Origin of the sequence: Kribbella yunnanensis, assembly GCF_039529655.1 — a bacterium.
Lineage (GTDB): Bacteria > Actinomycetota > Actinomycetes > Propionibacteriales > Kribbellaceae > Kribbella > Kribbella yunnanensis.
The window spans coordinates 424,294-539,636 of record NZ_BAAANF010000017.1; the positions used below are offsets into that span (position 1 = coordinate 424,294).

Consider the following 115,343-nt stretch of genomic DNA (forward strand, 5'->3'; position numbering starts at 1 on the left):
ATCGAGGTGGTCGACCGGTTGCGCGACAAGCTCGTCGAGCGGGCGCAGCACAACCGCGAGGACCCGCTGGTGTTCATCTCGGACCCGGACCTGTTCGGTGACCTGGCGTCCGACTCCCGGTTCGTCGCGGAGTACACCGCCGCTGTGCGGTCGCTCCACGAGATGGGGGCGCGCGCGACGCTCGAATCGCTTTAGGCTGGTCCCCAAACTAATCAGGGAGCCTGAATGACCGAGCCGAGACTGGTGGCTGGGGTGGACTGCTCCACCCAGGCCACCAAGGTGGTCGTGTGCGATGCCGAAACCGGTGCAGTCCTGCGCGAAGGGCGGGCGCCGCACCCCGACGGCACTCAGGTCGATCCGCACGAGTGGTGGAAGGCGTGGGAGATCGCCTCGGACGGGCTCCTGGACGGCGTCGAAGCAATCGCCATCGGCGGCCAGCAGCACGGCATGGTCCTCCTGGACGAGGCCGGCGAGGTAGTCCACCCCGCAGTCCTCTGGAACGACACCAGCTCCGCCGACGCCACCGCCGAACTAATCACCGAGCTAGGCGGCCCCCAGGCCTGGGCCGAAGCAGTCGGCTCGATGCCCGTCCCCTCCTTCACCGTCACCAAACTCCGCTGGCTCCGCGACAACGCCGAGACCGACCCGGTACGCCGGGACGCGTTCGCGCGGGCGGCGGCCGTCGTACTGCCGCACGACTGGATGACGCATCGGCTGGCTGCTGATCGGTCGGGGATCGACGGGATCACGACGGATCGTGGGGATGCGTCCGGGACCGGGTGGTGGTCGCCGGCTACCAATAGCTATCGGGAGGATTTGGTTGAGCGGGCTTTTGGGCGCTCGTTGAAGCTTCCGCGGGTGGCTGGGCCGGCTGAGATTGTTGGGCGGACGGCGTCGGGTGCTGCGTTGGCGGCTGGGACTGGGGACAACGCGGCGGCCGCTCTCGGGTTGGATCTGCAGGTTGGTGATGTGGCGATCTCGCTCGGGACCAGCGGTACGGCGTTCGCCCGTTCCGCGCACCCGACCGCGGACCCGTCCGGTTTCGTCGCCGGGTTCGCGGATGCGACTGGCGAATACCTCCCGCTCGTCTGCACGCTGAACGCGGCTCGCGTGATGTCGGCGACCGCGCAGTTGCTGGGGATGACGCTGCCCGAGTTCGACGAGGCTGTCCTGTCGTCGCCTGGTAGCCAGGGACTCGTCCTGCTGCCGTTCCTCGACGGTGAACGCACGCCGGACCTCCCGCACTCGACCGGCCTCGTCTACGGGCTCACGAGAGCAACCGCCCAGCCCGCCACCATGGCGCGCGCCGCGGTCGAGGGCCTGTTGTGCGGCCTGGCCGACGCCGTCGACGCCCTCCGCGCCCAAGGCATCCCCGTCAACCGCCTCCTGCTGCTCGGCGGCGGTGCCCGCTCCCGCGCCGTACAGGCTCTCGCTCCAGCCCTCCTCGGCGCCGAAGTCGTCCTCCCCGAACCAGCCGAGTACGTCGCCCTCGGCGCCGCCCGCCAAGCCGCCTGGGCGCTCACCGGCACCCTCCCCACCTGGCACGTCCCCGTCGGCAAACCCGAACCCGCCATCACCCTCGACGCCACCGAAATCCGCGCCAACTACGCCCAGGTCCTCACCAACACCCGCCCCCTCCTGGCCTCGCCGTACAACGGGAGCTGACCCGCCCGATCAGGCATGGTGTCCGCGTGACAATCAATCGCCGAGTCATCGCCGCGTCGGTGGCGGCACTCGTGTTCCTAGTGGTGGGGCTGGTGCAGGTCGCCGACCTGTACTGGCTGCGGCACCGCGGGGAGGTAGTCACGGCGACGGTGGGGGAGGTGCAGCACAGCCGCCGCAGCACGGACAAGATCAAGGTCACCTACGTCACCCGCGACGGCCAAGCGGTGGTCGCGAAGACCGCGAACTACCACGACGCCGAGCCCGGCCAGAAGCTCGACGTCCGCTACGACCGCAAGAAACCCACCCGCATGCAGGCGGCAGACTGGTCCCTCTCCTACACCCGACCCCTCCTCCTGTACGGCGGCGTCGGCGCCTTCCTGATCCTCCTGGCCGTCCTCGACCTCCGCCTCAACCTCCTCGGCCGCCTCCGCGGAGCCGCCACCCGATGAGGCGGTCGGTGGTGGCGATGCGGAGGTGTGGGTGAAGGTACGGCGGAGGTCCGGGTGGGTGGTTGTGCTGCTCGGCGCGGCGATTCTGTGCGGGAGTATCGGGTGGACGTTGGTGTCCGACGTGTACTGGTTGCGCCAGCGGGGTGAGGTGGTGACGGCGACCGTGGTGGCTGTGGACCACCCGCGGGCTGGGAAACCGCCGAGGTGGATCGATGTGCGATACGTGACGCGTGCCGGTGAGGCGATCGACCAGCGCGTCTCACGCTTCAGCCACTACAAGGCGATTCCACGTCAGATCGATGTCATCTACGACCGCGATCAACCCCACCGGGTATCAACTGTTGATCGCGGTCTCGACTACACGTTCCACCTCGTCCTGTTCACCATCATCACCGCAGGGCTTCTAGCAGCCGCCGTCGTACTCCTGCTCTGGAAACACCCTCAGCCCCAGGTGTCGTGACGGATGGTGGCGCCTTCGGTCCACCAGTGCTGGGCGGCGTTGCCGGCGTCGAGGGACCAGACGTGTTGCGCTGAGCCGACCGCGGCGGCCGTCGGATCTCCCGTGATCCCGGTGCCCCAGGTTTCGCGGACGAGGCCGGTGCTGGGGGACCAGTAGACGTGGATGAGGTCGCCGGCGGTTGACCGGTGCCACACGTGCTGGGCCTCGCCGACCTGAAGGAATGCGGGTCGACCGACAGCACCCGTCGACCACAAATCCGTTCGCCAACCCTCGCGCGCGTTCCACCACCAGTGCCGGAGTTCGCCGTTCGAGGTGGTCGCCCAGATGTGCTGGGCGTCGCCGATCTGCGCGGTGACCGGATCGCCGGTGACATTGCTGCCGATGGTCTCGCTTCGGAACCCCTGCGGTCCCGTCCACCACGTGTGCCGGATCCGCCCGTCGGTCGTCCGTACGACGATGTGCTCGGCATCCTGCACCAGCAACGCACTCGGTCGTCCGGCGAGTCCGCTACCCCAGCTGTTGCGCTGGACGGCCTGCCCAGGTGCCCACCACCAGTGCTGAAGGTTGCCGGAGGCATCGACCGCCCAGGTGTGCTGAGCGTTGCCGTTCACCAGCGCGGCCGGGTCGCCGCCCAGCCCGGTCCCCCAGGTGTCGTGATAGCTCCCACTCGCCGGGTCCCAGAACGAGTGCTCCAAAGCCCCGCTCGTCGATCGCCAAAACACGTGCTGCTGCTCGCCGTACAGGAATCCGACCGGCTGCCCGGCGACCGCCGTACCCCAGGTGTCGCTGTGCATCCCGTCCCGGCTGTCCCAGAACCAGTGCCGCAACGTGCCGGTGGAGGCCGTCGCGAACAGGTGCTGCTGGTACTGCGTCACGAACACCCGCCCCGACTCAACCGCTGACCGACTCCCCACCGGTACGGCGGCGCCCGCGCCCGGCCAGGCGCGGCACGTACCGCCCGCGTCGTAGTCGGTTGCGATCTGGAACACCGACTTCCCGTCCGCCGAACCGAGCAGCGGATTGCTCCACGTCGGGCACACACCGTTCCCCGGATCCGGAATCTGCACCGGCGCCGTGATCTCGAACCAGTCCCCGTGCCCACTGGCCCCGTTCCCGAAGAACATCCGCCCGTCGCCTGCTGCGAAACTCCCGTCGGCGTTCCGCACCCGCATCGAGTTCAGTACGACGGTATTCCCCACGACCGTGATCGTCGGCGTACTCCCGGGGTACCGCCCATCCGCAGTCCGCACCCGCGAGCCGGCATCGGTCGGCGAGCCCCAGTTCCACCCGTCGGTCGACCAGCGGACGTAGGCCTCACAGTTGTGCCCAGGCCCGCAGATCTCGTAGCTCATCAGGTAGGTCCCGTCCGGAACCTTCCGTACGACGGCCATCCCCGGCCGAGCCGCCGTGTCGGCCAGCGCCACGACATCCCGCGGCGCCGTCCAGTTCACGCCGTCGGTGGTCGCGTGCTCGACGAGTTTCTGACTGTGTACGCCATCGGTCTCGTCGGAGTAGAACATCACCAGCCGACCGTCGGTCGTGACCGTGAACTCCGGTTCCCAGGTCCCGGACCCGTTCGGCGACACGTCGACCTCGGCCAGGAAAGTCCAGGTCCGGCCTTGGTCCGCAGACTTCCACACGTGTTCCGACATGCGCCGGCCCGCACCCGCGTCCGCACCCATCGACGCCGCCCACAACAGCGTCCCCGCCGGCATCGCACCAACCGCCTGCGGCAACTCGTACAAGGTGTGACAGCACATGCCAGTGTGGTTGAGCGGATCGGCGACGCGCCCCACCTGCTTGAACGTCAGCCCGTTGTCCGTGCTGTGGTGAATCGCGCCGATCCAGTCCCCGTCGTTAGTCACCAGCGCCGCCACCATCGTGCCGTTCCCCTGCGCCTGATGCTCCAGCCGAATCACTCGCGGATAAAACGCGTAGCCCGGGGCCATCGGCGTACCACCCCCGATCGGAACCGCCTGAGCCGGCAACCCAGCCGCCAGCAAACCCAGCAACACCAGCACAGTCAGCACTCGACGCATGACGCCTCCCAGGGATTCAGTTCCATCAGTGCAGCGGGCCGCGCTTTCAAGAACCTTTCGACCGCCGAGCCGAGCCTGCCCGACCGCCCCGCGAGCAGCTATCCCTTCCACCCCAACCGAACTGCCACGCCCGGCTACCGCGAATGTGAGGACTGTGCCCCCGGAAAGCCCTTGCCGACAGCATGGACCCCGCACTCGCCGACCATCTCCCCACACTCGCACGGTGGCTTCGATGGCGGGGCAGGGTGGCTTCGGTGGTCGGCACACGGTGGCTTCGGTCGCGGCGCAGGGTGGCTTCGGTCGCCGCCGACCTGGCCGAGCTCCCGACTGTGACAAGCGGGTCGCCGGAAAGCGCTTGTCGGCACCACAGTCCTCACACTCGACGCGTCAGTCCCCACACTCGCACGGTGGCTTCGGTCGCGGGGCACGGTGGCTTCGGTCGCGCGGCACGGTGGCTTCGATGGCGGGGCAGGGTGGCTTCGGTCGCGCGGGGGGTTGGTGCCGCGGCGGGGCGCCTGAGCGCGGGTCTGACGGTGTGTTGTGGAGGGGGCGTGGTCAGAGGCGCGGGCCGAGCGGATCCTCGGTCGGTGGGGTGGGAGTACGGCGTACGTCGTCAGTGAGCGAGCGGTCGGGGAGCCAGATGATGAAGGTGCTTCCGACGCCGAGCTCGGAGTGGAGGGCGACTGTTCCGCCGTGGGATTCGGCGATCTGGCGGACGATGGCTAGGCCGAGGCCTGCTCGGCGTTGGCCGGTTGAGGGGACGGTGGCGGGCGATTGCCGGGTGCCTGCGCGGAAGAAGCGGTCGAAGACGCGGTCGGCGTCGTCGGCGGCGATACCCGGTCCCTCGTCGCGGACGGCGATCCAGGCCCAGCCGTTCTGGCTGCCTACCGCCAGCACCAGCTGGCTACCGCCTCGCGCGAGGCGAACCGCGTTGGACAGCAGGTTGTCGACAGCACGCCGAAGCGCCGACGCGTCGCCGGCGGTGATCGGGCCGGGCGACAGGCGCCGTACGACGTGGAGTTCGCGATCGGCGGCGAGCAGTTCGTACTCCTCGGCCGCCTCGCTCGTGATCGCGGCCAGGTCCACGTCGGCGTCCACGAACGCCGGGGATGAGCGGCGGGCGGAGGCGAGCAGGTCCTCGACGAGACGGGTCATCCGCTGGATAGCGCGACTGACGATCGCGGTCGCCTGGGCCCGGTCCTCGGGTGGGGTGTCGTCATGCGCCAGTACGGCGTCGACGTTCGCCTGGATCACCGCGAGTGGATTGCGCAGTTCGTGCGAAGCGTCGTCGACCAGCTGTCGTTGCGCCACGAACGCCGACTCCAGTCGCTCGAGCATGTCGTCGACGGTGTCACCGAGGTTCCGCAACTCGTCCCGCGGACCCTCGAGCGCGATCCGCCGGGAGAGATCGGTGGCCGAGATCTCCTGCGCGGTCGCGGTGATCCGCCGTACCGGCCGGAGCGCCCGCCCGGACAACCACCAGCCGGTCCCGAGGCTGACCAGGAACAGTGCGCCGATACCGGCGGCCGAATAGGACCGCAGGGTCTCCAGCGTCTGGAAGTTGACCGCGGACTGCACACTGGCGATATCGGCGGCCTCGAACTTGGAGCCTTCCTTGTACTGGTAGACGCCGTTGTGGTCCTTGTACATCTTCTTGACGATGATCGGGTTCAGCGGCTTCGGGTCCAGGTAGGCCCGGAGCGCGAAGTAGACCCCGCCGAGCAGCAATGCGGACAGCGCGATCAGTACCGCGGAATACGTCAGCGTCAGCCGGAAGCGGATCGTCTGGGCCCACGCGGGAACCTTCATGTGTCATCACCTCGCAGCCGATATCCGCGGCCGATCACGGTTTCGAGCACCGCCTCTTCCCCGTCCTGGGTGAGCTTGCGGCGCAGCGTCCCGACAGTTACCCGGACGCTCTGAGTGAACGGATCCGCGTTCTCGTCCCAGACGTGTTCGAGCAGTTCCTCGGCCGACACGACATGACCGGGGCGCGACATCAGATACCGCAGTACGCCGAACTCCTTCAGGGTCAGCGCGAGTTCGCGGCCGTTCCGGGTGGCGAGGTGGCGGGACGAATCGAGGACGAGGTCGCCGACGTGCAGTTGCGTACTCCCGTTCGTCACGTCACGGCGCAGCAGCGCGCGGATCCGCGCCAGCAGCTCGACCAGCGCGAACGGCTTGGTCAGGTAGTCGTCGGCACCCTCGTCCAGCCCGCGAACCCGATCGGCCAGCGAGGCGCGCGCGGTCAGCATCAGCACCCGCAGCTCCCGCCCGGACGCCACCTCGATGTCGCCGCGGCGGACCGCCCGGCACAGGTCGAGCCCGCTGGTGTCCGGCAGCGTGATGTCCAGGATCGCCAGGTCGTACGCCGTCGTCGCCAGCTTCTCCACCGCCTCGGCCCCGCTCAGCGCCGTGTCCACGGCATAGCCGGCCCGCCCGAGTCCGGAGCGCAACGCGCTGACCAGGCCTTCCTCGTCCTCCACCACCAGTAGTCGCACGACACCAAGGTAGCGGGATCGGCGTCGTCCGCCGGTCTGGTCTTTCGCCGGACTTTCGTTCTGCTTTCCGGTCGTTTTCGGGGCTGCTTGATGAAGTGGTGACCACTCGATCCCAAGGAGACTTCATGAACATCCCAGGCAAGCGGATCCTTCTCGGTACGGCGGTGGCCGTGGCAGCGCTCGGTGTCGGCGGCATCGCCTACGCGGCGGGGAACGACCCGGCGCCCGACCAGGGCTACGTGACCGTCGAGGAAGGCACGCCGAGCACCCAGCAGGGCGACAACCCGAGCACCGGGACGCCGCAGCAGGGCAGTGGGACCGCGGAGCAGGGTAGTGGGACGGGGACGCGGGACGGGCGCGATTGCCCCGACAAGCAGGGCAGCGGCCAGGGTCAGGGACAGGCACAGCCGACGCAGCCCGACCAGAACCCGACGCCCGACCAGAACCCGGCTCAGCCTGAGCAGAACCCGGCTGACGACGCATGAGCGAGACCCACGTCGCGCGTCCCGGCGTGACGGCCGCTTCCCTCGAACACGCGTTGTTCGAGGTGAAGCGGGTCGTCGTCGGGCAGGACCACCTGGTCGAGCGGATGCTGGTCGGGTTGCTGGCCCGGGGCCACTGTCTGCTCGAAGGCGTACCCGGGGTCGCCAAGACCCTCGCGGTCCGGACGCTGGCCGAGGTGATCGGTGGCCGGTTCGCCCGGCTGCAGTTCACCCCCGACCTGGTCCCGGGCGACATCATGGGGACCCGGATCTGGCGGCCGTCGACCGAGGGGTTCGACACCGAGCTCGGCCCGATCTTCGCCAACCTGGTCCTCGCCGACGAGATCAACCGGGCCCCGGCCAAGGTGCAGTCGGCGTTGCTGGAGGCGATGGCCGAGAACCAGGTCAGCATCGGCGGCACGAGTTATCAGCTGCCCGATCCGTTCCTGGTCCTCGCGACCCAGAACCCGATCGAGTCCGACGGGGTGTACGCGCTCCCCGAGGCACAGCGAGACCGCTTCCTGCTGAAGATCACCGTCGACTATCCGAGTCCGCTCGAGGAGCTGACGATCCTGCAGCGAATGAGCGCTCGCCGTCCGCACGCGAACGCCGTACTGACTCCGGAGCAGGTGCATCAGTTGCAGCAGGCAACGGAAGAGGTGTTCGTCCACAACGCGGTGGCCGAGTACGTCGTTCGTCTGGTGCATGCGACTCGGGCGCCGCAGCAGTACGGGCTGGCGGATCTGGCCGGCGTACTGGAGTTCGGGGCGAGCCCGCGGGCGACGCTCGGTTTGGTCGCGGCGGGGCGTGCGTTGGCGCTGCTGCGTGGGCGGGACTATGTGCTGCCGGCTGATGTGTACGACGTCGCGCTCGATGTGATGTCGCATCGGTTGGTGCTCACGTTCGACGCGCTGGCGGATGGTGTGGACCCGCGGTCGGTGATCGCGCGGATCCTGCACACGATCGAGCAGCCCCACGTCGTACCGTCCGACTCTGACACGGCCCTTCAGGGATCGGCGGCCTGATGAGCGGCCCTGACCTGCTCGCCGGTCGTGAGCGTGCACTAAGGGCGCTCGAACTGACGGTGAAGCGGAAGCTGGAAGGGTTTCTGCACGGTGAGATCACCGGGCTGCGCAGCGGTCCCGGGAGTGAACCGAACGAGGCGCGACCGTACCAGGCCGGGCAGGACGACGTACGACGAATGGACTGGAACGTGACCGCCCGTTCGCTCGACCCGCACGTGCGGGCGCCGCTGGCCGAGCGGGAACTGGAGACGTGGGCACTACTGGATGCGTCGGCCAGCATGGACTTCGGCACCGCGCTCAGCGAGAAGCGTGACCTCGCGATCGCGATCATCGGAGCCCTCGGCCTGCTGGCCAGCGGTCCCGGCAACCGCCTCGGCGTCCGAATCGCTGTCGGCGACGAGGTACGCCGACTACCGGCAGCCGGCGGTGGTGTCCAGCTGCGCCGTTCCCTACGCACCCTCCTGTCGTTGCCCAGAGCAACGCCAGGCGAGTACCCACCGACCGACCTGGCCCGAGCCATCACCCGCCTCAACCGCGAACACCCCCGCCCCGGCCTCCGCGTAGTCGTCTCCGACTTCCACGACGACCCGTTCACGCCAACGATCGTAGGAGGTGGATCCATCGGCCGTGCCGCCCACTCGCGCGGCGGTGTGCTCGGAGGGGGCGCGTCCGCGCAGTACGGGAACCGTCTTGGCCGCGATGAGCGTGCGCCGCATGATCCCGCGTCTGCCGAAGGCACACTCGGCTGGGCCGATGCACTGCGCCGACTCGCCGCTCGGCACGAGGTGTTGGCGATCGAGGTGCTCGATCCGCGGGAGCTCGAACTCCCCGAGGTCGGGCTGCTCACCTTGGTCGACCCCGAGACGGGCAGGCGGCGGGAAGTGCAGACGAGTAGTAGGAAACTGCGCCGCCGGTACGCCGACGCGATGGCCGCGCACCGGGACCGGACCACGCAGGCGATTCGTGGGGCCGGGGCCGCGCATCTGGTGTTGCGGACCGACAACGACTGGGTGCGCGACGTCGCCGCGTTCGCCACCGCCCGCCGCCGGGCCAGTGTCCGCCGGCACCCGACTTCGAGGACCGGTATCCGATGAGATTCGAGCAACCCCTGTGGCTCTGGCTGCTGGTGCTGGTCGCGGCCCTGGTCGCGGCGTACCTGATCGCCCAGCGCCGACGCACCAAGTACGTCATCCGGTTCGCGACCCTGCCGATGCTGGAGAAGGTCGCCCCCAAACGGCCCGGCTGGCGCCGGCACGCGCCGGCCGCGGCCTTCCTCGCCGCACTCACCGTGCTGACGATCGCGATCGCCCGCCCGGTGGCCGACATCCGCGTACCGCGGGAGCGCGCCACCGTGCTGGTCGCGATGGACGTGTCGAACTCGATGGCCGCGACCGACGTCGCGCCGAATCGGTTCGAGGTCGCTCAGGCGGCGGCGGTCCAGTTCGTGCAAGACCTGCCGGAGAAGTTCAACGTCGGGCTGGTGTCGTTCGCCCGGACCGCGACGGTGGTCGCGGCCCCGAGCACCAACCACCAGGCCACGGTCGACGCGATCAACAGTCTGCAGCTCAGTAACAGCACCGCGATCGGCGACGCCGTACTGACCAGCCTGCAAGCGGTTCGCACCATCGACCCCGACGACCCGCCGCCCAGCCGGATCGTGCTGCTGTCCGACGGCGGCAACACCTCCGGCAGCCCAGTCGACGAGGCCGCGCAGGCCGCCGTACAAGCTGGTGTACCGGTCTCGACGATCGCGTACGGTACGCCGGAAGGCACAGTCAATATCGACGGCCGCGAGATCCCGGTCCCGGCCGACACCCAAGCGCTGGAACGACTGGCCGACACCACCAAAGGCTCGTTCTACGAAGCCGAGTCCGACGAGCAACTCCGCGACGTCTACTCCGACCTCCAGTCCTCCATCGGCTGGACCACCGAACCCCGCGAGATCACCAACCTGGTAGCAGGAATCGCCTTGGCCGCCGCCCTCCTGGCCGCCCTCGCCTCCCTCCTCTGGTTCTCCCGCCTCCCGTAGTAGGAGCCCCCATGCCCCCACACCTAGGAAGTCCTTTCCGTGGACCGAACTATGTTCCTGGTCCTCCACCGGTGGAACCGCAGCCTGCGGCACCACCCACATTCACCGTCACCTCGGCCTCCGCCTCGCCATTGGCTCCCCCCTCTCCGGTGGCGGCGGCACCTCAGGCCGGGGTGACGGCTCCGCTCAATACCTTCCCCGCCCCACCGCCCCGGTCAGGTCGCCTGCGGGCGGGCGTCGTACTGGGGACGTTGGCGATGTCGTTGGTTGCCGGTGGGCTGGCGGGGGCGGTGACCGGTGGGTGGTTGGACGGTACGCCGGGCTCCGGGCCGGCGGAGTTGCCGCAGGCGGCGGCTCCGGCGGGTGGGGCGCAGCAGGGGTCGATCTCGGCGGCTGCGGCGAGTGTGTTGCCGGGGGTGGTGTCGGTGCGGGCGGGCCGGGCGACCGGGTCGGGGTTCGCGGTCGACACCCAAGGACACGTGGTGACGAATGCCCATGTGGTGGAAGGAGCGAGTGATGTATCCCTGGTCCTGTCGAACGGCCGCCAGGTCGACGCGGACGTTCTCGGCGTGGACGCGAACAACGATCTCGCCGTCCTCCAGGTCGCGCCGGCCGACGCCGAGGGGTTGCGCGCGCTCACGCTCGGCCGGTCCGCACAGCTGCATGTCGGCGACCCGGTCCTGGCCGTCGGTTCACCACTGGGCCTGGAAGGAACCGTCACCGCCGGCATCGTCAGCGCCGTCGACCGCCAGGCCCGGTTCGGCGACAACAACACCCGCCAGTCCGCCATCCAGACCGACGCCGCCATCAACCCCGGCAACTCCGGCGGCCCCCTGGTCAACGCCGCCGGCCAGGTGGTCGGCGTCAACACCGCCATCGCCACCCTCGGCAGTTCCCGCTCAGGCAACATCGGCATCGGCTTCGCCATCCCCGTCGACCGCATGACCACCATCGTCGAGTCCCTCATCGACTGACCCATTTCCCTGGCTAGCCACTCCCGTTGGGGGTTCCGCACTCTGGTTAACGGTGCAGAACCCCCAATTTCGCTGGCCAGCCACCGGAATGCGGGTCGGGCTAAAACAGCGTGTCAGTTGGGAGAACGGTGTGTCAGCTGGACCTCGTCGTCGCAGCCGACGGGGCTCAGTCGGACCGGGGGGCCATCACAAGTGGGGTGGGTTGGGGGCGGCTGAGCGTGGGGGCGGGAGCGCGGGCGCAGTTGTGATGGCGTGCAGGTCCGGGTCTGCGCTCTACAGTGGGTGGATGGTGTATTTCGGTGGGCTGTTGGCGGTGCTCGGGGTCGGGACTTTGCTGTTCCGGGACGGCGATGTCGTCGGGCTGCCGGCGGTTGGGGTGGGGGTTGGGCTGCTGGTGATCGGGGCCGGGGTTTCGGCGTTCGGGTTTGTTCGGCGGCGGAAGGTTCGGGCGCGGAAGATCGCCAAGGGTGAACCAGTGCCGGTGGGTGATGTGATCGAGCGGGCGCGGGCGTTGCCGCGGCTGATTCGGGCGGCGCGCAAGGGCGAGTACGGCGAGTTGCCGAAGAGCCGGATGACGTTGTGGGTGCTCGCGCTGATCTACCTGGTGTCGCCGTTCGACATCCTGCCGGATCTCCTCCCGATCATCGGGGTGACCGACGATGCCGGAGTCGCGGTGTGGTTGCTGACCAGCGTCTCGACCGCGGCCGGCCTCTTCATCAACCACGAGCGCAAGCAGGTCGGTCAGCGCCCTCTCGACTGATCGAGCCAGTCGGCGACGTCGCCGGCCGCCTCATCGGGGTGCTGGTAGGCAAACAACTGCAACGGATCAGTCGGTACGTCGGCCGTCGGGCACGCCAGCCTGGTTGCGGCGGCCACGAGCTCGCGCGCCGCGGTCAGTACCAGCTCGGCCTGAGCTAGCGCAGCCACCGGATCGTCGAGCTCAGCCGCCGACCGGGCCAGGTCGGAGACTTCGCAGGCCTGGTAGGCCATCGCGAGCTGAGCCCGGTTCATCCGAATGCTCGCACGAAGAAGAGGATCGTCATCGCGACCGCAGTCGTGAGGACGAGTGCGCGCAGCACGACACGCGGGAGTCGCCGTACCAGATGTGCACCGAGATAGCCGCCGATGATCGCGCCGCACAGCATCGCGATCAGGCGCATCGGCTGGTCGAGGACGTTGGCCGCGAAGACGAAGATCAGCCCGGAGGTCAGGTAGACGGCGGCGACCTGGAGGACGCGCAGGGGGTTGCCCTTGGCCGGATCGAGTGAGGTGGTGGCCGTCCAGAAGGCGAGCATCATCAGCCCGACGGCACCGCCGAAGTAGCCGCCGTAGATCGAGAGCAGGAACTGTCCGGACAGGATCGCGGCCGGTCCCGGCGTACCGAGCCGGATCGCGCGGGTCAGCCGTTTGCCGAAGGCAAGCACCAGGGTGGCGAACGCGAGCAGCCAGGGGACCGCGGCGTCGAAAGATGCTGACGGCAACAACAGTAGGAGCGCGGCGCCGACGGCGCCGCCGAGCACGCTGGCTACGGTGAGGCGAGCCGGGGACGGCTTGGCGAAGGTGTGCACATCGCGGCGGTAGACCCAGGCGCTGGTCGCGTTGCCGGGGAGCATTGCGACGGTGGTGGTCGCGTTCGCCGTGACCGGTGGCATGCCGCCCGCCACCAGCGCGGACAGTGCCACGAAGCTCCCGCCGCCGCCCACGGCGTTCAGGGCGCCGGCGGCGACACCGGCCAGCAGGATGATGAGCACTCTTCGAGGATCAGGCCTGCCCAGGCAGTCCACAATGCGCGATCCCCGTAGCCAGCCTAAGGCTGAGGCGTAGGCTGAATCCATGCGGTACGACCTGGACGACCTCCGCCTCTTCACCCACGTAGCGACCGAAGGCTCGATCACCGGCGGCGCCCGGGCGATGCACCTCAGCCTGCCTTCGGCCAGCGCGCGGGTCAGAGCCCTCGAAGCGCAGGCTGGCGTACCGCTGCTGGTCCGCGAGCGCCGAGGCGTTCGGCTGACTCCCGCCGGTGCCACGCTGGCCCGGCATGCGCGCGAGGTGCTGGCCGAGACCACCCGCCTGGACAGCGCAGTCGCGTCGTACGCCGTCTCTGGCACGGAACCGGTCCGCCTGGTCGCCGGTGGTTCGGCGATGCACCAACTCGTCCCCGCGGCGCTCGCCACCTTCCTGCGCGACCATCCGGAGTACGACGTGAATGTGAAAGAACGCCGTACTGTCCGAAGCGTCCGCATCCTCGCCGCTGGGGAGGCCGATCTCGGCGTGATCCTGGACGACGAGCCGACCCCGTTGCGAACCGAACCGCTCGCCGACGACTCCCTCGTGGTGATCGGCCAGGCCGGTGGAGTCCTGTCCGGGCGCAGTTCGATCGCGTACGCCGAGGTTGCCGAGCATCCCCTGATCGCGCTGGACCGGGGTTCCCCGCTGACGCTGTGGATGGAGGAGCGCCTCGGCCCGCACGCCCCGGTTCCGCGGTACCGCACTCTCGTGCCGACGCTGCACACCGTGATCATCCTGGCGAGTGCCGGAGCCGGTCTGGCGATCGTTCCGCGTCGAGCCGTCGATGCGATCACCTCGATCGACATCTGCCCGCTGGAGGATGCGTGGTCCACTCGCGCGCATCTCCTCTGCTACGCCGCGAACGCGCCGGAGGGAGCGCAGTTGCTCGCCGAGCATCTCCGGGCGGCGGCAGGTGCACCACCAGCAGCGACTAGCGTGCTGGCATGACTGACATTCCCCTGCAGGCCTACAGCGCGCTGCTGCACAGCAGCAACCTCGCCATGGTCTGCCGGGCGCTGAACATGTACCAGGTGGCCGCGGCGTACACGCAGGTGAGCGGCGGCAACCCGCTCGAGGAGTCGGCCGACGAGACCCGGCAGGTAGCCCTGCAGATCCTCGAGCGCCCGCCTGTCGAGGCCAGCGAGGACATTCGGGCGGGCTTCGACCACCTCAGCGCACTGAATGTGCTGAGCATTTTGGCGAAGCCGGAGGACACCGAGGTCCTGCAGCGGATCGCAGCCGGGACCGCCGATCCGCAGATCCGGGCGGTTGCGCAGCTGGCGGTCAGGACGGCGGAAGGAACCCCGCTCGGATAGCGTGCAGTACATGCGCGCCTTGACAGTAGAGGAAGCCCGGCAGCGGGCCGCGGACCTGAGCCTTCGGTCCTACCTGATCGACTTCGACCTGACCGCTCCCGGCGACACCTTCGAGGTGACGAGCCGGATCACCTTCACCGCCACCGGCGAGACGAGCTGGGTGGATGTGAAACCGGAGCGCCTGCTGTCGGTCGAGCTGAATGGGCAGTCGCTGGATCCGGGGCTGTTGGCTGACGGTCGCTTCCCGCTGACCGGTCTGCAGGCCGAGAACGAGCTCGTGATCCACACCGTGCAGAAGTACTCCGTGGATGGTGAGGGCCTGGTCCGGTCGGTCGATGCGGCCGATGGGCTCGTCTACACCTACGGCATGTCGTCACTGGAGTCGGCGCCGCGGTACTACCCGTGTTTCGACCAGCCCGACCTCAAAGCGCCGTACACGGTGACGGTGAAGTGCCCCGAGGAGTGGGTGGTGCTCGGCAACGGCGCCGCCACGCGAACCGCGCCAGGGGAGTGGGCGCTGGCCGAGACCAAGCCACTGTCGACGTACTTCGTCGCGATCGCCGCCGGTCCGTACCACCTGATCCGCAGCGAGTACGACGGGATCCCCCTCGGACTGGCCTGCCGGCAGTCGCTCAAGGAGCCGCTGGAGGTGGACGCGGAGGACCTGTTCCGGACCACGCGGGACGCGTTCGACGCGTACCACCGGATGTTCGGGCAGCGGTACATGTTCGGTGAGTACTGGCAGGTCTTCGTGCCGGACTTCAACCTCGGCGCGATGGAGAACCCGGGCTGTGTCACGGTCTCCGACGACTTCCTGTTCCGCACCCAGGCGACCGAGGCCGAGCGCAGTACCCGGTCTCGCGTGCTGGTGCACGAGATGGCGCACATGTGGTTCGGCGACTTGGTCACCATGAAGTGGTGGAACGACATGTGGCTGAACGAGTCGTTCGCCGAGTACATGGCACACCGCGTGGCCGAGGAAGCGACGTCGTACAAGGGGAATTGGACGGACTTCGCCTTCGTCCGCAAGTGGTGGGGGATGCAGACCGACCAGAGCAGCTCGACCCACCCGGTCGCGCCGGACAGCCTGAAGGACGCTCGGCAGTCGCTCGACGACTTCGACGGGATCTCGTACGCCAAGGGTGCTGCGGTGCTGAAGCAGCTGGCGAAGTACCTCGGTGATGACGTGTTCCTCAAGGGTGTCAATGCGCACTTGGAAGCGCATGAGTACGGCAATGCGGATCTGCACGAGTTCATCGCGAAGCTGACCGAGGCGGGGGCGAGCGGTCTCGCGAACTGGTCCGAGCAGTGGTTGCGCACGTCCGGCCTGGACACGCTCACCGCGGAACGCACGGCTTCCGGCGTACTGCTGCATCGGTTGAGTCCGGACGACTCGCGGCGGCCGCACACGCTGACGGTTGGTGGGTACGACTTCGACGGTACGCCGACGATCGTCGAGCTGGTGCTGGATCAGGATGTCGTTGAGGTTGCGTTGGGCAACGAGATCGCGGTGATCGTGCCGGACGCGCAGGACGACACGTGGGTGAAGATCCGGCTCGACGAGACCACGCTGGCCAACCTCCCCGCCGTACTGCCGAAGATCGCCGACAGTACGACGCGAGCCGTCATCTGGAACGCCGTACGCGACGCGACCCTGACCGGCGACCTCGATCCGCGTCGGGCGCTCGAACTGTTCGCCACCACCATCGGTGCCGAAGACAGTGACGTCGCAGTCGAGTCACTAGTCCGCTGGCTGACCGAGCGAGTCCTCGGCGGCTACCTCCCGTACGACGAATCGCGCGCTGTGGTCGCGGATGCGCTGGAAGCCAAGCTGGCGAAGGTCGAGCCGGGCAGCAGCCTGCAACTCGCAACCGCCCGAGGTTTCGTCGCAGTCACAAAGAACGTGGAGTTGTTGCAGGGCTGGTTGGTTGGTGCGAGGGCGGTGCCGCGGGGGCTGGTGATTGGGCAGGATCTGCGGTGGGCGATTTTGCTTCGGCTGGTGCGGCTTGATGCGGCCGGCGAGGCGGAGATTGCTGCCGAGCACGCGCGTGACCAGTCGTCCGAGGGTGCAGTTGAGGCCGCACGTTGCCGGGCGGCTTCACCGGCCGGCAAGGAGCAGGCGTGGAGCCGGATCATGAGCGACCCGGAGATTGGGGTGCGCGAACTGCTGGCCACGGCTGAGGGGTTCTGGCATCCGGGGCAGGCCGCGATCACTGCGCCGTACGTCGAGAGGTTCTTCACCGAGATCGCCGCCACAGCCGACATCCGGGCCGGCATGGTGCTGATGCTGACCGCGAACCGGATCGTTCCGAAGTACGCGATCGACGCCGACCTGATCGGTGCCGCCGAGACCCTCAGCCAGGACGAGACCGTCACCTCGGGGATCCGGCGCGCGGTCGCGAACTACCTCGACGACCTAAGACGGGCAGTGGAGGTTCGCCGCCGATACAGCTAGCCTGGTCACTCAGAGTGTCGGCTAACGCTCGAGGAGTCACCGGATGCGATGGTTCCGCCTACTGATCGTGGTCGCATTGCTCCCGGTGACTCCCGCTGCGGCCATGGATTCGGTGGCTGTGGTCCGGGCTCGGCTGGAGACGATTGCCGGGCTCCGGATCGAGAGCGGCCAGATGATGAACGGCAAGCCGTTCTTCGTCCTCTGGTACTCCCAACCCACCGACCACCATGAGACCAGCGGCGAGCGGTTCGAGCAGCGGATCACCTTGTGGCACAAGGGATTCGACCGCCCGACGATCCTGCAGACCACCGGGTACGCCGGAACCACCGGCGCGTCCGCCGCCGAACCGACCAGGCTTGCCGACGGCAACCAACTCGGCGTCGAGCAGCGCTTCTTCGGCCGCTCGACGCCCGCAAGCAAGGACTGGACCAAGCTCGACATCTGGCAGGCCGCCACCGACCACCACCGAATCGTCGAGGCCTTCAAACCCCTGTACGGCGGCAAGTGGCTCTCGACCGGCGCGAGTAAGGGCGGAATGACCTCGGTCTACCACCGCCGTTTCTACCCCGCCGACGTCGACGCCACGATCGCCTACGTCGCGCCGCAGGACACAGTCAACGACCAGGACTCCTACGTCGACTTCATCCAACGTGCCGGCACCGACCGCGCCTGCAACGAAGCGCTCCGGACACTCCAGCGCAACGCTCTCTACCGCCGATCCACCCTGCTCCCGAAACTCACGCAGCTCAAGCTGACCTACGCGCAGGCCTACGGTTCAGCCGACCGCGCCTTCGAGGCCGCGGTCCTCGACACACCGTTCAAGTTCTGGCAGTACCGCACCCAGGCGAGCTGTCTGCTCGTCCCGGGCCGAAATGCGACCGACCAGCAGCTGTTCGCCTTCATCGACCAGATCGTCGACTGGTCGTCGTACTCCGACGCCGGAGTCGCGCCGTACCAGGCCTACTTCTACCAAGCGGCCGCCCAACTGAACTGGCCCGACGTCTCCACCGGCACCACCTGGCTCAAGGGCCTCCTGCACTACCCCGAAGCCGGCGCCGCCCCCGCGACCCTGAAGGCGCCGCCCAAGCACGACCCGAACGCCATGCCCGACATCGACCGCTGGGTCCGAACCACGGCGAGCCGCCTCCTCTTCGTCTACGGCGCCAACGACCCCTGGTCCGCCGAACAGTTCGAACCGTGCCCCCACGACTGCCACCGCTACGTCGTACCGGCCGGCAACCACAACGCAACGATCGCCAACCTGCCAACAGCCCAGCGGACCGCCGCGACAGCGATCGTGCGGGGTTGGGTCAGCGCACAGTGAGGCGTTCCGCGACGGCCTTGCGGGCCTGATGGATGCGGGCCTTCACGGTCCCCAGCGGTACGTCGAGTTCGTCGGCGATCTCGGCGTAGGTGAGGGCGCCGAGGTCGCGCAGGACGAGGGGCTGGACGAGCTGGGGGTGGCTGGACTCGAGGTGTTCGAGGGCTTCGAGCAGGTCCAGGCGGGAGCCGGCGATGACCGACGTGGTGCGTGGATCGACGGCCTCCGGCATGTACTCGGCGGTCTGCTCGACCGAGCGGCGCTTCAGGGAGCGGTAGGTCTGGCGGGCCTGGTTCGTGGCCACGATGGTCACCCAGCCGGCGAAGCTGCCGGTGCCCTTGAAGGTGTGCAGCTTGTTCGCCACCGTGAGCAGGGTGTCCTGGACCGCCTCTTCGGCGTCCTCGCGGTACGGAAGGAACTTCGCTACCCGGCGCTGGACCAGCGGCCGGATGGCGTGCAGCAGCTCGGGCATGGCTGACTTGTCAGCCAGAGTGCGCGCCGCGAGTGCTTCGAGCTCCTCGTTCATACTCCCCCAGAGAGTGGTGTCCCCGTGCGAACCGGTCGTGACCGACAATAGCTCTCGATGGATGTCATCGGACGGTACCGGCTGCAGGACCAGATCGGCGCGGGCGCGTTCGCGACGGTCTGGCGAGGGTATGACGACGACCTCGACGTGGACGTCGCGGTCAAGATCCTCGCCGACAACTGGGCCTCGCGCGCCGACGTGCGCGAACGCTTCCTCTCCGAGGCGCGGCTGATGCGCCGGATCGCCAGCGACCGGGTGGTCCGGGTTTTCGACCTGGGCCGGCTGCCGGACGGCCGCCCGTACTTCGTCATGGACTACGTCGGCGGTGGCACGCTCGGCGACCTGTTGCGGCAGGGGCGGCTGGACCCGGTGGACGCGCTGTGGTGGGGCGCGGACCTGGCCCGGGCGGTCTCCGCGCTGCACAATGAGGGTGTCGTACACCGTGACGTCACCCCGGCGAACCTGCTGCTCCGGGAGAACGTGGGCATCGAGTCCGGCGGCGGTACGCACCGGATCGTGCTGGCCGACCTCGGGCTGGCCAAGCGGGCCGCCGAGGCGTCCGGACTCACGCAGGCGGTCGGCACACCGTCGTACATGGCGCCTGAGCAGGGGCGTGGTGACGGTGGCTTCGACGAGCGCGCGGACATCTACGCGATCGGTGCGGTGACCTATGCGCTGCTGACCGGGCGGCCGCCGTACTCCGTTTCTTCGATTCCTGACGTGCTCAACCGCGACCCGGATCTGCTGCCGGACAGCCTCTACCCGGTCCTGCACGACGGGGTCGGCGGGCTGGACGACATCTTCGCGCGGGCGCTGGCCTACAACCCGGCCGATCGCTGGGAGCGGGCCGAGCTGCTCGCCGAGCGGCTCGAGGCCGAGGCGTACCGGCTGGAGCAGGAGGCGCCGCTGCGCGCCCAGGAGCGGACCAGCATCACCGACGACGAGGACTCGACGACCATCGCCACCAACCCGCCGGTACGGCGTCGCCGTCGCCTCTGGGTGTGGTTCGCCGCCATGCTGCCGGTGTTCTTCGTGGCGGCCGGGGCCGGTGGCTGGTTCCTGTTCGGACAGTGAGACGAGCCTCCTCACAGCCGGTGATGATTGCTTAGGGTAGTTGTATGGCTACTCACCGCAGTCTGCTGATCCTCGGTGCCGCCGTATTTCCGCTAGTCCTCGGCAGCGTCCCGGCGGCAGCCCAACCCGTCGCGAGCTATTCCTGCCGGGCGAACACCAAGTTCGGCAAGCACCTGCTGTCGCTGCGCCAAGGCGTCGACGCGAAGGCGCCCGCGACCATCAAGCCGAACCACCGCTTCTCGATCACCGTCGACCTCAAACCCGGCCAACTCCCCGGCGAGGTCAAAGGCTTCAAACTCAAAGAGGTCCGGGACCTCGCACTCCGCGTCCCGATCCCACCCAACTCGTCGTACGTGAGCGCCACCCTGACCGGCGGCTCCGGCCTCAACTCCACCCCAAGCGTCCGCCTGGACGGCCGCACCGCGGTCATCTCGGTCGCCGGCCCCATCCCCGGCGGCGCCGCCTACCAGCTCCCCACCCTCACCGTCCGCCTCAAGGCAGGCCGCCGAGGCGCCATCGTCGAAACCCGCCTGCAGGGCACCTCCTACGACAACCCGGGTCTGACGCTGACCGCCAAGATCAAGTGGAAGTTCGTCACCATCAACTCCCCGGTCACCTGCTACCCCAACCCCAACCCACCCCTCACCCGAACCACCATCCGCTAGCTAGCCCCGGCCACTACTGAAGGCAGGAGACAGGTTGTGGTGGCCGGAGCCCTGTGGTGCGCCGTCCCCGGCAGCAATTGCCTGTCTCGCGCCACCAGTGGTGGCCGGGGGCCGTGGTTGTGGCGGGAGACAGGTTGTGGTGGCTGGAGCCCTGTGGTGCGGGGGCTCGGGCAGCAATTGCCTGTCTCGCGCCACCAGTGGTGGCCGGGGCGGGTCAGACGCCGATGGGGTGCCAGACGGTTTTTAGTTCGAGGTACTGGGTTAGGCGGGAGAGGCCGGGGGAGGCGGTCCAGTCCTCGGGGGCGGGGCGGCGTACGCGCTTGAGGTTTTCGGCGGCGGCGGCTTCGAGGTCGCGGGCCTCGTCGGGGTCCTCGATGCCGCAGAGGTCGATGGCGTTGACGTCCATGTGGGCGGCCAGCCAGGGACCGATCTCGGAGGCCGAGCCGGTGAGCAGGTTGACCACGCCACCGGGGAGGTCGGAGGTGGCCATGACCTCGCCGAGGGTGATGGCGGGCAGCGGACGCTCGTACGACGAGACGGCGACGACCGTGTTGCCGGAGACGATCGCGGGGGCGATCACCGAGGTCAGGCCGAGCAGGCTGGAGTCCTGGGGAGCGAGGACTGCGACCACACCGGTTGCCTCGGGCAACGAGAAGTCGAAGTACGGGCCGGCCACCGGGTTGCTGGAGCCGACGACCTGGGCGAGTTTGTCGGCCCAGCCGGCGTACCAGACCCAGCGGTCGATCGATGCGTCCACGACCGCGCGGGCCTTCGAGATCGACAGACCTTCGGAAGCGGCGACCTCGGAGCTGAACTGCTCGTGCCGGCCCTCCATCACCTCCGCGATCCGGTACAGCACCTGACCGCGGTTGTACGCCGTCTTGCCGGACCAGCCGCCGAACGCTTTGCGGGCCGCGACGACCGCATCCCGGGCATCCTTGCGGGATGCCTGGGACGCGTTCGCGAGGAACTTGCCCTTGGTGTTGCTGACGACGTACGACCGGCCCGACTCGCTGCGTGGGAACGCGCCGCCGACGTACAGCTTGTAGGTCTTGCGGACTTCGAGCCGTCCAGTGTCCTTAGTGGGCAAGGTAAGCCTCCAGGCCGTGACGGCCGCCTTCGCGGCCGTAGCCCGACTCCTTGTAGCCGCCGAACGGCGAGGTCGGGTCGAAGCGGTTGAACGTGTTGGCCCAGACCACGCCGGCGCGCAGCTGGTTGGCCATCCAGAGGATCCGGGAACCCTTCTCGGTCCAGATCCCGGCGGACAGCCCGAAGGGAGTGTTGTTCGCCTTCTCGACGGCCTCGGCCGGCGTGCGGAAGGTGAGCACCGACAGCACCGGGCCGAAGATCTCCTCGCGGGCGATCCGGTGTGCCTGCGAGACGCCAGTGAAGACGGTTGGCGGGAACCAGTAGCCCTGGGTCGGCAGCTCACACTCCGGCGACCAGCGCTCGGAGCCCTCGTCCTCACCGATCTGCGACAGCTCACGGATCTTCGCCAGCTGGGCCGACGAGTTGATCGCGCCGATATCGGTGTTCTTGTCCAGCGGATCGCCGACCCGCAGGGTGCTCATCCGACGCTTCAGTCGGGCCAGGACCTCGTCGTACACACTCTCCTGGACCAGGAGCCGCGAACCCGCGCAGCAGACGTGACCCTGGTTGAAGAAGATGCCGTTGACGATGCCCTCGATGGTCTGGTCGATCGGGGCGTCCTCGAAGACGATGTTCGCCGCCTTGCCGCCGAGCTCCAGCGTGATCGCCTTGTCGGTGCCCGCGACGGACTTCGCGATCGCGCGGCCGACCGCGGTCGAACCGGTGAAGGCGACCTTGTTCACATCCGGGTGCTCGACCAGCGCCTGGCCAGTACGACCGGCGCCGGTGACGATGTTGACCACACCCGGCGGCAGATCCGCCTGCTGGCAGATCTCCGCGAAGGCGAGTGCGGTCAGCGGAGTCGTCTCGGCCGGCTTCAGTACGACGGTGTTGCCCGCGGCCAGCGCAGGTGCGATCTTCCACGCGAGCATGAGCAGCGGGAAGTTCCACGGGATGACCTGACCGGCGACACCCCACGGCTGCGGATCCTCACCGGCACCGGCGTACTCGAGCTTGTCGGCCCAGCCGGCGTAGTAGAAGAAGTGCGCGGCCACCAGCGGGATGTCGACGTCACGCGACTCGCGGATCGGCTTGCCGTTGTCGAGCGACTCCAGCACGGCGAGCTCACGCGCCCGCTCCTGGATCAGCCGTGCGATCCGGTACAGGTACTTCGCCCGGTCGCGGCCGGGCATCGGGCCCCAGACCTTCTCGAACGCCTTGCGGGCCGCCTTCACAGCTTTGTCGACGTCGGCCGGTCCGGCCTCACTGACCTCGGCCAGTACCTCTTCCGAAGCCGGGCTGACGGTCTTGAACGGCTTGCCGTCCGTCGCCTCGACGAAGGCGCCGTTGACGAACAGCCCGTACGACGACTTGATGTCGACGATGGCCCGCGATTCCGGGGCCGGTGCGTACTCGAATCTGCTCATGCCTGTCAGTCCAAGGTGAAGTAGTCGGGGCCCGGGTAGTGCCCGGTGGCCAGCTTGGTGCGTTGCATCAGCAGGTCGTTCAGCAGGCTGGAGGCGCCGAAGCGGAACAGCTCCGGGTCCAGCCAGTCCGGTCCGGCGGTCTCGTTGACCGTGACCAGGTACTTGATCGCGTCCTTCGCGGTCCGGATCCCGCCGGCCGGTTTGACGCCGATGTGCAGGCCGGTCGACTCGTGGTAGTCGCGGACCGCCTCCAGCATCACCAGCGTGACCGGCAGCGTCGCGGCCGGGGACACCTTGCCGGTGGAGGTCTTGATGAAGTCGGCGCCGGCCAGCATCGCCAGCCAGGACGCGCGCCGTACGTTGTCGTAGGTGACCAGCTCGCCGGTCTCCAGGATCACCTTCAGGTGCGCGTCACCGGCGGCCTCGCGGATCGCGGCGATCTCGTCGAAGACCAGGCCGTAGCGACCGGACAGGAAGGCGCCGCGGTCGATCACCATGTCGACCTCGTCGGCACCGGCCGCGACCGCGTCCTTGGTGTCCTGCACCTTGATCGCCAGGCTGGAACGCCCACTGGGGAAGGCGGTTGCCACACTCGCGACGTTGATGCCCGTCCCGCGCAGCTCGTACTTCGCCGTCGCCACCAGGTCCGGATAGACACAGACCGCGGCTACTTGGGGAGCGGTCTGGTCGGACGGGTCGGGGCGCTTGGCCTTCGCGCACAGGGCACGCACCTTGCCCGGGGTGTCCGAGCCTTCCAGCGTGGTCAGGTCGATCATCTGGATCGCGAGGTCCAGCGCATACGCCTTCGCCGTGGTCTTGATCGACCGCGTGCTCAAGGTGGCGGCCCTCGCCTCGGCGCCGACCTGGTCGACGCCCGGCAGCCCGAGCAGGAACCGGCGCAGCCGGTCCTCGGACGAGGTCACGTCGGCCAGACTGTCGACGCCTGTGTCGGTAGTGGTCACCCTTGCCAGCATAGTGCTCATCGAGCCAACCGGTTACGTTGTGCACGTGAAGTCGAACGAGGCCGAGACCGAGCAGTACCTGTCCACGTCCAACCGGATCTCCGGCGTGATCGTGATCGTCATCGGAGCGGTCGGGCTGCTGGACATCGTGCTCGAATGGCGGACCGCCACCGGGGTCCTGGTGGGCTGCGTGATCGCGATCCTGATGGTGCTCGCGTACTGCGGTCTGATCCGCCCGTCGGTGACACTCGGCAAGGAAACCCTCGTACTGCGTAATCACCTGCGGGACCGGGTGATTCCGTGGAACCAGGTGACCGGTGCCGATGTCGCCGACATCCTTCGGGTGCATACGCCGGTGGGTCGGTTCCGCGCTCCCGGCGTACAGCTCGTGATGCGCGATCTGCGCAAGCAGCGGGTTGGCGGCCGCAAGCTCTCGCCGGACAGTTCGTTGTCGCGTGCGGATCTGGTCGTCGGCCGGATCGAAGCACACATGGAGCAGTACGGCGCGATCGACGGCGGTGAGGTCAAGACGAACTGGGCCCGGCCCGAGTTGATCGCGATCGGTGTGCTGGCCGTGGTCGGCTTCGTGGCGGCGTTGTTCCGCTGACGATGGTTCTTTCCCGTCGCGCGCTGCTGAGCACAGGTGTGGCGGCCGGGGTCGTCGGCGTCGCGGGTGTGGCCGGCCTGGAAACCGGGCTGATCCCGGGACGCGCTCGCGTGCACGACGTTCTCGGACTGACCGGTCCGGATGGCGTTGTGCCCGACGTACCGGCTGGTCCTGTGGTGTCGGGCACATTCGAATCGTTCGGTCGCCGCACGACTGTTGGCTACTCGATCATCTGTCCCGATGGGTATCAGGCGTCTGACGCGTTGCCCGTCGTACTGGTGTTGCACGGACGTGGTGGTGATCACACCTCGGCCGTCCGCGATCTCGGCATCGACCGGTACCTGACTGCCGCCGTACAGGCCGGGTCGCCGCCGTTCGCGCTGGCGACGGTCGACGGCGGGCCGGACACCTACTGGCATCGCCGGGTGACCGACGAGGACCCGGGGTTCATGCTCGACCAGGAGTTCCTGCCCCTGCTGGCGAATCGCGGTCTCGACACCGCGCGGTACGGCGTCCTCGGCTGGTCGATGGGCGGGTACGGCGCCCTGTTGTACACGGCCCTGCATGCTTGGCAGCGTCGGGTCCGGCCGGGAACTCGCGCGGTCGCGGTCGCGGCGCTCAGTCCCGCGGTGTGGCGGCGCTACGAAGATGTTGCCCCAGGCTCCTTCGACAGCCGCGAGGACTTCGATGGCGGCCAGCTGTTCGGCCGCCAGGTCAGCCTGCAGGATGTTGCCGTACGCATCGATTGTGGGCGGGACGATCCGTTCGCCGAGGCAGCCGCGCAATTGCGGACCGAACTGGGTGCCGCGGGTGGGCAGCAAGCGGGTGCGCACACACAGGGATATTGGCGGCGGATGCTACCGGCCCAGCTGGCGTTTCTCGGCGGGCAACTCCGGAGCTGATGAAAATTCGTGGGAACTGGGACCGAATCGTTGACGTCCGAGTTCGTGTCCCGGCCGGTGGATGAACCCCCGGTCCCCGCAAGATGGGCCCTGACAGTCCCTGAATTTTCGAGAGTGGAGCTCATGGTCAACCTCTCCCGTACCACCCGACGCGGCCTGGCCGGTGTCGCTGCGCTGACCGGTCTCGCGGTTGTCGTGCCGGCCGGCGCCCAGGCGGCCCCGACGAACGAGGCCGGCACCCGTCCGGTTCCCGTTGTCGGCAAGGCCGCCGAGTCGGGTACCGACGAGCACGTGCACGCCGAGGCGCCGACCGCGAAGGCCGGCTACACCGGCCCGTCGGCGCTGAAGATCGTGCGCTACAACAAGCTCTACAAGACCGGGCCGATCCCCGCGTCGCGCTGCAAGGAGGTCAACGTCTCCATGCGGACGGTGGCCGGCGTCAACAAGTACGCCACGCAGGTCTACAAGTGCCTGTACGCCGCCTGGAAGCCGATCCTGGCGAAGGCCGGCGCGCGGTCGACGGCGGCGCCGAAGCTGCACATCACCACCGCGTCCACGGTCAACACCCGGTGCGGCGTGCAGCGGATGACCCGGGCGTTCTACTGCGAGAACAACATCTACTTCCCGGCCAACCAGATGGTCAGCCTGTGGAAGCAGAACTCGACGTACGCGCGCACCTACGCCACCAACACGATGGCGCACGAGTACGGCCACCACATCCAGGAGCAGACCGGCATCATGGACGCCTCCTGGTGGCGTCAGCGCGCGATGAAGACGCAGAGCGCCAAGCTCGAGGAGAGCCGGCGTCGTGAGCTGCAGGCGTCCTGCCTCGGCTCGGCCTACATCGGCGCGAACCGCCGCTTCTACCCGATGACCGGCGCGCTCTACAACCAGTGGCGCTGGATGGTCAACAACATGGGTGACGCCAAGGGTTACCCGCGCGACCACGGCTCGTTCAAGAACCACGGCTGGTGGTCGGAGCACGGTTTCTACGCGACCAGCTCGACGACCACCGCGGCCCGCTGCAACACCTACGAATCGGCGCCGGCCCGCGTCTCCTGATTCACACGTAACTCAGCCGCCTGGTACGCGTTGCCGTACCAGGCGGCTGTTGCGTTTTGGCGACAACCCTACGATCTGCGATCGTGTGGTTACTTGTTTCGGATCCGCACGCCCTACAGTTCTGAGTCGAACGGTCGAACGGCAGGAGTCAAGGACAGTGAACTACGACGAGTTCAACACCGAGTACGCGAAGGTGCTGGACAAGATCAAGAGCGGTCGGGCCACCTGGTCGGAGCTGTCCGGGCAGGTCACCCGGCTGCGCCAGGCGACCGCCGGGATCGCCGATCCGGCGGAGCGCACCCAGATCGGCAGCGACCTGGCCGCACTGAGCCAGATGGTCGACATGTCGCGGCGTACCAACGACAAGGAGGACGTCTGGACGGTCACCTCCGAGGCGATCCGCCGGGCCAGCAGCCAGGAGGGTTCGGTCGCCGACCGGATCAGCCGGATCGACGCGGCCATCAACGACATCACCAGCCTGGCCGGCCGCAACCCGGACGAGCGGGACGCGCTGATGCAGTCGACCAGCACCCTGCGCATCCTGCACTCGTCGCTGCAGGCCTCCCTGCGCGCCGAGCAGGCCGAAGCCGCCGCGGCGCACTGAGAGGTTCCTCCCTACAGCCCCAGGGCTGTCGAGAGTGCTTGTTTGATACCGGCGAGATCTGTGGCCGCGGCGACCCTTGCCGCGGCCACATCGCCGTCCTGCACCGGGATCACGACCTCCAGGTAGCACTTCAGCTTCGGCTCGGTCCCCGACGGCCGCACGACAACCCGAGCGCCCTCCGACAACGTGTACCGCAGGCCGTCCGTCGGCGGCAGCTCTGCCGATCCCATGGCCAGGTCATCGGTCTGTACGACGGTGTGCGTGCCGAGCGTCGTCGGGGGAGTCGCGCGCAGGTTGCTCATCGCCGTCTGGATGAGGCTCAGGTCCTCGACGCGGACCGACAACTGATCGGTCGCGTGCAGCCCGTACTTGATCGCAAGATCATCCAGCAGATCGATCAAGGTGCGGCCCTCCGCCTTCGCGCGCGCCGCCATCTCCAGCACCCGGACAAGTGTCGAGACCCCGTCCTTGTCCTTCACGGCGGTTGGGTCGACGCAGTAGCCGAGCGCCTCCTCATACCCGAAGACCAGCTCCGGCACCCGCCCGATCCACTTGAATCCCGTCAACGTCTCGACATACCGCACGCCGTAAGCCTCGGAGATCTTCCCAAGCAACGACGACGACACAATCGAGCACGCAGCGACGCCCTCCGGACGCTGCGACAGCAGGAACTCGCCGAGGAGCGCGCCCAACTCATCCCCCCGCAACATCCGCCAGCCGCCGCCCGGTGCCGCGCCCTCCACCCCGGCGCCGGTTTCCGCGTCTGCGCCACCTCCCGCTCCCGCTCCTGTGGCGCCCCCCAATCCCGGGTCCGGCACTGCAACCGCGCAGCGGTCTGCATCGGGGTCGTTCGCCACCGCGATGTCGGCGTCGATCTGGCGGGCCAACTCCAGGGCGGCGTCGATGGCGCCGGGCTCTTCGGGGTTCGGGAAGCTGACCGTGGGGAAGTCGGGGTCGGGGTCGGCCTGGGTGGCGACGACGGCTGGTGCGGCGAAGCCGGCGCGGGCTACTGCGTCTTCGACGAGGGTTCGGCCGACGCCGTGGAGGGGTGTGTAGGCGACGTTCAGGTCTCGGGGTGCGTCGGCTGGGACCAGTTCGGCGATGCGGTCCAGGTAGGCGTTCAGAAGCTCGTCGCCGGTGGTCTGCCAGTCGTCGCCACGCGGAACGGACTCCAGCGGTCCGACGGCCGCGATGGCAGCCGCGATCTCCGCATCGGCCGGCGGGACGATCTGCGAGCCGTCGCCGAGGTAGACCTTGTACCCGTTGTCCTGCGGCGGGTTGTGCGAGGCCGTCACGACGACACCCGCGACCGCCTTCAGGTGCCTGATGCCGAAGGCGATGACCGGGGTCGGCGTGTGCCGGTCGAGCAGCACAGCGTCCAGCCCGGCGCCCCGGACCACGGCGGCCGTGTCCTGCGCGAACACGTCGGACTTGTGCCGAGCGTCGTACCCGATCAGGACGGGGCCGTCGGTCAGCCCGTTCGCCTTCAGGTACGCCGCGAGTCCGGCGGCGGCGCGGATCACGACAACCCGGTTCATCCGGTTCGGCCCGGCGCCCACGGCACCCCGCAGGCCCGCCGTACCGAACTCCAACGTCCCCGCGAACCGGTCCGCCAGCTCAACGGTGTCCCCCGCCGCCAGCAGCCCCTCCAGCTCAGCCCGCGTATCCGGGTCAGGATCCTCACTCAGCCAGGCTTCGGCAGCACCACGCAGCTCATCGTTCACGAGGGCAGGTTATCTGGCGGACCGCTGACACTCACCAACTCGCACAAACGCCCCGTGTCGGCCCCTCGCTGAGCGTGGACGACGTCCGCGATCGGAGGTTGGTGAGTGGGGGCGGTCCGCCCTAATGCCCTGACGACTGGCAAGGACGCCCGCGCAGCTCCGCGACGTAGTCGTCCGGGGCGCCGGCTGCCTCCGCGGCTTCGGCGAGGATGCCGACGTAGCGGGCCGAGGGGAGACCGCCCTCGTAGGCGTTCAGGACGTACATCCAGGCGAGCTGCTCACCGTCCAGGGTCTGCACCCGGACCTGGATCTTGCGGTAGACGCCCTGGTCTATCCACTCCCACTCGTCCAGGCGCTCGATGTCCTTGGGGTGGATGTCGTAGAGGGCCACGAACACCTGGTTGGCGGGGTCGGAGGGGTCCTCGACGACCGTGGCCATCGAGCCTTCCCAGCCGAGCTCCTCGCCACCGAAAGTCAGGCGCCAGCCGACGATCCAGCCGGTGCCGCGCAGCGGCGAGTACGGGCACCGCTCGGCCATCAGGTTCGGGTCCAAATTCGACGCAAACGCGGCGTACAGGGTCACGAGAAATCAGGATACGGAACAATGGCCTCTCGTGGCGCGAGTTGTGATCATCGGTGGCGGTCCAGGCGGGTACGAAGCGGCTAGTGCAGCCGCCCAACTAGGGGCGGAGGTGACGGTCGTCGATTCCGACGGGATCGGCGGTTCCGCGGTGCTGACCGACTGCGTTCCGAGCAAGACGCTGATCGCCACCGCCGAGGTGATGACGGAGGTGGAGGAGGCCGGCGAGCTCGGCCTGCGGGTCGACGACGGCGACGACGACCCGGCGAACTCCGTCTCGGTCGATCTCGGGGTGGTGAACCGGCGGGTCAAGGCGCTGGCGACCGCCCAGTCGGAGGGCATCGGGCGCCGGCTCGCCTCGGACCAGATCCGGATCATCAAGGGCCGCGGCCGGCTCGACGGGCCGGAGACGGTGGTCGTCGGCGACGAGCGGCTCGAGGCCGACGTGGTGCTGATCGCCACTGGTGCAAGGCCTCGTGTGCTCAAGGGGTCCGAGCCGGACGGCGAGCGGATCCTGACCTGGGAGCAGGTCTACGAGCTCGACGAGCTGCCCGAGCGGCTGATCGTGGTCGGGTCCGGTGTCACCGGTGCGGAGTTCGCCAGCGCGTACGACGCCCTGGGCAGCGACGTGGTTCTCGTCTCGTCCCGGGACCGGGTGCTGCCCGGTGAGGACGCCGACGCGGCCGAGGTCCTCGAAGAGGTCTTCAAGCGGCGTGGCCTGACCGTGCTGAGCAAGTCCCGGGCCGAGTCGGTCAAGCGCCAGGGTGACGGTGTCGTGGTGACCCTGACAGACGGCCGGACGGTCGAGGGCTCGCACGCTCTGCTGGCGGTCGGTTCGCTGCCGAATACCGACGAAATGGGCCTGATCGAGTCGGGCGTGTCGCTGACCGACGGCGGCTTCGTCCAGGTCGACCGGGTGTCCCGGACCACGGCCCGGGGCGTCTACGCGGCCGGCGACTGCACCGGCGTACTGATGCTGGCCTCGGTGGCGGCCATGCAGGGCCGGATCGCGATGGCACACGCCCTCGGCGACGCCGTCGCCCCGCTCGACCAGTCCACCGTCTCGGCGAACGTCTTCACCGCCCCCGAGATCGCCACCGTCGGCCTCACCCAGGCCACGCTCGACGCCGGCGGCAGTACGGCGATGGTCGTCAAGGTCCCGCTCGCGGACAACGCCCGGGCCAAGATGCAGGGTGTCCGCGACGGTTTCGTCAAGCTCTTCTGCCTGCCGAACACCGGCATCATCGTCGGCGGTGTCGTGGTCGCCCCGCGCGCCTCCGAGCTCATCCACCCGATCGCCCTGGCCGTCGCCGCCCGCCTGACAGTCGACCAGGTCGCGGCCTCGTTTACGGTCTACCCGTCGGTCTCCGGCTCCATCGCCGAGGCCGCCCGCCGGCTGCATCTGCGGAGCTGACACTGCCCGCGACAGTGCCCTTCGGGGCACTGTCGATCGGGGTGGTGCTTCCTAGCATTGAACGGTGGCTGGGGAGCGCGCTGTAGCGGAGGAGGAGCGGGCGCGGACGTCTGTGCCGCGGCCTGCCGGAGACGAGTCGGCCCAGCCACAGGCAGCGCTGGCCAAGGCCGGTAACGCGGCCAACGGCAAGGTCGGGCCGTGGTTGCGGGAGCACGCCGGGGCCGCGATCGAAGCCTTGGCCGCGAAGCCGCCGGACTTCCCGACCGCGCTCACGGTCCTGAACGGGTTCTCCACCGATGACATCGTGAAGGTGCTGCGCGGGACGAGCGCGAAGAACCGGAAGGAGCTCGGGGACCTCCTGGGAGGCAGCAGTGCGCCGGCGGTCGACGTTCCACGGCTCTCGCTCGCTTTGAAGATGGCCAGCGTGCCGGGGGCCGCTGCGGCGCGCGCCGAGCGGTTGCACGACATGATCCGTGGCGACGACCTGCAGGCGGCGTACGAGCTCCTGAACGGCTTGTCGGTGGCCGACCAGGAGAATGCGCTGGCGATGCTCGGCAAGGCGCACTGGCAGTCGCTGGCCAACGGCCTCGGTACGGCGGTAGGCGTCGACACGCCGTGGCTCGGCACGCTGCTATCCGGGGTCAGCGGGACCCCGGTCACGTCGGCGATGACGTCGTACAGCTGGCTCAATGGGCAGGAGGCCGCCACCGGCGCAGCCTGGGCAGCGGAGCAGCCCGACGACCGGCTCGCCTTCATGCTGAAGAAGCTCAAGGCGGCCGGTCAGGTGGGCGCCGACCGGCTGCGCGCGATGCTGACCGCCGGCCAGGTCAAGCGACTGGGAGGCGAGGTCGAGCCGGCCCAAGCCGCCAAGGTCGAGAGCGCCCTGGCCGGCATCCCCATCGACCAGAAGAACGCCATCCGCGAGTACCTCGGCATCCCCGCCCCAACCATCCCCGAGGCCACGGCCGAACCGGCTTCGGACAAGGATCGGGTCGGCGCCAAGCCGGCGAGCGCCTTCGACGAAACCAGCCAGCGGGTGACCGGGATGTCCTACGCGGAACTACTGGCGTCGTTGCAGACCGTGCATGCCTTCGGGGTACGAGTGGCGGCGGTTCATCCGCGGATGGCGGCCGCCCTGCTGCGCGCGGATGCCAGCGCTCGGGAGAAGATCGCGGCGACCGAGGGGCGTCCGATGGAGGCCTCCGACTGGGGAATCTCGAGTATCGGGGGCTTGGCGAACCGCCGCGCCGGACTCCATACCTACGGCCTGGCTGTCGATGTCGACTACGGCGCCATGCCGTATCTGATGAACGAGAAGGGCGAGAAGGCGCTGGACGCCAAGCTGGCTCCGATCTACCACCGGATCTCCTGGCTGATGCTCGGCCGGGCGTCGACCGTTCCCAAGGGGCCGTGGTCGTACGACGCCCACAAGGAGGAGGCCAAGGCCATGCGTGACTACTTCGCGCTGGCCAAGGACTCCGCGGCGCTGCAGGAGCGGCTCGGCGCTGTCTCCGACCTGTCCGTCCGTGGGGTGTTCGGGACCCCGCCACCGCCTCCGGGCGCGGCAAGAGCGGACCGGCTCCGGGAGTTGATCGCCGCGGATCATGCGCAGCTGACGGCCAAGCCCGAGCCGAACCCCGACTGGAAGCCCGATCCCTCGAAGTCGCCGGAGGGGCAGTCACCGAACATGATGGACAGCCCCTTCGACCCCGACAAGAAGCACGGCGATCCGGCTGATCGGACCTTCACGATCCGCAAAGAGATCGTCGAGGCGATCCGGGCCTCCGATCCGGAGATGAAATGGGGTGGGACCGACCTCGGGGCCGAATGCGGCGACCTCATGCACTTCGAGATCAACGACGGCAGCATCCACGTCAAGAAGCCGGTGAAGAAAAAGCAGGGGTAAACCTTCGTTCACCTGTTTTACGGAGTGTGATCGGGGTGAAGGGCGTCGTTCCGGGGGAAATCGGGTGGGGCGATTTGTATCGGACACGAATAGTTACTGATGCTCGGAGTACGCCGAAAATGCGCAGCTCCAATCGCTGTCGTCGAAGGTGAGCGCGGGTCTACATTCCGGGTGATCGGTCGGGGGACCGCGCGTGTTCCGGAGGGGAACGTATGAGACGACGACAGGTGTCACGTGGTGCTGCCGTGCTGGCGGTGACGAGTCTGGTTCTGGCGTCGGTGTCGGCGCCGGTGCGGGCGGCCACCCAGGCGGACACACCGCCACCGGGTCCGCTGCAGGTGAAGACTGCGGCTGACGCGTTGCTGGCGAAGCTGGATCCGAAGCTCGAGGCGAAGGTCAAGAAGGGCGAGACCGCGCCGGTGGCGGTGTTTGCGACCGTGCAGGGCGATCCGGCGGCGGCGAAGGCAGTCCTGGACAACGCCCGGGTGGCCGCGACCGGCGACAGCGGGCTGGTGCTCGGTTCGATTCCGGTCCAGGCGCTGCCGAAACTGGCCGCCGTACCGGGTGTGGTATCGGTGCGGCCGGTGGAGCTCGGGAAGACCGGGCAGCCGCTCGGCGATCCGGATCCGGAGCTGCACAAGGCGCCGACGCAGGCCGAGAAGCAGGCCGCTCGGGCCAAGCTGCAGAGCAGTGAGGTGCCGTACGACGAGGCGCCGGCTCCGCGCGGTTCGAACTTCGAGAAGCTGCGTAAGCAGAACCTGCTGGACGCCAAGACCCACGACTTCACCGGGGCGTGGAACGCCGGAATCACCGGCCAGGGCATCACTGTCGGCGTACTGGATGGTGGCACCGACTTCGGGCACCCGGACCTGCTGAACACGTGGCAGACCTGGACCGGCCAGACCGGGACCAAAGCGGGGTGGAACGGCTGGCCGAAGGCCTTCGACCCCTATGGCACGCTGCAGTGGCTGTCCGCGCCTTCGCAGGTAGACGACGGTCTGTCCTGGTACACCAAGACGACAGCCACGACCTGTGCTGTTGCTGGCTCCACCTGCTCAGTGGACTACGCCACCAAGACCGGACCGTCGCGCAACTTCACCGCCCCGGCCGGGACTAAGCAGCACACCTATGACTTCCCGGCGTCGTGGAGCAAGTCCGGCAAGGTCAAGGTCGGCAGCCACCCGGACGACTACCTGCTCCAGCTGTACGGCGAGCGCCCGGCCTACCTGGTCACCGACCCGCACACCGCGGGCGTCTACGACACCGTGTACGTCGACCTCGACGACGACCACTCGTTCGCCGACGAGAAGCCGGTCACCAAGGCCTCGCCCGCGGCGTACCGGGATATGAACGGCGACGGGTACACCGACCTGTCCGGCGGACTGCTGTACTTCATCTCGGACGGCAAGACCGAGGTCCCCGGTGGCCAGGACGCGTTCGGAGTCCACGACACGTCGTACGGGCCGGGTGATCTGCTGGCCTGGACGGGCGACTTCGATCCGCAGATCGAGGGCCACGGCACGCTGACCGCGTCGAACATCGTCGGCCAGGCCGTCATCAACGGGAAGGCGCCGACGTTCAAGGACATCCCCGGTGGCAAGTACGCCGGTGCCGTCCTCGGTGGCGCGCCGCACGCCAAACTGGCGCCGTTCGGCGACATCTACCTCGGCTTCGACTTCTCCACGCAGTTCGGGTATCTGCTGTCCACCCGCCAGGGCGTCGACGTCACGTCGAACTCGTACGGGCAGTCCACCGTCGACAACGACGGCTGGGACGCGGCCAGCCAGGAAGCCGACGTGATTCACGAAGGCTCTCGTACGACGCCGTTGTTCTCGACCGGCAACGGCGCTCCAGGCTTCGGTACGACGGGTTCGTCGCCGACTGCAGGTATCCAGGTCGGCGCGTCGACGCAGTTCGGTGGTACCGGCTGGGACTCGATCGTGCGGACCAAGCAGATCATGGACAACGACGTGGTCGAGTGGTCCAACCGTGGCTTCCAGTCGAACGCCGCGAACGGTGTCGATGTAGTTGCCGACGGCGCCTATTCGCCGGGTGACGCGACGCTGAACACGATCCTCGACGGCCGCGAGGCCTGGACCACCTGGGGTGGTACCAGCCGCTCGACCCCGGTCGCGGCCGGTGCGACCGCGCTGATCTACCAGGCCTACGAGAAGGCGCACGGCACGAGCCTGCCGGCCGGCTTCTACAAGACTGCCAAGGACATTCTGAAGACATCGGCGCAGGACCTTGGGTACGACGCCAACGTTCAGGGCGCGGGGTCGGTCGACGCCGGCAAGGCCGTGGCGAGCGCCCTCGGCCGCCGGGCCGTGGTCTCCCCGTCGGAGTGGCGGGTCGGCGACTACCGCGGGACGGAGTACCCGGCGTTCGCGAATGTGATCGCACCGGGTGGCACGGATTCGCAGAAGTTCAACGTCAAGGGGCCGGGCGTCTGGCAGGTCAGCGACCGGCAGTTGGTGCGCACGGCGAACGATACGTTCTCCTTCACCAGCAAGGATCTTCAGAAAGAGAGCACATCGAACTTCAACGCACCGGACTATCTGCTGGATCTGACAGCTCGCGTCAAGAAGCATCGTGATGCCGATCTGATGTTGATCAAGGTTGAGTATCCGCGATCGGAGTTCGATGGCGACAACAACTTGACCGAGGACCAGGGCTGGCGGCTGCTCACCTACAACTGGACCGACGTCAACCACGACGGCAAGCTGTGGACCGACAAGGACCACAACGGCGTCGTCAACCACACCGACAAGACGACCAGCTCGACTATCGACGGCTTCAAGGATCTGGATTTCGCGAAGTCCGAGATGCAGCAGGGCGAGTACGGCCGGTTCATGTACCACCGGGCCGGTGCGAACGCGTTGCAGTCGCTGGTCCGCGACCCGGCGTCACGGATGGCCGACGGGCTCTTCCTGGGACTGCAGCACTCCGCGAAGAACGCTGCGATTCCGGTGACGCACTTCAAGATCTCGATCGACTGGTACAAGAACAGCGACTGGAAGTGGATCACCGCGCCGCGGTATACGACTGGTTCGTTCACCGCGTCGATCAAGGTGCCGGCGAAGACGCCGTACGGGATGTACTCCGGTGCTGTCGTACTGAACCGTGGTTCGGACTCGATGGTGGTGCCGGTGTCCGTCGCGGTCGCGGCCAAGGCGGCGCAGGACGCGGCCGGGAAGTTGACCGGGGCAACCACTTTCGGTGGTGAGGACGTCGCTCGGGCTCAGCAGAACTACACCTACAACAACGGTTCGGTGTTCGGTGCGAACGACTGGACCTGGCGAGCCGAGTCCGGTGACTGGCGCTTCTTCTACCTGGATGTGCCGAAGTCGCCGGCCGAGGGGACGAAGTTCCTGGTCAACACTTCGTGGAACGACGCCGGACCGGCGACCGATCTCGACACGTTGATCATGGGTCGCTCCGAGAACCACTTCCAGGTGGTCCCCGACTCGGTGTGGGGCGCACCGTACACGCTGAACACGGTTGGGAAGAGCCCGAACACCAACGTCCGCGCGGGTGTCTGGCGGTTTGACACAGCCACCGGCGGACCGGCCGATGTGGTGACCGCGCCGGCGCAGGAGGGCCTGCAGGCGTTCGCGGTTCACCAGGTTGGTTGGCAGGGTGACAAGTTCAACGCCCCGTTCAAGGTGCAGGTCGGCAGCGCGTCGGTCGCCCCGGCATCCGTCGTACAGACTGCTAGTGGGGACAGTGGTGCCTTCGACGTGAAGTTCGAATCCAGCGTCGCGCTGGACGGGTTGAAGGCGGCGGCGTTCGGTCTCAGCCAGCCCAGTACGACGACCGAAGCGGCCCATCAGGACAACCCGGACGACCCGGCGTCCTCGACCTTCAAGCGGAACATCACGCTGTCACATGCCTCCCGGCTGAGCGTGAGCACGGCGATGGCCGGTAACGACCTCGACCTGTACGTCGTCCGGGATGCCAACAACGACGGAGTGTTCGCGCCGTCGGAGATCGTTGCCTCGTCGGCCGGTGGTACGGCGAACGAGTCGGTCGACCTGATCAGCCCACCCGACGGCAACTACCAGATCTGGGTCCACGGCTTCGCCGTAGCCGGTACGCCGTCCTTCACTTTCAACGTCAACGCCATCCAAGGCAACGACCTCACCGTCACCGGCCTCCCCACCGGCCCGGTCCCAGCCGGCACCCCGGTCACCCTCCACGTCACCTACAACAAACCAATGACCGCAGGCCAGACCTACACCGGAGAGTTGTTGCTAGGGCCAACGACTGCCCCCTCGGCCCTGTCGGTCCCGATCAAGATCACCCGATGAGACTGCTGTGAAGCAGCCCTGAAACGGTACTGCTCCAGGCTCGGTCCGGAAGATGCCAGACCGAGCTTGGAGCACCCGATGTACAAGATGTGGAAGCGGCTGGCGGTCCTCGGGGCCGCCGCCGTTGCCGTCGCCGGAACCCTGATCGCGGCCACCGACAACCCGGCCACCGCCGCCACCGGCGCAAGGCCGCCGGCGTGTACGGCGACGCCCGCGAGAACCTCTGCCTAGACGTCGACGACCTGAACCAGCGCGTGACCCTCCAGCCCTGCTCCGGCGGCAAGTACTCCCAAGGCTGGGACCTCACCAACCTCAACCTGCACTACAACAAGTGCGTCAGCGACCCACAGGCAAGCATGTACCGCCGCGACGTCGTCCTTACCACCTGCGGCGCCACCTTCCCCCGCTGGAAGCGCGCCGGCACCACCACCCGCAACCGCGTAGGCCTGATCGGCGCCCCCTTCCGCCGCGTCGGTACTACCTCCGACTACCCCGAAGACGCCCAAAGCTTCCTGGACAGCCGAGGCGACCCCGGCTCCCCGGTCAACGCCAACCCAAGACCCTGGAGCGAGCAGTACCAGAACCCCTCGTCCGACTACGAGGAATGGTTCCTGATGGCCCCACCCGCCTACACCCCACCCGACAAAAACCCCTGCTCCGGCATCATCTGCCGCCCACCAGCAGACGCCGAGTAACTCACACCCGCTTGGTCGCGGAGTAGGCGTACCAAACGGTGTTGCTGGACGGCACATACACGCGATAGTCGCGGCTACGGTTGGTGGTGATCGTGTACGACGCGGCGCCGGTCTTGGTGTTGGGGTAGGCCCACGCGAGATCGGTCCAGGTGTTCGAACCAACGTCCCGCTTCTGGAACAACACCCGCCCGTGGTGGCGCGTGAACGCCTTGCTCTTGGTGCTGTAGTAGGTCGCCCGCGCATACACCGTGGTCTTCGTACCCTTTCGCACGCCGGTGAGCTTGATGGCAGCGCCGCACTTCGTCAGCGACGAGGTGGGGAGCAGGTCGGCCACCTTGCGTCCGTTGTAGCCCAGGCCGGGGTTCTCGGGGACCCAGCGCAAGGTGACTCCGATCTCCATCCACCGCATCGGGAAATTGCACGGCTGGGTGTCGCCCGAACAGCCGACGCCGAGGTGGGACGTGCCATCCGGAAGGACGGCGTTCCAGGTCCCGTTCAACAACGTCCTCGGACAGCCTGAGCCGAGTGGGAACGACGCGTAGGCGTCCGGCGCAGTGAGCGACAGCTTCGATGGAATCCCGAAGGCGCATTTCGGATAGACCGGGGCCGCCTGGGCCGACTGCTGGCCGACCACCAGGCCGGACGCGATCAGCGCCGTGCCCATGATGAGGTTTCGTAGACGCATTTCAGACTCGCTTCGTGAGGGAGTAGGCGTACGTGACGGTCTTGCCCGAGGGGACGAAGGCGCGGTAGTCGCGGCTGCGGTTGGTGGTGATCGTGTACGACGCGGCGCCGGTCGTCGCGTTCGGGTACGCCCACCCAAGATCGGTCCAGGTGTTGGAGCCGACGTCGCGCTTCTGGAAGAGGACGCGACCGTGGTGGCGGACGAACTTGCCGGTCTTCTCGTTGTAGTACGTCGCGCGTGCGGTCAACGTGGTTCGCGTGCTCTTGCGAACGCCGGTGAGCTGTACGGCGGCGCCGCACTTGGTGAGCGTCTTGGCGGAGCGGAGGATGGCCACCGGGCGGTTGTTGGCGTCGTAGGCGTAGCCGTCTTCCCAGCCGGTCCAGATGAGTGCCTGGCCGCACGGGGCGGTGTACGCGACGTCCATCCAACCGCCGCCGTCCACGCCGAAGCCAGCGCCGTAGATGGCGGTGCCGGCCGCGGTTCGTCCCATCCACGTCGCGGTGTTCGCGGTCTTGGGGCAGTCGGGGCCCTTCCTGACCCAGATGTTCTGCCTCGGCGCGCGCAGCGTCAGGTTGGCCGGAAGCATCCAGGAGCAGTGCGCGGTGATCGCCTGCGGCGCCGCCTCGGCGGCGTTCGGGCCGACCAGCAGACCGGAGGCCAGGACGCCGGTAGCCAGCAGCAGCGTGCGGTAACGCATTGGGTCTCCTTGAGAAAGGCGACCGTCACCCCACGATCGCGCAGGCGGAGACTACCGCTCGGGCGTAGCCGCTGTCTGCGAATCCGCTTTGCACGTTGATGCAAAAGCACGAGGCGCGCGTGCCCGGAACGGCGGGATCTCCGTGTGTAGGGCGGACCTGCAGGGCTCCACAATTGCCCTCGATGGCGACTGCTACGCCTGGCCGCGCCTCGGCAACCTCATTTGTGGAGTACTTGCGGTCCGCTCGACCGGGCGCATTCGTACGTCGCCGGGCACGCCACCCAACCACCTGGCTGCTAGCCGCGTTGCACGCGACGGAGGAGCGGGCTGGAGCGGCGGCGGTTGCGAATGAACGGTCGGCGGGATTGCTGTCGGAGGGAAGCGGCGGTAGCCGCGTGAAGGGGTGGGTGGGGCGCACGGGCGGAGTACGCGACGAAGGAGCGCGCGTGCCCGGAGCGAGGGGGCTCACCACGTGCACCACCGACCACCGGGCCGACACCCCCTGCGAACCCACCCAACCCAACCACCTGGCCGCTAGCCGCGTTGCACGCGACGGAGGAGCGGGCTGGAGCGGCGGCGGTTGCGAATGGACGGTCGGCGGAACTGCTGTTGAAGGGAAGCGGCGGCAGCCGCGTGGACGGGCGGGCGGGGCGCACGGGCGGAGTACGCGACGGAGGAGCGCGCGTGCCCGGAGCGAGGGGATAGAAAAAGGCCCCGACAACCCACACCTGGGGTTGCCGGGGCCTGGAAGCGAGGGTTAGAAGTCGCCGCCGCCCATGTCGCCGCCGCCCCAGTCGCCGAAGTCCCAGCCGCCGGAGTCACCGCCGCCCATGTCGCCGCCACCCATGTCTCCACCGCCCATGTCACCGCCACCCATGTCGCCGCCGGCGAAGTCGCCGTAGCCGCCGCCGGCGAACATGCCGCCGAGCATGGTGCCGAGGAACATGCCGGTCATCACGCCGCCCATGGCGCCGAACATGCCTTGGGCGTACGGCGAATAGGCCGGGCCGGCTTCCCAGTACGGGACGCGCTGGGGGCCGACCATGACCTTGCGGACGTCGGGTTCGGCGCCGGCGCGGACGCGTTCGGCGTCGGCGGCGCAGGCGGGAACCTCGCGCGGGGCGCCGCCGGGCGGCGACCACATCACGTCGACGACCGACGGGCCGTGCTGGGGATTGAAGAAGCACGACGGGCGCCGCTGCGGGAGGGGCTCGCCGTTCACCCGGGCGCGCACGCAGGCCGCGGCGTAGCGGCCGTCCTCGAGGATCTCGATGACGTGCTTGATCTGTTCGGCCTCGGTCACCTGGCCGACGGCCTGCTTGGCCGACTCGTAGGCGTCGAGGGCGCGCTGATAGTCCTGCCGGGCGCCGTCGCCGAGGTCCTTGCCGACCATGTCGAGGTCGAGGTCCTGCAGCTCTTCGCCGAAGCGGGTGATGTCCTCGTCGGCGGTCCGCTTGACCGACTCGAGCTCGGCCGCGGTGATCTCGTGCTGCTTCTTGGTCTGAAGCTGCGTCCGCTGGTAGGAGCGGAACGCCAGGACGGCGATCACCACGAGTGCGGCGATCAGGATGACGGTCAACATTGGCCGGGCCTTCCTTGACGGGCTTTGGTACGAGCCTATCGAACCCCGCCAACCCGGCACGCCACGCAGGGTGACCTCAATCCCCGGAATGCCGTCACGCTGCGCGCATAATCGATTACCGCCGCCCAGCGACCGCATTGCCCCCGCCGGAAGGCTGTTCGATGAGCAAGACCCTCCGACTCCTCACGCTCACCGCGACCGGCCTCGCACTGGTCGCCCCGCACCCGCCGGCCGCCCTCACCACGCCGGCGGATCCGATCATGCCGACGTACCAGGAGATTGCGATCACCGGACCGTCGGTGGCCGCCGAGACGACGCCGTTCGCGATGGTCGGTGTCACCTGGCCGGCCGGCGTGCAGAACGTTCAGGCCAGGGTCCGGATCAAGCACGGCGACCAATGGACCGGTTGGCAGGCGCTGCACGTCGAGGACGGCCACGGCCCGGACACCCCAGAAGGCAACCCCGGTACCGAACCACTGTGGGTCGGCGATGCGACCGGTATCCAGGCCAGCGCCGTCGACGCCGCCGGTACGACGATCCGCGGGGCCAAAGTCACTCTGATCCAACCGGGTGTGCTCCCCGCCGACAGCGCTGAGTCGCCCGACGCGCAGGACATCGAGCCGGCCGCGAGCCGAACGCCGTACCCGATGCCGAACGTCTGGAGCCGCAAGCGCTGGGGTGCCGACGAGAAGCTGCGCAACGTCAACAAAGGCTGCTCGCGACCGAAGTACACCCGGACCGTGCTGGCCGCGTTCGTCCACCACACCGCCGATCGCAACGACTACACGCGGGCGCAGGTCCCGGCGATGCTGCGCGCGACGTACGCGTACCACGTGAAGAGCCGCGGCTGGTGCGACCTCGGCTACAACTTCCTCGTCGACCGTTTCGGTCGTGCCTTCGAGGGCCGGTACGGCGGCGCGCAGCTGCCCGTCCTCGGTGCGCACACCGAGTCGTTCAACTCGAACTCGTTCGGCGTCTCGCTGATCGGCAACTTCGACAAGGTCGCGCCACCGGCTTCGATGCTGGAGGCAACGGCCCGGGTAATCGCCTGGAAGCTCGACGCCAACTATCGCTCGCCGACCGCGAGTATCGTGCTCGCCCGGCATCGGGTGAACACGATCTCCGGCCATCGTGACACCAAGGCGACCGCATGCCCTGGGCAACAGTTGTACGCGAAGCTCCCTTGGCTGAAGCAACGAGTTCAGACGTTGATGGGTGGCACGGTGTCGACCCCGATCTACCGGTTCGCGAAGACAATCGGATTCCGGAGCCTTGGGCAACCGTTCTGGGGTGAACACCGCACCCGGACCGGCTGGGCGACGTACTTCGGCACCCGCGACATCTTCTACTCGGTCTCCACCGGCGCCCACTCGACCGCGGGTGTCTTCCGGCAGCGGTACCGCCGGATGGGCCCCGACACCGCTCTCGGCCTGCCGACGACAGAGGTCCACAACGGCCGCGTCGGCGGCACGCGAGTGCAGTCGTTCCGCGACGGCGGCTTCTACTGGACCAAGCCGTACGGCGTCCGTCCGGTGACCGGCCTGATCTACCGCAAGTACGTCGCGATCGGTGCGGAGCGGTCGCGGCTCGGCCTGCCGATGACCGATATCTACCAGGTGAAAGGCGGGTTGCGGCAGAAGTACCAGCACGGCTGGCTCACGTACCACGCACACCGCCGTACGGTTCTCGTCCAATACCGGAGTGGCTCATGAAGCGTGTCGTTGCCGCCGTCATCATCATGTCAACTGTGATCAGCGCGACCGCTGAGGCCAGGGAGTTCGAGCCCACCGCCGGCGCCGACACGACGATCACGGGGCGCGGTTTCGGCCACGGTCGCGGCATGTCGCAGTACGGCGCTCAGGGTGCGGCCATCGCGGGGAAGTCGGCGAAGGAGATCCTCGACTTCTACTACCCGGGGACGACCGTCGGGAAGGCGACCGGCCGGGTCCGGATCCGGATCAGCGCCGACACCACCGACGGCGTACGGGTTGCCGCGGTCAACAATCTGCGGATCCGCGACCTGGCCCGGGACAGGCTCTACACGTTGCCCAAGGCATCGACTCGGAACCAGTGGTCGATCGACCCGCACGGTGAGCACGGGACCAAGGTCAGTTCGTACAACACCAAGACCCGCCAGTGGACGTTGTGGAAGAAGTTCAGCTCGATGACCCAGTTCGAGGGCGCGACGCTGACGAGTCTGATCCTGCCGTCCGGTGCGGTACGGCGGTATCGGGGCGGACTGCGGGCGATCGATGCGCCCGGCAAGCACTTGGACACGGTCAACGTCGTCTCGCTCGAGCATTACCTGCGCGGCGTCGTACCGCGAGAGGCCTTGTCCAGCTGGCGTCCGGCCGCGTTGCAGGCTCAGGCGGTTGCTGCACGCACCTATTCGGTCTTCCATCGGAATCGCAGTGCCAGGCGGGCCTACGACCTGTGTGACACGATCGCCTGCCAGGTCTACGGCGGCTACAACGACGAGAAGAACTCGACGAATGCCGCGATCACCGCGACGGCCGGGCAGGTGCGGCTGTACAAGGGCAAGCCGATCATCGCCGAGTTCTCGTCGTCGAACGGTGGTGCGACTGCGGCCGGCCAGGTTCCGTATCAGGTGATGAAGCTGGACAGCTGGGACGCGTACCCGGGAAACGGGAATCCGAACGTGACGTGGACGGTCACGCGGAAGACGGCCGCGATTCAGGCGGCGTTCGACGTCGGCACGATTCGTACGCTGCGGGTGATCCGCCGTACCGGGGTCGGACCGATCGGCGGTCGCGCGGCGCGGGTGGAGGCAGTCGGGTCGAAGGGGCGTCGTGAATTGAGTGCCGATCAGCTCCGAGGACGGCTGCATCTGAAGTCCGCGTGGATCGTGTTCCCGGTCGTTCCACTTGATATGCCAAGTCTTCCCGTGGCACCGGTCGGTCGCTGACCCATTGACGAATTCTCCCTGCGACGGTTAGAACTTGACATCGATGTCATCCGTCACCGCCCACAGAGGAGCCGGTCGATGCGCAGGAAATTGGGTATATCAACTCGGATCGTGGCCGGCCTGGTGGCGGCCGCGATCGTCGGGACGCTGCAGGTGTCCACGGCCGATGCCGTGACCAGCAACGCGGCCCGCGCCAAGGCGTCGTACGACGCGATCAACAAGTACTTCGATGCCGGGCAGGGGCTGCTGCTCGAGGAGTATCCGAACCAGCATCCCAACCCCTACTCGTACATCTGGCCGTACTCCCAGGCCGCGGTCGCGGCCGAGGACATCGCCGGGATCCCGGGTTCCGGCCAGAAGGCGTCCGCCGAGGCGGAACGCCGGATCGACGCCTACTCGCCGTACTGGAACGCGACGACAACGCCGAAGGGGTACGACTCCTATGTGCGCGCGCCGCTCGGCGGCGGTGGCGACAAGTTCTACGACGACAACGAATGGATCGGTCTGCACCTGATCCAGAACTACAAACGCACCGGCGACCGTACGGCGCTTGCCCGGGCGAAAGAGATCTTCACGCTCGTCGTCCATGGGTGGGACACCGACCCGGCGCACCCGTGTGCCGGTGGTGTCTATTGGACCCAGGCCCCGTGGAGCCAGGACCGCAACACGGTGTCGAACGGCCCGGGTGCCGAGCTCGGCGCCCACCTGTATCTGCTGACCCGGGACCGGACGTACCTGACGTGGGCCAAGCGGATGTACCAATGGGCGCAGGACTGCATGCTCGCGCCGAACGGTCTCTACTGGGACCACATCGACCTGGCCGGCAACATCGAGAAGACGCAGTGGAGCTACAACCAGGGCGTCATGCTCGGTGCCGGCGTGTTGTTGTACAAGGCAACCGGTGACCAGCGCTATCTCCGCGACGCGAAGTCGGTCGCGAACGCCTCGCTCGCCTTCTACAACACCCGCGAGATCCTCGCCAAGAACGGCGCCGCCTTCAACTCCATCTGGTTCAAGAACCTCCTCATCCTGGACTCGGTCTCCCACGACCCCCGCTACCGCAAAGCCATGCAGGCCTACGCCGACGACAACTGGAACACCACCCGAGACCCCGCCACCAACCTCTACAAATTCCGCGAGGGCCCAGTAGAACTCCTCCAGCAGTCCGGCATCACCCAAGTCCACGCCCTCCTAGCCTGGCCCCGCTCCCGCTACCACCTCCTAGCCTGACCCCGCACCCCTCCACCGCCCCCTCCCCACCGCCCCCTCCCCGCCCAAAGGTGGGTCGCCTTCTCTTTGTGTACGAGATCCATCTTTGTGCACCCACCGACCATTTTCGTGAGCTCGAAGTGGTTGGTGGGTTCCCAAAGATGAGCGGGGTGCACAAAGAGCAGAGGGGTTGCCGGGGGATGGGGCTGCTCTTTGGGCGCGAGGTGGGGTGGGGATGGAGTGGGTACGTGCTGGGCGTTCCCGGGGGCAGCAGACAGCCGCCGCCGAAGGGTGCTCCTTCGGCGGCGGCTGTGGTGGGTCAGGCTGCTGCGGTGGCGGTGTTGATTTTGACGGGGGTGATGGGGGAACCGTCCGTCGGGCCGTTCTGGGGTTTGACGCCGGCCTGGGCGACCTTGTCGATGAGTTTGAGGCTGGGCTCGTCGAGGGTGCCGAAGGCGGTGTATTGCGGTCCTAGACCGGACGCGTCGCCGTAGACGACGAAGAACTGGCTGCCGTTGGTGTTCGGCCCCGAGTTCGCCATGGCGAGGATGCCGCGACCGTACTTCAGCGTCGGGAAGACCTCGTCGGCGAAGCTGTACCCCGGACCGCCGCTCCCGCTGCCGCTCGGGTCCCCGCACTGCAGGACCTGAAGGCCCTCGCCGACGGTGAGGCGGTGGCAGGAGGTGTTGTCGAAGTACTTCTGGCCGACCAGGTTCAGGAAGCTCTTCACCGTGCACGGCGCCAGGGCGCTGTCCAGCGTGACCTGCAGGTCGCCGATGGACGTGTTCAGGCTGACCTTCGACGTACCGGAGGACTTGACCTTGCCGTCGGCCGGCGGGTTGACCTTCTTGCTGGCTGCCTCGGCGCCCTTCTTGTAGCTGCAGTCGACCTCGGCCGGGAGCGGCGTCGGGCGCTTCAGCGGGGCGGCGAGAGCGGTCGGGATGCTCTTCGGCTTGTTGTCCGGACCACCGCCGTCCGACGACGGCGCCGACGGCGTGTCCGAACTCGCCGCCGGGGTGTCGCTGCCCTTCGGACCGAAGATCACGAAGACGCCGACCAGGACTGCGACGACGGCGACCACGGCCGTGACCGTGATGGCCAGATTCCGCCGCTGCCGGGCCCGCTCAGCCTGCCGCTCGGCCTGCCGTTTGGCCTTCCGCGCCGCGAGCTGCTGCTCGTGGGTCCTCTTGGACATGCAAACCCTCCCTCACCGAGATGTCTGGAGGGAACTTACAGCGTCAACCTGAGAACTGTCTGTTAATCCCGCAGCTGTTCCCGCACCGTGATCAGCCAGCACGACCACCCGGTCGGCCGGTCCGAGCGTCAGCGGAGCGTCCGGAGCCGGATTCAGCACCACCCCGTACGCCGGGGGCCGGTGGAACTCGGCATGCACCCGGTACCCGATCGCCGTCTCCCCGCGGCGTCGGGCCGCCTCGGCGAGCGTGGCGAAATTCGCCGTCTGCCCGGGGAGCAGGTAGTCGGTCGCCGGGTTCAGGTAGATCTCGGCCCCGTCCGGGCTGAGCAGCTCCGCGAACACCCCGGCCACATGCCGGTTCTCGGTCAGCTGCGTGAGCAGCAGGCTGATCAGCTTCTCGCTGACCACGAAGTCGTCGGCCCGCGTGACCTGGGCGATCTCGCGGTTCGCCTCGTCGTTGATCTCGCTGACGATCGAGTACGGATCGCCGAGCCGCTGCCCGAGATCCCGCAGGTGCAACAGCGTCAGCAAGGTTCGCGCGTCGGCCTCCTGCTCACCGCGCGCATCGGCCGACAGCACGATCACGTGCTGATAGCTGCCCACGTCGAGCCCTTCCAGCTCAACCCGGTTCGTCGGGTCACAGTACGTCGTACCAACCGTGAGGTGGTCGTATTCGCCCAGCCGGACCTCATCCGGCCCGGCCACCTGCAGGTGTGATCCCGGGGCGGCGAATTCGTCGAGCAGCGCGACGATCTTCGGCGCCCGCTTGTTCCAGCCGATCATCAACGTGCGCGCGGGATCCGCCGTACGGCGTACTTCCGGAGCGATCGCTTCGGAGACGACCGGGAGCGGTGTCGGCGCCCGGTGGATGAGGCTGTCGTCGTCCGCGAGCAGGATCAGCTCGTCGGTCGCGTCGACGATCCGGGCCTCGGCCGGGTTGAGGTCGACCCGCCCGGAGGCTGTCCGGAGGCCGACCAGCACACCGCGGTCGAAGCTCCGCGCGACCTCACCGAACGAGTGCCCGTCAGTCGACGGATCGGACCGCAGGTAGAACTCGGTCCCCGCGAACGCGAGCAGATCGGTGCAGACCGCGGACAGCCCGGACTGCCGATGCGCCTGAACGATCAGCCGAACCGCCAGGTCGTCAGCACCGACCAACTGGGTCCGCGGACCACCGGCCAACTGCGCCGCCGCGAGGTTGTCGGAATCGTTGACCGCGGCCACCACCTGCGGACCGCCGGCGGCTCGGTTGCCGAGGGCAAGCAGAACCTTGATCACCTGGATGTCGGCGTCCTCGACCGGCGGCGGCAACACCATCACCGACCGCGCCTCGGCCAGGTTGACCAGGTCCAGATCGGTCGGCCGCAACGGGTTCCCGGTCCGGCAGACGACAACCGTCCGCCCGAGGTCGGGAACGCGGGCGCGCAGTGCGTCCTCCATCTCGACCTTGTCCTTGTCGGCCAGGATCGCGATACACGAACGCCGCTTGCTGTGGTTGGCCTGCACCAACTCGGTCACCACCGTGAACACCTGCTCGGACCACCCCAGTACGACGGTGTGCCCACGCTCGACGACCTTCGACCGACCCTTCCGCAGGTCGGCGATCTTGCCCTCCAAGCCCGCGGTGAGCACCCCGATGAACGCACTCACCACGAAGATCCCGCCGACCGTGATCGCCAGCATCAGGAACATGAACACCGGACTCCCGGAGTCCCCGCTCACCGTCCCCGCGTCGATCGCCCGCATCAACGTCATCCAGAAGACATCCGGCCACCCACCGTGCTGCTGCACGTCATCCGGTACCAGCCAGATCACCAGCACCGAAACCACCAGCACCAGCAACGTCGACGCCAACCCCAGCCACCCGACCAACGCCGGCGTACCCCGAGACATCGTGCTGTCGAACCAATACCGAGCCCGCGCCCGCCACATATCCAGCTCCTCACCGTCACCCGAACCCGGTGACTATAGGCGACCGAAAGGACACCGCCTCCGGCGGCGGCAGATCTGATGGCGCCTTCGGCGCGAGCAGCCCAGGTGGTTGCGCGGCAGATGTGTTCGGCGCGGTAGTCCAGACGCGTGCGACTGATCAAACCGGCGGCGGCAACCGCCCGTGAACTGGTGGACCACTGCGAGGCAGTCGTGGGGTCCGGACCGGAACGCCATCACAACTGCTGTTTCGAGGCGGGTTCACGCGTGGCTGACCCGGCCGGTGGCGATTGTGATGGCCCGGAGGTCCGGCTTGACGGTGGTTGGTGGTTGGTGGTTCGGGTGTAGACCAGTATGCTGCGGCGATTCGTTCGGGCTGGGGAGGGTTCATGCGGGTTCGTGGGTTGGTGCTGGCGGTCGGCGTGGTGGCCGCGGGGTTGGTGGGCGTTCCGGGAGTCGCGTCGGCGGCCACCCCTGTGTGCCGGTTCGAGGTTCCCGCGAAGTTGACGATCAGCCACCGCGACAGCCTGGTGTCGTTCGGGTGGGGTGCCGGATGTCCGAAGACGGCGTTCCAGGCCAGTTGGGTGGGGCAAGCGGCAGGGGTGTCGGGGTCGTCAGCCGCGGTGATGTGCACATGGGGGTACCCGCAGTGTGCGATCGCGCTTGATGGGACGTACCCGGGATCGACGATGTACTGGAACCCGAGCGGGTATGCACAAGATGAGCAGGGTCGGAAGGTGGCCGAGTTGCGATCTGCGAAGTCGCTCACCAAGTACGGCGCGGCGGTGAAGTTGGCGGCCGGTCGAGTGGGGACGAAGACCGCGTTGACTGCGCGGCCGACGTATTACAGCGCCAAGGCCAAGGGGTTCGTGCGTCACCACGGGCGGGTGCTGTTCCAGTCCAAGGACCCGGGTTCCTCGGTCTGGAAGGACCTCGGGTACGTCGTACCGAGCTCCGCGGGCACTGCAACCTTCACGATCACCACGAACCGCAGCCGGGCGTATCGCGCGTACGTCGCGTCGTCGGCCACGGTCTGGTACGCCTACTCGCCCAACGTCACCAAGTGACCCACTGTCGTGCATACTGAGTATCTATATACTCGGTATAGCGAAGGGGATGGTGACATGAAGATGATCGGGACGACTCTGGGTGTGCTGGCGCTGGCGGCGGTTCCGGTGGCGGCGCAGGCGGCTCCGGTGCAGGCGCAGACGACGCAGCCGTATCAGCACCTGGTCGTGGGCAAGAACTGGGGCAGCGGCGGGACGTACGTCTCCACCGGCGGGGACATCAAGCTGAACCTGACCACCCTGGAGAAGCACACGAAGGTCTTCGTGGAGCGGTGCGAGGGTTCGGATCTGGGTGACGTCCAGACCTTCACGAAGAAGAAGCCGAGCCACACGCTGGCCACCGGCGTCGAGAAGGGCGAGTGCTTCATCGTCCTGCTCGCACCGGTGACCGGCAATGGCGGCTACATCGTGAAGGGCACCTTGAGCTACTAGTCCTTGATCTCGCAGAGGACGGCGCCGGCCGAGACGGTGGCGCCGACCTCGGCGGACAGGCCGGTCACGGTGCCGGCCTTGTGTGCGTTCAGCGGCTGCTCCATCTTCATCGCCTCGAGTACGACGATCAGGTCGCCCTCGGCAACTGTCGCGCCTTCCTCGACGGCCAGTTTCACGATCGTGCCCTGCATCGGGGACGTCAGCGAGTCGCCGGACGCGGCCGCCTTCCCCGAACCACCGGTACGGCGTGTCGGCTTCTTCTTCGCGCCATTCGCAGCGGCAGCACCACCGGCCGACATCCCGAACCCGGCGGGCAGTGCGACCTCGAGCCGCTTGCCGCCGACCTCGACAACGACCTTCTCCCGGGCAGCGTCCGAAGGCGCCTCGGCGGTCGGGCCGTCGTACGGCGTGAGTTGGTTGTCGAACTCGGTCTCGATCCACCGCGTGTGCACCTTGAACCCGTCAGACCCGACGTACGCCGGGTCCGACACGACCGTGGCGTGGAACGGGATCACGGTCGGCATGCCCTCGACGACGAACTCACGCAGTGCCCGACGGGACCGCTCGAGCGCCTGAGTGCGGTCGCGGCCGGTCACGATCAGCTTGGCGACCAGTGAGTCGAACGCGCCGGGCACGGTCTCGCCCTCGTCGTACCCGCCGTCGATCCGAACGCCCGGGCCACTCGGGGGCTTCCAGCGGGTCAGTGTGCCGGGTGCGGGCAGGAAGCCGCGGCCGCCGTCCTCGGCGTTGATCCGGAACTCGATCGAGTGGCCGGTCACCACCGGGTCGTCGTACCCGAGCTCTTCGCCGTTGGCGATCCGGAACATCTCCCGGACCAGATCAAGCCCGGTGACCTCCTCGGAGACCGGGTGCTCGACCTGCAGTCGGGTGTTCACCTCGAGGAACGAGATCAGCCCGTCCTGGCCGACCAGGAACTCGCACGTCCCGGCGCCGACATACCCGGCCTCGCGCAGGATCGCCTTGGACGAGCTGTAGAGCGTCTCCAGTTGCTCCGGCGAAAGGAAGGGCGCGGGCGCCTCCTCGACCAGCTTCTGGTACCGGCGCTGCAGCGAGCAGTCCCGGGTGGAGACGACCACAACGTTGCCGTGGGCATCGGCCAGGCACTGGGTCTCGACGTGCCGCGGCTTGTCCAGGTACCGCTCGACGAAGCACTCGCCGCGACCGAACGCGCTGACCGCCTCGCGGGTCGCGGACTCGAACAGTTCCGGGACCTCCTCCAGCGTGCGCGCGACCTTCATGCCGCGCCCACCACCGCCGTACGCCGCCTTGATCGCGATCGGCAGGCCGAATTCCGTGGCGAATGCGACCACCTCGTTGGCGTCGGCCACCGGATTCGGCGTACCGGGGACCTGCGGCGCGCCCACCTTCTCGGCGATGTGCCGGGCCTTGACCTTGTCGCCGAGCGAGTCGATCGCCGACGGCGGCGGGCCGATCCAGATCAGCCCGGCGTCAATCACGGCCTGGGCGAACTCGGCGTTCTCGGCCAGGAACCCGTACCCCGGGTGCACCGCGTCCGCGCCGGAGCGGGCCGCGAGATCCAGGATCTTGGCAATGTTCAGGTAGGAGTCGGCCGGCGTCGACCCGTCCAGCGCGTACGCCTCGTCGGCCAGCCGGACGAACAGCGCGTCCCGGTCCTGGTCGGCGTACACGGCGACGCTGCCCAGCCCGGCATCCGCTGCCGCCCGGACGACCCGGACCGCGATCTCGCCGCGGTTGGCGACCAGCACCTTGGTGATCTGCTTGTTCGACACGGACGACTCCCTTCAAGCCTGGGCCCACTCTAGAGTCCAAACCGTGGACACGGGGGAGGGTGTTGGTCACAGTCGGCGGACCTGCACCACCGTCCAACCGCGCCGAGCGGTCCACATCACGCCGACGCCGAGCGTGGCCGGGCGTGTCGCGCGGAGGTTGGACGGTGGTGGCGGTCCGCGCTTCGACCTGAAAGTGTGGGCGCATGACGATCCTCGAACCGTTGGCAGGGACCGTTCCGGCGGAGTGGGAGAAGTTCGACGACCGGTTCGACGGGATTCGGGGCGACCATCACCTGGAGCGGCTGTGGACCGGCGGGCGGTGGGTCGAGGGGCCGGTGTACGTCCCGGCCGGGCGGTATCTGCTCTGGAGCGACATTCCGAACGACCGCATTCTGAGGTGGGACGAGACGTCGTACCAGGTCTCGGCCTTCCGGGCGCCGGCCGGGAACACGAACGGTCACACGCTCGATCAGGAGGGGCGGCTCGTCAGTTGTGAGCACGGCAATCGGCGGGTGACGCGGACCGAGCACAACGGGCGGATCAGCGTGCTCGCCGACGGGTACGACGGTCATCGGCTGAACAGTCCGAACGACGTTGTGGTGAAGCGCGACGGCTCGGTCTGGTTCACGGATCCGTCGTACGGGATCCAGAGTGACTACGAGGGGTATGCCGGGGAGATCGAGACCGGCGGCTGTCACGTCTATCGCGTCGCGGGCGGCGTACTGACTCGGGTTGCGGACGACTTCGACGGGCCGAACGGTCTGGCGTTCTCGCCGGACGAATCGCTGCTGTACATCACTGACACCGAACGCGCGCACATGCGGGTGTTTGCGGTCGAAGGGGACCGGATCAGCGGTGGCGAGGTGTTCGCCGAGTGCGGGAACGGCGCTTTCGACGGCATCCGGATCGACACCGCCGGTCGAGTCTGGGCGTCGGCCGCGGACGGCGTACACGTCTATCACCCGGACGGGACGCTGCTGGGCAAGCTGCTGGTCCCGGAGACCGTCTCCAACCTGACCTTCGGCGGCGCCAAGCGGAACCGCCTCTTCATCACCGCCACCACGTCCGTCTACTCCCTCTTCACCACGGTCAATGGCGCCGCCCAGCCCTACGACCCACATGCCTGAGTTCGGCCCGGTACTGCGAAGGTTCCGTAAGGCCGCCGGTCTGTCGCAAGAGCGGCTGGCGGCGGCGTCCGGCGTGAGCGTCGAGGCGATCAAGACCCTGGAGTCGGGCCGCCGGCGGTACCCGCGGTCGAGCACGCTGAAGCTGCTGGCCAACGGCCTGGGCCTGGCCGCGGCGCAGCGGGCCGAACTACTCACGGCCGGCGCCCGGACGAAGGCGCGGGTCACCATCCCGCGCGAGCTGCCGGACGACGTCTACGCCTTCGTCGGCCGCGAAGACCAGGTCGCGGAACTCGAGAAGACCTTCACCGCTCAGGAGTCGCGGCCGGGCGTCGTGGTCACCTCCGCCATCGGCGGGATGGGCGGTATCGGCAAGACCGCGCTGGCCATCCACATGGCGCACCTGATCGCCGATCAGTACCCGGACGGCCAGCTATACCTGAACCTTGGCGGCTTCGGTCCGGGCCGGCCGCTGACAGTGCCGGAGGCGCTCGGCCGGTTGATGGACAGCCTCGGCGTTCAAGGGCCCGACAATCCGGCCGACGCCCACGAAGCCGCCTCTCGCTACCGATCGGCGCTCACCGGCCGCCGGGTGCTCGTGGTTCTCGACAACGCAGCCGACGCGGCCCAGGTCGCACCTTTGTTGCCGGGGGCATCGACCTGCGCAGTACTGATCACCAGTCGCCGCGCGATGACCGCCCTGCCGGGCGTCGCCCACGTGCTGCTCGACGTCCTGCCCGACCAGGACGGTATCGAGATGCTGACCCAGATCGTCGGCGACGACCGGATCGCGCGCGACCCGGCCAACGCCCTGGCGATCGTCCGGTTGTGCGGCGGTCTCCCGCTCGCCCTGCACCTCGCCGGAGCCCGCCTCGCCGACGAACCGACTTGGGCCGTCGCCGACCTGGTCCACCGGTTGGAGACAAGCCGGCACCGGCTCGACGAACTCGCGACCGCCGATCGCGACGTACGGGCGAGCATCGAGTTCTCGTTGTCCGCGGCAACAGACCGCGACACGGAAGCCGTCGAGGCGTTCAAGCTCCTAGGCCTCCACGAGGGCGACGAGCTCAACGTCCGCGTCGCCGCGGCCCTACTCGACCTCCCCGTCGAGGACGCGAGCCGCCGCCTGGAACGCCTGGTCGACCTCTACCTGATCGAGTCCGTAGGCCCACACCGATACCGAATCCACGACCTCGTCCGCAGCTACGTCAAGGAGACGACCGCCGTACTGACCGATGAGCTGGCCCGCGAGGCCGCTCAGCTTCGGGTCCTCGAGTTGTGCCTCGCGATGGGCTGGCGGACCCGGATGGACCGCTTCGGCGACGACGTCTCGCATGCCTGGCACGAGGACAGCTGGACAGCCGCGGCGGAGCAGTTCAGCACCGACGAGATCTTCGCGTGGTTCGACGAGGAGATTGAGGAGATCATCGGCGCCGTACGACGTGCTGTCGTCGCAGGTCCGCGGCAGCGCGCGATGGTCGCCCGAGTCGTCCTCGGCCTGCTGCCGTACTGCTACGTCCGCCGCCGCCACTCCGACGGTGTGCTCCTCGGCACCATGGCGATGGGCGTCAAGGAATCGGCCGACGATCCGTTCGCCGCGGCTCTACTGTCGTTCGAGGTCGCGCAACAGTGCGCCTCGGCCGGCTTGCACCTGCGAGCGGTCGAGTACATGACCGCCGCACTGGCGGCCCCGAAGATCCATGCCTACGATCGGGCGTACATAGAGGCCGAGGTCTTCCTCGGTCACTACCTGGTCGAGCTCGGCCGTCTCGATGAAGCCATCGCCTCGGCTGAGCGCGGGGTAGCGGTCGCGCTGCGCAGCGGCGACGAGGTCGCCGAGGCCGAGGGCCGTCTGGTCCTCGCCCTCGCCGCCGGCCGCCGCGGCGACACCGCCGCCCACGACCGCGAGTTCGCCCGTGCCGTAGATGTCATGCGCCGGCTGGGCACATCCCACGAGCGCTACTGGCTGCTTTGCTTAGCGGGCCTCTCGTACTTCGAACTCGGCCGCCTCGACGAGTCCTCGTCGTACCTCGAGGAGGCCCGGGCTGCCGCGATCGAGGACGGCGACGAGTTCGCCGTAGCCGAAGCTCTCGAAGGCCTAGGCCGAGTCGAACTCGGCCGCGGCCACCTCGACCTGGCCGAACAACACCTCCGAGCCTCGCTCCAAGTAGTCCAAGGGACCTGGCAAGCTGAAGCCCGCGTCCGCGAACGCCTAGGCCACGTCCTCTTGGCCGCCGCCCACCCCACCGCCGCCCACGCTCAATGGCAGTCCGCCCTGGACCTCCTCACCCGCCACGGCTCCCTCCAAGCCGACAATGTCCGAAAGCTCCTGAACTCCAATGTCTGAGTTCGGGCCGGTACTACGAAGGTTCCGCAAGGCGGCGGGGTTGTCGCAGGAGCGGCTGGCGGCGGTGTCGGGGGTCAGCGTGGGCGCGATCAAGACCCTCGAGGCAGGCCGCCGGCGCTATCCGTGGGTGCAGACCGTCGACCTGCTCTCGGCCGGTTTGGGCCTCGACGCCGACAAACGAGCCGAATTGAAGGTCGCGGCTGCGCGCCCCAAGACACGTGGCCGCCTACCGGTTGACGTGGCCGACTTCGTGGGCCGCGCCGAGCAGGTCGCCACCGTGTCCAACCTGCTGACTGGTGGCGGCCAGGCGCCTGGTGTTGTCGTCATCTCGGCGCTGGCCGGGATGGGTGGCGTGGGCAAGACCGCTCTCGCTGTGCGCGTCGCTCGTGAGCTGGCCGATCAGTTTGCCGACGGTGTCCTCTATGTGAACCTGCGCGGCTTTGGTGTCGGTGACCCGATGACGCCGTTAGAGGCGTTGAGTACCCTGCTTCAACAACTCGGCTTCGCACTTCAGCGACCGCCCGAGACCGCGGACGCCGCCGCCGGCACCTTCCGGACAGCCTGCGCCACGCGGAAGCTCCTCGTCGTGCTGGATAACGCGGCCACCGTCGATCAGGTCATTCCACTGCTCCCGGGTACGTCGACATGCGCGGTCATCGTCACCAGCCGACGTGCTCTGGTCGGCCTGCCCGGTGCGCAGCCACTCGCGCTCGGCGTACTGCCTCCGGACGAGGCATTGGCTTTGCTGACCTCAGCAGCCGGCCACGAGCGGATCCAGAGCGATGTTCATGCCGCGCGTGAAGTGGTGACACTCTGTGGATCGTTGCCGCTGGCCCTCAGAATCGCCGGCTCCCGCCTCGCCGCTGAGCCGACCTGGACAGTTGCCGATCTGGCCAGACGCTTGGCCGACGAAACAGCTCGGCTGGATGTGCTCAGTGGTGAGGAGTCCGGCGTACGAGCGTCTCTTGCGCTTTCGCTGACGGGGACGTCGGCGCAGGACGTGGCGGCTGCGGAGGTGTTCGGGCTCCTCGGTCTGTACGAGGGCGACGAACTGGACCTGAAGGTCGCTGCTCGTTTGGTCGATCGCCCGGAGACGGAGATCGAGCCGTTGCTGGAGCAGTTGATCGACCTGCATTTGCTGGAGTCGCCCAACCCGCGGCGATACCAGCTTCATGACCTGGTGCGGGCCTATGCCCGGGAGCTTGCAGCCACCCGGACGGCAGATGAACGAACGGCGGCTCGTGATCGCGTGTTCGCGTTCTATGTGGCGATGGCCTGGCAATCCCAGACAAAGTTGGGCTCGGGCGGGGTAGCGAGGGAATGGTTCAGCGCGCACAGGCTGAGCGGAGTCGAGGAGCTCGAGTCGGACCAGGTCATGAACTGGCTGGATGCAGAGGCCAGCGAGTTCCTCGCCGCTGCGGGCCGAATGATGGCACGGCCGAACCCCGACCGCGGTGCGGTCGTCGGGCTCGCAACCGGCATGCCGGCCTTCTGGTTCCACCGCCATCGTCAGACGGAGGGAGTCCAGTTGGGCGAGCTGGCCTTGACGTCGCTACAGGAGGACCCAGCGTGCGCACCTCCACTGGCGGCGGCCCTGATCAGGTACAACTTGGGACAGCACTACTCGGCCAGGTCGGATTTCGAGACTGCGAGCGCTCACCTGAGGGCGGCGATCGAGGTGAGCGCGGCACAGGGTGACGAGCCACTTTCGATCTTGTGCATGCTCGAGCTCGCCCATTGCCTGGAGCGTCTGAACCAGTTGGACGAGGGGACGAGGCTCGCGCGGGCCGGACGGGAGCTGGCACAGAGCATCGCCGACGAGATGATCGAGAGCGAGGCACAGTTGATCCTTGGAGTCCTCGCCGGTCGGCAGGGCCGGGCAGCGGAGCAAGACGAGTCGTTCGGCCTGGCTGCGTCGCTGATGCGCAGGAGCAGTCCGGCGCACCTCGACTGGCTGCTGCCCGCCATCGGAGAAGGTTACCTGCGCTGCGGCCGGGCTGACAGCGCCCGGAGTTGGCTGCGCGAGCGGCTGGCCGAGGTCGAGGCATGCGGCAACAAGTCCGCCGTAGCCGAACATCTTCAGCATCTCGGGTCTGCAGAAATATTGGTTGGCTCGTACGACGCGGCTCGGATTGTTCTGACCGAGGCACTCGACCTGAACCTCGGCAACAGTGGTGAGCTGGAAGCGGGGATCCGGCACCAGCTGGGGCGCGCGTTGGGCGGGCTCGGGGAGGCCGGGCCTGCTCGGGAGCAGTGGTCGTTGGCATTGGAGCTCTATCGGCGTTACGGATTGCCGCAGGCTGACGAGGTCAGTTCGTTGTTGGGAGATTCGAGTGACTGAGTTCGGGCCGGTACTGCGGAGGTTTCGGAAGGCGGCTGGGGTTTCGCAGGAGGGGCTTGCGGGGGTTTCGGGGGTCAGTGTGGAGGCCATCAAGACGCTGGAGGCTGGTCGTCGCCGGTATCCACGGGCACAGACCGTCGAGCTACTGGCTGACAGTCTGCCGTTGGATGCCGACGAGCGCGCCGAACTGATGGCCGCGGCCACCCGGCCCAAGGCCGGCAGTGATCCACTGCCTGTCGATGTGGTGGACTTCGTCGGTCGCGCGGAGCAGATCGCCGAGGTGTCCGATCTTTTGAGCGGTGGTGATCAGACGCCTGGCGTCGTCGTCATCACGGCGATCGCCGGTATGGGGGGAGTCGGCAAGACCGCCTTGGCGGTGCGTGTTGCCCGCGACCTGGCCAGTCGGTTCGCCGATGGCGTCCTCTATGTGAACCTCCGTGGCTTCGGTGTCGGCGGACCGATGACGCCGCTGGAAGCGTTGAGTGCATTGCTGCAGCAGCTCGGGTTCGCCCTCCAGCGCCCGCCGGATTCCGTCGAAGAGGCTGCCGCCCTCTTCCGCACGGCCTGCGCGACCCGCAACCTGCTCGTCGTCCTGGACAACGCGGCAGCTGTCGAACAGGTCGTCCCACTGCTCCCCGGTACGGCGACCTGCGCGGTGATCGTCACTAGTCGGCGTGCCCTGGTCGGTCTGCCGGGCGCGCGGCCGCTGGAACTCGGTGTCCTAGCGGAGGACGAGGCTATGGCGTTGCTCACCTCGGCAGCCGGCCGGGAGCGGGTCGAGCGCGATCCGCAGGCAGCGCTGAAGGTGGTGGCTCTCTGCGGATCGTTGCCCTTGGCACTCAGAATCGCAGGCACCCGGCTCGCGGCCGAATCGACCTGGACGGTGGCCGACTTGGCCAGGCGGTTGGCCGATGAGTCGGTTCGCCTGGACGTGCTCGGCGCCGCGGAGTCCGGCGTACGGGCGTCTATTGCGTTGTCGTTGGCGGGTGCGTCGGCGCAGGACGTGGCCGCAGCGGAGCTCTTCGGGCTGCTTGGCCTGCACGAAGGCGACGAACTCGACCTGAAGGTTGCCGCTCGCCTCGTCGATCGCCCGGAGGCGGAGGTCGAGCCGTTGCTCGAACACCTCGTCGACCTGCATCTTCTGGAGTCGGGCAGCCCACGCCGCTACCAGTTCCACGACCTGGTCCGCACGTACGCACGGGAGCTCGCACCCGCTGACCGCACAGCGGCCCGCGAGCGGGTGCTGGCGCTCTACGTGGCGATGGCCTGGCAGGCGCGAGTGAAGCTGGGCGTTTCGCAAGCCTTCTGGTACGACGAGCAGTGGACCGCCGGTGTCGAGCACCTCGAGTTCGACGAAGTCATGGCGTGGCTGGACGCCGAGGCAGGCGACATCCTCGCCGCGGCCCGCCGACCGACGACACCCCGTGGCACCCTCGTCAATCTCGCGGGCGGCATGATGCGGTTCTGGATCATCCGTCGTCGGCACACCGAGGGAACAGAACTCGGCGAACTCGCCCTGGCCGCGCTCCGCGACGACCCGACCTGTGCCTCTGTCTTCGCCCTGAGCCGGATCAGTTATCACGTGGCAGCGCACTATTCGGCCAGGTCGGACTCCGAGACCGCGGTAACTCACTTGAGGGCCGCCATCGCAGCCGCACCGATGGAGACCGATCCGTTGAACAACGTCGCGTGCACGGTCACTCTCGCTCAGGACCTGGAGCGACTCGGCCAGCTGGACGAAGCGATGGAGCTGGCCCGGTCCGGGTTGGACGGTGCGCTCCAGGTCGCCAGCGAGATCATCGAGAGCGATGCACACTTCAGCATCGGCTCCGTGGCCGGCCGCCTCGGCCGCTTCGCGGAGCAGGACCAAGCCTTCGACCTGGCAGCCGCCACCCTCCGCCGAAGCCGCCCAGAAATCCTCCACCTCCTCCTCCCCGACATCGGCGCCAGCTACCTCCGCTCCGGCCGCCCCGAATCCGCCCGCACCTGGCTCCGCGACCACCTCCCCGACACCAAGCGCTCAGGCGACAACAACGCCATCGCCGAACACCTCCACGAGCTGGGTGTCGCCGAAACAGCACTCAAAGCCCACGACGCGGCCCGCCTTGCCCTCACCGAAGCCCTCGAGCTGATCCAAGGCAGCAACGACGACCTCGAAGCCCAGATCCGCCACGCCCTCGGTACGGCGCTGAGCGGGCTCGGAGAGACCGAGCCCGCTCGGGAGCAGTGGCGGTTGGCGCTGGAGTTGTACCGACGATGCGGATTACCGCAGGCGTCAGAGCTTCTTGAGTTGGTCGATGATGGTGAAGACGGCTAGGAAGCCGAAGGCCAGGAAGGCGAAGGCCAGGACGGCGGTTCGGAGTGGGGTGATGCGGATGGGCTTGGGGAGGGCTCGGGAGTTCATGTACCAGAGCAGGCCGGAGTAGACGAACATCATGGTGCCGGCGGTGCATGCCGAGATGACGAGCAGGACCAGGGGCTGGGTCAGGCCGGCCAGGAGGACGATGATGCCGAAGGCAACTAGTCCCCAGACCAGGCCGAAGTAGAGTTTGGATTCGGTGACTGTCGACGTTCGCAGGTAGCGGGCCTTGATCATGTCGGCGGTCAGGCGGGAGGTGTAGTCGACGATGCCGGCTGCGGCGGCGAAGAGGGAGAAGGCGCCGATCGCCCAGAAGAGGTAGCCGAACCAGCCGCCGACCAGGGTCTGCAGGGTGGTGCCCTCGATCTTGAGGAAGCTGATGTTGTTCTTGACGTTCTCGTCGCCGAACAGGGTGGCGTGCGCGAGCATCGAGGTGAAGACGATGGTGAGCACGGTGATCGCGACGAAGGTCATCGCCTGCTCGATGTTGGCGAACTTCCACCAGCGCTTCCAGCGGGCCATGTTGGCGTCGTTGGGGGTGAAGGTGTAGGCGTTGGCGTTCGGGTCGGCTTCGGTCTGGCCGGTCACGGGTGAGGTGAGGCGCGGGACGTGGATGCCTTGGGCGAAGCCCTTGTCGCGGATCCAGTTGCTCTGCACGAGATTCTGGCCGCCGCCGGCACCGGCGTACGCGATGGCACCCATCATCAGCGCGAAGCCGAGTTGCTCGACCGGGAACTGCGGGCCGGTGACCGCGTCGCCGAGGGCGGCGTAGGTCTTGCCGCGGATGGCGAAGATCAGGGCCAGTACGACGAGGAGTCCGACGGCGAGGATCTTGACGAAGATCAGCCGCTCGAGCATCACGTAGACGACCGGGGCGAAGGTCAGGATGAGGCCGATGGTGAGCAGGATCCCGATCGCGATCCAGCGCGGGTCGCCGCCGCCGAACAGGTAGGTCAGCATCGCGGCCGAGCTGGTCGCCCAGCCGGGCCACATGTTCGCGAAGTAGGTCATGATCGCGAAGAACAGGCCCCAGTGTTTGCCGAACCGGTTGAAGCCGGTCAACGCTGTCTCACCAGTGGCCAGCGTGTACCGCTCGATCTCCATGTTCAGGAACCACTGGATCACGACGCCGACCACCGCGCCCCAGAGGAACACCAGGCCGACCTGGCTGGAGATGTACGGCCACAGGATGAACTCTCCTGAGGCCAGTCCCACCCCCGCACCGACCATGCCGGGGCCGATCACCTTCCAGGTCCTGGTGGGTGGATCGGGCAGGTCCCGGACCTGTGGGGCGGGCAGGTTCTTGGTCGGCAACGCGAACGTGCCGTGGTCCGTCGTGGTGCTGTCAGCCATGCGGGGCTCCTCACATCCTCGACTCTTTCGGTGAGGTTAGCGGTTGTGGAGTACCGAGAACCACTTCTCGGCCAAAAGCAACCGTTCCGCCGCGCTGAAGCGTGTTTGGAGCCAAACGCAGACACCGAACGGCCCGGCAGCCGCCCCGATGCCGGGTCGAGCGACGTTGTGAGGGGCGGAAGACGACACGTGGTTCGGAATACAGACATAGGTGTGGAGAACAACGGGGCGGCGATGCCGGCGCGGCTCGATGCCGCCGCGCGCGTGCTGATCGGTCCGGTCAACTTCGCGGGGCAAGGGACTCAGTGGGCTCGCGCGCTCGAAGGGCAGTCGCCGACGACGAAGGTGACCGCATTCGCCTTTGCCAACGGGGTTCTGGACTACCCGGTCGACTATCGGGTTTCGTGGAGCACCTATCGGCGGCATCGGCCCTGGCAGCTGGAGTTCTACCACCACGTCGTACGCAACTACACGCATGTGCTGATCGAGGCAGCACGGCCGGTCTTCGGCGTGGTGCACGGTCCGGACGCGGCCGGCGACATGCAGCACCTGCTGCGCAAAGGCGTGCAGGTCGGGTTGCTTGCCCATGGCACCGACGTGCGCATTCCGAGCCAGCACGTGCAGACCGAGCGCTGGTCGCCGTTCCCCGATATGGAGGACGCGACCGTGGAGGTGCTGGAGCGGAAGGCCGTTCGCGCGGTCGAGCTGTTCACGTCGTACCCGGGCCCGGTCTTCGTCTCCACACCGGATCTGCTCGATTACGTGCCCAAGGCAATCTGGTGTCCGGTCGTGGTCGATGTCGCGGCCTGGCGCAGCGACTCCCCGGTGCTGGAGCGCAAACGGCCGGTGGTAGCGCACGCGCCGAGCAAGGCCGCGATCAAGGGGTCCGATCTGATCGACCCGATCATGGTGGACCTGGATCGCAGAGGCCTGATCACCTATCGCCGGGTGCAGGGCGTCGACCCGTCGGAGATGCCGGCCGTGTACGGCGACGCCGACATCGTGATCGACCAGTTCCGGATCGGCAACTACGGTGTCGCGGCCTGCGAGGCGATGGCGGCCGGGCGGATCGTCGTGTCGTATGTGTCCGAGTCGGTCCGCGGTCGCGTGGTCGATGCGACTGGGCGAGAACTGCCGATCGTCGACGCGACACCGGACACGTTGGAACAGGTTCTGCTCGACCTCATCGCGGATCGGGACCGCGCCCGCGCGATCGCCACGCTCGGCCCGACGTTCGTGGCGGAGGTCCATGACGGCCGCCGCTCCGGTCAGGCGCTGACCGCGCTCGTCGACCGAGCGAGCGCCGTACCGGCTGATTGGAAGCCGCCATGGGTACGGCGGAAGGTCGTGATGATGGCCGGGAACGACATCGTCATCGACTCGCGCGTGCTGAAATACGCGCAGACGGTGGCGAACTGGGATCTCGATGTCACCTGCGTCGGTATCGCCGGCCGTCATCATCGGGGTTCCCGCGCGCTCGGCAAGGTGCAGGTGGTCGCGCCGCGGGTGCCGTCGAAGGCGACGCTGACGGGGTGGCGAAAGCGGCTGGCCAGTCTGAAGCCGTGGTTCAGTACCGAGGCGGAATACACGCTGGCCAAGGGCCGCTGGCAGTACGCGACTCGTGAGCTGCGTGGTGACCGCGGTCGCGACAAGCGCGACAGCGAGCGTACGGGCGCGGTCCGGCGGTCCCCTCTTGATCGGGTACGACGGGCTGTGCGCTGGCGGTCGTTGCGCCTCCACAGCGCGGTTCTCGACGCCCGGGCGGTCCTGGTCCGGCGGGCGAGTCGCAAGGCCGGACTGGGGAATGGCAAGCAGCGGGCGCGGCGGATCGCGCTCCATCGCGCTCTGCCGTCGGGGCGCTGGCGGAGCGTGCTGCCGGAGGTGGTCGACCAGGAGCTCACGCTCGGGCCGCTGCTGGACCGCATGCAGATGGAGGTCATCCACGTACATGACGTCTACATGCTGGGGATCGCGGCGCGTGCGGCGCATCGGGCGGCACTGGACGGGCGGACGGTCAAGATCATCTACGACGCGCACGAGTACGTCCCCGGGGTGCCGAATGTGCCGCCGCGACGGGTGGCGGCGTACAGCGATCTCGAGCGCGAGTTCCTCGGTGATGTCGACCGCATCATCACGGTGTCCGAGCCGCTGGCCCACTGGCTGCAGCGCGATCACAAGCTGGCTGCGCTGCCGGACGTCGTACTGAATGCGCCGATCGAGCCACCGGAGGACGCTGAGGTTCAGGGGCTGCGCGAGCAGTTGCAGTTGGCCGCGGATGTCCCGCTGCTCGTGTACCTCGGTGGAGTCCACCGGGCGCGCGGCGTCGGTACGGCGGTCGAGGCGCTACCGCAGTTGCCCGACGCTCACCTCGCGATTGTCGCGCGGCTCAACTCCTTCACCACCGAACTGCGCGCCCGCGCCACCGAACTGGGTGTCGGCGACCGCGTCCACGTGCTGCCGTTCGTCGACGCCGAACTCGTCCCGGCCTACGTCCGCTCCGCGACCATCGGCATCAGCCCGCTGCTGCACGCCCCGAACCACGACATCGCGGTGACCAACAAGTTCTGCGAGTACATCGCTGCCGGCCTCCCTATCATCACCAGCGACACCCCAGCCCAGGCCGACCTGGTCAACGAGCTGGACCTGGGCGCGGTCTACCCGGCCGGCGACGTCGACGGTTTCGTCGAAGCGGTCCGCAAAGTGCTGGCCGACCGCGACCGCATTTCCCAACGCATCACGAACGATCCCGAGCTGCGACACCGCTTCTCCTGGTCAGCCCAGGCCGAAGTCCTCCGCTCCGTCTACGCCGACGTACTCGGCAGCCTCCCCGACGCCGCGTACGCCCCCGGCGCCACCACCATCCGCCAACTCCTCCCCGAGCCACCCGAACTCCCACCTACCGGTTGGACCGCGTTCCGGGAGCAGAGTTAGCGGAGCATCTCCAGTGCCTTGGTGATGCGGCGGGTGCGGGTCTCCGGCTTCTTGGCGTCGAGGATCGCTTGGATGTGCTCGCGGCGATGGCTGTAGCTGAGCTTGTCGAAGGCGTCACGTAGTCCGGCCTCGGCAAGCGCAGCAGCAAAGTCCTCCGGTACGTCGACCGTCCGCTCAGCCGTGTCCCGCTCAACCGTCACGGTGACGCTGTCGCCGGCACCCTTACCCAGCTCAGCCCGAATCCCCTTCAGCACGCCGAGCGCCATACATCCACCCATCGACGCAATCGAACCGCGGTACTCGACCCCGTCGAACGTCGCCAGCACCGGAATCCGCCCACCCCCACCCAGCCCTTTGATCACCCCGTCCGGGACCTCAACCCAAGCCCCGCCCCCGTCGTTCACCTCGATCACACCTTCGAATGTCTCCATCCCCCGAGACTAGGTGTACCGACGGACTGTTAGTAGTCCGCGATTCCAGACCTGCGCCACCCCGCCCCCGCCTGCGGACCCGCTGCTAACAGTCCGTCCATACGCGTACTAACAGTCGGTCTGTACGCCTCGCGACAGCTTGCTGGGCCACCAGATCTTGGGGCCTATGTCGTGGGCGAGGGCGGGGACGAGGAGGGAGCGGACGATGGTGGTGTCGAGGAGGACGCCGAAGGCGACCAGGAAGGCGGTTTGGACGAGGAAGAGGATGGGGAGGACGGCCAGTGCGGAGAAGGTGGCGGCCAGGACCACGCCGGCTGAGGTGATGACGCCGCCGGTGACGGCGAGGCCGATCAGGATGCCGGGGCGGGTGCCCTGGTCGGCGGATTCCTCGCGGACCCGGGTCATCAGGAAGATCGAATAGTCGATGCCCAGGGCAACAAGGAAGACGAAGCCGTAGAGCGGGATGGCCGGATCCGCGCCGGGGAAGCCGAAGATGTGGTTGAAGGCGATCGCGCTGACGCCGAGGGTGGCGGCGAACGAAATCACGTTGGCGACGACCAGCAGGATCGCGGCCAGGACCGAGCGGAGCAGCAGCATCAGGACCAGGAAGATGACGCCGAGGATGGTCGGGATGATCACCCGCAGGTCGCGGTTGCTGGCGTCGAGGACGTCCAGGTTGATCGCGGTGTTGCCGCCGACCAGGACGTCGGGGCTGACCTTGTCGAGCTCGGTGCGCAGGTGTTCGACGACCTTGGTCGCGGCGGGGGAGTCGGCCTTCACCTTCAGCGTTGCCTGGACCAGAACCTTGCCGTCGACAACCTTCGGCGGTACGCCGGGAGCCGCCGAGGCGGACGCAGCGGCGACCCCGTCGACCTGGGTCGCGATCTGCACGACCTGCTCGGCCTGCGAAACCGGGGTCAGGATCTGCACCGGCGTACCGGCGCCGGCGTCGAAGTGCTTGCCCAGCTCCTCCGTACCGGTCACGGACTCGACCTTGTTCAGGAACAGGTCCTCCTGCGAGATGCCGCTCGCCTTGAACGTCGGCAGGAACGCCCCGCACGCCAGCAACGCCAGCGCGCTGATCACCCAGACCCGTCGCGGGTGCCGCCCGACCAGCCCGGACACGCGACCCCAGAGTTTGCGGCCGCCGACCTGATCGCGCGCGTGCACGTGGTCGAGCCGCGGGATGGACGGCCAGAAGATCCGCCGTCCGAACGCCAGCAGGATCGCGGGCAAGAACGTCATCGAAGCGACCAGCGCCCCGAAGATCCCGATCGCCCCGACCGGCCCGAGCCCCTTCGTGCTGCCCAGTTGCGACAGCAGCAGACACAGCAGACCGAGGATGACCGTGGCAGCGCTCGCCGCGATCGGCTCGATCGAAGCCCGCCAGGCGATCCGCATCGCGTCGTACTTGCTGGTGTAGTCGTGCAGTTCTTCCTTGTACCGGGATACGAGCAGCAGCGAGTAGTCCGTCGCCGCGCCGACCACGAGGATGAACAGGATGCCCTGACTCTGCCCGTTCAGTTCCAGTACGCCGTTCTTCGCCAGCGGGTACACGACTGAGGCGGCCAGCGCGAGCCCGAAGACGGCGGTCAGCAGCACGGCGATCGGCAGGATCGGGCTGCGGTAGACGATCAGCAGGATCAGGAACACCACCGCGAGCGCGACCCCGAGCAGGATCCCGTCGATCCCGCTGAACGCGACGACGAAGTCCGCGAACACCCCACCGGGCCCGGTCACGTAGACCTTGAGACCACTCGGAGTGAGATCCTTCTTGATTTCGTCACGCATCGTGTCCGCAGTGGCGAACAACACAGTCTCGCCCTCGGCGACCACTTCGTCGGCCCGATCACCGTCCAGTTCGACGGTGAGCAGCAGTGCCTTCTTGTCCGCGGACGGTATGACGGTCTGCTGCGGCGAGGCGAGGTAGTCGCCGAGCTTCTTGCCGCCGCCGAGATCGAGCGCAGGCACTTTCGCGAGGAACCCGCGAGCCGCGGTCAGATCCGCCGGGGTGATCCCGGCATCACGTTCGACCAGGACGAAGTACGGCAGCGCCGTGGAGTCGACGAACTTGGCCGATTCGTTGGCCACCAGCGTGGATTCGGCCTGTTTCGGCAGGAAGTTGGCGTTGTCGTTCTCCTGGACCTCGCTCAGCTTCCCGACCGTCGGCCCGCCGATCGCGCCCAGCACCAGCCACCCGATCAGCACCGCGGCGATCGCTCCCCGCCACGCCCAACGCCTGCCTGATCTGCCTTGCTCTTTCACGGTGGTCCCCTCCGCCCGGTGATAGGGGCACAGTACCCACCGTCTCTCACCACCCCACGACAGGTGTGCGGGAGCCGTTTCGGCGGCGTAACAACGAGATGACCACGTGGAAACACCCCGGTCATAGCGTCCTGGCCTAATCAGTGAGGTCGGATGACAGGAGACGCACGATGACGCTCGAGGCAGGACCGCAGGTCACCACCGGTGACCGGACAGGTACGGTCGGCACAGTCGAAGCGCCGCGGCGTGGGCGCTGGATTGACGAGTGGGACCCCGAGGACACGACGTTCTGGGAGTCCAAGGGCCGTGCTGTCGCGCGCCGCAACCTGTGGCCGTCGATCTTCGCCGAGTTCCTCGGCTTCTCGGTCTGGCAGCTGTGGAGCATCGTCGTGGTGTCGATGCCGAAGGCCGGTTTCACCTACAGCACCGACCAGCTGTTCTGGCTGGTCGCGCTGCCGAGCCTGGTCGGCGCGACGCTCCGGTTGCCCTACACCTTCGCCGTACCGAAGTTCGGTGGCCGTAACTGGACGATCGTCTCCGCGTTGCTGCTGCTGATCCCGACCGCCGGGCTGGCGTTCTTCATCAGCCGGCCGGAGACGCCGTTCTGGCTGATGGCGCTGGTCGCGGCGACCGCGGGTGTCGGTGGCGGAAACTTCGCGAGCAGCATGACCAACATCTCGTTCTTCTACCCGGAGAAGGAGAAGGGCTTCGCGCTCGGTATCAACGCGGCCGGCGGCAACCTTGGCGTCGCGGTCGTCCAGCTCCTGGTGCCGGTGGCCATCACGATCGGCGCCGGTCTGACACTGAACCGGGCCGGCCTGCTCTGGCTCCCGCTCATCCTGGTCGCCGCATTCGTGGCCTGGCGCGTGATGGCCAACCTGTCGGTCGCGACCTCTTCCTTCCGTACGTCGATCACCGCGGCGAAGCGCCCGCACACCTGGATCATCTCGTTCCTCTACATCGGGACCTTCGGCTCGTTCATCGGCTTCTCGGCGGCGTTCCCGCTGCTGATCAAGACGACATTCCCCGAGATCACCGTGGCGCACATCGCCTTCCTCGGCGCACTGGTCGGGTCGATCGCGCGGCCGTTCGGCGGCAAGCTGGCCGACATACTCGGCGGCGCCTGGGTGACCGTCTGCGCGTTCGTGGTGATGGGGCTGGGCATCCTGGCGGCGATCGTCGCACTGAACGCGGGCAGCTTCGCGGGCTTCCTGGTCAGCTTCCTGTTCCTCTTCGTCGCCAGCGGTGCCGCGAACGGATCGACGTACCGGATGATCCCCGCCGTGTTCCGGCTGACCACGCCGGGAGACCTGGGCCGGGCTCGCCGGGAGGCGGCCGCCTGTATCGGTATCGCTTCGGCCATCGGCGCGTACGGCGGCTTCCTGGTACCGCGTGGGTTCGCGATGTCGACCAGCAACTTCGGCTCGCTGATTCCGGCGCTCTACGTCTTCTGCGGCTTCTATGTGGTCTGCCTGGCCGTCACGTACTTCTGCTACCTGCGCAAGGGTGGCCCGCTCAGCCAGGAGCGCGTGTGACCGCAGTCCCCACTCACTGCCCGTACTGCGCGCTGCAGTGCGCCACCAGCCTGCTCCCGGCCGACCGGCCGGGGGCGGTGGAGGTGCGTCCGCGCGGTGAAGGCGGGCTCTGCCGGAAGGGCTGGACGGCCGCAGAGGTCCTCACAGTCCCGGACCGCCTGACCACACCCCTGGTGCGCGACGCATCCGGTGAGCTGGTCCCGGTGACCTGGGACTACGCACTGGACTTCGTTGCCAACCGCATCCAGTCGCTGCAGGCTTCCCACGGTCGGGATGCGGTAGCTGTGTTCGGTGGCGGCGGTCTGACCAACGAAAAAGCCTATGCGCTGGGCAAGTTCGCGCGGGTGGCTCTCCGTACGGCGAACGTCGACTACAACGGCCGATTCTGTATGTCGTCGGCCGCAGCGGCCACGAACCGTGCCTTCGGCATCGACCGCGGTCTGCCGTTCCCATTGGCGGACCTGGACGGTGCGGACGCCGTACTGCTGGTTGGAAGCAATATCGCCGACACCATGCCGCCGGCCGTCTCGCACCTGCCTTCTGAAGGTGGTCTGCTGGTTGTTGACCCGCGTCGTTCGGCGACTGCAGCTCTGCCGGGCGCACTGCACTTGCAGGCCACGCCTGGCACCGATCTGGCGCTGGTGCTCGCACTCACGCACGTGGTGCTGCAGGAAGGGCTTGCTGACACCAGCTACCTGACAGAGCGAGTGGATGACGCAGACGCGCTCTACCGTTCGACCGCGGCCTGGTGGCCGGAGCGAGCCGAGCGGGTGACTGGTGTGCCGGCTCTGACGATCAGACGAGCCGCCCGCGTACTGGCGGCGGCAGCTCCGGTCCATGGTGGTGCCGGGGCGTTCATCCTGACTGGTCGTGGCGCAGAGCAGCACAGCAAGGGCACCGACACGGTCACGGCCTGCATCAACCTCGCACTGGCCCTCGGGCTGCCGGGGCGGCTCGGCAGCGGCTATGGCTGCATCACTGGGCAGGGGAACGGCCAGGGTGGCCGGGAGCACGGTCAGAAGGCCGACCAGCTCCCGGGCTACCGCAGCATCGCGGACCCGGCAGCGCGTGCGCACGTCGCAGCAGTGTGGGGCGTGGACCCGGCTGACCTGCCAGGACCGGGCAAGAGCGCAGTCGAGCTGATCAACTCCTTGGGTACGACGGACGGTCCGCGCGCTCTGCTTGTCCACGGGAGCAACCTCCTGGTGTCGGCTCCGAACCTCGCATCGGTCCGGGAACGCCTTGCTGCATTGGACTTGCTGGTCGTAGCGGACGTCGTACCGTCTGAGACTGCACTGCTCGCCGATGTGGTCTTCCCAGTCACGCAGTGGGCTGAGGAGGACGGGACGATGACCTCCCTCGAAGGCCGAGTGCTGCGGCGTCAGGCCGCTGTGACACCCCCTGGTGAGGTGCGCAGCGACCTGCACGTGTTTGCAGGGTTGGCCTCGAGGCTCGGCTGTACGGCGTCCTTCCCGACTGACCCGGCCGCCGTGTTCGAGGAGCTTCGGCTGGCCAGCGCAGGCGGTAAGGCCGACTACTCCGGGATCACCTGGTCGCGGCTCGACAACGAGGAACTGTTCTGGCCGGTACCTGCTGTAGACCACCCCGGTACGCCGCGCCTGTTCGCAGACAGGTTTGGTACGCCGGACGGTCGCGCGCATGTGGTTCCGGTCGACCACCGTCCGGTGGCTGACGATCTGAACGGCGCAGCACCGATGTACTTGGTGACTGGGCGGCTCCTGCAGCACTACCAGAGTGGTGCGCAGACACGTCGGGTGCCGGAGCTGGCCGAGGCCGAGCCGGAGGTGTTCGCGGAGATCCACCCGCGCGTCGCTGCGCAGCTCGGGATCTCGGACGGCCGTCCGGTCGAGTTGCGGACAGCCCGTGGCGCCATGGTGCTCGCGGCGCGCGTGACGACCGACGTACGGCCGGACACCGTCTTTGTGCCGTTCCACTACGGCGGTGCGGGTGCGGTGAACGAGCTGACGAACGACGTGCTCGATCCGGTGTCGCGGATGCCGGAGTTCAAGGCCTGTGCGGTTTCGCTGCGCGCGGCTGCGCTACCGGTGACGGGGGTGTCCGCATGAAGGTGGTCATCGTTGGCGGCGGGATGGCCGGACGACGGCTCGCAGCGCTGCTGCCGTCGTACGACGTGACTGTGCTGGGCGACGAGGGTTCGTACAACCGCAGCCGGCTGACCGAGTACGTCGCCGGTCGCGCCTCGGCGCCTGTCGTGGGTGACGAGCCCGTGGTGACTGCAGTGGCGGTCGACCGTGCACGTCGCGTGGTGACGGACTCGGCGGGTGTCTCGCACGGCTACGACCACCTGGTGTTCGCAACCGGTGCTGAGCCTGTGGTGCCGGTGACGCTCGCCGCTGGTGTGCAGGTGCTGCGGACGGCGGCGGACGCGCGGTCGCTGGTCGATGCGATCGACCGGGTCCGGCGTGTGGTGGTGCTCGGCGGCGGCGTGCTCGGTGTCGAGACTGCGTGTGCGCTCCGCGAGCGTGGTGTTGCGGTGACGTTGGTGCACGACGGGGAAGCCCTGCTGGACAAGACGGTTCCGCTGTCCGCCGCACGGCGAGTGACCCGGGCGGTACGGCGTGCCGGTGTCGAGGTGCTGCTGAACGCCGAGGTTGTCGACACACCTGGCGCGTTCCGGGCCCTGCTGCTGCAGAACGGGCGGCAGGTCTTCGGTGACCAGCTAGTCGTGGCCTGCGGGGTGAAACCGCGGACTGAGCTAGCTGCTGGGCTCACCGTCCGGACCGGGATCGTCGTCGACGAGACGCTGACCAGCCCGGACGACCCACAGGTGCATGCGATCGGGGACTGCGCCGAGATCGACGGCCGCGTCACCGGAACCGTGGAGTCCGCCTGGTCCCACGCCGAAGCGCTGGCGGCACACCTGACCGGTACGGCGATGGCGCTGCGGCCGGAGGTAATCCGGCTGACGGCCGGGGCGCTCGACGTACTGGTGCTGGGGGCTGCCGACGAGGCTGGCGAAGAGGTTCGGCTCGAGGACGACGAGCGGCTGGTGCGCGCCGTACTGCGGGATGGTGTGGTGCGGTCGGCGGTCGCAGTGGGTGCGCCGGAGGTTGCGGCGGAGCTGGTGCTGCTGGCTGACCGCGGTACGCCGGTCGTGGCGGACGGGCTGCTCGCGGAGCCCGCCGTACCGGCGAAGAAGACAGTCACCGTTTGTCGGTGCAACGGAGTGACGAGGGCTGCGCTCGAAGCGGCCTGGCGTGGAGGTGCCGACAGTGTCGCCGGCATCGCCGCCACTACACGGGCGACCACCGGGTGCGGCAGTTGCACCGGTGCCGTCGGTGACCTGCTTGACCGGTTCCGCCGCGGCGAGACCGAACCAGTACCGGCCAGGAGGGCGACGATGACAGAGCTGAGCAAGGCCCGGCACGTAGTGGTGGTGGGTGGCGGAATGGTCGCCCACCGGCTGGTGGAGGCGCTGCGCGCGCGTGACACCGACGTCCAGTGGCGGATCACCGTGCTGGCCGAAGAGCCACGCCTTCCGTACGACCGTGTCGCACTGACCAGCTACTTCTCCGGACGCGACCCGCACGACCTCGCACTGGGCGATCCGGACCTGTGGGACGACCCTGCGGTCGTGCTGCGCAAGGGCGTTCAGGTGACCGCTATTGATGCGGCTGCCAAGACCGTGAGCACTGCCCGCGGTGAAGTGCTGGACTACGACGAACTGGTCCTGGCGACAGGCTCGTCGGCGTTCGTGCCCCCGGTGAAGAACAGCGACGCACAGGGCTGTTTCGTGTACCGCACCATCGACGATGTGGCCGCACTGCGGGTCTACGTCGAGCGGCTGAAGTCGGAACGCGACCAGGTCAACGGTGTCGTGGTGGGTGGCGGTCTGCTCGGGCTGGAGGCGGCTGGTGCGCTGCGCGCGCTCGGTGCAGCCACCACCGTGGTCGAGTTCGCGCCGCGGCTGATGCCGTTGCAGGTCGACGAGGGCGGTGGGTCGGCGCTCGCGCGGCTGATCCGCGGTCTGGATGTCGACGTCCGCACGTCCACGGCGACCACGCGGGTGAAGCTCACCTCGCAGGGTGCCGCGAAGGCGATGGCTGTGGCCGAGGGACCGGATCTGCCGGCCGACGTGGTCGTGTTCGCGACCGGTGTCCGGCCGCGCGACGAGCTGGCCCGGGCCGCCGGTCTGGAGATTGGCGAGCGCGGCGGCGTCGTGGTGGATGAGGCCTGCCGCACTTCGACCCCTGGGGTCTGGGCGATCGGTGAGGTCGCCTGTATCGAGGGCCGGGTCTGGGGTTTGGTTGCCCCTGGCAACACCATGGCCGAGATCGTCGCGGACCGTCTGCTGGGTGGCGAGGCGACGTTCCCCGGCGCCGACACGTCGACGAAGCTGAAGCTGCTCGGGGTCGACGTGGCCAGCTTCGGTGACGCGTTCGGCACCACCGAGGGCGCACTGGACATCGTGTACGCCGACCCGGTGGCCGGCGTCTACAAGAAGCTCGTGCTGTCGGACGACGCCAGGACGCTGCTCGGCGGCATCTTGGTCGGCGACGCGTCGGCGTACTCGGGTCTGCGGCCCATGGTCGGCCGGGAGCTCGGTGCGGACCCGGCCGGGTTCCTGCTGCCGGAAGGCGCCGCACCGGCCCAGCTGGAGCTGCCGGACGACGCACCGGTCTGCTCCTGCAACAACGTGTCGGCCGGGACGATCCGGTGCGCCGTGCGGGACGAGGGCTGCGGCGATGTGAAGTCGGTGTGCGGTCGCACCAAGGCCGGGACTAGCTGTGGCTCCTGTCTGCCGATCGTGAAGACCCTGGTGAACAGTGAGCTGACCAAGGCTGGTGTCGAGGTCAGCAAGGCACTGTGCGAGCACTTCGCGTTGTCGCGGGCAGAGCTGTTCGATGTGGTTCGGGTGACCGGTCTGCGCACGTTCAGCGAGATTGTCGAGCGCCACGGCACAGGGCGCGGCTGTGACATCTGCAAGCCGGTAGTCGCTTCTATCTTGGCCAGTGTGGACCCGGCCGGCCACGTGCTCGACAGTGAGCGTGCGCCGCTGCAGGACACCAACGACCACGTCATGGCGAACATGCAGAAGGACGGCACGTACTCCGTCGTCCCGCGTATCCCCGGTGGCGAGATCACGCCGGAGGGGCTCATCACGATCGGCGAGGTGGCCCGGGACTTCGGTCTGTACACCAAGATCACCGGTGGGCAGCGCGTGGACCTGTTCGGCGCGCGGATCGAGCAGTTGCCGGCTATCTGGAAGCGGCTGGTCGATGCGGGGTTCGAATCGGGCCATGCGTACGGCAAGGCGCTCCGCACGGTGAAGTCGTGTGTCGGATCCACCTGGTGCCGGTACGGCGTACAGGACTCGGTGGGCATGGCAATCGCGCTGGAACTGCGTTACCGCGGGCTGCGGTCTCCGCACAAGCTCAAGCTCGGTGTGTCCGGGTGCGCGCGGGAGTGTGCCGAGGCACGCGGCAAGGACGTCGGTGTGATCGCGACGGAGAAGGGCTGGAACCTGTACGTCGGCGGCAACGGCGGTATGACGCCCCGGCACGCCGAACTGCTCGCTTCTGACCTGTCGGAAGAGGAGCTGGTACAGGCGATCGACCGCTTCCTCATGTACTACGTCCGGACGGGCGACCGGCTGCAGCGGACCTCGGTGTGGGTCCGGGAGATCGAAGGCGGCCTCGACCACGTGCGGGACGTCGTCCTGAACGACAGCCTCGGCATTGGCGCCGACCTGGACGCTGCGATGGCCGAGCACGTCGGTGCGTATGTCGACGAGTGGCGGGCGACGCTGGACGACCCGGCGAAGCTGGCCCGGTTCGTGTCGTTCGTGAACGCTCCGGATCAGCCCGACGCCGACCTGCGCTACGTGGTCGAGCGCAACCAGCCGCGCCCGGCCACCCCGGCCGAGCGCGGACAGCTGGAGCCGGTGCTGCTCGCCGGTCCCCGATTGGAGGTACGGCGATGACCATGACTGCTTTCGAGTCCACAGTGCTCTGCCGGTTCGACGTACTGCTGCCGGACCGTGGTGTCGCGGCGCTGGTCGGGGAGGTGCAGATCGCGCTGTTCCGGCTGCACGACGGGACGGTGTTCGCCATCGGCAACCAGGACCCGTTCAGTGGGGCCAACGTGATGTCGCGAGGCATCGTCGGTAGTCGCGGCGACGTCCCGACGGTGGCGTCGCCGATGTTCAAGCAGGTCTTCGATCTGCGCACCGGCGTGTGTCTGGATGACCCGGAGGTATCGCTGCCGGTCTATCCGGTCGAGATTGTCGACGGGATGGTTCGGGTGGGGGAGAACGGTGACGGCTAACAGCAAGCCAGGTCCGCTCAGCGGCTGCACGATCGCAGTGACCGCGCACCGGCGAGCGGACGACCTCATCGCGTCCTTCGAACGCCGGGGCGCGAAAGTGCTGCACGCACCGACCCTGCAGATCACTCCGGTCGCCGATGACCACGCTCTGATCGAGGCGACCCGGCGAGTGATCGCCAACCCGCCGGACGATGTCGTGGTCACCACTGCGGTCGGTTTCCGTGGCTGGATCGAGGCTGCGGACACTGCTGGGCTCGCTGCGGATCTCCTGGTGACACTGGAGCAGTCGCGGATCCTGGCCCGCGGTCCGAAGGCGCGAGGCGCGATCCGGGCCGCGGGACTCGTGGAGCACTGGTCAGCACGCTCCGAGACGACAATCGAGGTCGTCGAGTGGCTGCGCGCTCAGGGCGTCAGCGGGCGGAAGATCGTCGTACAGCTGCATGGTTTGTCGGACCCGGGGCTGATGGACACGCTGCGGGGCGCTGGGGCGTCGGTGCGCGGTCTTGAGGTGTATCGCTGGGGGCCGGCGCCGGATCCGGTCATCGTCGAGCGAATGATTGGACAGGTCTGCACAGGTGCAGTCGACGCCGTAGTGCACACGTCCGCGCCCGGTGCGCAGGCCATGCTGGACGCTGCCGCGTTAAACGGCCAGTACGACGCCCTGGTGTCGGCACTGCGAACCGGCCGCGTCCTGAACGCCTGCGTCGGCCCAGTCACGGCCGCCCCGTTCCACCACCTAGGCCTGGAACCCCTGGTCCCCGACCGCTACCGCCTAGGCGCCCTCATCCGCATAGTCACCGACCGCCTCACCGACGACAACGCCCGCTCCATCGACACTGAGTTCGGCCAACTCGTGATTCGCGGGGGCGCCGCCGTACTGGATGGTGTCGTACTACCCCTGGGCCCGGGCCCCCGCGCCGTACTGGCAGCCCTAGTAGCCGCTGGCGGTGACGTGGTCTCCCGCCCCGACCTCCTCGCCGTACTGCCAGGCGCCGAAGACGTCCACGCAGTAGAGGTGACGGTCAACCGCCTACGCACGGCAGTAGGCCGCCCCGAACTAGTCCGCACCGTAGTCCGCCGTGGCTACCGCCTAGCCGTAGAACCAGCCGGGGTCCCCTCATGACCGACCTGATCGCAATCGCCCACGGCACCGCAGACCCCCGTGGCATCCGCGTAGTCCACGACCTGGTCCGCCAAATGGCCCGCCTCCGCCCCGAGCTCTCAATGTCCCTCGGCTTCGTAGACGTCGACGTACCAGCCATGCCCGGCCTCGTAAACCGCGTCATGACCGACACCCAGGAGGCGGTCCTAGTCCCCCTCCTCCTCTCCAGCGGCTACCACGTCCACGTAGACATAGCCGACCAGGTAGCCCGCCACCCCGGCCTAACCGCGGCCCCCGCCCTAGGCCCCCACCCCCTCATCGCCGACATCCTCGTAGACCGCCTAGGCGACCTCTCCCGCACCGACCACGTAGTCCTAGCCGCCGCAGGCTCCTCCGACCCCAGAGCCCAAGCAGACTGCGAACGCACCGCAGCCCTCCTACACGCCCGAATCCACCGCCCCGTAACCATCGGCTACCTAGCAGGCCGAGGCCGCCGCCTCCCCGCAGTCCTAGCCACCACCCCCGGCCGCCTAGCCGTAGCCAACTACCTCCTAGCCCCCGGCCACTTCTCCGACCGCCTCCACCACCACGCCGCCCCCCACCGCGTAACAGCCCCCCTAGGCGCAGACCCAAGACTCGCTCGCCTAGCCCTGGCTCGCTACGACGCAGCCCTCCGAAGAGTGCCGCTGGCCGTCTAGCCACGCCCGACGGTCAGTGGGCACTCGGCTGAGGTTGTCCGTGGCGCCCTTTACGCTTCCGGGCATGGAAGAAGTCGAAGAGCTGCGGGAGCAGGTTGCGGGCTGGGTCATCCCTGGATTCCACTCGCGTGCGGAGGTTGTGGAATATGCGATCGAGTACGCCGAAGACGACGGCGTGCTGACGGATGAGCAGGTGACTCAACTCGTCGACGAGGTGTGGCAGCAGCGGCTCCGCGAGCAGCAAGAGTGGGCAGAGGTCACGGACGCCGACCGGTTTGCTGCGGCATTCGCAGACCTCGAGGCAGCCGGGGTTGTCGCCCGAATGAACTTCACCTGCTGCCAGGGCTGCGGGGCCAGCGAGATCTTCGACGAACGGCCTGCTGATCGGGAGTCCTCGGCGTATACGTTCTTCCACCAGCAAGACGCTGAGCAGCTTGCTGACAATCCCGCCGTCGTGTTCCTCGCCTACGGCGCCTTCGACGCCGACGAGACCACCTGGGAGACCCGTGCAGTGGAGGTCGGCCACCAGATCGTCGCCACTCTCCGCACGCACGACCTCCCCGTCACTTGGTCCGGTACCTCCGGCCAGCGCATTCAAGTCGGCCCCCTCAACTGGCAACGCCGCCTGCCCGTCTGAGCCCATGGGACAACTACTCGATGGCTGGGCCGATCTGCTCGATCAGTCCTGGGAGCGGATCGGGTCGGTCTCGGCCGATGCTCGGACGTTCGACCGTGTAGTCGTGAACCGGATCGCGAATCTCTGGGACAACAACACGTCCGGACTCTTCGTCGCTGCTTGCCTGCGTGGCGCGGCGCGTCGAGAGGCGGAAGCCGATCGGTGCATCCGCTGGATGGCCGAGTTCGAGCCGGACCGATACCGCTGGGCGATCGAGCACGTCGGCTGTCCGGCCGGCTGGCCGCTGCCTGCGGTCGCCAGTGCCGCTGTCTCCGCGCGAGACGGCGCGGGTGTGGTGTGGCCAGCCGAACAACAGCTGGTTTCCTCCGTCGTCGCCGAACTCGCGGTGGACTACCAGCTGGAAACCGCCCAGGTTACGGCGGTGACTGTCGAGCGGACCCAAGCTCGGTTCGAAGCCACCGTCACACTGCTCGCCGAGCGCCGCTTCGCCACCAGTCAGGAAGAGCCTGCCGAGCTTCATGTGGAGTTCACCGACATCGAGGCTCTGCGGTTCGAGCACAACGACCGGTCAGGTGCGAGGTTCGAATGGCCTGACGGGAAGCCATCAGTTGCCATCGGCAAGCATGGTGTCGTCCGAGCCAGGTCCGCCACAGTCGGGATCTGGGATCCGGAGTGGTATCTGTCGGCCGCCGGGCGCGCGCTCGACGCGATCCTCCCGGTCGATGTCGCCAAGCGGCCATCCGGTTGGTCCGAGGAGAACCTCCACCGTCGACGGTGGGACGGGAGGCCGGCCGCAGCTCGAGCCGCCGGTGTGCTGGTTCGTGACGCGATGATCTTTGTCCGCTCGACGTGGTCGCTGAGCATGGCCGCCATAACGCCGATCCACGAGTTCGCGCAAGCTTTCGCGGGCGCCGGCAGCGACATCGTGGCCGCCGGTACGTCGCTCCGCCGCGAGGCCGCGTTCCGGCGCCTCATCGATCGCTGGCGCGCTGCCGGCGGTGACCTTCTGGCGCCCTACTTCGAGCAAGGCCTGCAGGGCGAGCCACACCTACCGCAACCAAGCGGCCCACCAGACCCACAGTCCCAGCCACTGGTGATCCGGTACTCGACGGGCGCCTCAATGATCTCTGGTGCCCCACAGGGGGTGACAGTCCTCCTGGCCTCCCCAGGTACTCCGTGGATGCGCCGCCGGGTCCACTTCGACGAGCCGGACAAGTTCGCCGTACGCGTCGAAGCCTTCGACGCCGATCTCGCTGCGGCCCAACGAGGCCGAGCTCTGGTGCTGCCTAGGATGCTGCTGTGAAGTATTGCTGCCCAGTGGCCTACTTCTGTCCGCACCGGTCGGACGTCGCTTGCTATGCGCACGGTGGGTCTGACCCTTGCTGCATGGCTGAGGACGAGCACGAGTGCCTGGACGACATGTACGGCGCCGAGGACGGGATGTCGTTAGGTGACGGCTACATCTGTGAGCGGTGTGGCGACTACGTCATGACGGGCGTGTCCCACGGGCCCGAGACGGAGGAAGGCTTTCCTCGGAAGCATCCGATTCGGCCCGATCCGCCGGGGTTCGTTGTGTACACGGTCGATGAGATCTTTGATCTCGCCGACCGTCCGGGTCTGCTGGTTTCGGGCCGGATCGGCGCCGGCCGGATCGCACCGGGGATGACGCTGTACACCTATCAGCGAACGCCGGTGCTGATCCTCGGCATCGAGTTCACCCCTGACCGAACCCGTACAACCCTGCTGATTTCCCGCACCGACCGCCGGCTGGTCCCGCCGACCTCAGTTCTGAGGTCCTGACCTCACGGCTTGGATTTGTGCCAGGCGAGGGCTCGGAGGAGGTCGTCGCGGAGGCGGTGGATGGTTGCGGCGACGCTCGGTGGGAGGGGTGGGAGGTTCTGACCGGCGTCGGCCACGGCGGTGCCTAGGTCGTCCCAGGTGAGCCAGGCGACGGTGTCGGGGATCGTGGCGGCCAGGTCTTCGGGTGTTGTGGTGAGGCCGGTGGTGCGGGCCAGGACGCTCTCGAGGTGGAGAGCGATCGCGGCTTCGATGGTGAGGCGGCCGTGGCCTTTGACGGGGAGCGGTGGGGGCTCGGGGGTGATGAGGAGGAGCAGCGGGCGGGATTGGCCGGCGTCCCGATGGACGCAGACGAACTCGCGGGACAGTTGCTCGGACTGGAAGGCGGACTTGCCCATGCCTTTGGCTTCGATCAGGACATGGCAGCTGGGCGTGACCAGGATGCCGTCTGGCTGGACGACGACACCGCCGGGTGACAGGCGGGACTCGTCGGGGAGCAACGTGATGGCTGCTTCCTCGGCTTCGGTCGCGACGAGTTCGCGGGTTTCGTCGGCGCCGTGGGCCTTGCGCAGAACGGCTGCGAGGAAGGTCGCGCGCGGCAGGTAGGACAGGGGCCCGAGGACCTCGGCTGTCAACACGTTCTCACGGCCGCGCCCACCTTGGCGGTAGCCGCGGACAAGTCTGCCTTCCCAGGAGATCTCTTCGAGGAGACGGCCCAGGATTGAGCTGTTGGAGAGCTCGTCAGGCATTCAGGACCGGTTTCGGAGGGCTTTGAGGTCGGCTTGGCAGCGGGCTTCTACTTCGGCCAGGTCCTGGAGGGTTTGTTCGAGGTCTTGGCGGCGTTGTTCGAGGTCGGCTCGGCGGGTGGTGATCTGGGCCAGGAGGTATTCGAGCTGGCCGGCTTCGCCGGGTTCGGCGTCGTACATGTCGACGATGGTGGCGATCTCGTCGAGGGAGAAGCCGAGACGTTTGCCGCGCAGGATGAGGCCTAGGCGGACGCGGTCCCGGGGGTGGTAGATGCGGACGGTGCCGCGGCGTTCGGGGGTGAGGAGGCCGCGGTCCTCGTAGAAGCGGATGGTGCGCAGGGTGACGTCGTACTCGGCGGCGAGTTCGGCGATCGTCCACGTTTCGGGCACCCGGATATTGTGCACCCGGCCCACTGTGCTTTACGTTTACGTAAGCGTCAAGTACAGAGGAGTTGGCATGTTCGAGTTGTCCGAGGAGCACCGCGAGTTCCGGCGCAGTGTGCGTGACTTCGCGGAGGCGGAGATCGTGCCGCACGCGGCGGAGTGGGATCGCAAGCACTACTTCCCGGTGGAGGTCGTGCAGAAGATGGGCAAGCTCGGGCTGTTCGGGCTGACCGCGCCGGAGGAGTACGGCGGTTCTGGCGGCGACTTCACCAGCCTGTGTGTGGCGATCGAGGAGATCAGCCGGGTCGACCAGTCGATGGGGATCACGCTCGAGGCCGCGGTGGGTCTCGGGATCAACCCGATCCTGACGTTCGGGTCCGAGGAGCAGAAGCAGCGGTGGCTGCCGGAGCTGGTGGCCGGGGAGAAGCTGGCCGGGTTCGGGCTGACCGAGGCGGATTCGGGGTCGGACGCGGGGGCGACGAAGACGCGGGCGACGCTGGAGAACGGCGAGTGGGTGATCGACGGGTCGAAGCAGTTCATCACGAACTCGGGCTCCACGATCACGTCGTGCGTGACGGTGACCGCACGGACAGGAACGCGGGAGAACGGTAAGCCGGAGATCTCCACGATCATCGTCCCGGCCGGAACGCCGGGGTTCGTGGCAGAACCGGCGTACGACAAGCTCGGCTGGCACGCCAGCGACACGCACCCGCTGGCGCTGACCGGCGTACGGGTGCCGGAGGCGAACCTGCTGGGGGAGCGCGGCAAGGGGTACGCGCAGTTCCTGGCGACGCTGGACGACGGGCGGGTGGCGATCGCCGCGGTCGCGCTCGGGTGTATCCGGGCCTGTCTGGACATGTCTGTTCAGTACGCCGGGGAGCGGCAGACGTTCGGTGGTCCGATCGGCCGTAAGCAGGGCGTCGCGTTCCAGATCGCTGACCTGAAGGTGATGGCCGAGGCAGCCGAGCTGCTGGTCTACAAGGCGGCCGCGCTGAAGGATGCGGGCGCGCCGATGCAGGAGTTCAAGCAGGCCGCGTCGGTGGCGAAGCTGTACGCGAGCGAGTCCGCGGTGACCGCGACCCGGATCGCGACCCAGGTCTTCGGCGGCTACGGCTTCATGGAGGAGTACCCGGTCACCCGGTTCTACCGCGACGCCAAGATCCTCGAGATCGGCGAGGGTACGTCGGAGGTCCAGCGCATGCTGATCGCCCGAGGCCTCGGCCTCCCAGTGGAATGATGGGCCCCATGACCCATGATCACTGGACTGAGGTCAAGGTCGCTCGCGAGGCGACTCTCGCACCACCCGAGAAGGCGGCGGCCAAGCTAGCGGCTCAGAACAAGCTGTACGTCCGCGACCGGATCGCGCTGCTTGTCGACGAGGGGAGTTTCGTCGAGGAGGCGCAGCTCGCCAACGCGCTGAACGCCGGTCTGCCGGCTGACGGCGTGGTCACCGGACGCGCGCTGGTCGACGGGCGGCCGGCGTTGATCGTGGCGAACGACCCGACCGTGAAGGCGGGCTCGTGGGGTGCGCGGACGGTCGAGAAGATCGTCCGGATCACCGAGATCGCGCTCCGCGACGAGCTGCCGATCTTCTGGCTGATCGACTCCGCGGGTGCGCGGATCACCGACCAGGTGCAGCTGTTCCCGGGCCGTCGCGGCGCCGGGCGGATCTTCCACAACCAGGTCGCGCTGTCCGGCAAGGTGCCGCAGATCTGCTGCCTGTTCGGCCCGTCCGCGGCCGGCGGTGCGTACATCCCGGCGTTCTGCGACCTGGTGATCATGGTCGACGGCAACGCGTCGATGTACCTGGGCTCACCGCGGATGGCCGAGATGGTCGTCGGCGAGAAGGTGACGCTGGAGGAGATGGGCGGCGCCCGGATGCACACCAGCGTGTCCGGCTGCGGTGACCTGCTCGCCTCCGACGACACCGAGGCGATCGAGCTGGCCAAGCAATACTTCTCGTACCTGCCCGGCTCGTGGCGGGCCCGGCCTCCGTCGTACGACGCCTCGGAGCCGGGTCGCGATTTCACCCGCGACCTGGTGCCGGTCGAGGAGAGTGTCGGGTTCGACATCCACGACGTGATCGACGCGATCACCGACGCGGACACGTTCTTCGAGATCAAGCCGGCGTACGCGCCGGAGCTGGTGGTCGGGTTCGGGCTACTGGCCGGCCAGGTGGTCGGGTTCGTGGCGAACCAGCCGGCGGTCAAGGGCGGCGTACTGTTCGTCGACTCCGCCGACAAGGCGGCCCGGTTCATCTGGTTGTGCGACGCCTTCAACGTGCCGCTGATCTACCTGTGCGACGTGCCCGGCTTCATGATCGGCAGCGAGGTCGAGCGAGCCGGCATCATCCGGCACGGCGCGAAGATGATCACCGCGGTGTCAGAGGCGACCGTCCCGACGGTCTCGGTGATCGTCCGCAAGGCGTACGGCGCCGGTCTGTACGCGATGTGCGGTCCCGGCTTCTCGCCGGATGCGTGTATCGCGCTGCCGACCGCGAAGATCGCGGTGATGGGCCCGGAGGCGGCGATCAATGCCGTGTACTACAACAAGATCCAGGAGATCTCTGACGAGACCGAGCGAGTCGAGTATGTCTCGAAACTCCGCGAGGAGTACGAGACGGACATCGACATCCTCCGCCTGGCCGCCGACCTGGTGATCGACGCGATCGTCGAACCGGAGGACCTACGCAACGACCTGATCGCCCGCCTCGGCGCCGCCCAGTCGAAGGACCGGCACTTCTCCACCAGACGGCACGGAGTCCCGCCGGTCTAGGGTAGAGGTGTGACCTTCGCAGAGCGGCTTCGGAATCGGCAGCAGCAGGTCGGGTACTGGGTGACGCTGGATGCGCCACCCGCTACCGAGCGGATCGCGCGGGCGGGCTATGACTACGTCGTACTGGACGGCCAGCACGGTCTGATCGGTTACCAGGGGCTGCTGAACGGACTGCTCGCTGTTGATGCCGGTGGGTCGACAGGGCTGGTGCGGGTGGAGGCTAACGACCCGACGCCGATCGGGCGTGCTCTCGACGCAGGTGCGTTCGGAGTCATCATTCCGCTGATCGATACGGCCGAGGACGTGGCGCGGGCGGTGCGGTCGGCTAAGTACCCGCCGCTTGGTAGGCGGTCGTTTGGGCCGATGCGGTCGGCACTGCGGATCAGTGCGGTGCCGGCGGAGGCCAACGAGACCACTGTTGTCCTGGCGATGATCGAGACCGCGCAGGCGCTCGAGAACGTTGCCGAGATCTGTGCGACGCCCGGACTGGACGGTCTGTACGTCGGTCCGGCCGACCTGGCGCTGTCGCTCGGTGCGCGCTACCCGGGGGACCCTGAGATCGCCGGTCCGTTCGAGGAGGCGCTCGCACTGATCGCCAAGACTGCGACGGCCGCTGGAATAGCGGTTGGCATCCACACGTTCGACGGTGAGAACGCCAGACTGCGTCTGGAGCAGGGATACACGTTCGCCACGGTCTCCTCTGACCTCAGTCACCTGGAGGCCGTCGCGGCTGAGCATCTACGGATTGCGCGCAGCTAGTCAGGTAGGAGGCCGGGATGAGAGCACCCGAGCGCGGTGCGTTGCCGCGAGGACTCGCAGGCACGCTGGGCCGGGCGTACGGGCGGCTCACCGAGACGGTGCAGGGTCTGAGCACCGCTGACTTCGCCCGCGAGACCAGATGCTCCGGTATGCCGGTCGGTCCGCTGCTGGTGCATGTCCTGTACGACGCTCAGCGCGCCCTGATCGCTTTTGCCAGCCCTGCCGTGGCTGACCCGGACCGCGACTTTGTCAGCTACTGGCGTGACTTCCCGCCGGGTTCGGACGAGGACACGAGTTTCGTGCGCGGTGTGGCGGCGGCGTACCGGAAGCCCGGCGTACTGGTCCAGCACTGGCGTGAGGTGTCGGAGGCCGCCGTACGGGCTGCTGCGGTCGCTGAGGGCCGTGTCGAGACGCAGGGGCATGTGCTGGACGTAAGGGACTTCATCGCGACGCTGGTGTTGGAGGCGACGGTTCACCACCTCGATCTGACACTGAACCTTCCCGACGCACCAGAGCCCGATCCTGAGGCGCTCCGCGTCACCGCGCGCACGCTGGACGGCCTGTTCGGACCTGAGGCGTGGGACGTGATCGATTGGGACACCACGACGTACGTGCTCAAGGGCACCGGCCGGCTGCCGCTGGATGACTCAGACCTCGACATGCTCGGTCAGCACGCAGACCGGCTGCCGCTACTGGGGTAGCACTCCAGCGAACGGGTCCTCGAGCTCCTTCCAGTCCAGACTGGCCAGCTCGGACTCCGTGAGCAGACAGGCGTCCAGAATCGACTGCAGACGTGCGGGGTCAAGTCCCATGCCAGTAGCGACCACCGTGCACTCAGCTAGGTGCTCAGTGTCCGACCACTCGCCCAGTGTGCCGAGCGAGGCGCTGTAACCGGCAGACTCCCAACGCACGCGCTGCGTGGGCCGATTCGCCAGCCACACCACGCCTCTGCTCCGTACGACGTTGTCGACGATGTCCTCGAGGGCTTCGTTCAACCGGGCGGGGTGCAGCGGCCGGGTCGACCGCCAGAGCACGGTGGTCACGCCCTCACCGCTCGGCTGCACCTGGTCGGACGCAGCCAGGTCGCCGGCCCACGACTCCGCGGCCGCGAAGTTGAACAGCCCAGTCCGCGCCACCGGACCATCCGGTACGCCGCTCGCGTCAGCCATCACCACTGTGGTTCGCGGGTTCAGGTGCAGCAGTAGGTTGTGCAGCCGGTCCGGCGCCTTGCTGCGATGAGCGTTGGCCAGCACGCAGACGTCGGCGTACTCGATCTGTCGTGCGGTCAGCTCGGCCACGTTCCGCCGGTCCGGTAGTCCGAGTGCCAGACCGCGTTCGTCGAGCAGTTCGTCTCCGGACAGCTGCTCCACCAGCAGTACGGCGTCGACTACGCAGGTGACCGTGTCGACGGTGATCTCCGGCAGCAGGGCGACCAGGGTGGACGCCAGCGGACGCGCCTCCATGGCTGGGGGAGCGGACAGTACGACGTGGTCCCAGTGCTGCCGCGCGACCAGGGTCTCCAGCAGTGGCATCAGGGACTCGATCAGCTGGCAGGCGCCGCAGTCGTCGCCGACGGTGAATTCACCGGCGTCGATCGGACCGGCTGCGTCGAGCACGCGCCAGGTGAGCACACCGCGGTCGGCGAGGTCGTCCTGATCGACCACCACGGCCACCGTGGTCGCGTCCAGCATCGCGTCGAGAACGGGCTGCCGGAGCGTCGTGGACAGCCCGACCAGTAGGGACAGAGGAGTCTTCGGATGGGCGGTCATGGCAGGAGTATATGAAAACGGTTTTCATCAGTCCAGAGCTGGGGTGGGCCGACTTTCCCGCCAGGACGGGAAATTTCCCGCCTTCCCGCGAAATCGCTCCGCCCTGCGTGTTAACAGTTAAGCGTCCAGGCTCTGGTCACCCAGGCCGCTCGTGCTTAAGGTCGCGAGCATGGGCGAGCGCGAGTTTGCCGAGGTGCTGCGCGCGGCCATCCAGGCGCGCGGACTCGGCCTGGAGCGGATCCGCGAGCGGCTGCTGGTGCAGGGTGTGTCGGTCAGCATGGCCACCTTGAGCTACTGGCAGTCCGGCCGGTCACGCCCGGAGCGCCGGGACTCGCTGGCCGCGGTCGCACTGCTGGAGGAGGTGCTGGAGGTCCCCGCCGGCTACCTGTCCGCCTCACTGGGGCCACCGCGCCCGCGTGGTCGCTGGCTGAGCACTGTGCCTGATCGACCCGACGTAGCGGCGTACTGGCCTCGTCCTGGCGCGGTCGAAGCGGCGGTGCGCGAGGTGGACATCCGCTGGGATGAGCGGCTGACCCGCATCAGCCAGCACGACCGGGTGTTCATCGGTGCGGATCGCGGTGAGCGTTCGTATCACTCACGGCAGGTGCTGCGTGCTGAGGCGGCCGGGCCGGACAGGTGGGTGGTGATCATGCATCTGGACGAGCATGACCGGCCGCTGCCGGACATCTGGCCGCTCCGGCACTGCTCGCTTGGCCGGACAGTACGGCGTCCTGAGGACGGACTGCTCGTTGCCGAACTGCTCTTCGACCGCCCGCTGCGCAAGGGCGAGACGGTGATCACCGAGCACGAGCTGGTGAACGTGGCGCCCTATCCACCGGCGACGAACTACGAGCGCAAGTTCCGGTTGCCGGTGCGCGAGTTCGTGCTGGAGGTCTGCTTCGACCCGGACATGCTTCCGGCTGCCTGTACGGCGTTCTCGCAGCTCGACGAGGGTGCGGAGCAGGCGCGTGCGGTCGACGTCGCGCCTGAGGTGCACGACGTCGTACTGAATTTCGGGCCCGGTCGGCACGGCTTCCGGTGGAGCTGGGAGTGAACTGTTAACGCCGGAAACTTAACTGTGAAAGGCGTTCCGGCGATTTTCACCTGCTGGTCACCCTCCTAGGTTCGGTGCACCGTCCCAATCGGAGGAGTGCACCATGCGAACGAGATTCACCGCGATCCTGCTGCTCGGTGGCAGCCTGGTCGTCCTGCCGGCCCAATCGAACGCGGCGCCGCCCGAACCGCATCAGGTCTCGGAGGGGCTCGCGTCGAGTGCCGGCCAGGCCGGTCGCTGGATCGAAAACGGCCGCCTGACGGTCGCCGTGACCAGTGATGCGGCCGCCGCGCAGGTCCGTGCCGCCGGGGCCAACCCGAAGTACGTCACCCGCAGCCAGCAGCAGCTGGACGGGTTGCTGGCCAAGGTCGACCAGATCGCCCGCAGCCAGAACAACCTGCGCAGCTGGGGAATCGACCCGGTGACGAACCAGGTCGTGGTCAAGGCGCGTGGGGGCAGCGATGCGTTCCGCGGACTGGACGGCGTACGGGTGGAGTCTGTGGCGACGACGTTCCACCAGCAGGCCGGCGAAGTGAACCCGGGTGACGGGTGGTGGCCGGGCAGCGAGACCTACTGCTCCGTCGGCTTCCCGGCAACGGATGCCCAGGGCAACAAGCACTTCCTGACCGCGGGGCACTGCACCAACGATGCGAACCAGGCGGCGTACGGCGCTAGTGGGCAGTCCAACCGGCTTGGTACGTCGAACGTCGGTGGTAGCCGCAGTGTGAACGCGCGCGAGGGCGACATGGGTGTCGTCGCGGTCACCGAAGCCGGCTGGACAATCTCGCCGAACGTCAACACCTACGGCTCGCCCGCCGTCACGGTGACGGGTGCTGCCGAGGCGATCGTCGGCGACACGGTCTGCCACTCCGGCAACACCGCGCCGAACTGGGAGTGCGGCACGGTCAGTGCGGTCAACCAGACCATCGACTATGGCAACACTGTGGTTGAGGGACTGACGCTGACGTCCGCCTGTTCCGAGGGTGGTGACTCCGGTGGTGGCTGGTTGCGCGGCGACAAGGCCGTCGGTCTGCACTCCGGTGGGAACTCGACCTGTCAGCAAGGCGACACGGACAACTCGATCTTCCAGCCGGTCTCCGAGGCGCTCGCGAAGTGGAACCTGACCCTGCTCACCGGGACCGGTAACCCCGACCCGGAGCCGGACCCAGGTGGGCGGACCTTCGCCAACCCGACGGACTACCCGATCCGCGACTTCCAGACCACGATCAGCACGGTCAAGTCGACCGCGACCGGCCGCACCACGAGCCCGGTCAAGGTGAAGGTCGAGGGCAACCACACCTGCCTCGAGGACCTCAATATCAGCCTCGTCTCCCCGAGCGGCCGCTGGTACTACCTGCAGCGCAGCGGTGGATTCAGCTGCCACCCGCTGCCGGCCAGCAAGACGTACGACGTCACTGCCAACGAGACCGCGGCCGGCACCTGGACCCTCCGCATCGGCGACAACGGCCCCGGCGACACCGGCACCCTCACCAACTGGTCGATCACCCTCTAACCCCCACCCCCACCCCCCTCGCCCCGCGCCCCCACCCCCCAAAGGTGGGCGCGCTGCTCTTTGTGCACCCCACTCATCTTTGGGAACCCACCAACCACTTCGAGACCGCGAAAATGGTTGGTGGGTGCACAAAGTTGGATCTCGTGCACAAAGAGCAGGCGACCCACCTTTGGGCACGAGGGGGGGCGGCGGGCGGTGCTCTCGGCATTCTGTGCGCACTCTGGTGGCATTCCTTGCGCACTGTTCTGGCACAAAGGGGAAATCGGGCTTGGTAAGCGCTTTTCATCGGCTAGCCTGCCCAGCATGTTGACGCACCGTCGCGGGAGCTTGGCGCTGGTTGTCGTGCTGATCCTCGGGATCGCCGGCGCCGGGTTCGTCGTGCTGGCCTCGGCGGGCGGTTCGGTGCGGCCGGTCAGCGACAGCACCTTGTCGCCGAAGCCGGCGCCGACGGTGACCCGGACCATCACGGCGCCGACGATGCCGTCCTTCTCGGAGAAGACCGGACCGCCGGCCAAGTCCCGGGAGGCGCCGGCCTGGATCCAGAGTCTCTTCGCGGCCCTGTTCTGGCTGGCCGGCGCGGCCTTGCTCGTGTTCATCGCGCTGCTGATCTACCGGGTCATCCGGCGCGTGCAGTTGCCTGTCGTGACCGAGTCCGAACCGGACTGGGAGCGGATCGCCGCGGAGAAGCTTGCGGAGGCGGTCGACACCGGCCTGGCCGCGATCGATTCGGGTCGGGCGACCGATGCGGTGATCGCTTGCTGGGTGGCGTTGGAGCAAGCGGCGGCATCGGCCGGAGTTGCGCGGGAGGCGTCCGAGACGCCGGCTGAGTTCACTGTGCGCGTGCTTGGCGTGGGCGGGATCTCCGAGCCGCATCTGATCCGGCTGGGCGAGCTGTACCGCGAGGCTCGCTATTCGACCCATGGTTCCAGTGAGGACTCCCGGGCCGAGGCTCGAGCGGCACTGCTCCGGCTGCGGGACGACCTGGCCGCGGCTCAGGCCGATCAGCGCGTCGGTGCCGTGGCAGCTCCGTCGGACGGCGGGGAGGTGCGCGGATGACGTCGTACAAGTGGACTCCGCTGGACGAGGATGAGCGTCCGGTGCAGAAGCCGACGATTCGCTCGATGCGGCTGAACAAGGTGCTGGTGCAGCACGTCGGTTTCACCGTCGTGGCGAGCTTGCTGCTGGTGGGCGCGTTCGGCGCGGCCGGGATGGCGCCGCGGCCGCTGTGGTTCGTGGCCGCTGCCTTGGCGATCGGCTTCGGGTCGGTGGCGTTGCGGCAGTTGGGCCCGCAAATGCTGGAGACCAACTGGCCCGCGCGGCACGACGAGGAGCTCGCGGCGGCACGGGCACACAGCAATGACAACCGGACGCAGTTCATCGCGACGTGGTTGCAGGAGTCGAGCCGCGAGCGCCGGAACGGCGAAGGCTCGTTCACGTTCGCCCGACGGATCCAGCCGCTGTTGCTGGAGCTGACCGTCGACCGGCTCGTGCACCGGCACGGGATCGATCCCGACCTCGACCCGGACCGCGCCCGGGCCCTCGTCGGCGAGCAAGTGTGGGACCTGATCACCTCCGACGACAAACGCATCGCGACCCTCGCCGAGATCGAGGCCGCGATCCAGACCATCGAGAACCTGTGAGGAACCGTGACCGATTCCGAAACCCGACCCGTCGACGTCATCAGTCCAGGCAGCCGGGAGCTCGGGCTGGCGGAGGTCTCCGACCTCAGCCGGCGGGTGCTGGAGCGGGTCGGCCAGGCAGTCGTCGGTAAGGGCGAGGCGCTCGAGCTGGTCCTGGCGGGGATCCTGGCCGGTGGACATGTGCTGCTGGAGGACTATCCGGGGCTGGCGAAGACGCTGGCGGCGCGATCGTTCGCGCAGGCGCTGGGGCTGGAGTTCCGGCGCGTGCAGTTCACGCCGGACCTGCTGCCGTCCGATGTGACCGGTGCGTTCGTCTACGACCAGAAGGAGTCGGAGTTCGTCTTCCGGCCGGGGCCGATCTTCACCGGCCTGCTGCTGGCCGACGAGATCAACCGGACCCCACCGAAGACCCAGGCCGCGCTGCTGGAGTCGATGCAGGAGCACCAGGTCACGGTCGAGGGGCAGACCTTCCCGCTGCCGGTTCCGTTCCACGTGCTCGCCACGGCGAACCCGGTGGAGTACGAGGGCACGTATCCGCTACCCGAGGCGCAGCTCGACCGCTTCATGCTGCGGATCGGCTTCGGCTACCCGACCGCCGCCGAGGAGTGGGAGGTGCTGCGGCGCCGCATGAGTCGCCGGACCGAGGACCAGAGGGTCGAGGCCGTCACGGACGCTGCCGGTCTGCTCGCCGCGCAGCAGGCCGTTGAGACTGTCACCGTCGACGACACCGTCGGGCAGTACTGCGTTGACCTGGCCGCGGCGACCCGGCGTGACTCGCAGGTGCTGGTTGGTGCGTCACCACGTGGTTCGCTGGCGCTGCTGCTGACCGCCCGGGCGTATGCAGTGATCCAGGGGCGCGATTACGTCGTACCGGAGGATGTGAAGGCGGTTGCGGTGCCTGCGCTCGCGCATCGGATCACCGTGCGGCCGGAGCTGTGGCTGCACGACGTGACCGGGGCGACGGTGGTTCGGGCTGTGCTCGGGGCCGTGCCGACGCCGCCCACTGTTGTCGGCGCAGGTCGTTGAGACGCGCCATGTCCGGGGGATTCGGATCATCCTGCGCGGTTGAATCATGAAGTGGCAGCCCACGCACGCGCACGTCCGCGTGATCGTGGTCGCCGCGGTGCTGCTCGTCATCGCTGTCCTGGCGCGACGACCGGATGCTGCGGTGTTCGGGTTGCCACTGGCGTTCGTCGCGGTGTGGGGTCGGTTCTTCCGGCCGCGTGCCGAGCCTGAGGTGCACACCGAGCTGGATGCCGATGTGCTGTTCGAGGGCCAGGCAACGACGTACCGGCTGCGCGTCGAGGGGACGGTGGATCCGGAGATCGATCTGGTCGTTGCCGCGTTGCCGCGATCCAAGTGGTTCGAGTACTCACCTCGTCAGGCGGCCGTCGCTGAGCCTGCCGGCCGGCACACGGACTCGGATGGGGTGGCGCTGGAGGTTGGGGTCCGCGCCAAGCGATGGGGGTTGCGGGCCTTGGAGAAGCCGACAGTCGTGGCTACGTCGGTGCTGGGGGCTTATCGGATCCGGTTGACGTCGGCTGGTGCGTCGACGGTGACGACGTTGCCGTTGCGCGAAGGTTTCGAGGCGGTGGACGCGATGCCGCGGCCGGCTGGGCTGGTCGGTCTGCATCGGTCGCGGCGGCCGGGCGAAGGGACGGAGCTGGCCGGGGTCCGGCCGTTCCGGACCGGCGACCGGTTGCGGCGGATCAACTGGTCGGTCTCGGCACGAACCCGCGAGCTGCACGTCACCTCGACCTGGTCGGATCGCGACACTGAGGTGGTGATCCTGCTCGACACCGGTGGCGAGATCGGGATCAGTGAAGGAATCGACGGCCGGTCGAGCAGTCTGGACACGGCAGTCCGCGCGGCTGCCTCGATCGCGGAGCACTACCTGCGGCACGGCGACCGGGTCCGCCTGGTCGACACCGGGAACCTGGTGCGCGGGGTTCGCTCCGGCAGCGGACGCGGTCACCTCCGCCGGATCCTCGACGCACTCGTGCACGCCGACCGCCGAGGCCGCCAGCCGGACCAGGACCAACTAGCCCAGCGGAACCGCATCAAGTCCGACAGCCTCGTCCTGGTGCTGAGCCCACTCCTCCGTCAGGTCGTCCTCGGCTATGTCGTCACGCTCGTGCACTCCGGCTGCACAGTCATCGCCGTAGACACGCTGCCCCCGGATGTCGCCTCGGTCATCGACCTCGACGAACACGACCAACGTTCCTGGCCGCTCGCCTGGCGCCTACGTCTCCTCGAACGCCGCCGCGAGCTGGACCGCCTCGGCGACCTAGGTGTCCCCACCGTCCCCTGGCGAGGCTCCGGCACCCTCGACGAAGTCCTCCGAGACGCCGCCCGCCTAGCCTCCGCCCCCAGGATGCGCTCGTGACCACTGCCGAGAAGTTGACCCTGTGGTTGGCGCAGCTACGCGACACCGGCCGCGGCGTACTGGTGGCACGACTCGTGATCGCCGCCGCTGGCGCACTGGCGATCGCGATCCCGGGGACCGCCGCATGGGACCAACTCGACCTCATCCCACTCGTGGCAATTCCGTTGCTCGCGGCAACTGTCATCCTCCCCGACTCGCTGGCCGGTGTGGTGTTGTTGCTGACGGTCACGCTCGGCTGGCTCATCCGGGCGCCAGCCGAGCTCAGCTGGCAACTGGTGCTGACCGCGATCGCGGTGGTGGTGACCCACCTGGCAACCGCGTTCGCCGCGCAACTGCCGTCGTACGTCCGGGTCGAGCGTCGCGCCGTACGCCGCTGGGTCGTGCCGGGAGCGATCGCGCTGATCATCGCCCCACTGGTCGCTATCGCCGCAGCCCTTGTGAAGGGTGCCGACGTACCGGGCTCCCTGCTCGTCACAGTCGGCGCACTAGTCCTGGCCACCATCACCATCTGGTTCGCCGCCGGCCAACGCCTGGGCCGCGACTGAACTGACCCCGGTTGTTTGGTCCGGCTGGCGGCTCGCTCGGATGCGGCCGGGGATCTACGGCGGTGGTTGCTCGCCGCGGCGGCCGGCTTACAGAGGGGGTGTGGCTGGGCGAGCCTGTGTCTGAGCGGGATGGCGAGGTCGGCGGCCAGAGGTGAAGGTTGCCTGGGGCTGACGGGCTTTGGTTGCGGTTGAAGAAGAGGTCGCCATCCAGGTGCCGTCGCGGGTGGTTCGGCCGGTGTGGGGAATGTGTTGGGCCTGAGCGGGCCAATATGTACCCCACGCTCCGTCTCCGGAGGCGAGTCGGCCTCCGGCGAGGGTTCGCGGAAGGTCACTGCCGCTCTGCAGCCACGGAGAGACAGTAAGCATCCGCCAAGCGCCGTTTCGCCTTTGGTTGCTGGTGTTTGGGGCAACTATTCGTCACCTGCGGGCACATTTTCCACACAGCTCCCGTACGGCAACCGAAGCCCGTCAACCCCAGGCAACGTGCACGCGGTCGCGGCCTCGCCATCCACCTCAGCCATCGGATCGCCCAGCCGTGCTGCTTTTTAGTCGGCCGGAGCGGTGAGCAACCATCCACGTACGTCGCCGGCCGAGCCTGCGTCGGGCTAGTTGGGGTTGATGGTGAAGGTGGTGGTGATTTCGTCGGCCCAGGGGGCGGGGTGGGGGTTGGGGCCTAGGACTTGCATGGCGGACATGACGGTGAGGAGCATGCCGGTGCTGAGGAACTCTCGGGCTTCCAGGGGAGTGGCGCCGGTGAGGTCCCGGATCAGGTGGTAGATGCTGCCGAAGCCTTCGCGGACGCAGTCGCCGATGTCGGGGTCGGCGCTGGCGGAGAAGCCTTGGAGGAGGACCAGGAGGAGTTCGCGTTCCTCGGACATTTTTTCGTAGCCGCGGGCGAGGCTGGCGAGGTCGGGGGATTCGGCGGCGGCGTCGCGGAAGACTTGTTCGACGCGGGCGCAGACCCAGCGGACCGAGGCCAGGAAGAGTTGCTGTTTGGTGCCGAAGAGCCGGATGACGTACGGCTGGGAGACGCCGGCCAGGCGGGCGATCTCGTCGGTCTTGGTGCCTTGGTAGCCCGAGGTGGCGAAGGCCACGACGGCGGCCCGCAGCACCTCCTCGCCGCGCTCGGCGGCGGTCAGCCGTACTCTCGTCATCCGGTCCTCCTCAATCAGTGAGCGATCACCCCACCAGTGATGTTATCAGTCAATGCATACAACGTGGGTCAGCGGTGCCGATCGAGGTACTGCGCCTGGTACAGCGACGGCGGGACCAACCCGGTGCGGTTCGCGCCCTCGATGTAGCCGGCGGGTTGGGTGAAAGGGCCGTCGCCGGTGATGATGCCGTGGCAGCCGATCGCGTAGTTCTGGGCGGTCGGCGGCTTCTGTACGACGAGTTTGGTCGTGCCGGTGTCGCAGTTCCAGCCGACCGAGTGGGAGGTCGCCCAGCCGTGGCCGGTGCCGTAGTCGCCGCGGTTGTAGATGCCGAGGGTGAGATCGACCTTCGGGGCGACCTCGCGATGGTTGTCCCAGAGCAGGCCCTGACTCCACCGCCGGTGGCCCTCACTCGAGGCGAGTGCACCCTCCGACGTACCGCGCAGGAACACGATGCCTGAAGCGCTGCTCGCGCCATTCGAGATGAACGCGTGCCGCGCCTTGCTGGCGTAGCAGTCCACGAACAGCACCTGCTGTGAGAACGACTCGCAGTTGAAGTTGTAGCGCAGTCCGCCGGTGATCACCGAGGCCGGATCCAGTGCCCGGCAGTTTCGTACCGTCACCCGTGTCGCCTCGGTCGTCTCGACACCGGCCTTCGCGAAGTGCAGGAAGGTGCTGTCCCGCACCCACGCATCCTCGACCTGCCGGACCTTCACGCCGACCCACGCGTGCGCCTCATCGACATCCGGATCGCCCGCGAACTGGATGTCGATCCGCAGACTCTCCACGCCGACGCCGGTCACCAGGCCGGCGCGGTCCCAGACGTACAGGTAGGACTGCGAGCGGGCGCGTCGCATGTGCTCGAAGATCGGTACGTCGACTGTCACGGTGTTGCCGCGGATCGAGCGGATGAAGCGGTTGTACGTGATCGGCTGGCTGTCGACCGTCCAGCCGGCGTCCTTCGCCGTACCGCCGTGGTCGACGGAAGCGAGCCAAGCCTCCGTGCATGGGTGGATCAGCACGATGTTGTCGCCACGCTTCAACCCGCTCGCGTCGGCGACGTCGAACGAGCGCGACCCGACCTGCACCCAGTCGCTGGTGATGTCGGTCCGCGTTCCGGCGACCTCACCGCGCCAGCCGGTGCTGACCGACCCACCTAGTACGACGACATCGCGCGATACCGGGGTGTTGCCGGTTGCCTGAATCACGGTGTTCTTGGCTGGATCCGCCCCGTCGCCGGAGCCACGCAGTACGACGCCGGAGCGGTTCACGCGCAGTGTTCCGGCGACCGGGTAGATGCCGGGGGCGAGCAGTAGCGCGCCGCGGAAGCCGTTGCGGTCGGGGGTGCGCAGGCCGACCTCGTCGATCGCGGCTTGCAGATGTGCGGTGTTGTCGCCCTCGATCGGCTGCACGGTCTTGACGGTGCGGACGTGCGGAATCGGGCTGTCGCCGTTCCGGTAGCCCGCGTGGCTGAAGTCGGGGATCCGGTTGCCCTCGTCGTCGGCGGTGTAGACCAGCCGGTACTTCGAGTCGTACCGGACCCGCTCGGACTGCCAAAGCCGGCCGGTGGGCGACGCGCCGGCCTGACCGATACCGAGGGAACCGAGGGCGGCCGCTCCGACCGCTGCTCCTCCGGCTCCGAGCACGCTGCGTCGACTGAAGAGGTTCGTCATCGAGCACCTATCTCTTGGCGGAATCAGAACTGCCTGATGGCGGAATCAGGTGGCCATCATGCGGTCACGCGGCGGTCTTGGCAAGCGCTTACCAGAACTGTAGGAACAAATTCCCGCCAGGCGGAACTCGGCCGCCCCAATGGACCGGGTTGACAAGTTATCAGTCGATGCATACTTTGGTGATCGAGCTTGTTATCAGTGGATTACAACTAGGAGTTGAACGATGACGTCGACCGCTCTCGATGAGCAGGTACCGGTCGCCGCGGGGCCGGGCCGCAGTCATGGGATGGGCGCGGTCCTGGCCGCTGTCGGAATCCCGACCTTCATGGTCACGCTGGACAACCTGGTCGTGACGAACGCGCTGCCGGTGATCAAGACCGAGCTCGGCGCGTCGCTGTCCGACCTGCAGTGGTTCATCAACGCCTACACCCTGGCGTTCGCCGCGCTCCTGCTGACCGCGGCCGCGCTCGGCGACCGGATCGGCCGGCGCCGGATGTTCCTGGCCGGCATCGCGCTGTTCACACTGGCCTCGGCCGCCTGTGCGTTCGCGACCGAGCCGTGGATGCTGATCACGGCCCGCGCGGTCCAGGGCGTGGGCGGTGCCGCGGTGATGCCGTTGGCGCTGACCCTGCTCGCCGGTGCGGTGCCCGACCGGCTGCGCAGTGCGGCGATCGGGATCTGGGGTGGCATCTCGGGGCTCGGGGTCGCGCTCGGCCCGGTCGTCGGTGGGGCCGTGGTCGAGGGCCTCAACTGGCAGTGGATCTTCTGGCTGAACGTGCCGATCGGCGTCGCCGCCGTCGTACTGGTCGCCCGGGTCCTGCCTGAGTCCTGGGGAGCGAAGCAGCGGCTGGACCTGCTCGGCCTGCTGCTGGCGAGCGTGGGCGTGCTGTCCGTCGTGTGGGGTGTGGTGAACGGAGCTGACGACGGCTGGACGTCCGGTGGCGTGCTGGGCTCGCTGATCGCCGGACTGCTGCTCCTGGTCGCCTTTGTGGCCTGGGAACGGCGGACACCCGCGCCAATGCTGCCGATGCGGCTCTACCGGGTGCGTTCGTTCGGCGTCGTGAACGCAGTGTCGTTCACCTTCTCGCTCGGCGCCTTCGGCTCGGTCTTCCTGCTCGCGCAGTTCTTCCAGGTCGTGCAGGGCTACAGCCCGCTGGAGTCCGGTGTCCGCACGATGCCGTGGACGATGGTGCCGATGGTGGTTGCGCCGATCGCCGGACTGATCGTCGACCGGGTCGGGCCGCGGGTGCTGATCGGGAGTGGGCAGGTGTTCCTGGCCGTGGCGCTGGGCTGGATGGCGGCCGTCACCACGGTCTACGTCACCTACGGCCAGTACGTCGTCCCGTTCGTGCTGGCCGGGATCGGGATGGGGCTCACGTTCGCCCCGTCGGCGAGTGTGGTGATGAACGGGATGGCCGAGATCGACCGCGGTGTCGCGTCCGGCACGAACGCGACCATCCGCGAGATCGGCGTGGCGATGGGCGTCGCCGTACTGGCCTCGGTCTTTGCTTCGGCCGGTTCGTACGAGACCCCCGATCGGTACGTCGACGGCCTGGTGCCTGCAGTGTGGGTCGGCGCCGCAGTCGTGGCAGTCGGTGCGGCGCTCTCCCTGCTTCTCCCAGGCCGTCGTCGGTCAGCGGACCGTTAGTTCAGCCAGCTGCATGCGGTACTCGTTGGACGGGCCGGGATCGAGTTTGGTCCCGGCCACCCGCACGTAGCGGGTTGTCGTGCTGGCGAATGTCAGCTCGACGGGCTCGAGCGGTTGTGGTTGGGCGGTCCGGCTCGCGACCGTCGTCCAGGTGGTGCCGTCCGGCGAGACCTGGATCGCGTAGTCCATCGGGAAGCCGGCCTTCAGGTCGGTCCGCGGTGCCAGCGTCACCTGGCTGATCCGGGTGGCGCCACCCAGGTCGACGGTGGCTGACGCCGTACCGTCGGCCGGGCCGACCTCGCTGCTCCAGCCCATCGAGTAGCCGAGGTTGGAGGTGGTGATGCCGTCGGTGAGTGCGCTCCGCCGCCAGCCGTTGTCGAGGTACTCCGATGAGGTCGTCGTCGTGACCGGTCGACCCGCGGCGTAGTTGCCGCCAGCAACCTCTACTTCAGCCAGCTGCATCCGGTAGGCGCCGAAGGGATCCTTGCGGAGGTTCGTCCCGGTGACGCGGACATAGCGCACCTGCTGAGCGGCGAAGTCGGCCGACTGGGGAACCTGCGCCGCCCCAGTACGGTCCGCGACCTTGGTCCACGCCGAGCCGTCCGTGGAGATCTCGACGATGTAGTCGACCGGGAACCCGGCGGCCGTGTCGGTCCGCGGGAACAGATCGACTCGACCAGCCGGCACTGCCTTCCCGAGATCGACTGTGACGGTCTCGGTGTGGTTCACCGACACGTTGGCGTCACTGCTCCAGCCGTTGCTCAACGAAGACGATCCGCGATTGCCATCGGCCAGTGCGGCCTTGCTCCAACCGTCGCTCTCGTACGAACTGCTCGCGGTCACAGTCCCGCCGGCGGCCGGATTGGTCCCCGGGTTGATCCGGAGGTTGTCGAACCGGGCCGCGGTTCCACCGGTGACCAGGCCGACCGAACCCTCGGCGTACGAATCGTCGGTGACGGTGATCAACGCGGCCGGCGAGTTCCCGGCGTACACCCTGATCTTGGTGCCCTCGGCAATCAGTCGCAGGTGCGTCCACTGACCCGCCTGGTAGCCAGGAACAGCGATCTTGGCCAGCTCCTTGTCACCTCGATAGAGGAACAGCTCGCCGTTGTTGCGGATCGCGGCCAGATAGCCGGTCTGGTAGTCGGTGCCGTTGATGCTGCGCAGCGTCAGCCCGGCCCAGTTCGCCTCGTTGCCCCCGGTCGCGGTGATCCGGACGTCGGCGTCGACGACCGCGTCGCGGTACCGGCGGCCTTCCACGGCGGCAGACCCGACGATCCAGTCGCCGACGTACGACTGGACGAGCTCGCCGTTCTGGACACTCCACTGACCGGCCGGCTTCCCAGGTTCGCGGTTCACGCCGAAGCGGAAGTTGTCGGACCCAGCTGAGAAGTCGTCAGCAAGCGGGGTGACTGCGTTGTCGTCCGGTGCGGTCGACGCGATCGCCTTCAGCAGTTGCTGGTGCCGGTTCGTCACGGTGGCGCCGGCGCGGTCGTACACCGAGAAGTCGGTGATCAGGGACTCCGCGATCGCCTGGGCGGTCCGGGGCTTGGTCTTGGCCAGCAGGCTCAGCAGTTCGAAGTCCTCCTGGCCGTCGCGCTGCGCCTCACCGCGGATGCTGTCATAGACGTCGTACGCCGCCTTGTTCGGCCGGACGATGTAGTTGTCGCCGGTCTGGTCCTCGTCGAAGGTGTTGTACGGCCGGTTGTTGTCGCCGGTCGAGCGGTGCCAGTAGTTCCAGCCCCAGTGCAGGAACCCCTGCCCACCGATCTTCCAGACCAGCCACGGCAGCAGCCGGGTCTTGGCCAGCGGCTCACCGATCAGCCGGTTCATGTGCCGGTGCTGCGGCACGATGCAGGTGTAGAGCCACAGCTCCTTGCCGTCGCGCCGGGCCTTCTGCCAGTAGCCGGCGTGGTCCTCGTAGTTCTCCGTGTACGGCGTCATCGTGGTGATGTTCTCGGCCGCGTCCGGGAGGAACGTGTAGCCGTGCGCCTCGTTGGTGAGGGGCTTGGGGAAGTAGTCGTCGTACACCTCGTACAGCCAGCGAGCGGCGACCGCCTGGTTCGGGTGCGTCGGCTCGTCGAGCGCGCTCATGTAGAACTTGTCGGTCCAGCCCTTGGCGTCGAGGTGCGCCTTGAGAGCCGGGAAGACCTTCTTCAGGTACGCCGTGCTCTCGCTGGTGTTCGGCTCCACCAGAACCTTCGTGGTGACGCCGTCGACGTTCTTCAGCATCTCCAGCTTGGGATGCGCGGCGTCCGGGCTGGACTCGAGCAGTGTCGGTGTGTACAGGTACTGCATCGCGCCGGCGTCCACGAACAGCTGCACGAACCGGTCGAAGTTCGTCCAGTCGAAGTTGTAGTTGCCGTTGGCATCGATCGTGGTACCCCGGATCAACAGGGCCTGGAAGTCGGCGTACACGACGTTGTTGCGCTGCTTGGCCTGCATCCGGGCGAAGCTGGCGATCACTCGCCACCAATTCGCCGAGTACGGCGCTGCGTCGTCGTACTGGAAGGGGATAGCGCGCTCGGTGCCGGTGTAGTCCCAGCCGACCGAGGTGAACCAGTTGTTCATCTTGAACGCCGACTGGTTCGCCGGCGGCACAGTCACGTTGTGCACGGTGAGCCGGACCGGCACGGTGATGTCGCCGGCGCTGTTCCGCACTGCGATCGAGCCGGTGTAGACGCCGGGCGCCTGTCCGGCCGGGATCGTGACGCCGTAGTGGAAGGCCTGTGTGTAGTTCGCGGCGACCTCGACAGCGGTGTTGTCGACCAGCGCGTCGTAATAGTTGCGGCTGCCGTCCGGCGGCAACTGTCCGTCTTGCAGATTCGCGTCGCCCTCCTTGACGAGGATCCGCGGATGGTTGTACTGCCGCCGTACGGTGATCGCGCCGGCGGGGAGTTGCGCGCCACCGGGGCCGGTGAGCGCCTGAGCCGCGCCCAGTTGGACACCGGTGAGCCTGCTGTCCGGGCGGATCAGGATCTGCGCCCCTTCGGCTTCGCCGCGGGCGGCGTCGAGTTCGACGGTCGCTGGGGCGCCGGCGGGGCGCGTGGACGACGAGAAGACGTGGTCGGCGTTGTTCACCACCCACACGACCGGGGCGGCGGCACTGGCCGGCAGGGTCTGCTGGGCGGCCACCAGACCCAGCGCCACGCAGCCGACAGCCGTCAGAAGGCCGGGAGATTTCATCGCGATGCTCCTCACTGTTCGATAGTGCTTACAGTGCGAGCTCTGCGCGCAGCTAACAACGCTTTTCGTCGGTGTCGAAGAGCAGTGGCCGGATCCGGCCGGAAGGTGTCCCCGGCGTTTGAGAGAGTGTTACCGTGCCCGACGCCGACGATGTCCGCCGTATCGCTCTGTCCCTTCCGGAGACTCGGGAGAAGCAGCGGTGGGGGCATCCGACCTTCGACGTGGCCGGGCGGATGTTCGTGACCGTGCCGGACGATCAGACGTCGTTCGCGGTGCGCTGCCCGCAACTGGAGCGGGACGAGTTGATCCTCGCCGAGCCGGACAAGTTCTGGGTCCCGCGGCACGAAGCGGGGTCGAACTGGGTCCGCGCCCGGCTGGCCGCGCTCGAGGACGCGGACGAGCTGCGCGACATCCTGCTGGATTCCTGGCGGCAAGTGGCTCCGCCGGAACTCCATCCGGGCTAAGCGGGCGGCTGGAAACTCCACGCCTACTGCGCTGCACTCGGCACGGCACCTCGCCGCACTGGTGCAAAGGCCACGATGGAAAAACATCGAGGCCTCCGCCCCAGCGCACCGAGCTACCGCACCGAGCACATGCTCGCTACGGCGTGCAGTTCCCAGCCGCCCGCTAAGCGAAAACGGCAGGATCGCAGTCCCTGTGCGAGGTAGGGTCGGGCGTGTGACTGATGCGACCGACAGCCCGATCGACAAGCTCTCCGAGAGCTACCTCGAGGAATTCATCACCCTGAATCCGACCGAGGCGACGTTCATGGGGATCGAGGGCCACGACCACGAGTTGCCGGACTACACCCCGGCCGGGTACGACGCCGTACTGGAGCTGACCCGGCGGACGCTGGCGCAGGCCGCCGCGATCGAGCCGGCGACTCCGCGGGAAGAGGTGGCCAAGGACGCGTTCGTCGAGCGGCTCGGACTCGAGCAGGAGACGTACGAGGCCGGCGTACCGCATCACCAGCTGAACGCGATCTCGTCGACCCCGGCGAACCTGCGGCAGGTCTTCGACCTGATGCCGACCGCGAGTGACGACGACTGGGAGCGGATCGCGATCCGGCTCAACCTCGTCGGTACGGCGCTCGACGGGTACCGCGAGACGGTCCTCGACCAGGCTGCGCAGGGCAGGGTCTCGGCGCTGCGTCAGGTGCGGGACCTGGCCGGCAAGATCGCCACCTGGACCGACCCGGCCGGCGACGACTACTTCGGCGGGCTCGCACGGCAGGCTCCGGAGACTGCGATCAAGCCGAGCGTGGCGGCGGCCGCCGAGTCGGCGCGCAAGGCGTTCGCGGAGTTCGGCTCCTGGCTGACCGCCGAGGTGGCGCCGCGAGCGCCGGAGCGGGACGCCTGTGGTCGCGAGGTCTACCAGCTTGCTTCGCGCAACTTCCTCGGCGCGACGATCGATCTCGACGAGACGTATGCGTGGGGCTGGGAGGAGCTCGCCCGCGTCGAGGGCGAGATGCAGAAGATCGCCGCCGATCTCAATGGCGGGGACCGCAACATCCAGGCGACCGCCGCGCTGCTCGACGCCGACCCGGCTCGCAAGATCCGCGGTAAGGAAGCGTTCCGCGACTGGATGCAGGAGCTGTCCGACCAAGCCGTCGCTGAGCTGGCCGGCAAGCACTTCGACGTACCGGAGTCGATCCGCACCCTCGAGTGCATGATCGCGCCGACCTCGGACGGGGCGATCTACTACACCCCGCCGAGCGAGGACCTGACCACGCGGCCGGGCCGCATGTGGTGGGCAGTGCCGAACGGTGTCGAGGACTTCGCCACCTGGCGTGAGGTCACCACGGTCTACCACGAGGGCGTGCCCGGGCATCACCTGCAGTGCGCGCAGACGATGCTGCGCGCCGACCTGCTGAACCGCTGGCAGCGAATCGCCTGCTGGGTCTCGGGTCACGGCGAGGGCTGGGCCCTGTACGCCGAGCGTCTGATGGAGGAGCTCGGCTACCTGGAGGACCCGGGTGCCCGCTTCGGCATGCTGGACGCGCAGGGCTTCCGGGCCGCGCGGGTGATCGTTGACATCGGCATGCACCTCGAGCTGGAGGTCCCGCGGGACAATCCGTTCGGCTGGCGGCCGGGTGAGACCTGGAATGCGGATCTCGGGTTCGAGTTCATGCGGGCGCACAGTGGCCTCGAGACCGAGTTCCTGAAGTCCGAGCTGAACCGGTACCTCGGGTGGCCGGGACAGGCGCCGTCGTACAAGGTGGGTGAGCGGTTCTGGCTGCAGGCGCGCGAGGAAGCCAAGCAGCGCAAGGGATCCGCGTTCGACCTGCGGCAGTTCCACTCCGACGCGCTGAACCTCGGCTCGATCGGCCTCGACCCGCTGCGCCGCGCGCTGGCCAAGCTGTGAGATTCGTCCTCGCGTCGCAGTCCCCGGCGCGACTCCAGACCTTGCGGAGTGCTGGAGTCGAGCCGGAGGTGATCGTCTCCGGGGTCGACGAGGACAACGTCACCGCGGAGAGCCCAGGCGAGCTCGCGCGCCTGCTCGCGACCCTGAAGGCGCGAGCCGTGGTGGCCGAGCTGGACGATCACGCGACTGTGCTCGGCTGCGACTCGGTGCTGGAGATCGACGGGGTCGCCTACGGCAAGCCCGGTACGCCGGAAGTCGCGCGCGAGCGGCTTCGCGCGATGCGCGGGAAGTCCGGCGTACTGCACACTGGCCACTGTCTGTTCGACACCGAGTCGAAGACAGAGCTGCGCGAGCTGGCGTCGACGACCGTCTACTTCGCCGACCTGACCGACGACGAGATCGACGCGTACGTCGCGACCGGCGAACCGCTCGTCGTGGCCGGCTCATTCACCGTCGACGGCATCGGTGGACCCTTCGTCACCGGGATCGAGGGCGACTACCACAACGTCGTCGGCCTCTCGCTGCCGCTCGTCCGCACCATGCTCGCCCAGGTCGGCATCGCCTGGCCGTCGTTGTGGGCCCCGCCGAAGAATCGCCTTGACTACAACGAATCCGAGGCCGCACGGTACGACGAAACTCGCGGTGGCGTGGAGCGCGCCCAAGCCGCGGCCCGGGCGGTCGCCGAGCTGCTGCCCGCGGATTCGCAGCGCGTGCTGGAGCTTGCCGTCGGCACCGGAATCGTCGGCGCCGAGCTCGTTGCTCTAGGCAACCTCGTGCACGGTTTCGACCTCTCAACGGCCATGCTGCAACACGCCAAGATCCGCCTCCCCGGTCACATCGCCGCCGCCGACGCAACCCGCCTCCCGGTCGCAGACCGCCGTACCGACGCAGTGATCGCGATCTGGCTCCTGCACCTCCTCGACGACAGCACCCCGATCCTCGCCGAAGTAGCCCGCATCCTCCGCCCCGGCGGCGTCTTCCTCACCACCACCGAAAAAAACGACGCCACCCGCTACGCCGAATCCCGAGACCCCAACAAAACCCGAGCCGCCGACTCCCTCACCCGCCTGGTAGCCGAAGCCGCCCACCACGGCCTCGCCCTGGACGGCGCAACCACCTTCCCAGGCCCCACCCGCCCGAACGGCAACGCCCCGCTCTACCCCCTCATCCGCTTCCGCCGCACCTGACCTGCGCATCTGATGGGTTAACCCACCAGCTTGTGGGTTATGGACCCGCATGCGGGTGGGGAACCCACAACCTCATGGGGGAACCCATCAGGTGGCGCTGGGAGATGGGGCGCTCCGTCGGTGGTTGCCGAGGGGAGGGGTGGGCGCACCGCCGGGGTTTTGGGGGTGGTGGATGCGCACCGCCGGGGTTAGGGGTGGTGGATGCGCGCCGCCGGCCGGGTTAGGGGTGGGCGCTGGCGCGCCATTGGCCGGGGCCGGGGTGGAAGGGCTGGCGGGCGTTGCGCCAGTACGTCGACCAGTTGCTGGCGCGCTCGGTGTTCGTGGGCTCCGGGGCGGTCGGGCGGGCGGCTAGGACGGTTACGAGGGCGGCTAGTTCCTCGGGGGTTGGGTCGCCCTTCAGGATTTGCAGGTTCATCGGGGGTCTCCGATCAGAGCGGGATGTTGCCGTGCTTCTTGGGGGGCAGGGTGTCGCGTTTGGTGCGGAGGAGGCGGAGGCCGCGGACGATTTCGGCGCGGGTTTCGCTCGGCCTGACGACCGCGTCGATGTAGCCGCGTTCGGCGGCGACGTACGGGTTGGCTAGCTGGTCCTCGTACTCGGTGATGAGTTCCTGGCGGCGGGCCTCGGGGTCTTCGGCGCCGGCTAGTTCGCGGCGGTAGAGGATGTTGACCGCGCCCTGGGCGCCCATGACGGCGATCTGGGCGGTCGGCCAGGCGAGGTTGATGTCCGCACCCAGGTGCTTGGAACCCATGACGTCGTACGCGCCGCCGTAGGCCTTGCGGGTGATGACGGTGATCATCGGGACAGTCGCCTCGGCGTAGGCGTAGATGAGTTTGGCGCCGCGGCGGATGATGCCGTTCCACTCCTGGTCGGTGCCGGGGAGAAAGCCCGGTACGTCGACGAAGGTGAGGATCGGCAGGTTGAACGCGTCGCAGGTGCGGACGAAGCGGGCGGCCTTCTCGGAGGCGTCGATGTCGAGGGTGCCGGCGAACTGCATCGGCTGGTTCGCGACGACGCCGACCGGGCGGCCCTCGACGCGGCCGAAGCCGACCACGATGTTCGGGGCGAAGAGCGACTGCACCTCGAGGAAGTCGCCGTCGTCGACGACCGACTCGATCACGGTGTGCATGTCGTACGGCTGGTTCGGGGAGTCCGGGATCAGCGTGTCGAGCGCGAGGTCGACGTCGGAAGGTTCGAGGTCGGCCGGGGCGTCGTAGACCGGCGGGTCCTCGAGGTTGTTCTGCGGGAGGTGGGCGACGAGCGACTTCACCCACTCGATCGCGTCCTCCTCGTCGCTGCCGAGGTAGTGCGCGTTACCGGACTTGGTGTTGTGCGTCCGGGCGCCGCCGAGCTCCTCCTGGGAGACGTCCTCGCCGGTGACGGTCTTGATCACGTCCGGGCCGGTGATGAACATGTACGACGACTCGTCGACCATCACGGTGAAGTCGGTGACGGCGGGGGAGTAGACAGCGCCGCCCGCACACGGGCCCATGATCAGCGAGATCTGCGGGATCACGCCGGAGGCACGGACGTTGCGGCGGAAGATCTCGCCGTACAGGCCGAGGCTGACGACACCCTCCTGGATCCGGGCGCCGCCGGAGTCGTTGATGCCGATCAGCGGGCAGCCGATCTTCATCGCCAGGTCCATCACCTTGACGATCTTCTCGCCGAAGACCTCACCGAGGCTGCCGCCGAAGACCGTGAAGTCCTGGGCGAACACGCAGACCTGACGGCCGTCGATGGTGCCGTAGCCGGTCACCACGCCGTCGCCGTACGGGCGGTTGGCCTCGAGCCCGAAGCTGGTCGAGCGGTGCCGGGCGAACTCGTCGAGCTCGGAGAACGACCCCTCGTCGAGCAGCAGCGCGATCCGCTCCCGGGCGGTCTTCTTGCCCCGGGCGTGCTGCTTGTCCACCGCGCGCTCCGATCCGGCGTGCACCGCGTCGTCGAGCCGCTGCTCGAGGTCCGCGATCTTGCCGGCGGTGGTGTGGATGTTCACCGTCTCTCCCATGACAGCGCAGCCTACGCGTCAGTAGGCCTCGCTGCCTGTGACATCGGCCGCAACGCGGGTCAGGCGGGGCCGACGGCGAAGATTTTGGTGAGGCGGGCGGCTAGGGCCAGGTCGCCTCGGACGGAGAGGCGTTGTTTCAGTACGGCGTTCACGGGGTCTTCGTTGCCGGTGACGACGCGGAGGAGGGTGGCGGGGTCGGTGCGGATGGAGATGTCGGGGTCGGTGGCGCCGGCGATGAGTTCGCAGCGGCCGTCGCTGACCCGGATCCAGAACGCGTCGGAGTCTTCGGGACCGCCCGCCCCCGTGATGTGCCAGGCGACGACGGCGTCGAACCCGGCCGCGCGGGCAGGCCGGAGGTACTCCGGCATCCGCCGAAAGATCTCGCGCAACGCGATCTCTCGTACTCCCCCGATGAGTCGATGCCGAAGCTCCCGCTCCGATGTCCGGTCCACCAGCCGGGCCAGCTCGCTCGCGTCGAGGTCCGCGAGCCCGTCGGCATCCAGCCAGCCGGCACTCCCTCGATCGGTCATCGACCACCCCCGTGGAAGTTCCTACCGGACCGTAGGAATTTCCCCTGATCTGTTAGCTTTGTCAAGTGGTCGAGCCCTCCGACAGACGCCGGCGGGCGAAGCATCTCGGGCCGGAGCGGCGACGGCCGATGCTGCTGGATGCGGCACTCGAAGTCTTCTCCGAAAAAGGCTTCGCCGGTACGACGATGCAGTCGGTCGCGGATGCGGCCGGTGTCACCAAGCCGGTGGTCTACGACTCCTTCGCCAATCGCGATGAATTGCTGCTCGCGCTGTTGGCCCGCGAGGAGCAGCACCTGGTCATCTCGATCGTGGCCGCGCTACCGGCCGACCCCACCGTCGGCACTCCCGAGGAGCACGTGCTCGACGGCCTGACCGCCTTCCTCAGCACGGCCGCCGAGAACCCGCAGTCCTGGCGGATCGTCTTCGGAGCCCAGTACGGCGCTGCTCCCGTGGTGGCCGATCGGGTCCGGGCCGCTCGGGCCTTTCTGGTCGAGGGTCTGCGACTGACCCTGGTGAAGTCCCTGCCCGGCGTCACCGACCCGGACGCCAACCTGCCCGTGCTCGCCGAGCTCCTTGCGAGCATGACCGAAGCTTCGGCCCGGATGCTCGTTGTCGACGGCACCGACCGCACTCCGGCAGAGCTCGCGAAGGTCGTCTCCAAGGTCGTCGGCGGCGGTTTCGGCAACGTCTAAGTGACGTACTGTCAAGTAGCGTGAAATACGGTCACGATAGGCATCCAGTTGGCGGACTTGGCAGGGCGTGAGCTGGGTGCGTTCGCTAGGGTGGGCGAACGTGACCGAGACCGGTAGTGAGACCCGTACCCGCGCGCGGTTCGAGGTGCCCGAAGAGCTGCGGGCCGACGTTCGTCTGCTGGGTGAGATCCTCGGCAAAGTGCTCGTCGAGTACGCCGGTCAGCCGCTGCTCAACGATGTCGAGCGGCTCCGTGAGCTCACGATCGCCGGCGATGGTGAAGCGGCCGAGCAGCTGGTCGCCTCCTGGCCGCACGAGCGGGCTGAGGACGTCGCCCGCGCGTTCAGCTGCTACTTCCACCTCACGAACCTGAGCGAGGAGCTGCACCGCGCCCGGGTGCTGCGCGAGCGCGACCGCGACGACAACGCGCTGGTCACCTCGGAGCTGGCCCAGGCGGTCGAGCAGATCTCCCGTGACAGCGGTGAGCAGCAGGCGCGCGCATTGCTCAACGGGCTGGAGTTCCGCCCGGTGCTGACGGCGCACCCGACCGAGGCGCGTCGGCGCGCCGTACTGGCGACGATCCGGCGGATCTCCGCTTTGCTCGAGGAGCGCCACGACCCGCGGGCCGGCGACAGCGAGCTGGCCGAGAACCGGCGCCGCCTGATCGAGCAGGTCGACATCCTTTGGCGGACCGCGCAGCTTCGCGAGAGCCGCCCGTCGCCGCTGGACGAGGTGCGCTCGGCGATGGCCGTGTTCGAGGAGACGCTCTTCGACGTGGTCGGCAATGTGTACCGGCGCCTCGACGACGCGTTGGCCGGTGAGGGCGCCGGTCTGCGGCAGCCCGTGGTTGCGCCGTTCGTCCGCCTCGGCTCGTGGATCGGCGGCGACCGCGACGGCAACCCGAACGTCACCGCGGCAATCACCCGCGAGGCCATGCAGATCCAGGCCGACCACGTGCTCCGCGCGCTTGAGCGGGCGACCGACGAGCTCGGCCGCGCGCTGACGCTGGACGCGGCGACCACTCCGCCGTCCGCACCGGTACGGCGGATCCTCGAGGACGCCCGGGCGGTTAACCCCGAGCTGATCGCGGACATCGAGACCAGGTCGCCGTCCGAGCCGCACCGGCAGCTCCTGCTGCTGGCGGCTCGCCGCCTGGCCGCTACGCGCTCCCGTGACGCCGACTTCGGCTACCCGCGGGCAGCTGACCTCCTGCACGAGCTCAAGGTGCTGCAGGACTCGCTGGTGTCCGCAGGCGCGCCCCGGCAGGCGTACGGCGATCTGCAGCAGCTCATCTGGCAGGTGAACTCGTTCGGCTTCCACCTGGCCGAGCTGGAGGTCCGTCAGCACTCCTCGGTGCACGCCAAGGCCCTCGAAGAGGTGCTCGGTGGCGGCGAGCTGTCCGACCAGACCGAAGAGGTCCTCGCGACCCTGCGGGTGATCGGTCAGATCCAGCAGCGCTTCGGCCCCGAGGCCTGCCGCCGGTACGTCGTTTCGTTCACCCGGAACGCCGGTGACCTGGCAGCTGTCTACGAGCTGGCCGATGCGGCGCTCGACGGCCGTCCGATCGAGCTGGACGTCGTACCGCTGTTCGAGACCGGTGAGGACCTGCAGAACTCGGTAGAGGTGCTCGACAACGCCATCCAGCTCACCCGGGTCCGGCACCGCCTCACGGCGAATGACCGCCGCTTCGAGGTCATGCTCGGCTACTCCGACTCGGCCAAGGATGTCGGCCCGGTGTCGGCCACCCTCGCCCTGTACGACGCCCAGGCGCGCATCACCGCATGGGCCCAGCGCAATGCGATCCGCCTGACCCTGTTCCATGGCCGTGGTGGCGCACTGGGACGCGGTGGCGGTCCGGCGAACCGTGCGGTGCTGGCCCAGGCCCCTGGTTCGGTGGCTGGTCGTTTCAAGCTGACTGAGCAGGGCGAGGCCATTCCGGCTCGCTATGGCAACGCACCGATCGCCCAGCGGCACATCGAGCAGGTCACCGCGGCAACGCTGCTGGCGTCCACTCCGGCCATCGAGGAGCGCGCGGCCGTGGCTGCGGATCGCTTCGCGGTGATGGAGAAGACACTCGACGAGGCGGCACGTACGGCGTACCACCGGCTCGTGAAGGCGGACGGCTTCGCGGAGTGGTTCGGCCGGGTGACTCCGCTGGAGGAGCTCGGGCAGCTGCCACTCGGTTCGCGACCGGCCCGTCGTGGTGTCGCGGTCTCGTCGCTCGAGGACCTGCGGGCGATCCCGTGGGTGTTCGCGTGGTCGCAGGCGCGCGTCAACGCACCGGGTTGGTACGGCCTCGGTTCCGCACTGGCCGCGGTCAACGATGTCGCCGTACTGCAGGACGCGAACCAGAACTGGCCGCTCTTCCAGGTGATGCTGGAGAACGCCGAGATGTCGCTGGCGAAGACAGACCGCCGTATCCTCGGCCGCTACCTGGAGCTGGGCGACCGGGCCGACCTGACGCAGCTGATGCTCGACGAGCACGCGCTGACCACCGAGTGGGTGCTCAAGGTGCTCAACCAGGAGCGCCTGCTCGCCGGACGCCGCGTGCTGGGCCGTGCGGTCGAGCTGCGGAACCCGTACGTCGACGCGCTCAGCTACCTGCAGTTGCGTGCACTGCGGACGCTGCGCACCGATGACACGCTCACCGAGGAGCAGATCGTTCGCACCCGGCGGTTGCTGTTGCTGACCGTCTCTGGTGTCGCCGCCGGCCTGCAGAACACCGGCTGATGTTCGACGACCTGGAACGGCCGCCACTCGACGCACGCTATCTGAGTGGGCGGCTGGTGCGCCCCGGCTCGCTGTGGACGCAGATCGACGTACTGGCCGACACACCGTCGACCAACGCAGACGTGGCCAAGGCTGCGGCTGAGGGCGCTGCTGAAGGCCTTGTGGTGCTCACTGAGTACCAGTCCGCCGGCCGTGGTCGGCTCGGGCGTACCTGGACGACACCACCGCGTTCTGCGCTGTTGATGTCAGCCCTGCTGCGTCCGACAGCAGTGGACCCGGAGCGGTGGCCGTGGCTCGGTTTGCTGGTGCCGTTGGCGGTGGCTGCGGCAGTGCGGCGAGTGGCGGAGATTCCCGCGCAGGTGAAGTGGCCGAACGACGTACTGGTCGAGGACCGGAAGCTGGCCGGCATTCTGCTGGAGCGGATCGACAGTCCGGCAGTCGTTGTCGGTGTGGGACTCAACGTGACGCTGCGCGAGTCCGAGAAGCCGCATCCCGCGGCGACCTCGTTGGCGCTGGAGAACGCGGCCACGACCGACCGGGTCACCGTGGCAGCCGCCGTACTGCGTGAGCTCGAGACCCGCTACCGCAGCTGGCTGGACGATCCCACTGGGCTGCTACCGGAGTACCGGGAACTGTCGGCGACGCTGGGCCGAGCTGTTCGGGTCGAGCTGCCGGACGGGACGTTCCTGGAAGGCACTGCCCGGGACTTGGCCGATGACGGTCGGCTGATCGTGGACACCCCCGACGGTGAGCGGACTCTCGCCGCCGGGGACGTCACACATCTCCGTACTAGCTAGTGAACAGCTTGGCTGCGGTGATCAGGGTCTGGACGATGCCATAGCCGAGCAGGACGGCGACGAGCAGCCAGGAGATCACTAGGCGCGGGGTCTGGTTCATTTCGCTGCCTCCACGCTGGTTGTGGACTTCTCGTGGAACCTCGCGGCGACCGGCCGGATCAGCAGGTTGGCGACGAAGCCGATGGCCAGTACGCCGACCATCGTGAACAGCGCCGGTCGATACGCCTCGGCGGTCAGCGTGCCCGGTTTGCCCTCACGGTCGAGGAAGCCGTTCACGATGAGCGGACCGGCGACACCGGCCACCGACCACGCGGTGAGCAGCCGGCCGTGGATCGCGCCGACCTGGTAGGTGCCGAAGAGATCCCGCAGGTACGCCGGGACCGTGGCGAACCCGCCGCCGTAGAAGGACAGGATGACGGCCGCGAACAGGACGAAGATCGCGGTGCCGTTGTGGCCGACGGTCGCCAGCAGGAAGTAGGCGATCATGCCGATGCCGAGGTACATGGCGTAGATCGGCTTGCGGCCGATGACGTCCGACGTACTCGACCAGATGAACCGGCCGGCCATGTTGAAGATCGACAGCAACCCGACGAAGCCTGCAGCCGCCGCCACGGCGACCGTCGACTTGCCGTCGGCGCCGCGGAAGAAGTCCTGGATCATCGGGCTGGCCTGCTCGAGGATGCCGATGCCCGCGGTCACATTGCACAGCAGCACGACCCACAGGCACCAGAACTGCGGGGTCTTGATCGCGTTCGCGGCCGAGACGCTTGCTGTTGTGACGAGGGCCTTCTGCTTGACCGTCGACGGGTCGAAACCGTCCGGCTTCCAGCCGTCGGCAGGGACCCGGATGTTGAAGACACCGAACATCATGATCACGAAGTAGCCGACGCCCAGCGTCAGGAACAGCGCCACCAGGGCACCGCCGTCGGCGAGCGACTTGCTGTTGTTCGGGTCGTAGCCCGAGTCGTACAGGCTGAGCAGTTGGCGCGACAGCGGGCTGGCGACGAGCGCGCCACCGCCGAAGCCCATGATGGCCAGACCGGTGGCCAGACCCGGCCGGTCCGGGAACCACTTGATGAGCGTCGAGACCGGGGAGATGTAGCCGATTCCCAGCCCGATGCCGCCGATCACGCCGTACCCGAGGTAGAGCAGCCAGAGCTGGCCGGTTCCGATGCCGAGCGCACCGACCAGGAATCCGGTGGCCCAGAAACAGGCCGAGACGAACATCGCCTTCCGCGGACCGCTGCGCTCGACCCAGGTGCCGCCGATGGCGGCGGACAGGCCGAGCATCACGATCGCGATGCTGAAGACGACTCCGACCGAGGTCAGGCTGGCATCGAAATGCTTCACCAGCGACGTCTTGTAGACGCTGGTGGCGTACGCCTGACCGATACACAGGTGGACGGCGAGCGCGGCCGGCGGGATCAGCCAGCGGCTGTATCCCGGGGGCGCGACCGTGTGCTCCCGGTCGAGTACCGACAAGATGCCCATCACGGCTCCTTCTTCAGAACTGCGTTTGTCAGTTCAAACGCATGTATCCCTCGCGCATCCTCGCCGACCTGTATGCAATTTGTGAAGTGTTGTACTACCTCCTTTGCCCTTTCGTGTCGGCGCGAGACAGCGCCCCTGTGAGCTGTGAGACTGGGGCCATGGCGATCTCGGCGAAACTGTTGGGTGAGGACGAGTACGTCGTCGTCAGCACCCGGACGCACTGGAAGGCACTGATCTTCCCGGTGTTCCTGCTGCTCGTGGTGGCCGGCGGTGGCGGCTTCCTGGCGGCGATCGTGCCGGCCGGGAACCTGCAGACCCCGGCCCGGATCGCGATCCTGGCGGTCGGTGTGGTGCTGCTGGTGGCGTTCGCGGCCAAGCCGTTCCTGAACTGGTTCTTCTCCACCTACACGCTGACGAACCGCCGGCTGATCACCCGGCACGGCATCCTCACCCGGACCGGCCGCGACATCCCGCTGATGCGGATCAACGACGTCTCGTACGAGCACGGTCTGATGGACCGCATTCTGCGCTGCGGAACCCTCCACATCGAGTCGGCCGGTGAACGCGGTCAGGTGGTACTGCCCGACGTACCGCATGTCGAGCACGTGCACCTGCAGATGTCCGACCTGCTCTTCGGCGGCCCCGAAGGGCGGCCGGGTGACGGCATCCTCGACGACGAGCAGCCGCCGGAACATCAGCGTCGCAACGCGAAACCGGCCGATCCGGACGAGGGTGGAACCATCTTCAGCTCCGACCGCTAGCGGACGACCGGCAGCTCTCCGGTATCGGGGTCGAGGTCCTTGGCGGGGGCGTGCTCCGGGTGCTCGATCTCGTCGAGGAGGATCTCTTCGCGGAAGACGAACTTGCGGTACGACCAGAACCGGAAGAGCGTGCCGAGCCCCAGGCCGACGAAGTTCGCGGCGATGTTGTCGGACAGCCAGGTGTGCAGGTCGAGCACGTAGCGCGAGAAGGCCAGGCAGCCGGCCGCGATCAGCAGGCCGATGCCGTTCAGCACGAAGAACAGCACGTACTCACGGTGCAGGCCGCTGCGCTCGCGGTGCCGCCAGGTCCAGTACCGGTTGCCGAAGTACGTCGCGACGGTGGCGATCGTGGTGGAGATCAGCTTCGCGGTCAGCGGCTTGTGGTGCAGCATGCCCTCGCCGGAGTCCGCGAGCACCAGCGGGTTGTCGAAGACCAGCCAGTTGTAGATCGGCAGGTCGACGACCAGACCGAGCAGACCGACCAGACCGAACTTGGCCACTTCGTGCACCAGGTGCTCGACCTGGCGGTACAACTTGGTGACGAGCTTCAACGGTCTCCGGCACTTTCTGTGATCAAGCCGCAACGGCGGGGGCTGTCCCACGGTACCCGGCGACCAGTCCTGCGCCGAAATCGTCGGCGCGCTCAGGTGGCCGCCGTACGGGTGGTGATGTATGGACATTAGGCTCACGTTCGTGAAGTTTTCGCGAGATGAGTTGCCGGTCGGAACTCCCGTGGTCGGCATGGTCGGCGGCGGGCAGCTGGCCCGGATGACGCAGGAGACCGCGATCGCGCTCGGCGTGCAGCTGCGGGTGCTGGCCGAGGGGCCGACGGTTTCGGCTGCTCAGGCGGTGGCGGATGCGCCCGTGGGCGACTACAAGGACGCCGAGACGGTACGGCGGTTCGCGGCGGAGTGCGACGTGGTCACGTTCGACCACGAGCACGTGCCGACCGATCTGCTTCGCGCGCTCGAGGCCGAAAACGTAAAGGTTTTCCCGGGACCCGACGCGCTCGTGCACGCGCAGGACAAAGCGGTCATGCGGAGCCGGCTGGACAGCTTCGACGCGCCGTCGCCGGCTCATCAGGTGGTGTCCTCTGCGGCTGAGGTGGCCGACTTCGCCAAGCGGGTCGGCGGGTTCCCGATCATCCTGAAGACCACTCGTGGCGGGTACGACGGCAAGGGCGTGTGGTTCGTCGACGGGCCGGACGATGAAGCGATCGCGGTCGCCTTCAGGAGCGGCGTACCGATCCTGGCCGAGGAGAAGGTCGACTTCGTTCGCGAGCTGTCGGCCATCGTGGCGCGCTCGCCGCACGGGCAGGCCGTCGCGTACCCGATCGTCGAATCCGTTCAGCGGGACGGGATCTGTGTCGAGGTCACCGCGCCTGCTCCCGGGCTCGCTGCTGAGCAGGCTGCGCAGGCTCAGCAGACCGCGCTGCGGATCGCTGGTGAGCTCGGTGTGGTCGGGATCCTCGCGGTCGAGATGTTCGAGGCGCGGGACGGGCGACTGCTGGTCAACGAGCTCGCGATGCGTCCGCACAACACCGGCCACTGGTCGATCGACGGCGCGGTCACCTCGCAGTTCGAGAACCACCTGCGGGCGGTGCTCGATCTGCCACTCGGGTCGCCGGCTGCGCGAGCGCCGTACACGGTGATGGTGAATGTGCTCGGCGGTGATGTCGAGGACATGCATCGCGGGTTGCTGCACTGTATGGCGCGCGATCCGGGGCTGAAGGTTCACTTCTACGGGAAGTCCGTGAAGCCGGGGCGCAAGGTCGGCCACGTGACGGCGTACGGGGACTCGTTGGAGGAAACGCGGGAGCGGGCACGGCATGCGGCGGCTTATCTGACCGGAACGATTGACGAGTAAGGGTTCCTGATGATCGGGATTGTGATGGGGTCGGACTCGGACTGGCCGACGATGAAGGCGGCGGCCGAGGTGTGTGTCGAGTTCGATGTGCCCTTTGAGGCAGACGTCATCTCCGCGCACCGGATGCCGACCGAGATGATCGACTACGGACGGTCAGCTCACGAACGCGGTCTCAAGGTGCTGATCGCCGGCGCCGGCGGGGCCGCGCACCTGCCGGGCATGCTGGCGTCGGTGACCCCGCTGCCGGTGATCGGGGTGCCGGTGCCGCTGAAATACCTCGACGGGATGGACTCGCTGCTGTCGATTGTGCAGATGCCGGCCGGGGTACCGGTCGCGACGGTGTCGATCGGTAACGCCAAGAACGCCGGGCTGCTCGCCGTACGGATCCTGGCCGCCTCGGACGAGAAGCTGCGGGACAAGATGATCGCGTTCCAGGAGTCGCTCGCCGAACTTGCCCGGGGCAAGGGTGCTACGGTGCGTGACGGGGCGACAGACCTGCGTAAATCCTGACCTCGGCCGGTTTTTGACCGGCTTCGTGGGGTAGTCGTCAGATCCCACCCGTTTGTCGTCTAAGGTCGTCGATCGTGACTCCGCCCGCTGATTCGGACACGCAACGCATACCGGTCCGGTATTGGATCTGGTTGTTCGGTGCTGCCGTGTCCCTCCTCGGCGACCTCACGATCACTTTTGCGATCGGCTGGTCAGCCAGTAAGCACGGCGGCAGCGTGGCCGGCCTGATCCTGCTACTCGCCGCTGCGCCACGTGCTGCGCTGCTGCTGGTAGGCGGCGCAGTCGGCGACCGCTTCGGCGCACCGCGCGTGCTGCTGATCAGCTGTACGGCGATGTTCCTCGTCACCGGCGCGCTGGTTCCGGCGACGCTGGCCGCTGGTGAGCCGGTGTGGCTGCTGGTCTGCCTGG

General features: G+C 68.0%; 98 protein-coding genes (2 of these 98 only partly in view). 66 read left to right on the forward strand and 32 right to left on the reverse strand.

The window, feature by feature from the left end:
- The 4 genes in view from ABD231_RS25430 to ABD231_RS25445 are tightly spaced (at most 31 nt apart) and all read left to right on the forward strand, a layout consistent with a single transcriptional unit that may run on beyond the window.
- Positions 1-195 carry the 3' end of a mannitol dehydrogenase family protein gene (locus tag ABD231_RS25430; protein WP_344156924.1) on the forward strand. The gene continues 1,263 nt to the left of window position 1, outside the view, so the window shows 195 of its 1,458 coding nt (coding positions 1,264-1,458); the start codon falls outside the window, past its left edge; the stop codon is at positions 193-195.
- Between the two features lie 30 nt (positions 196-225).
- A complete protein-coding gene (gene xylB, locus ABD231_RS25435; RefSeq protein ID WP_344156927.1) occupies positions 226-1,665 on the forward strand; it encodes a xylulokinase in 1,440 nt (479 codons plus the stop codon).
- A 26-nt stretch (positions 1,666-1,691) separates the two neighbouring features.
- Positions 1,692-2,114, forward strand: coding sequence for a DUF3592 domain-containing protein (locus ABD231_RS25440; RefSeq protein ID WP_344156930.1), 423 nt, complete (start codon positions 1,692-1,694; stop codon positions 2,112-2,114).
- A gap of 31 nt (positions 2,115-2,145) precedes the next feature.
- Positions 2,146-2,574, forward strand: a complete 429-nt coding sequence (locus tag ABD231_RS25445; RefSeq protein ID WP_344156934.1) for a DUF3592 domain-containing protein — start codon at positions 2,146-2,148, stop codon at positions 2,572-2,574.
- Here the strand turns inward: ABD231_RS25445 and ABD231_RS25450 are convergent.
- The 3 genes from ABD231_RS25450 to ABD231_RS25460 form a co-directional block, all read right to left on the reverse strand.
- Positions 2,556-4,613, reverse strand: coding sequence for a hypothetical protein (locus ABD231_RS25450; RefSeq protein WP_344156937.1), 2,058 nt, complete (start codon positions 4,611-4,613; stop codon positions 2,556-2,558). The two genes, ABD231_RS25445 and ABD231_RS25450, sit on opposite strands and share 19 nt — an antisense overlap.
- Positions 4,614-5,168: 555 nt before the next feature.
- On the reverse strand, positions 5,169-6,422 hold the full coding sequence (locus ABD231_RS25455; RefSeq protein WP_344156940.1) for a sensor histidine kinase: 1,254 nt from the start codon (positions 6,420-6,422) through the stop codon (positions 5,169-5,171).
- On the reverse strand, positions 6,419-7,114 hold the full coding sequence (locus tag ABD231_RS25460) for a response regulator transcription factor (RefSeq protein WP_344156943.1): 696 nt from the start codon (positions 7,112-7,114) through the stop codon (positions 6,419-6,421). The genes ABD231_RS25455 and ABD231_RS25460 overlap by 4 nt, the downstream gene beginning before the upstream one ends.
- 125 nt (positions 7,115-7,239) lie before the next feature.
- Between ABD231_RS25460 and ABD231_RS25465 the strand changes: the two genes are divergently transcribed.
- The 6 genes from ABD231_RS25465 (at position 7,240) to ABD231_RS25490 (ending at position 12,384) form a co-directional block, all read left to right on the forward strand.
- Positions 7,240-7,599 (forward strand): hypothetical protein, encoded by a 360-nt coding sequence (locus ABD231_RS25465; protein ID WP_344156945.1) that lies wholly within the window; start codon positions 7,240-7,242, stop codon positions 7,597-7,599.
- On the forward strand, positions 7,596-8,621 hold the full coding sequence (locus ABD231_RS25470) for an AAA family ATPase (protein WP_344156948.1): 1,026 nt from the start codon (positions 7,596-7,598) through the stop codon (positions 8,619-8,621). The genes ABD231_RS25465 and ABD231_RS25470 overlap by 4 nt, the downstream gene beginning before the upstream one ends.
- On the forward strand, positions 8,621-9,715 hold the full coding sequence (locus ABD231_RS25475) for a DUF58 domain-containing protein (RefSeq protein ID WP_344156951.1): 1,095 nt from the start codon (positions 8,621-8,623) through the stop codon (positions 9,713-9,715). The genes ABD231_RS25470 and ABD231_RS25475 overlap by 1 nt, the downstream gene beginning before the upstream one ends.
- Positions 9,712-10,650, forward strand: coding sequence for a VWA domain-containing protein (locus ABD231_RS25480; protein WP_344156954.1), 939 nt, complete (start codon positions 9,712-9,714; stop codon positions 10,648-10,650). The genes ABD231_RS25475 and ABD231_RS25480 overlap by 4 nt, the downstream gene beginning before the upstream one ends.
- Positions 10,651-10,907: 257 nt before the next feature.
- On the forward strand, positions 10,908-11,624 hold the full coding sequence (locus ABD231_RS25485) for a S1C family serine protease (RefSeq protein ID WP_344156957.1): 717 nt from the start codon (positions 10,908-10,910) through the stop codon (positions 11,622-11,624).
- A 286-nt stretch (positions 11,625-11,910) separates the two neighbouring features.
- Positions 11,911-12,384, forward strand: coding sequence for a YkvA family protein (locus ABD231_RS25490; RefSeq protein WP_344156960.1), 474 nt, complete (start codon positions 11,911-11,913; stop codon positions 12,382-12,384).
- Here the strand turns inward: ABD231_RS25490 and ABD231_RS25495 are convergent.
- On the reverse strand, positions 12,366-12,635 hold the full coding sequence (locus ABD231_RS25495) for a hypothetical protein (protein WP_344156962.1): 270 nt from the start codon (positions 12,633-12,635) through the stop codon (positions 12,366-12,368). The two genes, ABD231_RS25490 and ABD231_RS25495, sit on opposite strands and share 19 nt — an antisense overlap.
- Positions 12,632-13,375 (reverse strand): sulfite exporter TauE/SafE family protein, encoded by a 744-nt coding sequence (locus tag ABD231_RS25500; RefSeq protein WP_344156965.1) that lies wholly within the window; start codon positions 13,373-13,375, stop codon positions 12,632-12,634. The genes ABD231_RS25495 and ABD231_RS25500 overlap by 4 nt, the downstream gene beginning before the upstream one ends.
- 82 nt (positions 13,376-13,457) lie before the next feature.
- Here ABD231_RS25500 and ABD231_RS25505 point away from each other — a divergent pair, with 82 nt between their 5' ends.
- Genes ABD231_RS25505 through ABD231_RS25520 form a run of 4 tightly spaced genes read left to right on the forward strand, consistent with a single transcriptional unit; the run spans position 13,458 to position 18,507 of the window.
- Entirely contained in the window at positions 13,458-14,360 is a 903-nt protein-coding gene (locus ABD231_RS25505) for a LysR family transcriptional regulator (protein ID WP_344156968.1), read from the forward strand.
- Positions 14,357-14,728 carry a hypothetical protein gene (locus ABD231_RS25510; RefSeq protein WP_344156971.1) on the forward strand — a complete coding sequence of 124 codons (372 nt, stop codon included), beginning with the start codon at positions 14,357-14,359 and terminating at the stop codon, positions 14,726-14,728. The genes ABD231_RS25505 and ABD231_RS25510 overlap by 4 nt, the downstream gene beginning before the upstream one ends.
- 10 nt (positions 14,729-14,738) lie before the next feature.
- Positions 14,739-17,183: an aminopeptidase N gene (gene pepN / locus ABD231_RS25515; protein WP_344156973.1), complete on the forward strand. Its 2,445-nt coding sequence runs from the start codon at positions 14,739-14,741 to the stop codon at positions 17,181-17,183.
- A gap of 43 nt (positions 17,184-17,226) precedes the next feature.
- Complete coding sequence (locus ABD231_RS25520) at positions 17,227-18,507, forward strand: S28 family serine protease (protein WP_344156976.1); 1,281 nt, start codon at positions 17,227-17,229, stop codon at positions 18,505-18,507.
- Here ABD231_RS25520 and ABD231_RS25525 read toward each other — a convergent pair.
- Positions 18,494-19,030 carry an RNA polymerase sigma factor gene (locus ABD231_RS25525; RefSeq protein ID WP_344156979.1) on the reverse strand — a complete coding sequence of 179 codons (537 nt, stop codon included), beginning with the start codon at positions 19,028-19,030 and terminating at the stop codon, positions 18,494-18,496. The two genes, ABD231_RS25520 and ABD231_RS25525, sit on opposite strands and share 14 nt — an antisense overlap.
- Before the next feature lie 57 nt (positions 19,031-19,087).
- Here ABD231_RS25525 and ABD231_RS25530 point away from each other — a divergent pair, with 57 nt between their 5' ends.
- Positions 19,088-20,104 (forward strand): serine/threonine-protein kinase, encoded by a 1,017-nt coding sequence (locus ABD231_RS25530; protein WP_344156982.1) that lies wholly within the window; start codon positions 19,088-19,090, stop codon positions 20,102-20,104.
- A gap of 44 nt (positions 20,105-20,148) precedes the next feature.
- The gene (locus ABD231_RS25535; protein ID WP_344156985.1) at positions 20,149-20,769 is read left to right on the forward strand and encodes a hypothetical protein; all 621 of its coding nucleotides are present in this window, start codon (positions 20,149-20,151) and stop codon (positions 20,767-20,769) included.
- A 214-nt stretch (positions 20,770-20,983) separates the two neighbouring features.
- Here ABD231_RS25535 and ABD231_RS25540 read toward each other — a convergent pair whose 3' ends face one another.
- From ABD231_RS25540 to deoC, 3 genes are read right to left on the reverse strand one after another with little or no spacing between them, the layout of a single operon-like run.
- Positions 20,984-21,859, reverse strand: a complete 876-nt coding sequence (locus tag ABD231_RS25540; RefSeq protein WP_344156988.1) for an aldehyde dehydrogenase family protein — start codon at positions 21,857-21,859, stop codon at positions 20,984-20,986.
- Positions 21,849-23,285, reverse strand: a complete 1,437-nt coding sequence (locus ABD231_RS25545; RefSeq protein WP_344156991.1) for an aldehyde dehydrogenase family protein — start codon at positions 23,283-23,285, stop codon at positions 21,849-21,851. The genes ABD231_RS25540 and ABD231_RS25545 overlap by 11 nt, the downstream gene beginning before the upstream one ends.
- Before the next feature lie 5 nt (positions 23,286-23,290).
- A complete protein-coding gene (gene deoC, locus ABD231_RS25550; protein ID WP_344156994.1) occupies positions 23,291-24,247 on the reverse strand; it encodes a deoxyribose-phosphate aldolase in 957 nt (318 codons plus the stop codon).
- Between the two features lie 46 nt (positions 24,248-24,293).
- On the opposite strand from deoC, the gene ABD231_RS25555 reads away from it, so the two are divergent.
- The 4 genes from ABD231_RS25555 (at position 24,294) to ABD231_RS25570 (ending at position 27,422) form a co-directional block, all read left to right on the forward strand.
- On the forward strand, positions 24,294-24,854 hold the full coding sequence (locus tag ABD231_RS25555) for a PH domain-containing protein (RefSeq protein WP_344156996.1): 561 nt from the start codon (positions 24,294-24,296) through the stop codon (positions 24,852-24,854).
- 2 nt (positions 24,855-24,856) lie between these two features.
- On the forward strand, positions 24,857-25,756 hold the full coding sequence (locus ABD231_RS25560) for an alpha/beta hydrolase (RefSeq protein ID WP_344156999.1): 900 nt from the start codon (positions 24,857-24,859) through the stop codon (positions 25,754-25,756).
- 123 nt (positions 25,757-25,879) lie between these two features.
- Positions 25,880-26,818 carry a neutral zinc metallopeptidase gene (locus tag ABD231_RS25565; RefSeq protein WP_344157002.1) on the forward strand — a complete coding sequence of 313 codons (939 nt, stop codon included), beginning with the start codon at positions 25,880-25,882 and terminating at the stop codon, positions 26,816-26,818.
- 157 nt (positions 26,819-26,975) lie between these two features.
- Entirely contained in the window at positions 26,976-27,422 is a 447-nt protein-coding gene (locus ABD231_RS25570; protein WP_344157005.1) for a hypothetical protein, read from the forward strand.
- A gap of 11 nt (positions 27,423-27,433) precedes the next feature.
- On the opposite strand, the gene ABD231_RS25575 is transcribed toward ABD231_RS25570, so the two are convergent.
- Positions 27,434-29,146 carry a phospho-sugar mutase gene (locus tag ABD231_RS25575; RefSeq protein WP_344157008.1) on the reverse strand — a complete coding sequence of 571 codons (1,713 nt, stop codon included), beginning with the start codon at positions 29,144-29,146 and terminating at the stop codon, positions 27,434-27,436.
- 121 nt (positions 29,147-29,267) lie between these two features.
- A complete protein-coding gene (locus ABD231_RS25580) occupies positions 29,268-29,729 on the reverse strand; it encodes a gamma-glutamylcyclotransferase (RefSeq protein WP_344157011.1) in 462 nt (153 codons plus the stop codon).
- Between the two features lie 31 nt (positions 29,730-29,760).
- Between ABD231_RS25580 and ABD231_RS25585 the strand changes: the two genes are divergently transcribed.
- The 5 genes from ABD231_RS25585 to ABD231_RS25605 all read left to right on the forward strand — a co-directional run bounded on the left by ABD231_RS25585 (position 29,761) and on the right by ABD231_RS25605 (position 38,051).
- On the forward strand, positions 29,761-31,140 hold the full coding sequence (locus tag ABD231_RS25585) for an NAD(P)H-quinone dehydrogenase (protein WP_344157014.1): 1,380 nt from the start codon (positions 29,761-29,763) through the stop codon (positions 31,138-31,140).
- Positions 31,141-31,204: 64 nt separating this feature from the next.
- Positions 31,205-33,046, forward strand: coding sequence for a hypothetical protein (locus ABD231_RS25590; RefSeq protein ID WP_344157017.1), 1,842 nt, complete (start codon positions 31,205-31,207; stop codon positions 33,044-33,046).
- A gap of 212 nt (positions 33,047-33,258) precedes the next feature.
- Positions 33,259-37,356, forward strand: coding sequence for a S8 family serine peptidase (locus ABD231_RS25595; protein WP_344157021.1), 4,098 nt, complete (start codon positions 33,259-33,261; stop codon positions 37,354-37,356).
- A gap of 78 nt (positions 37,357-37,434) precedes the next feature.
- Positions 37,435-37,587: a hypothetical protein gene (locus ABD231_RS25600; protein ID WP_344157024.1), complete on the forward strand. Its 153-nt coding sequence runs from the start codon at positions 37,435-37,437 to the stop codon at positions 37,585-37,587.
- Complete coding sequence (locus ABD231_RS25605; protein ID WP_344157027.1) at positions 37,554-38,051, forward strand: RICIN domain-containing protein; 498 nt, start codon at positions 37,554-37,556, stop codon at positions 38,049-38,051. Before ABD231_RS25600 ends, ABD231_RS25605 begins: the two co-directional genes overlap by 34 nt.
- Before the next feature lies 1 nt (position 38,052).
- Here the strand turns inward: ABD231_RS25605 and ABD231_RS25610 are convergent, their stop codons facing one another.
- The 3 genes from ABD231_RS25610 to ABD231_RS25620 form a co-directional block, all read right to left on the reverse strand.
- Positions 38,053-38,736: a hypothetical protein gene (locus ABD231_RS25610; protein ID WP_344157030.1), complete on the reverse strand. Its 684-nt coding sequence runs from the start codon at positions 38,734-38,736 to the stop codon at positions 38,053-38,055.
- Position 38,737: 1 nt separating this feature from the next.
- Positions 38,738-39,433 carry a hypothetical protein gene (locus ABD231_RS25615; RefSeq protein WP_344157033.1) on the reverse strand — a complete coding sequence of 232 codons (696 nt, stop codon included), beginning with the start codon at positions 39,431-39,433 and terminating at the stop codon, positions 38,738-38,740.
- Positions 39,434-40,190: 757 nt separating this feature from the next.
- The gene (locus tag ABD231_RS25620) at positions 40,191-41,015 is read right to left on the reverse strand and encodes a hypothetical protein (RefSeq protein WP_425554205.1); all 825 of its coding nucleotides are present in this window, start codon (positions 41,013-41,015) and stop codon (positions 40,191-40,193) included.
- Between the two features lie 161 nt (positions 41,016-41,176).
- Here ABD231_RS25620 and ABD231_RS25625 point away from each other — a divergent pair, with 161 nt between their 5' ends.
- The 3 genes from ABD231_RS25625 to ABD231_RS25635 all read left to right on the forward strand — a co-directional run bounded on the left by ABD231_RS25625 (position 41,177) and on the right by ABD231_RS25635 (position 45,171).
- Positions 41,177-42,727: an N-acetylmuramoyl-L-alanine amidase gene (locus ABD231_RS25625; RefSeq protein WP_344157036.1), complete on the forward strand. Its 1,551-nt coding sequence runs from the start codon at positions 41,177-41,179 to the stop codon at positions 42,725-42,727.
- Positions 42,724-43,941, forward strand: a complete 1,218-nt coding sequence (locus ABD231_RS25630) for a SpoIID/LytB domain-containing protein (protein ID WP_344157039.1) — start codon at positions 42,724-42,726, stop codon at positions 43,939-43,941. Before ABD231_RS25625 ends, ABD231_RS25630 begins: the two co-directional genes overlap by 4 nt.
- A gap of 78 nt (positions 43,942-44,019) precedes the next feature.
- Complete coding sequence (locus ABD231_RS25635) at positions 44,020-45,171, forward strand: glycoside hydrolase family 76 protein (RefSeq protein WP_344157041.1); 1,152 nt, start codon at positions 44,020-44,022, stop codon at positions 45,169-45,171.
- A gap of 298 nt (positions 45,172-45,469) precedes the next feature.
- Here ABD231_RS25635 and ABD231_RS25640 read toward each other — a convergent pair whose 3' ends face one another.
- Positions 45,470-46,345, reverse strand: coding sequence for a peptidylprolyl isomerase (locus ABD231_RS25640; RefSeq protein WP_344157044.1), 876 nt, complete (start codon positions 46,343-46,345; stop codon positions 45,470-45,472).
- A gap of 12 nt (positions 46,346-46,357) precedes the next feature.
- Positions 46,358-48,277, reverse strand: coding sequence for a CASTOR/POLLUX-related putative ion channel (locus tag ABD231_RS25645; protein WP_344157046.1), 1,920 nt, complete (start codon positions 48,275-48,277; stop codon positions 46,358-46,360).
- 386 nt (positions 48,278-48,663) lie between these two features.
- Here ABD231_RS25645 and ABD231_RS25650 point away from each other — a divergent pair, with 386 nt between their 5' ends.
- Together ABD231_RS25650 and ABD231_RS25655 are read left to right on the forward strand one after the other, a co-directional pair.
- A complete protein-coding gene (locus ABD231_RS25650) occupies positions 48,664-49,341 on the forward strand; it encodes a hypothetical protein (protein WP_344157049.1) in 678 nt (225 codons plus the stop codon).
- A gap of 57 nt (positions 49,342-49,398) precedes the next feature.
- The gene (locus ABD231_RS25655) at positions 49,399-49,773 is read left to right on the forward strand and encodes a hypothetical protein (RefSeq protein WP_344157052.1); all 375 of its coding nucleotides are present in this window, start codon (positions 49,399-49,401) and stop codon (positions 49,771-49,773) included.
- Here the strand turns inward: ABD231_RS25655 and ABD231_RS25660 are convergent.
- Positions 49,770-51,545 carry an acetyl/propionyl/methylcrotonyl-CoA carboxylase subunit alpha gene (locus tag ABD231_RS25660; protein WP_344157055.1) on the reverse strand — a complete coding sequence of 592 codons (1,776 nt, stop codon included), beginning with the start codon at positions 51,543-51,545 and terminating at the stop codon, positions 49,770-49,772. The genes ABD231_RS25655 and ABD231_RS25660 overlap by 4 nt on opposite strands.
- Positions 51,546-51,748: 203 nt before the next feature.
- On the opposite strand from ABD231_RS25660, the gene ABD231_RS25665 reads away from it, so the two are divergent.
- Genes ABD231_RS25665 through ABD231_RS25680 form a run of 4 tightly spaced genes read left to right on the forward strand, consistent with a single transcriptional unit; the run spans position 51,749 to position 59,674 of the window.
- Positions 51,749-52,672, forward strand: a complete 924-nt coding sequence (locus ABD231_RS25665; RefSeq protein ID WP_344157058.1) for an SMP-30/gluconolactonase/LRE family protein — start codon at positions 51,749-51,751, stop codon at positions 52,670-52,672.
- Positions 52,665-55,016 (forward strand): helix-turn-helix domain-containing protein, encoded by a 2,352-nt coding sequence (locus tag ABD231_RS25670; RefSeq protein ID WP_344157061.1) that lies wholly within the window; start codon positions 52,665-52,667, stop codon positions 55,014-55,016. Before ABD231_RS25665 ends, ABD231_RS25670 begins: the two co-directional genes overlap by 8 nt.
- Positions 55,009-57,357 carry a helix-turn-helix domain-containing protein gene (locus tag ABD231_RS25675; protein WP_344157064.1) on the forward strand — a complete coding sequence of 783 codons (2,349 nt, stop codon included), beginning with the start codon at positions 55,009-55,011 and terminating at the stop codon, positions 57,355-57,357. Before ABD231_RS25670 ends, ABD231_RS25675 begins: the two co-directional genes overlap by 8 nt.
- Positions 57,350-59,674, forward strand: coding sequence for a helix-turn-helix domain-containing protein (locus ABD231_RS25680; protein ID WP_344157067.1), 2,325 nt, complete (start codon positions 57,350-57,352; stop codon positions 59,672-59,674). Before ABD231_RS25675 ends, ABD231_RS25680 begins: the two co-directional genes overlap by 8 nt.
- Here the strand turns inward: ABD231_RS25680 and ABD231_RS25685 are convergent.
- Positions 59,633-61,069 carry an Nramp family divalent metal transporter gene (locus tag ABD231_RS25685; protein WP_344157070.1) on the reverse strand — a complete coding sequence of 479 codons (1,437 nt, stop codon included), beginning with the start codon at positions 61,067-61,069 and terminating at the stop codon, positions 59,633-59,635. The two genes, ABD231_RS25680 and ABD231_RS25685, sit on opposite strands and share 42 nt — an antisense overlap.
- Positions 61,070-61,282: 213 nt before the next feature.
- Here ABD231_RS25685 and ABD231_RS25690 point away from each other — a divergent pair, with 213 nt between their 5' ends.
- Positions 61,283-64,000: a glycosyltransferase gene (locus ABD231_RS25690; protein ID WP_344157073.1), complete on the forward strand. Its 2,718-nt coding sequence runs from the start codon at positions 61,283-61,285 to the stop codon at positions 63,998-64,000.
- Here the strand turns inward: ABD231_RS25690 and ABD231_RS25695 are convergent.
- Together ABD231_RS25695 and ABD231_RS25700 are read right to left on the reverse strand one after the other, a co-directional pair.
- On the reverse strand, positions 63,997-64,431 hold the full coding sequence (locus ABD231_RS25695) for a YdeI/OmpD-associated family protein (RefSeq protein WP_344157075.1): 435 nt from the start codon (positions 64,429-64,431) through the stop codon (positions 63,997-63,999). The two genes, ABD231_RS25690 and ABD231_RS25695, sit on opposite strands and share 4 nt — an antisense overlap.
- Positions 64,432-64,539: 108 nt before the next feature.
- Positions 64,540-66,639 (reverse strand): MMPL family transporter, encoded by a 2,100-nt coding sequence (locus ABD231_RS25700; RefSeq protein WP_344157078.1) that lies wholly within the window; start codon positions 66,637-66,639, stop codon positions 64,540-64,542.
- A 227-nt stretch (positions 66,640-66,866) separates the two neighbouring features.
- Here ABD231_RS25700 and ABD231_RS25705 point away from each other — a divergent pair, with 227 nt between their 5' ends.
- The 9 genes from ABD231_RS25705 to ABD231_RS25745 all read left to right on the forward strand — a co-directional run bounded on the left by ABD231_RS25705 (position 66,867) and on the right by ABD231_RS25745 (position 78,777).
- Complete coding sequence (locus ABD231_RS25705) at positions 66,867-68,231, forward strand: MFS transporter (protein ID WP_344157081.1); 1,365 nt, start codon at positions 66,867-66,869, stop codon at positions 68,229-68,231.
- On the forward strand, positions 68,228-70,318 hold the full coding sequence (locus ABD231_RS25710) for a molybdopterin oxidoreductase family protein (protein ID WP_344157084.1): 2,091 nt from the start codon (positions 68,228-68,230) through the stop codon (positions 70,316-70,318). The genes ABD231_RS25705 and ABD231_RS25710 overlap by 4 nt, the downstream gene beginning before the upstream one ends.
- Positions 70,315-74,196 carry a nitrite reductase large subunit NirB gene (gene nirB / locus ABD231_RS25715; protein ID WP_344157087.1) on the forward strand — a complete coding sequence of 1,294 codons (3,882 nt, stop codon included), beginning with the start codon at positions 70,315-70,317 and terminating at the stop codon, positions 74,194-74,196. Before ABD231_RS25710 ends, nirB begins: the two co-directional genes overlap by 4 nt.
- A complete protein-coding gene (nirD, locus tag ABD231_RS25720; protein WP_344157090.1) occupies positions 74,193-74,540 on the forward strand; it encodes a nitrite reductase small subunit NirD in 348 nt (115 codons plus the stop codon). Before nirB ends, nirD begins: the two co-directional genes overlap by 4 nt.
- The gene (locus ABD231_RS25725) at positions 74,530-75,663 is read left to right on the forward strand and encodes a uroporphyrinogen-III synthase (RefSeq protein WP_344157093.1); all 1,134 of its coding nucleotides are present in this window, start codon (positions 74,530-74,532) and stop codon (positions 75,661-75,663) included. The genes nirD and ABD231_RS25725 overlap by 11 nt, the downstream gene beginning before the upstream one ends.
- Positions 75,660-76,340 carry a sirohydrochlorin chelatase gene (locus ABD231_RS25730; RefSeq protein ID WP_344157096.1) on the forward strand — a complete coding sequence of 227 codons (681 nt, stop codon included), beginning with the start codon at positions 75,660-75,662 and terminating at the stop codon, positions 76,338-76,340. The genes ABD231_RS25725 and ABD231_RS25730 overlap by 4 nt, the downstream gene beginning before the upstream one ends.
- A 64-nt stretch (positions 76,341-76,404) precedes the next feature.
- A complete protein-coding gene (locus tag ABD231_RS25735; RefSeq protein WP_344157099.1) occupies positions 76,405-76,977 on the forward strand; it encodes a DUF6891 domain-containing protein in 573 nt (190 codons plus the stop codon).
- 4 nt (positions 76,978-76,981) lie between these two features.
- On the forward strand, positions 76,982-78,280 hold the full coding sequence (locus ABD231_RS25740) for a hypothetical protein (RefSeq protein WP_344157102.1): 1,299 nt from the start codon (positions 76,982-76,984) through the stop codon (positions 78,278-78,280).
- A gap of 83 nt (positions 78,281-78,363) precedes the next feature.
- Complete coding sequence (locus ABD231_RS25745; protein ID WP_344157104.1) at positions 78,364-78,777, forward strand: hypothetical protein; 414 nt, start codon at positions 78,364-78,366, stop codon at positions 78,775-78,777.
- 2 nt (positions 78,778-78,779) lie between these two features.
- On the opposite strand, the gene ABD231_RS25750 is transcribed toward ABD231_RS25745, so the two are convergent.
- Together ABD231_RS25750 and ABD231_RS25755 are read right to left on the reverse strand one after the other, a co-directional pair.
- Positions 78,780-79,523, reverse strand: a complete 744-nt coding sequence (locus tag ABD231_RS25750; RefSeq protein ID WP_344157107.1) for a hypothetical protein — start codon at positions 79,521-79,523, stop codon at positions 78,780-78,782.
- Positions 79,524-79,910: a MerR family transcriptional regulator gene (locus ABD231_RS25755; RefSeq protein WP_344157110.1), complete on the reverse strand. Its 387-nt coding sequence runs from the start codon at positions 79,908-79,910 to the stop codon at positions 79,524-79,526.
- Positions 79,911-79,977: 67 nt separating this feature from the next.
- Between ABD231_RS25755 and ABD231_RS25760 the strand changes: the two genes are divergently transcribed.
- The 4 genes from ABD231_RS25760 to ABD231_RS25775 are packed head-to-tail and all read left to right on the forward strand — an operon-like array spanning position 79,978 to position 84,139.
- A complete protein-coding gene (locus ABD231_RS25760; protein ID WP_344157114.1) occupies positions 79,978-81,141 on the forward strand; it encodes an acyl-CoA dehydrogenase family protein in 1,164 nt (387 codons plus the stop codon).
- A gap of 8 nt (positions 81,142-81,149) precedes the next feature.
- Complete coding sequence (locus ABD231_RS25765) at positions 81,150-82,679, forward strand: acyl-CoA carboxylase subunit beta (RefSeq protein ID WP_344157117.1); 1,530 nt, start codon at positions 81,150-81,152, stop codon at positions 82,677-82,679.
- A gap of 9 nt (positions 82,680-82,688) precedes the next feature.
- Positions 82,689-83,438, forward strand: coding sequence for an HpcH/HpaI aldolase family protein (locus ABD231_RS25770; RefSeq protein WP_344157120.1), 750 nt, complete (start codon positions 82,689-82,691; stop codon positions 83,436-83,438).
- Between the two features lie 17 nt (positions 83,439-83,455).
- The gene (locus ABD231_RS25775; RefSeq protein WP_344157123.1) at positions 83,456-84,139 is read left to right on the forward strand and encodes a maleylpyruvate isomerase N-terminal domain-containing protein; all 684 of its coding nucleotides are present in this window, start codon (positions 83,456-83,458) and stop codon (positions 84,137-84,139) included.
- Here ABD231_RS25775 and ABD231_RS25780 read toward each other — a convergent pair.
- Entirely contained in the window at positions 84,128-85,207 is a 1,080-nt protein-coding gene (locus tag ABD231_RS25780) for a CobW family GTP-binding protein (protein WP_344157126.1), read from the reverse strand. The two genes, ABD231_RS25775 and ABD231_RS25780, sit on opposite strands and share 12 nt — an antisense overlap.
- Positions 85,208-85,376: 169 nt before the next feature.
- On the opposite strand from ABD231_RS25780, the gene ABD231_RS25785 reads away from it, so the two are divergent.
- From ABD231_RS25785 to ABD231_RS25815, 7 genes are all read left to right on the forward strand, one after another.
- Positions 85,377-86,261 (forward strand): helix-turn-helix domain-containing protein, encoded by an 885-nt coding sequence (locus ABD231_RS25785; RefSeq protein WP_344157129.1) that lies wholly within the window; start codon positions 85,377-85,379, stop codon positions 86,259-86,261.
- Between the two features lie 103 nt (positions 86,262-86,364).
- Positions 86,365-87,774: a proprotein convertase P-domain-containing protein gene (locus tag ABD231_RS25790; protein WP_344157132.1), complete on the forward strand. Its 1,410-nt coding sequence runs from the start codon at positions 86,365-86,367 to the stop codon at positions 87,772-87,774.
- A gap of 303 nt (positions 87,775-88,077) precedes the next feature.
- Positions 88,078-88,830, forward strand: a complete 753-nt coding sequence (locus ABD231_RS25795; protein WP_344157135.1) for a DUF4129 domain-containing protein — start codon at positions 88,078-88,080, stop codon at positions 88,828-88,830.
- Positions 88,827-89,414, forward strand: a complete 588-nt coding sequence (locus ABD231_RS25800) for a hypothetical protein (protein ID WP_344157138.1) — start codon at positions 88,827-88,829, stop codon at positions 89,412-89,414. Before ABD231_RS25795 ends, ABD231_RS25800 begins: the two co-directional genes overlap by 4 nt.
- Positions 89,415-89,420: 6 nt before the next feature.
- The gene (locus tag ABD231_RS25805; RefSeq protein ID WP_425554206.1) at positions 89,421-90,440 is read left to right on the forward strand and encodes an AAA family ATPase; all 1,020 of its coding nucleotides are present in this window, start codon (positions 89,421-89,423) and stop codon (positions 90,438-90,440) included.
- Positions 90,441-90,486: 46 nt separating this feature from the next.
- Positions 90,487-91,800 carry a DUF58 domain-containing protein gene (locus ABD231_RS25810; protein WP_344157141.1) on the forward strand — a complete coding sequence of 438 codons (1,314 nt, stop codon included), beginning with the start codon at positions 90,487-90,489 and terminating at the stop codon, positions 91,798-91,800.
- Positions 91,797-92,345 carry a hypothetical protein gene (locus ABD231_RS25815; RefSeq protein ID WP_344157144.1) on the forward strand — a complete coding sequence of 183 codons (549 nt, stop codon included), beginning with the start codon at positions 91,797-91,799 and terminating at the stop codon, positions 92,343-92,345. Before ABD231_RS25810 ends, ABD231_RS25815 begins: the two co-directional genes overlap by 4 nt.
- Positions 92,346-92,950: 605 nt before the next feature.
- On the opposite strand, the gene ABD231_RS25820 is transcribed toward ABD231_RS25815, so the two are convergent.
- Both ABD231_RS25820 and ABD231_RS25825 read right to left on the reverse strand, forming a co-directional pair.
- Complete coding sequence (locus ABD231_RS25820) at positions 92,951-93,499, reverse strand: TetR/AcrR family transcriptional regulator (RefSeq protein WP_344157147.1); 549 nt, start codon at positions 93,497-93,499, stop codon at positions 92,951-92,953.
- A gap of 68 nt (positions 93,500-93,567) precedes the next feature.
- A complete protein-coding gene (locus ABD231_RS25825; RefSeq protein ID WP_344157150.1) occupies positions 93,568-95,169 on the reverse strand; it encodes a hypothetical protein in 1,602 nt (533 codons plus the stop codon).
- Between the two features lie 223 nt (positions 95,170-95,392).
- Here ABD231_RS25825 and ABD231_RS25830 point away from each other — a divergent pair, with 223 nt between their 5' ends.
- Positions 95,393-96,817 (forward strand): MFS transporter, encoded by a 1,425-nt coding sequence (locus tag ABD231_RS25830; RefSeq protein WP_344157153.1) that lies wholly within the window; start codon positions 95,393-95,395, stop codon positions 96,815-96,817.
- Here the strand turns inward: ABD231_RS25830 and ABD231_RS25835 are convergent.
- Positions 96,803-100,003, reverse strand: coding sequence for a discoidin domain-containing protein (locus tag ABD231_RS25835; RefSeq protein ID WP_344157160.1), 3,201 nt, complete (start codon positions 100,001-100,003; stop codon positions 96,803-96,805). The two genes, ABD231_RS25830 and ABD231_RS25835, sit on opposite strands and share 15 nt — an antisense overlap.
- Positions 100,004-100,137: 134 nt before the next feature.
- Here ABD231_RS25835 and ABD231_RS25840 point away from each other — a divergent pair, with 134 nt between their 5' ends.
- The 3 genes from ABD231_RS25840 (at position 100,138) to ABD231_RS25850 (ending at position 103,554) form a co-directional block, all read left to right on the forward strand.
- Positions 100,138-100,467: an MmcQ/YjbR family DNA-binding protein gene (locus ABD231_RS25840; protein WP_344157163.1), complete on the forward strand. Its 330-nt coding sequence runs from the start codon at positions 100,138-100,140 to the stop codon at positions 100,465-100,467.
- 214 nt (positions 100,468-100,681) lie between these two features.
- The gene (locus ABD231_RS25845; RefSeq protein WP_344157166.1) at positions 100,682-102,367 is read left to right on the forward strand and encodes a DUF885 domain-containing protein; all 1,686 of its coding nucleotides are present in this window, start codon (positions 100,682-100,684) and stop codon (positions 102,365-102,367) included.
- Positions 102,364-103,554 carry a Maf family nucleotide pyrophosphatase gene (locus ABD231_RS25850; RefSeq protein ID WP_344157169.1) on the forward strand — a complete coding sequence of 397 codons (1,191 nt, stop codon included), beginning with the start codon at positions 102,364-102,366 and terminating at the stop codon, positions 103,552-103,554. Before ABD231_RS25845 ends, ABD231_RS25850 begins: the two co-directional genes overlap by 4 nt.
- A 220-nt stretch (positions 103,555-103,774) precedes the next feature.
- On the opposite strand, the gene ABD231_RS25855 is transcribed toward ABD231_RS25850, so the two are convergent.
- Genes ABD231_RS25855 through ABD231_RS25865 form a run of 3 tightly spaced genes read right to left on the reverse strand, consistent with a single transcriptional unit; the run spans position 103,775 to position 106,090 of the window.
- Entirely contained in the window at positions 103,775-103,969 is a 195-nt protein-coding gene (locus ABD231_RS25855; protein ID WP_344157172.1) for an acyl-CoA carboxylase subunit epsilon, read from the reverse strand.
- Between the two features lie 13 nt (positions 103,970-103,982).
- On the reverse strand, positions 103,983-105,560 hold the full coding sequence (locus ABD231_RS25860; protein WP_344157175.1) for an acyl-CoA carboxylase subunit beta: 1,578 nt from the start codon (positions 105,558-105,560) through the stop codon (positions 103,983-103,985).
- A gap of 59 nt (positions 105,561-105,619) precedes the next feature.
- Positions 105,620-106,090 carry an SCP2 sterol-binding domain-containing protein gene (locus tag ABD231_RS25865; RefSeq protein WP_344157180.1) on the reverse strand — a complete coding sequence of 157 codons (471 nt, stop codon included), beginning with the start codon at positions 106,088-106,090 and terminating at the stop codon, positions 105,620-105,622.
- Positions 106,091-106,155: 65 nt separating this feature from the next.
- Here ABD231_RS25865 and ABD231_RS25870 point away from each other — a divergent pair, with 65 nt between their 5' ends.
- From ABD231_RS25870 to ABD231_RS25880, 3 genes are all read left to right on the forward strand, one after another.
- Positions 106,156-106,782 carry a TetR/AcrR family transcriptional regulator gene (locus ABD231_RS25870; RefSeq protein ID WP_344157185.1) on the forward strand — a complete coding sequence of 209 codons (627 nt, stop codon included), beginning with the start codon at positions 106,156-106,158 and terminating at the stop codon, positions 106,780-106,782.
- A 100-nt stretch (positions 106,783-106,882) separates the two neighbouring features.
- Positions 106,883-109,510 carry a phosphoenolpyruvate carboxylase gene (locus ABD231_RS25875; protein WP_344157188.1) on the forward strand — a complete coding sequence of 876 codons (2,628 nt, stop codon included), beginning with the start codon at positions 106,883-106,885 and terminating at the stop codon, positions 109,508-109,510.
- Positions 109,510-110,307 carry a biotin--[acetyl-CoA-carboxylase] ligase gene (locus tag ABD231_RS25880; RefSeq protein WP_344157191.1) on the forward strand — a complete coding sequence of 266 codons (798 nt, stop codon included), beginning with the start codon at positions 109,510-109,512 and terminating at the stop codon, positions 110,305-110,307. The genes ABD231_RS25875 and ABD231_RS25880 overlap by 1 nt, the downstream gene beginning before the upstream one ends.
- Here the strand turns inward: ABD231_RS25880 and ABD231_RS42235 are convergent.
- Together ABD231_RS42235 and ABD231_RS25885 are read right to left on the reverse strand one after the other, a co-directional pair.
- Positions 110,300-110,407, reverse strand: a complete 108-nt coding sequence (locus ABD231_RS42235; protein WP_425554207.1) for an MFS transporter small subunit — start codon at positions 110,405-110,407, stop codon at positions 110,300-110,302. The two genes, ABD231_RS25880 and ABD231_RS42235, sit on opposite strands and share 8 nt — an antisense overlap.
- A complete protein-coding gene (locus ABD231_RS25885) occupies positions 110,404-111,798 on the reverse strand; it encodes an OFA family MFS transporter (protein WP_344157194.1) in 1,395 nt (464 codons plus the stop codon). The genes ABD231_RS42235 and ABD231_RS25885 overlap by 4 nt, the downstream gene beginning before the upstream one ends.
- A gap of 158 nt (positions 111,799-111,956) precedes the next feature.
- Here ABD231_RS25885 and ABD231_RS25890 point away from each other — a divergent pair, with 158 nt between their 5' ends.
- A complete protein-coding gene (locus ABD231_RS25890; protein ID WP_344157197.1) occupies positions 111,957-112,559 on the forward strand; it encodes a PH domain-containing protein in 603 nt (200 codons plus the stop codon).
- Here ABD231_RS25890 and ABD231_RS25895 read toward each other — a convergent pair.
- Positions 112,556-113,110, reverse strand: a complete 555-nt coding sequence (locus tag ABD231_RS25895; protein ID WP_344157200.1) for a GtrA family protein — start codon at positions 113,108-113,110, stop codon at positions 112,556-112,558. The genes ABD231_RS25890 and ABD231_RS25895 overlap by 4 nt on opposite strands.
- A gap of 142 nt (positions 113,111-113,252) precedes the next feature.
- Between ABD231_RS25895 and ABD231_RS25900 the strand changes: the two genes are divergently transcribed.
- The 3 genes from ABD231_RS25900 to ABD231_RS25910 all read left to right on the forward strand — a co-directional run.
- Entirely contained in the window at positions 113,253-114,425 is a 1,173-nt protein-coding gene (locus ABD231_RS25900) for a 5-(carboxyamino)imidazole ribonucleotide synthase (RefSeq protein ID WP_344157203.1), read from the forward strand.
- A 9-nt stretch (positions 114,426-114,434) separates the two neighbouring features.
- Positions 114,435-114,935: a 5-(carboxyamino)imidazole ribonucleotide mutase gene (gene purE / locus ABD231_RS25905; protein ID WP_344157206.1), complete on the forward strand. Its 501-nt coding sequence runs from the start codon at positions 114,435-114,437 to the stop codon at positions 114,933-114,935.
- A gap of 74 nt (positions 114,936-115,009) precedes the next feature.
- A protein-coding gene (locus ABD231_RS25910) for an MFS transporter (protein ID WP_344157209.1) crosses the window boundary here: on the forward strand, positions 115,010-115,343 show its 5' end (the start). It continues 884 nt past the right edge of the window; 334 of the gene's 1,218 nt are visible here — the first part of the coding sequence; its start codon is at positions 115,010-115,012; the stop codon falls past the right edge of the window.

Bases quoted from the DNA above. Each gene is read 5' to 3' on its own strand.
- ABD231_RS25695 (WP_344157075.1), bottom strand. From the start codon at position 64,431: ATGGAGACATTCGAAGGTGTGATCGAGGTGAACGACGGGGGCGGGGCT.
- ABD231_RS25450 (WP_344156937.1), bottom strand. From the start codon at position 4,613: ATGCGTCGAGTGCTGACTGTGCTGGTGTTGCTGGGTTTGCTGGCGGCT.
- ABD231_RS25885 (WP_344157194.1), bottom strand. From the start codon at position 111,798: ATGGGCATCTTGTCGGTACTCGACCGGGAGCACACGGTCGCGCCCCCG.
- ABD231_RS25865 (WP_344157180.1), bottom strand. From the start codon at position 106,090: ATGACCGATCGAGGGAGTGCCGGCTGGCTGGATGCCGACGGGCTCGCG.
- ABD231_RS25635 (WP_344157041.1), top strand. From the start codon at position 44,020: ATGCGCAGGAAATTGGGTATATCAACTCGGATCGTGGCCGGCCTGGTG.
- purE (WP_344157206.1), top strand. From the start codon at position 114,435: ATGATCGGGATTGTGATGGGGTCGGACTCGGACTGGCCGACGATGAAG.
- ABD231_RS25785 (WP_344157129.1), top strand. From the start codon at position 85,377: ATGGGCGAGCGCGAGTTTGCCGAGGTGCTGCGCGCGGCCATCCAGGCG.
- ABD231_RS25820 (WP_344157147.1), bottom strand. From the start codon at position 93,499: ATGACGAGAGTACGGCTGACCGCCGCCGAGCGCGGCGAGGAGGTGCTG.
- ABD231_RS25560 (WP_344156999.1), top strand. From the start codon at position 24,857: ATGGTTCTTTCCCGTCGCGCGCTGCTGAGCACAGGTGTGGCGGCCGGG.
- ABD231_RS25615 (WP_344157033.1), bottom strand. From the start codon at position 39,433: ATGCGTTACCGCACGCTGCTGCTGGCTACCGGCGTCCTGGCCTCCGGT.
- ABD231_RS25855 (WP_344157172.1), bottom strand. From the start codon at position 103,969: ATGAACCTGCAAATCCTGAAGGGCGACCCAACCCCCGAGGAACTAGCC.
- ABD231_RS25620 (WP_425554205.1), bottom strand. From the start codon at position 41,015: ATGTTGACCGTCATCCTGATCGCCGCACTCGTGGTGATCGCCGTCCTG.
- ABD231_RS25750 (WP_344157107.1), bottom strand. From the start codon at position 79,523: ATGCCTGACGAGCTCTCCAACAGCTCAATCCTGGGCCGTCTCCTCGAA.
- ABD231_RS25670 (WP_344157061.1), top strand. From the start codon at position 52,665: ATGCCTGAGTTCGGCCCGGTACTGCGAAGGTTCCGTAAGGCCGCCGGT.
- ABD231_RS25880 (WP_344157191.1), top strand. From the start codon at position 109,510: ATGTTCGACGACCTGGAACGGCCGCCACTCGACGCACGCTATCTGAGT.
- ABD231_RS25665 (WP_344157058.1), top strand. From the start codon at position 51,749: ATGACGATCCTCGAACCGTTGGCAGGGACCGTTCCGGCGGAGTGGGAG.
- ABD231_RS25780 (WP_344157126.1), bottom strand. From the start codon at position 85,207: ATGACCGCCCATCCGAAGACTCCTCTGTCCCTACTGGTCGGGCTGTCC.
- ABD231_RS25505 (WP_344156968.1), top strand. From the start codon at position 13,458: ATGCGGTACGACCTGGACGACCTCCGCCTCTTCACCCACGTAGCGACC.
- ABD231_RS25825 (WP_344157150.1), bottom strand. From the start codon at position 95,169: ATGACGAACCTCTTCAGTCGACGCAGCGTGCTCGGAGCCGGAGGAGCA.
- xylB (WP_344156927.1), top strand. From the start codon at position 226: ATGACCGAGCCGAGACTGGTGGCTGGGGTGGACTGCTCCACCCAGGCC.
- ABD231_RS25745 (WP_344157104.1), top strand. From the start codon at position 78,364: ATGGCTGAGGACGAGCACGAGTGCCTGGACGACATGTACGGCGCCGAG.
- ABD231_RS25510 (WP_344156971.1), top strand. From the start codon at position 14,357: ATGACTGACATTCCCCTGCAGGCCTACAGCGCGCTGCTGCACAGCAGC.
- ABD231_RS25645 (WP_344157046.1), bottom strand. From the start codon at position 48,277: ATGTGGCGGGCGCGGGCTCGGTATTGGTTCGACAGCACGATGTCTCGG.
- ABD231_RS25470 (WP_344156948.1), top strand. From the start codon at position 7,596: ATGAGCGAGACCCACGTCGCGCGTCCCGGCGTGACGGCCGCTTCCCTC.
- ABD231_RS25790 (WP_344157132.1), top strand. From the start codon at position 86,365: ATGCGAACGAGATTCACCGCGATCCTGCTGCTCGGTGGCAGCCTGGTC.
- ABD231_RS25685 (WP_344157070.1), bottom strand. From the start codon at position 61,069: ATGGCTGACAGCACCACGACGGACCACGGCACGTTCGCGTTGCCGACC.
- ABD231_RS25810 (WP_344157141.1), top strand. From the start codon at position 90,487: ATGAAGTGGCAGCCCACGCACGCGCACGTCCGCGTGATCGTGGTCGCC.
- ABD231_RS25740 (WP_344157102.1), top strand. From the start codon at position 76,982: ATGGGACAACTACTCGATGGCTGGGCCGATCTGCTCGATCAGTCCTGG.
- ABD231_RS25830 (WP_344157153.1), top strand. From the start codon at position 95,393: ATGACGTCGACCGCTCTCGATGAGCAGGTACCGGTCGCCGCGGGGCCG.
- ABD231_RS25795 (WP_344157135.1), top strand. From the start codon at position 88,078: ATGTTGACGCACCGTCGCGGGAGCTTGGCGCTGGTTGTCGTGCTGATC.
- ABD231_RS25800 (WP_344157138.1), top strand. From the start codon at position 88,827: ATGACGTCGTACAAGTGGACTCCGCTGGACGAGGATGAGCGTCCGGTG.
- ABD231_RS25610 (WP_344157030.1), bottom strand. From the start codon at position 38,736: ATGCGTCTACGAAACCTCATCATGGGCACGGCGCTGATCGCGTCCGGC.
- ABD231_RS25760 (WP_344157114.1), top strand. From the start codon at position 79,978: ATGTTCGAGTTGTCCGAGGAGCACCGCGAGTTCCGGCGCAGTGTGCGT.
- ABD231_RS25530 (WP_344156982.1), top strand. From the start codon at position 19,088: ATGGATGTCATCGGACGGTACCGGCTGCAGGACCAGATCGGCGCGGGC.
- ABD231_RS25495 (WP_344156962.1), bottom strand. From the start codon at position 12,635: ATGAACCGGGCTCAGCTCGCGATGGCCTACCAGGCCTGCGAAGTCTCC.
- nirB (WP_344157087.1), top strand. From the start codon at position 70,315: ATGAAGGTGGTCATCGTTGGCGGCGGGATGGCCGGACGACGGCTCGCA.
- ABD231_RS25465 (WP_344156945.1), top strand. From the start codon at position 7,240: ATGAACATCCCAGGCAAGCGGATCCTTCTCGGTACGGCGGTGGCCGTG.
- ABD231_RS25890 (WP_344157197.1), top strand. From the start codon at position 111,957: ATGGCGATCTCGGCGAAACTGTTGGGTGAGGACGAGTACGTCGTCGTC.
- ABD231_RS25600 (WP_344157024.1), top strand. From the start codon at position 37,435: ATGTACAAGATGTGGAAGCGGCTGGCGGTCCTCGGGGCCGCCGCCGTT.
- ABD231_RS25705 (WP_344157081.1), top strand. From the start codon at position 66,867: ATGACGCTCGAGGCAGGACCGCAGGTCACCACCGGTGACCGGACAGGT.
- ABD231_RS25835 (WP_344157160.1), bottom strand. From the start codon at position 100,003: ATGAAATCTCCCGGCCTTCTGACGGCTGTCGGCTGCGTGGCGCTGGGT.
- ABD231_RS25595 (WP_344157021.1), top strand. From the start codon at position 33,259: ATGAGACGACGACAGGTGTCACGTGGTGCTGCCGTGCTGGCGGTGACG.
- ABD231_RS25455 (WP_344156940.1), bottom strand. From the start codon at position 6,422: ATGAAGGTTCCCGCGTGGGCCCAGACGATCCGCTTCCGGCTGACGCTG.
- ABD231_RS25730 (WP_344157096.1), top strand. From the start codon at position 75,660: ATGACCGACCTGATCGCAATCGCCCACGGCACCGCAGACCCCCGTGGC.
- ABD231_RS25655 (WP_344157052.1), top strand. From the start codon at position 49,399: ATGAAGATGATCGGGACGACTCTGGGTGTGCTGGCGCTGGCGGCGGTT.
- ABD231_RS25765 (WP_344157117.1), top strand. From the start codon at position 81,150: ATGACCCATGATCACTGGACTGAGGTCAAGGTCGCTCGCGAGGCGACT.
- ABD231_RS25625 (WP_344157036.1), top strand. From the start codon at position 41,177: ATGAGCAAGACCCTCCGACTCCTCACGCTCACCGCGACCGGCCTCGCA.
- ABD231_RS25545 (WP_344156991.1), bottom strand. From the start codon at position 23,285: ATGAGCAGATTCGAGTACGCACCGGCCCCGGAATCGCGGGCCATCGTC.
- ABD231_RS25860 (WP_344157175.1), bottom strand. From the start codon at position 105,560: ATGGGAGAGACGGTGAACATCCACACCACCGCCGGCAAGATCGCGGAC.
- ABD231_RS25650 (WP_344157049.1), top strand. From the start codon at position 48,664: ATGCGGGTTCGTGGGTTGGTGCTGGCGGTCGGCGTGGTGGCCGCGGGG.
- pepN (WP_344156973.1), top strand. From the start codon at position 14,739: ATGCGCGCCTTGACAGTAGAGGAAGCCCGGCAGCGGGCCGCGGACCTG.
- ABD231_RS42235 (WP_425554207.1), bottom strand. From the start codon at position 110,407: ATGAACCAGACCCCGCGCCTAGTGATCTCCTGGCTGCTCGTCGCCGTC.
- ABD231_RS25640 (WP_344157044.1), bottom strand. From the start codon at position 46,345: ATGTCCAAGAGGACCCACGAGCAGCAGCTCGCGGCGCGGAAGGCCAAA.
- ABD231_RS25520 (WP_344156976.1), top strand. From the start codon at position 17,227: ATGCGATGGTTCCGCCTACTGATCGTGGTCGCATTGCTCCCGGTGACT.
- ABD231_RS25565 (WP_344157002.1), top strand. From the start codon at position 25,880: ATGGTCAACCTCTCCCGTACCACCCGACGCGGCCTGGCCGGTGTCGCT.
- ABD231_RS25485 (WP_344156957.1), top strand. From the start codon at position 10,908: ATGTCGTTGGTTGCCGGTGGGCTGGCGGGGGCGGTGACCGGTGGGTGG.
- ABD231_RS25630 (WP_344157039.1), top strand. From the start codon at position 42,724: ATGAAGCGTGTCGTTGCCGCCGTCATCATCATGTCAACTGTGATCAGC.
- ABD231_RS25675 (WP_344157064.1), top strand. From the start codon at position 55,009: ATGTCTGAGTTCGGGCCGGTACTACGAAGGTTCCGCAAGGCGGCGGGG.
- ABD231_RS25525 (WP_344156979.1), bottom strand. From the start codon at position 19,030: ATGAACGAGGAGCTCGAAGCACTCGCGGCGCGCACTCTGGCTGACAAG.
- ABD231_RS25480 (WP_344156954.1), top strand. From the start codon at position 9,712: ATGAGATTCGAGCAACCCCTGTGGCTCTGGCTGCTGGTGCTGGTCGCG.
- ABD231_RS25535 (WP_344156985.1), top strand. From the start codon at position 20,149: ATGGCTACTCACCGCAGTCTGCTGATCCTCGGTGCCGCCGTATTTCCG.
- nirD (WP_344157090.1), top strand. From the start codon at position 74,193: ATGACCATGACTGCTTTCGAGTCCACAGTGCTCTGCCGGTTCGACGTA.
- ABD231_RS25735 (WP_344157099.1), top strand. From the start codon at position 76,405: ATGGAAGAAGTCGAAGAGCTGCGGGAGCAGGTTGCGGGCTGGGTCATC.
- ABD231_RS25490 (WP_344156960.1), top strand. From the start codon at position 11,911: ATGGTGTATTTCGGTGGGCTGTTGGCGGTGCTCGGGGTCGGGACTTTG.
- ABD231_RS25475 (WP_344156951.1), top strand. From the start codon at position 8,621: ATGAGCGGCCCTGACCTGCTCGCCGGTCGTGAGCGTGCACTAAGGGCG.
- ABD231_RS25775 (WP_344157123.1), top strand. From the start codon at position 83,456: ATGAGAGCACCCGAGCGCGGTGCGTTGCCGCGAGGACTCGCAGGCACG.